The 115,343-nt window shown below is 60.4% G+C and carries 98 protein-coding genes (1 of these 98 running past the window's edge); 35 read left to right on the top strand and 63 right to left on the bottom strand.

Annotated elements, in window-relative coordinates; all coding sequences use genetic code 11:
- Both AAF358_16995 and AAF358_16990 read right to left on the bottom strand, forming a co-directional pair.
- A protein-coding gene (locus AAF358_16995) for a heparan-alpha-glucosaminide N-acetyltransferase domain-containing protein (GenBank protein MEM7707257.1) crosses the window boundary here: on the bottom strand, nucleotides 1-208 show its beginning. Its footprint begins 935 nt before the window's first position; only the first 208 of its 1,143 coding nucleotides appear in the window; the start codon lies at nucleotides 206-208; its stop codon lies beyond the left edge, outside the window.
- Between the two features lie 154 nt (nucleotides 209-362).
- Nucleotides 363-2,522, bottom strand: a complete 2,160-nt coding sequence (locus AAF358_16990; protein MEM7707256.1) for a TonB-dependent siderophore receptor — start codon at nucleotides 2,520-2,522, stop codon at nucleotides 363-365.
- A 355-nt stretch (nucleotides 2,523-2,877) separates the two neighbouring features.
- Between AAF358_16990 and AAF358_16985 the strand changes: the two genes are divergently transcribed.
- Nucleotides 2,878-3,345, top strand: a complete 468-nt coding sequence (locus tag AAF358_16985) for a hypothetical protein (GenBank protein MEM7707255.1) — start codon at nucleotides 2,878-2,880, stop codon at nucleotides 3,343-3,345.
- A gap of 19 nt (nucleotides 3,346-3,364) precedes the next feature.
- Here the strand turns inward: AAF358_16985 and AAF358_16980 are convergent, their stop codons facing one another.
- The 4 genes from AAF358_16980 to AAF358_16965 form a co-directional block, all read right to left on the bottom strand.
- Nucleotides 3,365-4,528, bottom strand: coding sequence for a cytochrome P450 (locus AAF358_16980; protein MEM7707254.1), 1,164 nt, complete (start codon nucleotides 4,526-4,528; stop codon nucleotides 3,365-3,367).
- 181 nt (nucleotides 4,529-4,709) lie between these two features.
- Nucleotides 4,710-6,473, bottom strand: a complete 1,764-nt coding sequence (locus AAF358_16975; protein MEM7707253.1) for a serine hydrolase — start codon at nucleotides 6,471-6,473, stop codon at nucleotides 4,710-4,712.
- A gap of 120 nt (nucleotides 6,474-6,593) precedes the next feature.
- Nucleotides 6,594-7,415 (bottom strand): radical SAM protein, encoded by an 822-nt coding sequence (locus AAF358_16970; protein ID MEM7707252.1) that lies wholly within the window; start codon nucleotides 7,413-7,415, stop codon nucleotides 6,594-6,596.
- Between the two features lie 338 nt (nucleotides 7,416-7,753).
- Nucleotides 7,754-9,076 (bottom strand): calcium-binding protein, encoded by a 1,323-nt coding sequence (locus AAF358_16965; protein ID MEM7707251.1) that lies wholly within the window; start codon nucleotides 9,074-9,076, stop codon nucleotides 7,754-7,756.
- Between the two features lie 185 nt (nucleotides 9,077-9,261).
- On the opposite strand from AAF358_16965, the gene AAF358_16960 reads away from it, so the two are divergent.
- A complete protein-coding gene (locus AAF358_16960; GenBank protein ID MEM7707250.1) occupies nucleotides 9,262-10,413 on the top strand; it encodes a GTP-binding protein in 1,152 nt (383 codons plus the stop codon).
- Nucleotides 10,414-10,482: 69 nt separating this feature from the next.
- Here AAF358_16960 and AAF358_16955 read toward each other — a convergent pair whose 3' ends face one another.
- The 7 genes from AAF358_16955 to AAF358_16925 form a co-directional block, all read right to left on the bottom strand.
- Entirely contained in the window at nucleotides 10,483-12,600 is a 2,118-nt protein-coding gene (locus AAF358_16955; GenBank protein ID MEM7707249.1) for a TonB-dependent receptor, read from the bottom strand.
- Nucleotides 12,601-12,653: 53 nt separating this feature from the next.
- A complete protein-coding gene (locus AAF358_16950) occupies nucleotides 12,654-13,433 on the bottom strand; it encodes a DUF2796 domain-containing protein (GenBank protein ID MEM7707248.1) in 780 nt (259 codons plus the stop codon).
- A gap of 190 nt (nucleotides 13,434-13,623) precedes the next feature.
- Entirely contained in the window at nucleotides 13,624-14,886 is a 1,263-nt protein-coding gene (locus AAF358_16945; protein MEM7707247.1) for a DUF3526 domain-containing protein, read from the bottom strand.
- Between the two features lies 1 nt (nucleotide 14,887).
- Nucleotides 14,888-16,315 (bottom strand): DUF3526 domain-containing protein, encoded by a 1,428-nt coding sequence (locus AAF358_16940; protein ID MEM7707246.1) that lies wholly within the window; start codon nucleotides 16,313-16,315, stop codon nucleotides 14,888-14,890.
- Nucleotides 16,312-17,019 (bottom strand): ABC transporter ATP-binding protein, encoded by a 708-nt coding sequence (locus AAF358_16935; protein ID MEM7707245.1) that lies wholly within the window; start codon nucleotides 17,017-17,019, stop codon nucleotides 16,312-16,314. The genes AAF358_16940 and AAF358_16935 overlap by 4 nt, the downstream gene beginning before the upstream one ends.
- A gap of 89 nt (nucleotides 17,020-17,108) precedes the next feature.
- Nucleotides 17,109-17,534, bottom strand: coding sequence for a transcriptional repressor (locus AAF358_16930; protein MEM7707244.1), 426 nt, complete (start codon nucleotides 17,532-17,534; stop codon nucleotides 17,109-17,111).
- A 94-nt stretch (nucleotides 17,535-17,628) separates the two neighbouring features.
- Nucleotides 17,629-18,048, bottom strand: coding sequence for a MerC domain-containing protein (locus AAF358_16925; protein ID MEM7707243.1), 420 nt, complete (start codon nucleotides 18,046-18,048; stop codon nucleotides 17,629-17,631).
- A gap of 281 nt (nucleotides 18,049-18,329) precedes the next feature.
- Here AAF358_16925 and AAF358_16920 point away from each other — a divergent pair, with 281 nt between their 5' ends.
- Nucleotides 18,330-19,574: an aminotransferase class V-fold PLP-dependent enzyme gene (locus AAF358_16920; protein MEM7707242.1), complete on the top strand. Its 1,245-nt coding sequence runs from the start codon at nucleotides 18,330-18,332 to the stop codon at nucleotides 19,572-19,574.
- Between the two features lie 7 nt (nucleotides 19,575-19,581).
- Here the strand turns inward: AAF358_16920 and AAF358_16915 are convergent, their stop codons facing one another.
- A complete protein-coding gene (locus AAF358_16915; protein MEM7707241.1) occupies nucleotides 19,582-20,049 on the bottom strand; it encodes an Lrp/AsnC family transcriptional regulator in 468 nt (155 codons plus the stop codon).
- Nucleotides 20,050-20,151: 102 nt separating this feature from the next.
- On the opposite strand from AAF358_16915, the gene AAF358_16910 reads away from it, so the two are divergent.
- The 4 genes from AAF358_16910 (at nucleotide 20,152) to AAF358_16895 (ending at nucleotide 26,323) form a co-directional block, all read left to right on the top strand.
- Nucleotides 20,152-21,579: a S41 family peptidase gene (locus tag AAF358_16910; GenBank protein MEM7707240.1), complete on the top strand. Its 1,428-nt coding sequence runs from the start codon at nucleotides 20,152-20,154 to the stop codon at nucleotides 21,577-21,579.
- A gap of 262 nt (nucleotides 21,580-21,841) precedes the next feature.
- A complete protein-coding gene (locus AAF358_16905) occupies nucleotides 21,842-24,640 on the top strand; it encodes a serine/threonine-protein kinase (GenBank protein ID MEM7707239.1) in 2,799 nt (932 codons plus the stop codon).
- 130 nt (nucleotides 24,641-24,770) lie between these two features.
- Nucleotides 24,771-25,790, top strand: coding sequence for a Glu/Leu/Phe/Val dehydrogenase dimerization domain-containing protein (locus AAF358_16900; protein ID MEM7707238.1), 1,020 nt, complete (start codon nucleotides 24,771-24,773; stop codon nucleotides 25,788-25,790).
- A 164-nt stretch (nucleotides 25,791-25,954) separates the two neighbouring features.
- Complete coding sequence (locus tag AAF358_16895) at nucleotides 25,955-26,323, top strand: nuclear transport factor 2 family protein (GenBank protein MEM7707237.1); 369 nt, start codon at nucleotides 25,955-25,957, stop codon at nucleotides 26,321-26,323.
- On the opposite strand, the gene fdxA is transcribed toward AAF358_16895, so the two are convergent.
- From fdxA to AAF358_16840, 11 genes are all read right to left on the bottom strand, one after another.
- The gene (fdxA, locus tag AAF358_16890; protein MEM7707236.1) at nucleotides 26,320-26,658 is read right to left on the bottom strand and encodes a ferredoxin FdxA; all 339 of its coding nucleotides are present in this window, start codon (nucleotides 26,656-26,658) and stop codon (nucleotides 26,320-26,322) included. The genes AAF358_16895 and fdxA overlap by 4 nt on opposite strands.
- A 5-nt stretch (nucleotides 26,659-26,663) precedes the next feature.
- The gene (locus AAF358_16885) at nucleotides 26,664-27,344 is read right to left on the bottom strand and encodes a nitroreductase family protein (protein ID MEM7707235.1); all 681 of its coding nucleotides are present in this window, start codon (nucleotides 27,342-27,344) and stop codon (nucleotides 26,664-26,666) included.
- Nucleotides 27,341-30,505: an alpha/beta fold hydrolase gene (locus tag AAF358_16880; protein MEM7707234.1), complete on the bottom strand. Its 3,165-nt coding sequence runs from the start codon at nucleotides 30,503-30,505 to the stop codon at nucleotides 27,341-27,343. The genes AAF358_16885 and AAF358_16880 overlap by 4 nt, the downstream gene beginning before the upstream one ends.
- A 9-nt stretch (nucleotides 30,506-30,514) precedes the next feature.
- Nucleotides 30,515-31,765, bottom strand: a complete 1,251-nt coding sequence (locus AAF358_16875; protein ID MEM7707233.1) for an FAD-dependent oxidoreductase — start codon at nucleotides 31,763-31,765, stop codon at nucleotides 30,515-30,517.
- Nucleotides 31,762-33,468: a DUF885 domain-containing protein gene (locus AAF358_16870; GenBank protein ID MEM7707232.1), complete on the bottom strand. Its 1,707-nt coding sequence runs from the start codon at nucleotides 33,466-33,468 to the stop codon at nucleotides 31,762-31,764. Before AAF358_16870 ends, AAF358_16875 begins: the two co-directional genes overlap by 4 nt.
- Nucleotides 33,469-33,477: 9 nt before the next feature.
- Entirely contained in the window at nucleotides 33,478-34,830 is a 1,353-nt protein-coding gene (locus AAF358_16865; GenBank protein ID MEM7707231.1) for an MFS transporter, read from the bottom strand.
- 27 nt (nucleotides 34,831-34,857) lie between these two features.
- Nucleotides 34,858-36,987, bottom strand: coding sequence for a TonB-dependent receptor (locus AAF358_16860; protein MEM7707230.1), 2,130 nt, complete (start codon nucleotides 36,985-36,987; stop codon nucleotides 34,858-34,860).
- A gap of 125 nt (nucleotides 36,988-37,112) precedes the next feature.
- On the bottom strand, nucleotides 37,113-38,060 hold the full coding sequence (locus AAF358_16855) for an AraC family transcriptional regulator (GenBank protein MEM7707229.1): 948 nt from the start codon (nucleotides 38,058-38,060) through the stop codon (nucleotides 37,113-37,115).
- 136 nt (nucleotides 38,061-38,196) lie between these two features.
- Nucleotides 38,197-39,207 carry a membrane dipeptidase gene (locus AAF358_16850; GenBank protein ID MEM7707228.1) on the bottom strand — a complete coding sequence of 337 codons (1,011 nt, stop codon included), beginning with the start codon at nucleotides 39,205-39,207 and terminating at the stop codon, nucleotides 38,197-38,199.
- Nucleotides 39,188-39,955 carry an alpha/beta hydrolase gene (locus AAF358_16845; protein ID MEM7707227.1) on the bottom strand — a complete coding sequence of 256 codons (768 nt, stop codon included), beginning with the start codon at nucleotides 39,953-39,955 and terminating at the stop codon, nucleotides 39,188-39,190. The genes AAF358_16850 and AAF358_16845 overlap by 20 nt, the downstream gene beginning before the upstream one ends.
- Nucleotides 39,956-40,069: 114 nt before the next feature.
- Nucleotides 40,070-41,227: a hypothetical protein gene (locus AAF358_16840; GenBank protein ID MEM7707226.1), complete on the bottom strand. Its 1,158-nt coding sequence runs from the start codon at nucleotides 41,225-41,227 to the stop codon at nucleotides 40,070-40,072.
- Between the two features lie 252 nt (nucleotides 41,228-41,479).
- Here AAF358_16840 and AAF358_16835 point away from each other — a divergent pair, with 252 nt between their 5' ends.
- The 4 genes from AAF358_16835 (at nucleotide 41,480) to AAF358_16820 (ending at nucleotide 44,607) form a co-directional block, all read left to right on the top strand.
- Nucleotides 41,480-42,370 (top strand): DUF1295 domain-containing protein, encoded by an 891-nt coding sequence (locus tag AAF358_16835; protein MEM7707225.1) that lies wholly within the window; start codon nucleotides 41,480-41,482, stop codon nucleotides 42,368-42,370.
- Between the two features lie 76 nt (nucleotides 42,371-42,446).
- Complete coding sequence (locus AAF358_16830) at nucleotides 42,447-43,190, top strand: glutathione S-transferase family protein (protein ID MEM7707224.1); 744 nt, start codon at nucleotides 42,447-42,449, stop codon at nucleotides 43,188-43,190.
- A 114-nt stretch (nucleotides 43,191-43,304) separates the two neighbouring features.
- Complete coding sequence (gene azu / locus AAF358_16825) at nucleotides 43,305-43,739, top strand: azurin (GenBank protein MEM7707223.1); 435 nt, start codon at nucleotides 43,305-43,307, stop codon at nucleotides 43,737-43,739.
- A 379-nt stretch (nucleotides 43,740-44,118) separates the two neighbouring features.
- Complete coding sequence (locus AAF358_16820; protein MEM7707222.1) at nucleotides 44,119-44,607, top strand: hypothetical protein; 489 nt, start codon at nucleotides 44,119-44,121, stop codon at nucleotides 44,605-44,607.
- Nucleotides 44,608-44,745: 138 nt separating this feature from the next.
- Here the strand turns inward: AAF358_16820 and AAF358_16815 are convergent, their stop codons facing one another.
- From AAF358_16815 to AAF358_16785, 7 genes are all read right to left on the bottom strand, one after another.
- The gene (locus tag AAF358_16815; GenBank protein MEM7707221.1) at nucleotides 44,746-47,925 is read right to left on the bottom strand and encodes an efflux RND transporter permease subunit; all 3,180 of its coding nucleotides are present in this window, start codon (nucleotides 47,923-47,925) and stop codon (nucleotides 44,746-44,748) included.
- Entirely contained in the window at nucleotides 47,922-49,178 is a 1,257-nt protein-coding gene (locus AAF358_16810) for an efflux RND transporter periplasmic adaptor subunit (protein ID MEM7707220.1), read from the bottom strand. The genes AAF358_16815 and AAF358_16810 overlap by 4 nt, the downstream gene beginning before the upstream one ends.
- 114 nt (nucleotides 49,179-49,292) lie before the next feature.
- Complete coding sequence (locus AAF358_16805) at nucleotides 49,293-49,664, bottom strand: hypothetical protein (protein MEM7707219.1); 372 nt, start codon at nucleotides 49,662-49,664, stop codon at nucleotides 49,293-49,295.
- Entirely contained in the window at nucleotides 49,661-51,034 is a 1,374-nt protein-coding gene (locus tag AAF358_16800; GenBank protein ID MEM7707218.1) for a class II fumarate hydratase, read from the bottom strand. Before AAF358_16800 ends, AAF358_16805 begins: the two co-directional genes overlap by 4 nt.
- A 73-nt stretch (nucleotides 51,035-51,107) precedes the next feature.
- Nucleotides 51,108-51,887 (bottom strand): ferredoxin--NADP reductase, encoded by a 780-nt coding sequence (locus AAF358_16795; protein ID MEM7707217.1) that lies wholly within the window; start codon nucleotides 51,885-51,887, stop codon nucleotides 51,108-51,110.
- Between the two features lie 325 nt (nucleotides 51,888-52,212).
- Entirely contained in the window at nucleotides 52,213-52,914 is a 702-nt protein-coding gene (locus AAF358_16790) for a hypothetical protein (GenBank protein ID MEM7707216.1), read from the bottom strand.
- A 37-nt stretch (nucleotides 52,915-52,951) separates the two neighbouring features.
- Nucleotides 52,952-53,818 (bottom strand): class I SAM-dependent methyltransferase, encoded by an 867-nt coding sequence (locus AAF358_16785; GenBank protein ID MEM7707215.1) that lies wholly within the window; start codon nucleotides 53,816-53,818, stop codon nucleotides 52,952-52,954.
- A gap of 238 nt (nucleotides 53,819-54,056) precedes the next feature.
- Between AAF358_16785 and AAF358_16780 the strand changes: the two genes are divergently transcribed.
- Nucleotides 54,057-55,298 carry a diguanylate cyclase gene (locus AAF358_16780; protein ID MEM7707214.1) on the top strand — a complete coding sequence of 414 codons (1,242 nt, stop codon included), beginning with the start codon at nucleotides 54,057-54,059 and terminating at the stop codon, nucleotides 55,296-55,298.
- Nucleotides 55,299-55,390: 92 nt separating this feature from the next.
- On the opposite strand, the gene AAF358_16775 is transcribed toward AAF358_16780, so the two are convergent.
- From AAF358_16775 to malQ, 4 genes are all read right to left on the bottom strand, one after another.
- A complete protein-coding gene (locus AAF358_16775) occupies nucleotides 55,391-57,166 on the bottom strand; it encodes a serine hydrolase (protein ID MEM7707213.1) in 1,776 nt (591 codons plus the stop codon).
- A 108-nt stretch (nucleotides 57,167-57,274) separates the two neighbouring features.
- On the bottom strand, nucleotides 57,275-58,216 hold the full coding sequence (locus AAF358_16770) for an aldo/keto reductase (protein ID MEM7707212.1): 942 nt from the start codon (nucleotides 58,214-58,216) through the stop codon (nucleotides 57,275-57,277).
- 90 nt (nucleotides 58,217-58,306) lie between these two features.
- Nucleotides 58,307-59,392, bottom strand: a complete 1,086-nt coding sequence (locus tag AAF358_16765) for a LacI family DNA-binding transcriptional regulator (protein MEM7707211.1) — start codon at nucleotides 59,390-59,392, stop codon at nucleotides 58,307-58,309.
- Nucleotides 59,393-59,531: 139 nt separating this feature from the next.
- Nucleotides 59,532-61,094, bottom strand: a complete 1,563-nt coding sequence (malQ, locus tag AAF358_16760) for a 4-alpha-glucanotransferase (GenBank protein ID MEM7707210.1) — start codon at nucleotides 61,092-61,094, stop codon at nucleotides 59,532-59,534.
- 341 nt (nucleotides 61,095-61,435) lie between these two features.
- On the opposite strand from malQ, the gene AAF358_16755 reads away from it, so the two are divergent.
- The 3 genes from AAF358_16755 (at nucleotide 61,436) to AAF358_16745 (ending at nucleotide 63,803) form a co-directional block, all read left to right on the top strand.
- Nucleotides 61,436-61,690 carry a hypothetical protein gene (locus AAF358_16755; protein MEM7707209.1) on the top strand — a complete coding sequence of 85 codons (255 nt, stop codon included), beginning with the start codon at nucleotides 61,436-61,438 and terminating at the stop codon, nucleotides 61,688-61,690.
- Nucleotides 61,687-63,222 (top strand): MFS transporter, encoded by a 1,536-nt coding sequence (locus tag AAF358_16750; GenBank protein MEM7707208.1) that lies wholly within the window; start codon nucleotides 61,687-61,689, stop codon nucleotides 63,220-63,222. Before AAF358_16755 ends, AAF358_16750 begins: the two co-directional genes overlap by 4 nt.
- Before the next feature lie 140 nt (nucleotides 63,223-63,362).
- Complete coding sequence (locus AAF358_16745) at nucleotides 63,363-63,803, top strand: SRPBCC domain-containing protein (GenBank protein ID MEM7707207.1); 441 nt, start codon at nucleotides 63,363-63,365, stop codon at nucleotides 63,801-63,803.
- 6 nt (nucleotides 63,804-63,809) lie between these two features.
- Here AAF358_16745 and AAF358_16740 read toward each other — a convergent pair whose 3' ends face one another.
- The gene (locus AAF358_16740; protein MEM7707206.1) at nucleotides 63,810-64,982 is read right to left on the bottom strand and encodes an indoleamine 2,3-dioxygenase; all 1,173 of its coding nucleotides are present in this window, start codon (nucleotides 64,980-64,982) and stop codon (nucleotides 63,810-63,812) included.
- A gap of 102 nt (nucleotides 64,983-65,084) precedes the next feature.
- Here AAF358_16740 and AAF358_16735 point away from each other — a divergent pair, with 102 nt between their 5' ends.
- From AAF358_16735 to AAF358_16715, 5 genes are all read left to right on the top strand, one after another.
- On the top strand, nucleotides 65,085-65,537 hold the full coding sequence (locus AAF358_16735) for an Lrp/AsnC family transcriptional regulator (GenBank protein MEM7707205.1): 453 nt from the start codon (nucleotides 65,085-65,087) through the stop codon (nucleotides 65,535-65,537).
- 102 nt (nucleotides 65,538-65,639) lie between these two features.
- A complete protein-coding gene (locus tag AAF358_16730) occupies nucleotides 65,640-66,755 on the top strand; it encodes a prolyl oligopeptidase family serine peptidase (protein ID MEM7707204.1) in 1,116 nt (371 codons plus the stop codon).
- 32 nt (nucleotides 66,756-66,787) lie between these two features.
- Nucleotides 66,788-67,186 (top strand): cupin, encoded by a 399-nt coding sequence (locus tag AAF358_16725; GenBank protein MEM7707203.1) that lies wholly within the window; start codon nucleotides 66,788-66,790, stop codon nucleotides 67,184-67,186.
- A 58-nt stretch (nucleotides 67,187-67,244) separates the two neighbouring features.
- Nucleotides 67,245-68,177 (top strand): 2OG-Fe(II) oxygenase family protein, encoded by a 933-nt coding sequence (locus AAF358_16720; protein MEM7707202.1) that lies wholly within the window; start codon nucleotides 67,245-67,247, stop codon nucleotides 68,175-68,177.
- Between the two features lie 33 nt (nucleotides 68,178-68,210).
- Nucleotides 68,211-69,746, top strand: coding sequence for a M20/M25/M40 family metallo-hydrolase (locus AAF358_16715; protein ID MEM7707201.1), 1,536 nt, complete (start codon nucleotides 68,211-68,213; stop codon nucleotides 69,744-69,746).
- Between the two features lie 16 nt (nucleotides 69,747-69,762).
- Here the strand turns inward: AAF358_16715 and AAF358_16710 are convergent, their stop codons facing one another.
- From AAF358_16710 to AAF358_16675, 8 genes are all read right to left on the bottom strand, one after another.
- Nucleotides 69,763-70,458 carry an NAD(P)H-binding protein gene (locus AAF358_16710; protein MEM7707200.1) on the bottom strand — a complete coding sequence of 232 codons (696 nt, stop codon included), beginning with the start codon at nucleotides 70,456-70,458 and terminating at the stop codon, nucleotides 69,763-69,765.
- 171 nt (nucleotides 70,459-70,629) lie between these two features.
- Entirely contained in the window at nucleotides 70,630-71,028 is a 399-nt protein-coding gene (locus AAF358_16705; GenBank protein MEM7707199.1) for a hypothetical protein, read from the bottom strand.
- Nucleotides 71,029-71,114: 86 nt separating this feature from the next.
- A complete protein-coding gene (locus AAF358_16700) occupies nucleotides 71,115-71,708 on the bottom strand; it encodes a uracil-DNA glycosylase family protein (protein MEM7707198.1) in 594 nt (197 codons plus the stop codon).
- Nucleotides 71,709-71,793: 85 nt separating this feature from the next.
- Nucleotides 71,794-72,807, bottom strand: a complete 1,014-nt coding sequence (locus AAF358_16695) for a zinc-binding alcohol dehydrogenase family protein (GenBank protein MEM7707197.1) — start codon at nucleotides 72,805-72,807, stop codon at nucleotides 71,794-71,796.
- A 95-nt stretch (nucleotides 72,808-72,902) separates the two neighbouring features.
- On the bottom strand, nucleotides 72,903-73,625 hold the full coding sequence (gene mtnC / locus AAF358_16690) for an acireductone synthase (GenBank protein ID MEM7707196.1): 723 nt from the start codon (nucleotides 73,623-73,625) through the stop codon (nucleotides 72,903-72,905).
- 13 nt (nucleotides 73,626-73,638) lie between these two features.
- Complete coding sequence (locus tag AAF358_16685) at nucleotides 73,639-74,184, bottom strand: cupin domain-containing protein (GenBank protein ID MEM7707195.1); 546 nt, start codon at nucleotides 74,182-74,184, stop codon at nucleotides 73,639-73,641.
- Nucleotides 74,185-74,193: 9 nt separating this feature from the next.
- Complete coding sequence (locus AAF358_16680) at nucleotides 74,194-74,826, bottom strand: methylthioribulose 1-phosphate dehydratase (GenBank protein MEM7707194.1); 633 nt, start codon at nucleotides 74,824-74,826, stop codon at nucleotides 74,194-74,196.
- Between the two features lie 58 nt (nucleotides 74,827-74,884).
- Nucleotides 74,885-76,042 (bottom strand): hypothetical protein, encoded by a 1,158-nt coding sequence (locus AAF358_16675; protein MEM7707193.1) that lies wholly within the window; start codon nucleotides 76,040-76,042, stop codon nucleotides 74,885-74,887.
- Nucleotides 76,043-76,169: 127 nt separating this feature from the next.
- Here AAF358_16675 and AAF358_16670 point away from each other — a divergent pair, with 127 nt between their 5' ends.
- Nucleotides 76,170-76,475, top strand: a complete 306-nt coding sequence (locus AAF358_16670) for a hypothetical protein (protein ID MEM7707192.1) — start codon at nucleotides 76,170-76,172, stop codon at nucleotides 76,473-76,475.
- Here the strand turns inward: AAF358_16670 and AAF358_16665 are convergent.
- A complete protein-coding gene (locus AAF358_16665; protein MEM7707191.1) occupies nucleotides 76,468-77,889 on the bottom strand; it encodes a pyridoxal-dependent decarboxylase in 1,422 nt (473 codons plus the stop codon). The genes AAF358_16670 and AAF358_16665 overlap by 8 nt on opposite strands.
- Nucleotides 77,890-78,060: 171 nt before the next feature.
- Here AAF358_16665 and AAF358_16660 point away from each other — a divergent pair, with 171 nt between their 5' ends.
- The gene (locus AAF358_16660; GenBank protein MEM7707190.1) at nucleotides 78,061-79,269 is read left to right on the top strand and encodes a M12 family metallo-peptidase; all 1,209 of its coding nucleotides are present in this window, start codon (nucleotides 78,061-78,063) and stop codon (nucleotides 79,267-79,269) included.
- Nucleotides 79,270-79,303: 34 nt separating this feature from the next.
- On the top strand, nucleotides 79,304-80,614 hold the full coding sequence (locus AAF358_16655; GenBank protein ID MEM7707189.1) for a TCR/Tet family MFS transporter: 1,311 nt from the start codon (nucleotides 79,304-79,306) through the stop codon (nucleotides 80,612-80,614).
- Here the strand turns inward: AAF358_16655 and AAF358_16650 are convergent.
- Together AAF358_16650 and AAF358_16645 are read right to left on the bottom strand one after the other, a co-directional pair.
- On the bottom strand, nucleotides 80,611-81,492 hold the full coding sequence (locus AAF358_16650; protein ID MEM7707188.1) for a DUF1295 domain-containing protein: 882 nt from the start codon (nucleotides 81,490-81,492) through the stop codon (nucleotides 80,611-80,613). The two genes, AAF358_16655 and AAF358_16650, sit on opposite strands and share 4 nt — an antisense overlap.
- An 83-nt stretch (nucleotides 81,493-81,575) precedes the next feature.
- Nucleotides 81,576-81,992, bottom strand: a complete 417-nt coding sequence (locus AAF358_16645; GenBank protein MEM7707187.1) for a VOC family protein — start codon at nucleotides 81,990-81,992, stop codon at nucleotides 81,576-81,578.
- 190 nt (nucleotides 81,993-82,182) lie between these two features.
- On the opposite strand from AAF358_16645, the gene AAF358_16640 reads away from it, so the two are divergent.
- From AAF358_16640 to AAF358_16630, 3 genes are all read left to right on the top strand, one after another.
- Nucleotides 82,183-82,632: a cytochrome c gene (locus AAF358_16640; protein MEM7707186.1), complete on the top strand. Its 450-nt coding sequence runs from the start codon at nucleotides 82,183-82,185 to the stop codon at nucleotides 82,630-82,632.
- Between the two features lie 18 nt (nucleotides 82,633-82,650).
- The gene (locus tag AAF358_16635; GenBank protein MEM7707185.1) at nucleotides 82,651-83,568 is read left to right on the top strand and encodes a cytochrome c; all 918 of its coding nucleotides are present in this window, start codon (nucleotides 82,651-82,653) and stop codon (nucleotides 83,566-83,568) included.
- 350 nt (nucleotides 83,569-83,918) lie between these two features.
- The gene (locus AAF358_16630) at nucleotides 83,919-85,163 is read left to right on the top strand and encodes an inorganic phosphate transporter (protein ID MEM7707184.1); all 1,245 of its coding nucleotides are present in this window, start codon (nucleotides 83,919-83,921) and stop codon (nucleotides 85,161-85,163) included.
- 12 nt (nucleotides 85,164-85,175) lie between these two features.
- Here the strand turns inward: AAF358_16630 and AAF358_16625 are convergent, their stop codons facing one another.
- The 3 genes from AAF358_16625 to AAF358_16615 are packed head-to-tail and all read right to left on the bottom strand — an operon-like array spanning nucleotide 85,176 to nucleotide 86,897.
- Nucleotides 85,176-85,865, bottom strand: a complete 690-nt coding sequence (locus tag AAF358_16625) for a VIT family protein (protein ID MEM7707183.1) — start codon at nucleotides 85,863-85,865, stop codon at nucleotides 85,176-85,178.
- Nucleotides 85,866-85,902: 37 nt separating this feature from the next.
- Nucleotides 85,903-86,271, bottom strand: a complete 369-nt coding sequence (locus AAF358_16620) for a cytochrome c3 family protein (protein MEM7707182.1) — start codon at nucleotides 86,269-86,271, stop codon at nucleotides 85,903-85,905.
- Nucleotides 86,268-86,897, bottom strand: coding sequence for a ferric reductase-like transmembrane domain-containing protein (locus AAF358_16615; GenBank protein ID MEM7707181.1), 630 nt, complete (start codon nucleotides 86,895-86,897; stop codon nucleotides 86,268-86,270). Before AAF358_16615 ends, AAF358_16620 begins: the two co-directional genes overlap by 4 nt.
- A gap of 127 nt (nucleotides 86,898-87,024) precedes the next feature.
- Between AAF358_16615 and AAF358_16610 the strand changes: the two genes are divergently transcribed.
- Nucleotides 87,025-88,119, top strand: coding sequence for a histidinol-phosphate transaminase (locus AAF358_16610; GenBank protein MEM7707180.1), 1,095 nt, complete (start codon nucleotides 87,025-87,027; stop codon nucleotides 88,117-88,119).
- A gap of 21 nt (nucleotides 88,120-88,140) precedes the next feature.
- On the opposite strand, the gene pip is transcribed toward AAF358_16610, so the two are convergent.
- The 3 genes from pip to AAF358_16595 form a co-directional block, all read right to left on the bottom strand.
- Nucleotides 88,141-89,109 carry a prolyl aminopeptidase gene (gene pip / locus AAF358_16605; protein MEM7707179.1) on the bottom strand — a complete coding sequence of 323 codons (969 nt, stop codon included), beginning with the start codon at nucleotides 89,107-89,109 and terminating at the stop codon, nucleotides 88,141-88,143.
- A 100-nt stretch (nucleotides 89,110-89,209) separates the two neighbouring features.
- Nucleotides 89,210-89,506, bottom strand: coding sequence for a hypothetical protein (locus AAF358_16600; protein ID MEM7707178.1), 297 nt, complete (start codon nucleotides 89,504-89,506; stop codon nucleotides 89,210-89,212).
- 154 nt (nucleotides 89,507-89,660) lie between these two features.
- Nucleotides 89,661-90,443, bottom strand: a complete 783-nt coding sequence (locus AAF358_16595; protein ID MEM7707177.1) for a glutathione S-transferase N-terminal domain-containing protein — start codon at nucleotides 90,441-90,443, stop codon at nucleotides 89,661-89,663.
- 273 nt (nucleotides 90,444-90,716) lie between these two features.
- On the opposite strand from AAF358_16595, the gene AAF358_16590 reads away from it, so the two are divergent.
- The 3 genes from AAF358_16590 to AAF358_16580 all read left to right on the top strand — a co-directional run bounded on the left by AAF358_16590 (nucleotide 90,717) and on the right by AAF358_16580 (nucleotide 93,678).
- On the top strand, nucleotides 90,717-91,256 hold the full coding sequence (locus AAF358_16590) for a hypothetical protein (GenBank protein MEM7707176.1): 540 nt from the start codon (nucleotides 90,717-90,719) through the stop codon (nucleotides 91,254-91,256).
- A 141-nt stretch (nucleotides 91,257-91,397) separates the two neighbouring features.
- Nucleotides 91,398-92,486, top strand: a complete 1,089-nt coding sequence (locus AAF358_16585; GenBank protein ID MEM7707175.1) for a serine hydrolase domain-containing protein — start codon at nucleotides 91,398-91,400, stop codon at nucleotides 92,484-92,486.
- Nucleotides 92,487-92,535: 49 nt separating this feature from the next.
- Nucleotides 92,536-93,678, top strand: a complete 1,143-nt coding sequence (locus AAF358_16580; GenBank protein MEM7707174.1) for a helix-turn-helix transcriptional regulator — start codon at nucleotides 92,536-92,538, stop codon at nucleotides 93,676-93,678.
- Between the two features lie 81 nt (nucleotides 93,679-93,759).
- Here the strand turns inward: AAF358_16580 and AAF358_16575 are convergent, their stop codons facing one another.
- Complete coding sequence (locus tag AAF358_16575) at nucleotides 93,760-95,598, bottom strand: hypothetical protein (GenBank protein ID MEM7707173.1); 1,839 nt, start codon at nucleotides 95,596-95,598, stop codon at nucleotides 93,760-93,762.
- Nucleotides 95,599-95,955: 357 nt separating this feature from the next.
- Between AAF358_16575 and iadA the strand changes: the two genes are divergently transcribed.
- Together iadA and AAF358_16565 are read left to right on the top strand one after the other, a co-directional pair.
- Complete coding sequence (gene iadA, locus AAF358_16570; GenBank protein MEM7707172.1) at nucleotides 95,956-97,107, top strand: beta-aspartyl-peptidase; 1,152 nt, start codon at nucleotides 95,956-95,958, stop codon at nucleotides 97,105-97,107.
- A gap of 80 nt (nucleotides 97,108-97,187) precedes the next feature.
- Nucleotides 97,188-97,958, top strand: a complete 771-nt coding sequence (locus AAF358_16565) for an SDR family oxidoreductase (protein ID MEM7707171.1) — start codon at nucleotides 97,188-97,190, stop codon at nucleotides 97,956-97,958.
- A 110-nt stretch (nucleotides 97,959-98,068) separates the two neighbouring features.
- Here AAF358_16565 and AAF358_16560 read toward each other — a convergent pair whose 3' ends face one another.
- The 6 genes from AAF358_16560 to AAF358_16535 all read right to left on the bottom strand — a co-directional run bounded on the left by AAF358_16560 (nucleotide 98,069) and on the right by AAF358_16535 (nucleotide 104,575).
- Nucleotides 98,069-99,898, bottom strand: a complete 1,830-nt coding sequence (locus tag AAF358_16560; protein ID MEM7707170.1) for a DUF885 domain-containing protein — start codon at nucleotides 99,896-99,898, stop codon at nucleotides 98,069-98,071.
- Between the two features lie 153 nt (nucleotides 99,899-100,051).
- Nucleotides 100,052-101,062, bottom strand: a complete 1,011-nt coding sequence (locus tag AAF358_16555; protein MEM7707169.1) for a cysteine synthase A — start codon at nucleotides 101,060-101,062, stop codon at nucleotides 100,052-100,054.
- A gap of 49 nt (nucleotides 101,063-101,111) precedes the next feature.
- Nucleotides 101,112-101,615: a DUF4920 domain-containing protein gene (locus AAF358_16550; GenBank protein MEM7707168.1), complete on the bottom strand. Its 504-nt coding sequence runs from the start codon at nucleotides 101,613-101,615 to the stop codon at nucleotides 101,112-101,114.
- Nucleotides 101,616-101,719: 104 nt separating this feature from the next.
- Nucleotides 101,720-102,226 (bottom strand): hypothetical protein, encoded by a 507-nt coding sequence (locus tag AAF358_16545; GenBank protein MEM7707167.1) that lies wholly within the window; start codon nucleotides 102,224-102,226, stop codon nucleotides 101,720-101,722.
- A gap of 79 nt (nucleotides 102,227-102,305) precedes the next feature.
- Nucleotides 102,306-103,532 (bottom strand): MFS transporter, encoded by a 1,227-nt coding sequence (locus tag AAF358_16540; protein MEM7707166.1) that lies wholly within the window; start codon nucleotides 103,530-103,532, stop codon nucleotides 102,306-102,308.
- The gene (locus AAF358_16535; GenBank protein ID MEM7707165.1) at nucleotides 103,529-104,575 is read right to left on the bottom strand and encodes an NADP-dependent oxidoreductase; all 1,047 of its coding nucleotides are present in this window, start codon (nucleotides 104,573-104,575) and stop codon (nucleotides 103,529-103,531) included. The genes AAF358_16540 and AAF358_16535 overlap by 4 nt, the downstream gene beginning before the upstream one ends.
- Before the next feature lie 141 nt (nucleotides 104,576-104,716).
- Between AAF358_16535 and AAF358_16530 the strand changes: the two genes are divergently transcribed.
- From AAF358_16530 to AAF358_16520, 3 genes are all read left to right on the top strand, one after another.
- On the top strand, nucleotides 104,717-105,886 hold the full coding sequence (locus tag AAF358_16530) for a cation:proton antiporter (GenBank protein MEM7707164.1): 1,170 nt from the start codon (nucleotides 104,717-104,719) through the stop codon (nucleotides 105,884-105,886).
- A gap of 226 nt (nucleotides 105,887-106,112) precedes the next feature.
- On the top strand, nucleotides 106,113-107,150 hold the full coding sequence (locus tag AAF358_16525) for a hypothetical protein (GenBank protein MEM7707163.1): 1,038 nt from the start codon (nucleotides 106,113-106,115) through the stop codon (nucleotides 107,148-107,150).
- Between the two features lie 155 nt (nucleotides 107,151-107,305).
- Nucleotides 107,306-112,870: an RHS repeat-associated core domain-containing protein gene (locus AAF358_16520; protein MEM7707162.1), complete on the top strand. Its 5,565-nt coding sequence runs from the start codon at nucleotides 107,306-107,308 to the stop codon at nucleotides 112,868-112,870.
- A 43-nt stretch (nucleotides 112,871-112,913) separates the two neighbouring features.
- On the opposite strand, the gene AAF358_16515 is transcribed toward AAF358_16520, so the two are convergent.
- Both AAF358_16515 and AAF358_16510 read right to left on the bottom strand, forming a co-directional pair.
- Complete coding sequence (locus AAF358_16515) at nucleotides 112,914-113,324, bottom strand: hypothetical protein (GenBank protein MEM7707161.1); 411 nt, start codon at nucleotides 113,322-113,324, stop codon at nucleotides 112,914-112,916.
- 159 nt (nucleotides 113,325-113,483) lie between these two features.
- Nucleotides 113,484-115,343 (bottom strand): hypothetical protein (locus AAF358_16510; GenBank protein ID MEM7707160.1); only part of this gene is annotated, 1,860 nt, incomplete at its 5' end.

Below are 115,343 nucleotides of genomic sequence, written 5' to 3'. Positions count from 1 at the left end.
GCCAGGCGGACATGCCGGCCAGAAAGATGAACACCGGCGCACAAAAATGGGTGAGAAACCGCGTAAAAAAGAGATCGGGGTCGATGGAGTCGTAGATGGGGTCACCGGTGCGAACGTGCATATAAAAACGCTCGCGGACGTGATCCATCATCATCAGCAGGATCACAAGGCCACGCATGACGTCAATCGATGCAATGCGTCCTGTCATGCTGCTTTCCGTGCTCACCTTTTACATTCCAAAAAAATGCCGGTGCCCCTCCGGATGGGCACCGGCCAACTGGGGTCGAACTGACCTAACCCCTAGAATCTTCGCGCGACCCGGAGTCCGGAAGCGTGCCAGTCCGCGCTCGTGAGCAACATTGCTAGAAGGCGTAAGACGCCGACACACGCCAACGCCGGGGCGCACCGGGTTCAACCCACACGTCCGCAAACGAGTTGGTGTAGAACTCTTCGTCAAAAATGTTATCCAGATCAACGCGGACCGTGAGGTTGTCCATCGGTTCAATTTCACCGAATAGGCGCACCGTGGTGTAGCTCGGCAGAAAGAAGTCAAAACCGGTCCAGCCCAGTCGTTCATCCGTATAGAGGACGCCGCCCCCAAACTGCGCGGGCATGCTGCCAATCTGAAAACTCTGGCTGGCCTGAATGTTGATTTGGTGCTCGGGGGCATTGATCAGCGGATCGCCCGCCTCGATCAAAGCGCCGAAATCGGCATCCGGGTTACTGTTGGTGAACTCTGCGTCGGTATAGGCGTACGACAACCACAGGTTAAAGCCGCCATCAGTCGCAATGTTGGCGTCAATCTCGACGCCCCGGCTGCGCGCTTCACCGGCAGACCGGGAGAAAAAGCCTGCTGCCGTAGCCTCGGGCCGATCGTCATTGACGAGGATGTTACTTTGGTCGACTTGGAACAAGGTTACCGTGACAGCCCCGGACAGCGTATCGTAAAAGTTCGCGAGATCGGCCTTAAACCCAATCTCGGCCGACTCCGTCACGTTGGGATCGAACTGGTTACCCTGAAAATCGGAGCCGGTCTGCTGCCGGAATCCTTCGCCATAAGAGGCGTAGAGACTCATACCTTCGTTCATCCGATAGACGGCGCCAAACTGTGGCGAAACGCGGTCATCTGAGGAAGTGGTTGTCGTTGCGGGAACAGCCCGCAGGTTGGTCAGGTCCTGCGTGAAGTCGTCATATCGCAAGCCAAGCCGAATCTGCCATTGTTCGTTCAGATCAATCTGATCCTGGATGTAAAAGCCGGCACCATCCAACTCCTCGGACCGATTGGTGTTCGGACCCGGGACCGGCTGCGGGAACTGGCCGTAGACCGGATTGAATACGTCCAGAAACAGATACTCCGCAGGGTCTAGCGTGTTGATATCGGTGTCAGGGCCGAAGAATCCCGGCCGAAAGCGCAGGATAAACAGGTTGTTTTCGAAGCGGTCGTAGTCAGCACCAACCAACAGGCGGTGGCTCACCGAGCCGGTGTCGAAGGCTCCGGCGAGTTCGGCCCGGACCACGGTATAGTCCGACTCGAAATCGCGGAAACGGAAGAACCTGGACAGCGTGCGGCCGTCGAGAAAGTAGGTTTGCCGTCCACCGAAGTTGGTCTCGGAAGCATTGCCCGTAAATTCGGTGTCGCGATACCCGAGGCCCGCCAGCAGGCTCCAGTTGTTTGAGAAATTGTGCTGGAACTCGACCTGATGCCCGATAACCTCGGTATCGATCGGACCGTCACCAGGTTCGCCGGCAAAGGTCTCGCGCGGTGAAAACCCGAACTCATCGGAGAAAGCCACACCGCGATCAAACGGAATCTCCTGCTCCGTATATTCGAGCTCATAGGTGATCTGCGTATCGTCTGACACCTGCCAGGTCACCGAGGGGTAAAAGCCGAGCTTCTCGGTTTCCACCGTATCGCGGAAGCTTTCAGCGTCTTCGTAAAAGCCGACCAGCCGCACACCAACCTGTTCGTTCTCGCCGAGCGTTGTCTGAACGTCGCCTTCGAGCCGGAGCTGCTGCCACCGTCCAAAGGTCAGGCGCAGGTCCCCTTCGTTTTGAAAGTTGGGCCGCTTCGTCACAAGGTTCACGGTTCCACCGGGTTCACCGCGCCCAAACAGAGCGGATCGGGGGCCTTTCAGCACCTCTACCGACTCGATCCCTACGATATCCCGCGGTCCCGCAAAACCTCGGCCGGCGTTGAACCCGTTGACAAGAAACCCACTGGGAAGGTTGATGTCACCCGAAAAGCCGCGGATCGAGAAGCTGTTCCACAGGCCGCCAAAGTTGTTTTGACGCGCCACTGACGCTGAGAGGTCCAGCGCATCATTCAGATTGATGGCGCCTACGTCACGCAGCAGCTCAATGCCGATCGACTGCACGGCAGAGGGGTTCTCGAGGTCATCAAAATTGCCCTGGTAGGCGCGGCGTTCGCCGATGACAAAAACCTCCTCGATCGTCTCATCGTCCTCTTCTTGTGCTGCCGCCGGCGCGCTAACGAGGGGCATGATGCCGGCTGACGCCAACATGCAAGCTGCCCAAAGGGCTTTTCTTTGAGGGTTATTCACCTGATTGGTCTCCGAAAAGGAAAGTGAATGATACGTTATACCAATTGCATTTTAGGGCGGTCGCTTGGAGAAAGCCATGGCCTAGAGGCAACAACGCACGAAAAAAGTTAGACAGACCAATCGCACTGCGCGCTTAGCAGTTCGTGTTTCGTGTCTTGCGCAGATACGTTATTCCTGGAGTATCTTTGCAACGAACCCTGAAAGTTGACTCGCCGTTGCCAACAAATCCCATAGAAGCCCGCGGCTGTTCTTCGAATCGGTCGCCATTTTTCTGAGCGTGCTGCTTGCGTTTGTCGTCGAGCAGTGGCGCGAAGACATGAACGAAGCCAGAGAAGCGCTCGCGGCCCTGGAGCTGGTTCGCGCTGAGCTTGCCCAGAACCTCGCTGAGCTAGAGCGCGTGGCGCCGACCCGTCCAGGGATGCTCAAAGCGTACCAGGAGGGCATCAATACACTCCTGAAGGACAGCATTTACCCGCAAAACCTTCCCGCAACATCGCCGCCGGCTATCACGACGATCGCCTACGAGCTCGCCACCACCACAGGTGCCGTCACCACAATCGAAGCGGCCGATCTGCTGGTGATTGCCAGCGCCTACGAGGCGCTAGACGCTTTGCAGCGAAACAAGCTGTTCTTAGAAAACCGCAACGCCCAGATTCGCTTTAATGACGGGGAGCAGTACATCTCCGGCTTCATCTACTACTTCAATCGGGCGATGGGCAACGAGCCGAAGGCCATCAACCAGGTCCGTGAAGCCTTGGCACTTCTGGACGAGCGCCTCCCATAGGCAGGTGGCGCTGGCCGGATTAAGGTTTCCAGGCGACCGGCATGGAAAGCGGGCCTCGAAACGCCCAGCCACCAAACGGCACTTCTCCATCGAGCCGCAGATCGGCGAGACGTTCGAACAAGCGTGGCACTACCACCTCGGAGATCAGACACTTCGATGCAGCGGCTCCAGCGCAATAGTGAGGGCCGGCACCAAAGGCAACGGATGCTGATGAGCTCTGCGTCACGTCGAAAACGTCCGGCCTGTCAAAGTTTCTTTCATCCCGATTGGCCGAACCAAACATAAAGAACACCCGGTCTTCCGGCTCCAGCGTAACGCCGTGTAGCTCGTAGGTCTTTGCGACTCGCCGCGGCGACATACCGATCGGTGAGATCCAGCGGTTGTATTCCTCAAAGGCATCCTGCCAACGAGCCTTCCCGCCGCGAACGAGGCTGAGCTGATCCGGATGGGTCAGCAGCGCCCAGACCAGACCGGCAATCACGTCTCGTGGTTCATTTTGCCCACCCGAAATGGCCAGTTTCACGTTGGCCCGGACCGCTTCGTCCGGCAGACCCGCCTGAAGCTGCACCGATATCAGCGAACAGTCGGGGGATTTCCGGTAGCCGGGGATCATTTCGTTGATATGACGGTCGATAGTGTCCGTGCATTCATTGCACGCAGCCTCGATGTCCGGATCGCCCTGGTAGTTGGCACAGCCATCGATCATGCCCTGGCTCACCCGATCCATTTCCTGCCAGGAAATTTCCGTCAGGCCCGTAATCAGCTTCAGTGCCTCACCGGAGATTCGCTTGGCAATGTTCTTGACCATGTCCGCGCGACCCAGCGGCACTAGCTCATCGAGCATTTCCTCCGTAGCGCCCTTAAACTTCTGTCGCCACTCCCCCTTAACGGTACGGGGACTCATCGACGGAAAAATCGCTTTTCGCTCCACGGCATGAGCGTCGCCGTCCTTGCGCATCAGGTTCTGGCCCAGCAGGCGCTGCATCAAACCCTCAGGCTGATCCGAGGAGAAAACTTCGACCTTCTTTTCATTCTCGAAGATGTCGTCTCGCCGGGTTACCAGAAGGGCGCCGAGTTGCGGAACAAACGCAACCGGGCAATCTCTGCGCATGCGTTTCAGATCCGGATAGGGGTCTCGCCAGAACACTTCAGGATCAATTTGGAACGTCGGTGCGTTACGCATGAGTCTTTCTCCAAACCTTTCCTAACCACCCAAAGATCCTCTTTTGATCTTACCGGACGGCACTACAGGATCAATCTCAGCTGCGCTTCGCACAACCGAAGAGCGGCTCGTTGAAGGTGTCGTGGCAAGCGGGTGGGGCTCGTTCCCTAGCTACGGCTGCAGAAGTCTGTTACTGCGGAAATCAGTTGCTTTCCGTTATCGCCGGAATGATATGGCCTCCGATAAACCGATGGGGCCATGTGTTCCAGACCGAACCCCAGTTGTACTGCCCGCCGGTCATGCCGACAACCAGTTCCAGCTCGGGAAGAACAAAAACTAGCTGACCGCCATTCCCGCTCGCATAGTAGCTTTGATAAGAACGCTCGCCCGCCTTGATGTCGATCAGATGCCAGCCCAGACCGTCAGCAGAAAGGATGTAATTTTGGGCAAACTCCTCAGGTGTCGTCTCGGTGGTCTCGGGATTGATCTCCACCGTTTTTTCTAATGACGTCGTGTTCCACGCTGGGTCCAACACCTGATGTCCGCGCCAGCGACCGCCGTCCAATACTACCTGGCCCATCTTGAGAAAATCGCGGGGCAGCAGCTGGGCACCGCCGCCGAAATACGCCTGACCGTTGGGCGTCACGTTCCAGTGGTAGTGTGGAATGTCGAGCGGCTGCATGAGCTTTTCTTCAATCAGCTCAAAAAGTTCACGACCCGTCATGATCGCCAGCACCCCGGCAGCCAGATGGATACTGCCAGAGCAGTAGTGATATCGCGTACCAGGCTCAGCGACCATCGGCAGGCGGGCACTGAACAACCAGAAATTCTCTTTCTGGGCCCACAGTGTGTCCTCATTGCCCGGCGGTGCACCATCCTGCCCGTTACCACACGCAAGGCCGCTCTGATGGGACAGCAGGTTGCCGAACGTGATGCGATCGCGCGCGTCACCCTGAGGCAGGTCCGGGAACCGCTTCCTCAGTATGGGCATAACGAGGGTGTCTTTGTTCAGTTCCAGTCCGTCGTGAATGAGCGCACCTGCCAGCAGCGGGGCGTAAGTTTTTGCCGCCGAACGTAGGTCGTGGGTGTCGTTGCGGTCGTAACCGTGGAAATACTCCTCCAGCACCAGCTTGCCCTTATGGGCAACCAGCAGGCTGTGGATCATATCCGGCCGCCCCGCGGTGGGATCGGAGGATGCAATTGACTCGATTAATGTCGTGAGCGGCGCGGCACTGATCTCAGCTTCCGTTAACGACGACACCTGCCACCCATCTTTCAGCTCGGGAACCCGGGACAGGCCGTCGAACGAACCCACACGTGGATAAAACCGGGCGGCCTCGGCTTCGGTCGAGCGCCGCAGGAGCGAGCTGTCGGCAGACCACGCCCAGCCAGACACCACCTCGTCCTTCGCGGAGTTATAGCTAAGGCTTCGTGACCAGCGGTTCTCAGCCTCGCCGACAAAAAGCTCGCCGGAACCGTGCTCTTCCTGCGCCCATCGATAACGGCTGGAGGCCCCTATCGCATTGCGCTCCGGGTTTCGAATGGCGACAAATGGCCCGCCTTCGTCCTCCCCAAAGTAGTGGAAGATCATGAAGTCCTCTTCCAGAGAAGCCGGCTTTGCAGTCCAGGTGGATTGACCCGTTTGTCGGAAACGAAGCGGCGTGGAAAAAGCCTGCCCAGCGTAGTCGTGCGCCGGGCGACGCCAAAACCCGGTGAGTCTTCCATCAACGGTGGTGCCGATGAATGCCTCTCCACCGGGCAGTTCAAATCGAATCGTTCCTTCAGTCTCGCTTTGAATCACCATGGGTTCGCCATCGAGTAAACCGGACCAGCCAGAGTCCGATCGCTTGAGCTCGAAGCCAGAGACGGGAGAGCGATAGGCCTCGTAGCTCGCAACGTATAGGCCACTCGGTTGATCGGTAGCGGTTGCCGCGGCCAAAAGAAAGGTGATCACAGGAAGCATCATTGGGGATCCGTAGTCAGTTAGATGGACAACCGATTTAGGCCGGTCGACTCGCAGACATCCTTAGACGTGCCGGATTACAACGGGGTTTAAAGTTCTAACGCAGCGGGCGTTTATCAGGACTCAGGAGACGGAGCAGGCGCCGCCGCCCAGCACACAAAATTTTGCGCAGTGTCGATGCTTTAGCTTGACCGGCTGCAGCGCGTCGGCAAGCGTCTGACCCAGCTCGAAGTCCGGCTCGTAGGGAAGCAACGTGCAGGCCACAACCACAGGATGCGGTTCTCCCTTACGGCGCACAACCATTCGCGACGTCGCGCACATCATGTCGTCCGGACGAACACCCAGCAGCCCCCAGCAAGCTGTCGTGATCTCAGGCACCACAGCGGTTTCGTCCATTTCCGGAAATACGACTAGGCACTGCGGGCTGTCAGCGTCGATGGCGATGTCGTGATCTGAGAAAAAGCGGCGAAAGCCCTCACGCATCGACAGTTCGTCGTCGCCCCACTGCGTTCGGGCTGCGGCTGATACCCGAAAACCGTTCTGAGAGAGCCATTTCAGACCCCTGAGCATGGGACCCCAGCTTCTTGGACCACGCTCCGTCTCATGAAGCTGGCGGGTGAAGTGGTCCACCGAAACCCTGACTTCCAGCGCCGGCCCGAACCGCTTCTTGAGATCAAGCAGCAGCTCTGCGCGCTTTTCCATCGGTCGCATGGCGTTGGTCAAGACCAGCGCTTCGAAGCCCCGGGACAGAGCGTCCTCCAGCATGACCATAAACTCAGGATTCATAAACGGCTCGCCGCCCGTAAAGCCGATCTGGCGGGTCCCAAGACGCTCCCGCTCAACCTCGTCAAGGAACGTGGCGACCTCCGAGGACGTTAAATAGACCAGCGCGTCGTTGGTGGGCGTTGATTCGATGTAGCAATTGGCGCACGCAAGGTTGCACAACGTACCCGTATTGAACCACAGCGTCGTGAGGGTCGTTGGATCAACCCAGGCCCTGCGCTCACCCGCCGCGGTATGGACCGGGTCCTGGAATGGCTCCAGGTCGCCAGCATGAGACTGCGTTCCGGCAGAAAGGACTTTCTCGATGGAAGAATCTCCGAGCGGTTGATTGGATGTCCTGGAGCCGCCAAGCCTTGCCGACCCAGGGTGCTCCGTGCCCCAGCTTGCTAAGCCGAAACTGCATTGTCAACGGCAACACTTCGTGAATACCTACTGCCCAATCGAGCCTCTGAGGCGGATTGAGGCCATGGCCCCCGCAGCAGTCCGACTGCTGGTCGAGGTCACTCGAAGCCGTCCGCAAACAGGCCAAATCGAACGACAAAAATATCTTCCTGGTCATTGTCGTCTCCCGCCACCAGATTGGTTCCGAGTGAAGCAAACGCAACGGCGTCCACGCCGATGGACGGTCGAAAGCTGCGGCCGTCAGCGGGGACGCCACCCAGTCCGAGCGCCACCAGAGACGTCACGCCCGTCGCGCGATCTCTGAGGTAAACGCTCTCTGAACCACCGTTGTCCAGATCCACCAGGGTGGTTGCCGGGCAGTCGAAGACCACCAGCCGACCGTTGGGGGAGATGCTGGGCCATTCGCAGAATCCGTCGGCGCTGACGCCTGAGGTGGACTGACTGATCAGGCTGACCTCGCCGGTCAGCCGGTCTTTGACATAGATGCTGTTCGAGCCGTTGAGCACATCAGGCACCAGGTTGCTGGCCCGCGACTCAAACGCCACAAAGCGACCGTCTGCGCTCACGGCAGGATGTTCGCTATTGGCGTCAGTCTCTGTGCCGTCGTTTAAAACGTTGACCCGCTCAATCGTATCTCCCGCCAAGTCTGCGAGAAAAATATCGCGCCGACCGTTGGTATCGGCAGCGACAAAATTGGTGGCGTTCGACTCGAAGGCCAGAAATCGCGCGTCGCGGGAAAAGGCAGGCTGGTCGCTGATGCCGTCAGCCTCAACGCCACCGGGGGCGATGCTCACTCGTTCGATCGTATCGGTCTGGCGTGACCAGACAAAGATGTCCCGAAGGCCGTTGGTGTCCCCCGACACCAGGTTTGGGGCCGTTGATTCGAAGGCAACCAGCGAACCGTCAAAAGAAATGGCGATGCCGTCACTCAAACCGTCAGCGTCTTCTCCGCCTGGGCCTTCATTGACCCGTTGCAGTGAGTCCGTCTCGCGGTCATAAAAGAAAATGTCCGAGGCGTCGTTGAGATCGTTAGGCACCAGATTGGTTGCGTTGGAGACGAAGGCGACGTATCGCCCGTCTCCGGAGATTTCGGGGTCACGACTACTGTTCGCCGGAAACCCGTCGAGACCGGCACTGATGAGTTCAATCGTCTCGTTTCGGGTGTCAAACACAAAGATATCGGCCTCAGTCGACCCGAAAGGACGGGTTGGCGGCACGTCTCCCGGAGCGAGGTTTGAAGCCGTCGACTGAAACGCAACAAAACGGCCATCTTCCGAAATGCTCGCTTCCTGGCTGAATGAGTTTGCCAGGCTGCCATCGTTCGCGCGGCTCACGAGCTCACTTGCGGTGACCGAGTTGGCACTGACGCCCGCAAAAAGCATCAAAATGGGTGTCGTCAAATTCTGGCTTAGTCTGTGCATGTGCCAAGATCTCCGTTGCTATTTACTTATTCAGCGCAATTAGCGGATGAATCGGCTCACGGCATCCGGCCAGGGGTGGCCTCTGTGATTGACGTTTTCCCGCAAAAAAAGAATTTTTTTCTCCGCCGTTTACGGAATCGAGCTACGATAGCGAAAGCGGCAATTTACCTGGCAAGGACCTCCCAATGGACTATCGAATTCCGGTCACCGTGCTGACAGGATTTCTTGGCGCCGGAAAAACGACGTTTCTGAACCGCTACATGGCCGGCGCGGAGGCAAGCCGGGCCCTCGTCATCATCAACGAATTCGGCTCGATCGGCGTCGACAACGATCTGGTGGTCTTTTCGGACGAAGACTCCAGCATGGTTTCGCTGTCCAGCGGCTGTCTTTGCTGCACCATTCGAGGGGACCTGACCAAGACCTTGCGAGAAGCCCCGTGGCGCTACTCACGCGACGGCGAGCGATGGTTCGATCAGGTGATTATTGAGACCACAGGGCTCGCCGATCCCGTGCCCATCGTTCAAACGCTTCTGGCGGAGAGAGCGATTGCGCAGCAGTATCACCTGCAGCAGATCATCACTGTCGTGGACGGCGTCAACGCGCTGGACACGCTGGAGACTCAGCCAGAGGCGGCCAAGCAAGTGGCGATGGCCGACAGTCTGTTGATCACCAAGGCAGATCTTGCCGATCAGGACCAGGTCCGCCAGACCGAAGTGGCGCTTCGTAGACTCAATCCAGGCGCCGGCATCTCTGTGCAGGGTCTGGAGCAAATCGACCCGACAACCATTTTTGGTCAAGCCGCGTTCAAGCCCGAGCTCAAGGCTGACGCCGTGCGAGACTGGCTCGCGGCCGAATCATTCGACGTTGCCGACCCAACTCAAGGCCACGACCACCACCACAATCACGATCACCACCATGAGCACGACCATGGTCATGACCACCACCATCACCATGATGAGAACCGCCACGGCGATCACATACGGTCCTTCTGCCTGACGTTCGATGAACCAAAGTCAGCGAAGGTTTATGACGCTTGGTTTGATCATCTCACCCGCGTGCGGGGCAGTGACCTCCTCAGAGTGAAAGGCATTCTCAACGTGTTGGAGCTCCAGCTACCGATGGTGATTCACGGCGTCCAGCACGTTTGGCACCCACCCGAAATCCTGACGAGCTGGCCTAGCGACGACCAGCGATCCCGGGTCGTCTTTATCGTTCGGGATCTTGAAAAAGGTGAGCTGCTGGATTCGCTTCGCCTGATCGCCAGCCAGTCAGAGGGCGCGCAAACCATCGGGCTGACACCCGACGAACAGGCTGCTCTCGCTGGAGACGAGGCCTAGCTGAACCCAACACAGGCACTGATTGCCCAAAACGTCGGTCTTTCCGCGATGGGTAATGACGTTGCCCTCTTAAAACTGGCCCGTAAGCGTCAACGTCACAAACATGCCGCGGCTTCGATCCACCGTCTCTGATCCCGCAAAGCTGCCGGCGCGACTCGGCTCGAAAAAGCGACGCTCGCGAAGAAAGCTGCGGTCGCCGATGTTGCGAAGTCCGAGATTCGCTCGAATCCCTCGATACCGGGTGGTCTCAACAAAAATCCGCCACTGGTCGCTGTTGGTCGTCAGACTCTCTTCGTCCGCAAAGAAAAACGCGTTGTCCTGTGCCGCACGGTAGGAAAAACCCCAGGCCCATTTCTGATCCGTCAGATCCTGTCGAAACTCGGCAAGAACAGCTGGCGACCGTACGTTGGAAAGGTCCCGATCGCGGCCGGTGAGCGGATCGGCAAAATCTGAATCGCGCAAGTCGGCCTCAACCTCCAGCAGCCCACCTCGGACCACCGGCGCCAGGGGAACGCTGGCGTTGGCCGTCACACCCCACACTCGGCCATCTCCCGCGTTGGCTGACCCAAACGCTCCGGACGGCAGCAAGATCTGCTCGATGACATCATCGCGCCACTCGTAAAACGTCTCGACGTTGAGCGCGCCGCGCGCGTCTGAACGAAGGTCCATCGTCAGGGCGGCCCGAGTGGTCTGATCCGGCCTGAGCTCCGGGTTACCGCCAAGCAGGCGATCGTCTTCCGCAGACGCGGATGCGGCAAACTGACTAAAATTGAGCTGCCCAACGGTTCGCCGCGCGCCAAGCCGAAACTGCAGGCCCGGCCTCGCGTCGTAAATCAGCGTGGCAAACGGTTTGCCAAAGAAAAAGCTTTGCGTGTTTTCCGCATCCCCGGTCACCTGGATCTCCGACGCCTCAATGGCGAGACCCGTTTCCACCGACAGGTCTTCGGTGGCCAGCCAGATCAAGTTTGCAAAGAGTTCAGCGCGCAGTTCCTCAACCACCACATCGGCGGCCGGTAGGTCAATTCGGGTGACCTCGTCCCCGTTTCGGGTTTCCAGCGTCAGCAGGCTGTCCTGCCGATTGAACGCCACCTCGCCGCCAAACTCAGGCTTAAGCTTGCCGACTCCAGCCTTCGCCAGAGTGCCCCGCAGGACTGTCTCAAACCGCTCTTCCTCCAGCTGAAAATCAGAACCCGACAGATCTGTACCCACCGGCCGCTCAAGCGTCACCAGCTGCTCATCGTCCAGCGACTGACGGGACGAGAATGACAGCAGTTTCATCGACCAGTCGTTGGCGAGCGGTCGGGTCCAGTCGAGACCGAGTTCTCCTTCCAAAAAGATGCTGTCGAAATCGATGAAAAATCGATCGTCGGGCATGCCGTCAGGCAGCCGGCCGTCAAACCCCAGCCGCTCGGTCTCGGGCAGAAAAGCGCTTCGACCAAGCCTTCCGGTGAGCGTCAGCGTTCCCCCTCCCAGCGGTCGGTCCGCATCCGTCGACACGTAGCCCTGAGTCAGAACGCTGGGTCGATCTTCGAACTGCGACGAACGCAAGGCGCCGAGCGAATCTCGCTGTACCCGCGGCCCCGCCAACGGGAATCGTTCCCAGAAGCCGTTGAATTTGGTGGAGGTTGCCCAGCGGCCGATCTGTCGAGCGATGGTGACCTCTGCGCTCGGATAGACGGTTCCATCATCCGCCCGCTCCAACTCAACTTCCCAGCTGCCGGCCGTTTGTTCGCGCCTGCGAATCACATTGGCGACCACCGACTGACCAGCCGCCTCGCTCAGTCCGGCGGAGCCCCTGATGACCTCGATACGATCCACCTGGTCCGCCGGGATTCGGCGCAGCGCGTCCTCGATACCACCCGACTTAGACGAAGGGCGCTCGCTGTCGATCAATACGTTACCAGCGGCCCCACCAAAACCGCGCAAATTGCTGCTGCCGCCATCCAGCGTGAAGCCCGGCAGGCGCTCGATCATGTCGAGCGCGGTTTGGGGATTGAACCGCTGAAACAGAGTCCTTGAATAGCGCTGCACCCCGTCGGTCAGCCCCACTGTGGGCTGCAGCACAGGATCTACGGGGTCTTCCGCTGGCGGCGTCGAGGCAAACGCTGGCAACACGGCAAGGGACCACGCCGCGAAAGGCAACGACAAGCACGCTGAGGCGCGTCGACGGGTTAAGATCCCAGTCATACGACCACTGCCTCAACTCGCTTGCTTAGCCCCTTGGGCATTGACGCAAGTTACTAGCTCAACGGAACAGTCACCGCCCGGCCCTGTGGCTGTACCTCATCGACGCGGGTTTGTGTCTCGGTGATGATCTGCAACACCACCTCATCAACCGCCTCGAAGCCACGCGGGAACAGCAAGGACATCGCTGTCAGCGCTGAGGTGTTGCCGCACTCAAACGTATAGTCGGCATCCACATCAGCGTGGGCCTCCGCCTCATCAGCGTCGTGATCATCATGATCGCTGTGATCGCTGTGATCGTCATCATGCGCGGCATGGCTGTCGTGATCATGATCGTGATGATCTTCGTCATGGCCATCGTCGTGGTGTTCATCGTCGTGATCGTGATCGTCCTCATGCCCGTGCGACTCTTCTAATGAATCGCCATGAGACTCTGAATGACCCAGATCCTGATCCGCGCTGTAGGTTGCGACCGTAAGGTTTGAACCGTTGGACGCCATGCCGCGAAGTTTTTCGGCGACAAAATCGGGCCCGCTGATCGAAATTGATTTCACGGTACACCCCGCCGCGTCGGGAATCGCAAACATTCCGCCGGCATCCACTAACAGCTTCGCCGCATCCGAAAGGGTACTCTCTTGGTCGGTATTTCTGGGTTCATGCTCAAACCCGATGATGTCACCCAGTGGCGCCTGCACCGACACTGCCAGCACGGAACCCTCTACCACGACACCCACTTCGATTCGTCCATGAACATGCTGCGCTGCGACCGGTGCAGCCGTCATCAAAACGGCTGCAGTGGCGCCCGCCGCCACCAACTGATTAGCCAATGGTTTCATTGCGTGTCTCCTAAGTTTCCTACGGGGCTGGTTGATGCCACCAAACAGCGTTGGGCCAGCACGCCTCCCCAAAACGATTGCTTTTGCTGGAGCCGCTCAGGGCGGCGCCAGGCCGCCCGACCGGATGCGGCATTTGGCGACGAACGCCTAGACGGCTCTATGGACCGGACAAGCTGACGACCGATAAGTTTCATTGGCCTGCGCTTCGGTGACAGGGCTCGAACAGCGGCAAGGCGGTCTTGGCCTCGTCGCTGAACGGCTGCTCTCCGAACAGCATGGGATAGTGATAGGCTCGAAGACTCGCGTGGAAAGACCGCACGCAGCGTTCATAACGTTGAAAAGCGGCGACGTCGGTCTCAGCAGCGCGGGTCATGAGACGTTCGGTCAGCAGCGGCGGGGACAGAAAGGCGAGCATTCCCATGAGATGGTCACGCTCCCCGATACCTTCACGCAGCTCACTCGAAATCCTTTCGACGGCCTGATCTCCCACCTGCTGAAAGGCGTAATACCACTTCCATTCGAAAGGCCTTTTAACCTCTCGGTAAGGCGCCCACCGAGGATGTCGTTCGATGAACGGATCCATCGTTGCGGGTTTCGGTAAGTCCCACGCGTCGTTCACCGCCTCACGCTGCGCCAGCAAGAGCTCACCACCCTGCGGTACATCGACCAGGCTCTGCGCGGCTAGCTTGCCGCCCGCGGGCAGCAGGACAGCAAGGACGAGCCATAGCCCAAGCAGCGCAATCGCGCAGGTGGGACCAGCATCGATACGTTGCACCATTACCAGGCACACAACGAGCCAGAAAATCAGGCTAAGCGTCGCAGCCCCCAGGATAATTCCGATGCCGGACAGGCCGGCACCCTGCAGCCATGCGCCTAAGACAAATGGCATCGCAATGGCCGCCATCAGCAGCAAGGCTCTGGCGATCGCGCGAAGGGTAAACAGGCTACGCCCCTCTGTCGCGGTCACACACAGCAGATCGTGCCGGGCCGCCCGACGCTCGCCCGCCTCGCTATCGTGAAGCAGGAAGATGAGCAAGAGCGGCAGCAGCACCGCTGCAACGAAAGCAAAGTCTAATCGGCCGCTGAGGCTGAGCTCGGGATTCCCGACATCAGACTCGTAAAGCTGGCCCTCCAGCGCGAGCATTCGGATACGGTGTTTCCAGGGCAACGTGTCTCGAGTCCCGAGCGCCGAGAACGCGAGCGCCGACGGCGGCGCGTAGGTCAAGTGGAAGGCATAGTACGCCATATCGCCCGGATCTCCGGCGTTTTCGACGGCGACTGCGCGCTCTTCGTCCGTCGCCAGCAGCAAACGATCGATGAGTGCCTGCTGATCCTCGACCGCCTTAACTCCGGTGATGACCGATGTTGCGGCCGCCGCTAGAGCGAGCAACAGAATGATCTGTACAGTCCGGTCGCGCAGCGCGAAACGCAGCTCGCGACTCAGACTTGCCACCTCAGCGCACTCCTGCCGGTCTGGCGGTGACGCCCAGCACCGTCGCAAGCACGAGAAACGCCAGCAGCAACGCGAAGAACGGCAAACCGCGACCCAACCGATCCGCTAGCGGATCCGGCGTGAGCCTAAACTTCGCGAGACTCTCCCAGTTGTCCGAGCTGACCCGCGTGCGCTTTTCCGCCCCGGCGTCGCTGCTGCGACGAATATCATCGGCATAGTTCAGGTCACTGGCGTGGAGTTGATTCAATTCCTGAACAAATCGATAGCGAGCTTCTTCTGCCTCGATCAAGAATCGATGCCGGTGAGCCAGATCGGTACCGGCCAGAGACGTGGAAAAGCCACGAATCGCCAATAGCGGTGACAACAGGCTTGACCAGCGGACCGCATCAGCCTGCGCCTTTTCCTGTATGGCGTAGCCTTCCGCAAAACCGTCCATAACCTGCTTTAGCTCCGCTTCGGCGGCCTCGGCCACTACACCCCGAATGTTGACCGGCAGGTCCTCTACCTTATCGACGTCGTGCTGAACCAGCAGATTGGCGCGCAGCTGCTCAAAGGCCGGGTCCGCTGCATTGTGCCCATCCCCCAGGCTCCGCATCGCTTTGGCGACGGCAAGATCAGCCTCAATTTTGCTGGGTACCGGTAGCAGCACCTCAGCACCGCTGGCGGCAACTCGGGGTAGCACAATACATGCGGCGAGCCACAGCGAAAGCAACACGGCCAACGCATTGGAAGATGATCTGCTGCGTGCCGAGACGCTGGTCGTCAGACACACCCAGCCAAGCAAATACAGCGCGTAGCCAACCAGGAGCATTATGCCGTCCAGCGCGTAGCCTGTTGCGAGGACCACCGCCGCGAGTAGCGGCAGCAGCACCAGAGCTGCGACGGCGGCCAGCGCAAGCGTTTTGCCGAACCAGAGTTCACGGGACGACATCGGTGCTGTCAGAAGCAGCAGGTCGCTACCGCGTTCGCGTTCTCGCGCAACAGCCGAGAATCCCACCGCAATCAGCATGAGCGGAACCAGCACCTGGTAGACCGTTGCCGGCGACAGGTTGGCGAAACTGCCGCCTTGAGGACCGCTGTAGGCAGGCGAAAAAGTTGCGGAATTCTGACGGTGGCCTTCCAGAAAAACCGCAGCACCGGTGTATACATCGACCCCCGGATCGATCAGCGCGAGAGGCGGCGGCGTGCGAAAAACGTAGTGTCCATAGTGCACCATGCGGTGCGGGTGGCGAGCCGGCTGGTCGAAGAAGATGTTCTCCGCGGTGGTCTGCAGCTGCTCGCGCTGGTCTCGTTCCGACGCCACCTCGCGCCAGGTCACTACCGCGGAAGCCAACAGAACGATTACGATCACAACCGATGCCGCAAGGCCTAGCCGCGACCGGCGCCAGTAGCGCCACTCCTCCGCGGCGATGCGAAAAACCGGGCTCATGATGCGTGCGATCGCGCGAATGCGCGGTGCAGTTCGTCTGCGTCGATCATCCCGTCTGCCGGCGCTTCGAAGGTCCCAACAAACTCACCGCGCCGCAGCAGACCTACCCTACGGGCTACCTGGCAAGCACCGTACACGTCATGGGTCACCATCATTACGGTGCTTCCGCGCTGGGCCAGACTCGATATCAGCGCGTTGAATTCATCGATGGCAACCGGATCCAGTCCGGAGGTGGGTTCGTCCAGCAGCAGCAGCGGCACGCGCCGAAGCAGGGCCAGGGCGATGGCGACCTTCTGGCGCATACCCTTGGAATAACTGTCGAGTCGACGGCCTCTTGCATCGTTCGGCAGGCCAACTTCGTCAAATGCCTGCGCCAGCTCGTCGCGGGGGCGGGGCGACCGGGCAAGGTCCAGGAAGTAGCTAACGTTCTCCCAAGCGTTTAGATGAGCGTAAAGGCTTGCGGTCTCGGGCAGGTAAGCTGCTTTCCTTCGAACAGCCTCCACGCTGGCGTAAACATCCTGCCCAAAGGCCAAGGCCCTGCCCTGCTGAGGCGCAAGCAGCCCCAGAAATGTGAGCAGCGTCGTCGATTTGCCGGCACCGTTGCCGCCGAGCAGCGCAAAAACCTCTCCCTCAGCAACCGCAAAACTCACGTCGTGCAGAACCCGACGACCCCCACGTTCTACCGTCAGAGATTGTGTTTCCAAAACCTGCGATTGGCTCAATGGGAAACCTCGAGTCGCCGTTCGTCTAGCTGGCTAATGTCAGGATACGAATTAGGTCGTTGATCACGAGGCTACTTGGATCCTTGCTCAGCGCAGTTGACGCAAAGCCCCGCAATCTCGATCACAGCATTGATCGGCTTAAAGCCGCGATTATCGGCGATCTGGTTTAGCAGTTGCTCGACCTTCGATGACTCAACCTCGTCGACCTGACCACATTGCGAGCAGAGCAGGTACTGCCCCTCATGGTTGCGTTCGGGGTGGTCACAGGCGACATACGATTGAATCGATTCGAGCCGATGGACCAGTCCAACCCGAATCAAGAAGTCCAGATGACGGTACACCGTCAGCGGTGCAATCTTTTTAGCAGCTTTCTTTTCCAGCTTGGCGATAAGCTCATAGGCTGACAGGGCTTTTTTACTCGCCACCAGCTCCGCGTATGCCAGAAGGCGAGCCGGGGTTAGGCGCTCTCCAAGGTCTGCGCAGCGAGTCTCCGCGATTTTTCGCCACTTGTCTGAAATGTCAGCGGGATGGCATATATGTTTACCCAGTGCAGCTCTCCCTATTGCCGAGTGATGTCATCAGTCTAGCCCATCAAGCGCTGGCAGGACTTTGCCGTGCCTTTGGCGACCGCCGTTGTCGAAACCAGTGATTCAGGTGGGCACCGCCGACAAGCGAGGCGCCCACAACGGTGATCCACTGCTCGTGCGCTTCAAGCGCCTCCACAAACGCCCCCGAGAACAGCAGAGCGAGCCCGGTCAGTGCGAGCACCGCGAACAAAGCGCGCCCCTGCTCTGCCGTTGTCCGGCTCAGCACAAAAAAGCTGATCGGTGCGGCCATAAAAACCAGGACCCGGTGCACCCACTCAGCCTCCGCCAGCACGGCTGTAGCTGGCAGCAGCACCGCCAGGAAAGGCAGCGCGACACAGTGCAGGAGGCACAGTAAAGAGAGACCCGCGGCGCACAGGTCAAGCGACCGTGTCGAGGTTACGGGGCTCACAACTTCAGAATTCATAGCGGAAAACTCGGGCCAAAAGGACGTCAGTCAGTGCCGGTTGCGCGACCTTCTCTAGGCAGCGGACGCGGCGCGAACAACCAAATGATATGTTATTACACTTCAAAGGATGCGGGAAGGCCGCCTCGCTTACTTACACTACCATCCCTGCGTACTAAGCGGGACCCCGGCGGGTTCCGGTATCCTAATCGCACCGCGGTGTTCCAGAAACCCAACCCACCGGCTCGCCCGACCAAAGCGGGTGCCGACACCCAGCGGTGTAGCTAAATGAGGAGCCTGGCATGATCAACGTTGCTCGACGAAATCTACTGGGCGCTGGCCTAGTCGCCGCCAGCGCAACTGCAATCGGCCAACCGGCGCGGTCGTTTGAGACGTCCACGGCTGAGGCACCCGATGAAGACTTCTGGGCCAACATCGCTCTCCAATACGACCTGGACGGTCGGTACACGGTTCTGAACGGCGGGGGCAACAACCCGCTCCCCAGATCCGTCGTCGAAGCGCAGGCCCGATACCTGCGCCTGGCCGCGAGCCAACCACGACCGTTTAACTACCAGCTGCTTGCGTACCGGGAGAGGCATCGTACCCGACTCGCGAGGCTGTTTGGCTGCGATGCGGAGGAACTCGCGCTGACCCGAAATACCACCGAGGGCCTCAACACGGTTGCGCAGGGACTGTCCTGGCGGCGGGGTGACGAAGTGCTGGTCAGCCCGTTCGAAGATTCTTACGCCCTGCGAGCTTTCCAACCTATCGCGGAACGATTCGGCATCAATTTGGTAAAAGCCGAGATTCCGCTGGCTCCCTCACGCGACCAGGTCCTAAACGGCTTTGCGGAGCAGATGTCCGCGCGCACCCGCCTGCTGGTCGCCAGCCATATCGTCGATTCCTGGGGATTTGTCCTGCCGGTGCAGGAGCTGGCCAAGCTTGCGCATGACGGCGGCGCCCAGCTGCTGGTGGATGGTGCGCTTAGCTTCGGCCATATACCGGTAAACATGAGGGAGCTCGGCTGCGATTACTACGCGACGTCGCTGCACAAATGGCTCAACGCGCCGCTCGGCACCGGCGCTCTGTACGTTCGCCAGGATCGCATTGCCGACCTCTGGCCGCTGTATGGCGTCAGGAACGATAAGGAAGACATCAGGAAGTATGAGTCGATCGGTACCCGCGACGGCGCAGCGGTGGCCGCGATCGGGCAAGCGATCGACTTCTATGAGCACATCGGTCCCGAACGGAAGGCAGATCGGCTGCGTGCGCTCCTCGCTTTTCTTATGACTCGGCTCGAGAACGTACGTGGGGTCGAAGTGATCGGTGAGGCGGACGAAAGCCGGCGAGCTGGGCTGGCACGGGTTGTGGTTGACGGCTGGACCGGCACGGACCTGACGAGGACCCTTCGTGAGCGGTTCGGGTTTTACGTCTTCGGCAACTTTCCGGGGCCTAAAGACGGAGTGTACGTATCGCCGAACGTCTTCAATACCACTAACCATCTCACCCGCTTCAGCGAAGCGATCAACGTTCTGTCGAACGCCTAGCGAGCGGCTAGGCGGTTGCTATGGCGGTTTCAAACTTCTTGCAGGACCAGACAACGCTGGTGCTGTAGCGCCTGATGGCCGGATTACTCATGAACACATCCCGGCCCCATTGCTCAAACCACCTCAGACTCGGGCCGTGAACGATGACCACGTAATCGTTTGACCCGGCGACGTGGTAACTCTGCTTGACGGGTGCCAAATCCCGCATCTGTCTGTCGAACTCGTCGTAGGTGGCGGGGGTTTCCTCGCCAAAGCTGACCGTCACGATCAACGTGACGCCGAAGTCGTCGGGATGCACCCTCGCCACGTCTGCGATGACCACACCACGCTTCCGCAGCTCGCCCAGCCGACGGCGAACGGCGGAGGGTGATAAACCGATGTGCTCACCGATCTGATTGTGCGTCAGCAGGTTGTTCTGCTGGATCAGGCTAAGGATCTTGTGATCGAAATCATCCATATCGGCGATTTTCGCCATTTATATTCCATTTTTAAGCGATTTTTTAGGATTCAATAGCGAATTTCGCGAATTTAGGCAAGCCAAACGCTGCTAGCCTGAACAAAACCTAGGGACCGGTGCGTGCTGAAACTGACTCTTCTTTTCCTTACGGCTCTGCTGACCGGCTGCGCTGCTTCGTCGTCCAACGAACCGACTGAAACGGGCGGCGACGATCAATCGGGGCTGCTGACCACCAGCGATCCCGCACTGCAGGCGATCTGGTATTCAGCCGCCTATGGGGAGTTGATCGATCTGCGTCGCGCCTCCCCTGCCTACTATGAGGTCAGCGGAGAGTCCTGCGTCGCCATTGAGACCGAGGCGTCGTTCATCGACGAGTACTTCGACAAATTTCGCCTCGCAGACAACGGCAATGAACTGCTGCTTTCAGCCGACGTTGAGCCCTACGAGTATCGATTTATCCGCCTTCCGGAAATGCTGGCGGCATGTCGATCAACGGTTCCCGATACTCCGGCCGGCAACTTCCAGGTTTTCACCGACGCGTTCAGCGCGTTCTATCCTTTTTTTGATCGGTACGACGTGAGCTGGACGAAGCGGGTCGCGGAGGCGGGCCAGAAGGTCGAAGCGGACATGCCGCCGAGGGCGCCGTTCACGCTGTTTCGGGAGATGCTCGCGGGACTTCGCGACGCGCACGTCGAACTGGTGGTTGAGCTGGACGACGGTCGAACCACCTTCGACGCCAATCCGGGGAAAACCGAACGCGGTTTGTTCCGACGCGCCGTTGCGGCCGGGCAAAACCCCATGAAGGTTCGCGCGGAATACCGCCGCAAGTTCTGGCGGCAGGACACACAGCAAACGTTACTGGGCGGTGCGGGGGTGATGGCCGGCGACGAAGCGATCCAGTTCGGCATCGTTTCCGACGATATCGGCATGATTGCCCTCCTGACCATGGGAGGCTTTATCGAAGCCGAAGGTGAGACCGAAAGCGAAGTGCTTGAGCGAGCATTGGATGAGGCTATGGCGCTGTTCGAGGCGCATTCAGTCAAAGCCGTAATTGTGAATCTGGCCATGAATTACGGCGGCTACGACTACATCAGTCGCCAGCTCGCTCGCCGGTTCGCCCGTGAGTCTGTTCGGGCCTACTCCAAGATCTCCGCCAACGATCCTGACGCGAAGCCCTTTTGGTATGTCATCGAGCCGGCTGAACAGCCGCGCTTTACCGGACCGGTATATCTGCTGACCTCAGACGTGACCGTCAGTGCCGGCGAGATCGCGACGCTCGCCATGCGTCCGATGTCCAACGTCACCCACGTGGGCGAGACGACGCGGGGCGCGCTTTCAGACGTACTTTCCCGGTCCTTGCCCAACGGTTGGGAGCTATCCCTGTCGAGCGAAATCTATCGCGATCATGAGGACGTGTTGTGGGAAGCGCGAGGGATCCCGCCTAAAATTTCCATTCCCGTCTTCGATCCCAACGATCCACTCAACGGCTACCTCGATGCGGTCAGTCAGCTCGTGAAGCTCATTGACGGGCGGCACCCGCAACGCTAAAGCCACATCGCTCGCGCTGAAGCCCAACCGCATCCCGGCCACGCGCCGAGGTTACATCAAGCCGCAAGCGCTCGCCTCTTCATGAATGGAAGCTTGTGCGCCGGGCTCCTTGCTCCCTGGGAATAAAAGGGGGATTCGGTTTCCACCGCGCCTACCCCTTCCCTTTGCTCAATGGCGGAGATAGTCGGTCTTTTGCGATCTATGTCATTGAGAGGCACCCTTAAACGTCAAATCCTTGACCGGGGCGGAGTTGCATACACTCATGAATGAAGACCAACGGTCCAAAGCACAAGCGCTCGCCAAAGAAGCAGCAACCCTCCCAGATGCAGACCGCGACGCGTTTCTCGATGCATCGTGCGGCGACGATGGCGCCCTTCGAGAGGCGATTGTGGAGGAGCTTCGGCAGGCTGACATCCGCAACAAGCTGCTCCGAACCGGCGGCGGCTTAGAAATCGCCAGCAGCCTGGATTCAGGGGTCAACGAAGAGGATCTCGGCTCACAGATCGGACCCTACCGGCTTACGAAGCGGCTCGGTACCGGCGGCTTCGGCGTGGTTTATGAAGCCCAGCAGAACGAGCCGGTCAAGCGCCAGGTCGCGCTAAAGGTGCTCAAGGCGGGCATGGATACCGAGTCATTGCTGGCGCGCTTCGAGAGCGAGCGACAGGCGTTAGCGGTGCTGGAACACCCAAACGTTGCGAAGATCCTCGATGCGGGCGCCACGCCTCGCGGCCGCCCCTACTTTGTGATGGAGCTGGTGCACGGCGAGTCGATCACCGACTACTGCGATAAACATGGGCTTACCGTTGAGCAGCGCATCGAGCTGCTCATTCCAGTCTGCAAAGCGGTGCAGCATGCGCACCAGAAGGGGATTATTCATCGCGACCTGAAGCCATCAAACGTGTTGGTTAGCGAAGCTGACGGGGTGGCAACGCCGATTGTTATCGATTTTGGCATTGCAAAGATCAAGTCCGGCGACCTGGCTGAGGTTACGTTGTATACCCGCGAGGGTGAGCTTGTCGGCACACCGGCCTATATGAGCCCCGAGCAGATTTCAGGCTCAGATGTTGATACCCGGGCCGACGTTTACGCGCTTGGGGTTCTGCTCTACCGCCTGCTGACCGGGAGACTTCCCTTCGATATGGAAACCCTCAGGCAAGCGGGTTTTGCGGAAGTGCAGCGCAGACTTTGCGAGGAAACACCGCCTAAACCCAGCGCGCGTATTTCGCAAAAGCTCGATGCCGATTCCGACGCGATGACGCCAAACCCCGGCAACCCGGACGCTTTGTCTCGGCGAATCCGTGGCGAGCTCGACTGGATTGTGCTGAAGGCCATGGAAAAGGAACGAGGACGGCGCTACGACACGGCGCTGGGTCTCGGCGACGATCTCGAAAGGTTTTTGAAGGATCTGCCGGTTGACGCCGGGCCGCCCAGCGCGCGCTATCGGCTTCGTAAGTTCGCTAAACGCAACAAGCTTCCCCTGGCGTTAGCGGCGACCGTCGCGGCAACGGTTGTCCTCGCGTTGATCCAGACCAATTTGCAGCGGATTCGTGTGGAGCAGGCTCGGAGCGAGCTTGAGCAGGTGGCTCAGTTCCAGGCCGATATGCTTCAGCGTATCGATGCCCAGTCGCTAGGTCTATGGATGCGCGACGATCTCCGCAAGCGAATCGAAGCGGTGCGTGCAGCAGACGGCGCGAGCGAAGACGACATTGCTGCGGTGCTCCAGCAATTTGATGAGGCGTTGCGGCGCGTGAACTTCACCGACGCCGGTCGGGCGATGCTCGATGAGAATATCCTCGCGCAATCCTTCAACGCCATCCAGAGCGAATACGAGGACGCTACACCCGTAGCTCTGACGTTGACCGCATCGATCCAGAAAACCTACTACGAGATCGGGCTGTACGAAGAGGCGAAGACTCTTGGCAATCAGGTACTGGATGAGTCGATGAGCCTCTTCGGGCCGGATCATCCGAACACGCTTGAAGCGATGAACAACTACGGCGCCACGCTGTTAGAGCTTGGTGAGCACCAAGATGCCGACAAGTTCTTGACCGAAACCCTCGGGAAACGAACAGAATTGCTGGGCCCGCAGAATCCACAGACGCTGACCACGCTCTACAACCTCGGCCTGAACTACAGCGGCCAACAGATGCGTGATGAGGCCATCGGGATTTACGACAAGGTCCTGGCCGGCCGCCGTGCAGTGCTGGGCAATGAACACGAAGACACCATGTCCGCTATGAATGCGCTCGGCAATATGCTCTCAACGGTGGACAACGATCAGGCTGAGGCGCTGATGCTGGAGGCTATCGAAACGGCTGACCGGGTGCTTGGCGACCCGAACGTTCAAGCCACCACTACCCGCGGCAATCTGGGCGCACACTACTACAAAATGGGTCGACCCGATGAGTCGCTCGAGCTTTTCGAGCGCTGTCTGGAGGATTCCCGACAGCTTCTGGGAAGCGACCATTCTCAGACCCAGGTACTCATCAGCAACCTGGGCATCCTGTCGCTATACCAGAGAAAGATGGACAAAGCAGAAGGCCTGATTCGAGAGGTATTCGAGATCAGGCAGCGGATGCTCGGTCCAAAACACCCCAATACGCTGATCGCACTGAACAACTTCGCTGGTTTCTATCAGCAGACTGACGATTTTGCTCAGGCGATACCCTTGTTTCACGAGGCGTTTGCCGTCAGCGAAGAAACGCTGGGCATTGAACATCCGGACACGCTAAACACCCTCAGCAACATCGGTTTTACGCACATAATGGCCGGTCAGGTCGAGGAAGCGGGACCGTTTTTGCTCCGGGCGCGGGATGAGGCCAACCGGTCTTTGAAGGGCCGTGAGCTGGGTGTGATCATTGGCAAGTACGGGACCTTTCTGCTGCGGGCTCAACGCCTCGCAGAGGCCGAGGAGGAACTCCTGAGGGCCTATGACATTCTGGTTGAAGCCGTCGGCGAAGAAGGCCGGCATACCCAACTGATCATCCCGGATCTTATCGAGGTCTACGAAGGGTTGGGCAACGAGGAAGCGCTGGAGGTGTGGGAAGCGCGTCGTCAATGAATGGCGAGCCGTCACCCAGGCCTGGGCTATCGTCATTTGTTTCGCAAGGCGCGTAGGCCAAGTCCGACGGGCCTGCTACGGTCTCTGTGGCGTAAACGGCGCTGCTCTTTACGGAAAAAGTGACGATCAGATGCTATTCCAGCACCCCGACTATGAACACGAATCGGTATTGTTCGGCCAGGAGCCGAACAGCGGCCTGAAAGCCATTATCGCGGTCCACAATCGACAGCGCGGGCCGGCCATCGGCGGTTGCCGCATGATGGCTTACCCCGATGAATCCAGCGCGCTGAGGGACGTGCTGCGGCTCTCCAAAGGTATGACCTACAAATGTGCGATCGGCGACATTCCATTCGGCGGCGGCAAAGCGGTGATCATCGGCGAGCCTGCCCAGGACAAGACGCCGGCCTTACTCCACGCCATGGGTGACCTGGTCGAGCAGCTGGGTGGCCGCTATATCACCTCCTTCGATTCGGGGACAACGCTGGAGGATATCGCTCTCATCGGCGAACGTACGGCCCACGTCGGCGGTATCCAGCCAGGTGCCGGAAACGCCTCCAGCTCAACCGCCTACGGCGTGCTTGTGTGTATGCGAGAAGCAGTTCGACTCCGGTACGGCGCCGACTCGCTTGCCGGGATGACGGTGGCTATTCAGGGTGTCGGAAACGTCGGCGCACGGCTGGCTAAGCTCGTGGCGGCGGACGGTGCCTCTGTGAAAGTCGCGGACGTGGCGTTGGAGCGGGCGCAGGAAGTTGCCGCCGCTAATGGCGGAGAAACCCTTTCGATCGACGAGATTGCCAGCACCCCGTGCGACGTTTTTGCGCCCTGCGCTCTGGGCGGCGTCCTGTCAGTCCGTTCAATCCCCGAGTTGAATTGTCAGGTGGTATGCGGTGGGGCCAACAACCAGCTGACCGACAACACCGTCGCTGACCAGCTGGCGAACAGCGAAATTTTCTATTGCCCCGATTACCTGGCTAACGCCGGCGGCATCATTGATCTGCACTACCAGCTCAACGAGGCGTCCCGCGACGACCTAAAGGGCCACCTGGACAGCCTTGGTGAAACGCTCCAGGAATGTCACCAGTTCTCTAAAGCCAATGACTGCAGCATGGCCTACGCCGCTGATCAGATTGCGGAAGCTCGTTTTCGCTAACAGGCCTCACCTCTGAATATTCTCGGTCGGGGAGACCCGCTCCTGGCCTTCCGTCACTGCTTTTTGTGCCATCGTTAGTTTCAACTGTCACTCCATGGGCGCGCCGCGCGCTGACTGATACCGTCTGTCGTCATTGGTTATGCACAAAAATCGAGGTGCACGCTATGACCTCCAGCCGCTGGGAAAGCAAGGTAATCAACTACTACAACCGGGTTGATGCCGGGGACGTCGACTGGGTGATCAATCTGTTTGCCGAGGACGCTGTCTACGACCGGGCGAGCGAGGTCTACAAGGACCGAACCGCGATCGAGCAGTTTTATCGCAGCGAACGAAAGATTGAGGGTCGCCACACGCTGACGAACGTTGCGTCCTGCGACGACACGGTGCTGGTCGACGGTGAGTTTCAGGGCTGCGGCGCCGACGGTTCCAGCAAGAAGATTGGCTTTGCGGACTGCTGGCGTTTCAACGAAGCCGGGAAGGTCACCAGCCGGAACACGTATCTTGCTATTGGCAGCGACTACGTTCGGGATTAATCGCCAGCGCCGGCGGCCGGATCAAAGTGCTCGTCAAACTTGTTGTCTTGCCCGTCAAATGACTCAGCGTCTTCCGGCGGCGGCTTGCGTTTGGTGATCACCGGCCACTGCTGGCTGCACTGCGCGTTGAGATCGAGCCAGCGCTGAGCCTCCGTCATGGTGTCGGGCAAAATGGCCTCCGCCGGACACTCACCCTCACAGACCCCACAGTCGATACAGCCGTCCGGATCGATGACCAGCATATTGGCCCCCTCGTAGAAGCAGTCCACGGGGCAGACCTCGACACACTCCATGTATTTGCAGCGAATGCAATGCTCGGTGACAACGTACGTCATAACGCTTAGAAAAAGGTCGCGATCTCTTCAAGCGGTTTCTTCTGCTTGGCATAGCGTGGCACTATGGCATCGTCAGCGGGATAGCCTGTTATCAGCAGAATGAAAGGACGCTCGCTCTCCGGGCGGCCCAGAATGTCGCTGAGAAAGTTCATTGGCTTCGGTGTATGGGTCAGTGTCACCAGCCCCGCTTCATGCAGGGCGTTAATCAAAAAGCCCGTCGCAATACCGACTGACTCCGGCACGTAGTAGTTCTTACGCTGTGCGCCGGCCTCATCCACGCCTCTTCGCTGCGCGAAAATTGCGATCAGCCAAGGGGCAATTTCCAGGTACGGTTTGTCGGCATCTGTGCCGACCTTCTTCAGATCCGCAAGCCACTGGTCGCCGGCCTTGCCGCCGTAGAAAGACTGTTCTTCCTTTTCCGCGGCGAGTCGAATCTGATGTTTGATCGAGGGGTCGCCGACGGCCACAAAATGCCAGGGCTGATGATTGGCGCCGCTGGGCGCGGTACCCGCGGCCCGCAGACAGTTTTCGATCACGTCTCTGGGAACCGGGCGATCGGAGTACTCCCGAACGCTGTGTCGCTTGCGGATATGGTTGAGATAGCGCGAAACGCGATCACGCATCTCACTTTCGCTGAAATCAAACCGGTCCGGAAGCGGAATCGGCTCGTAGTCCAGTTTGCTCATGGCAGCAGACCAAACCGCCGCATCAGTGCATCAGGATCGGGGTCCCGACCAAGAAAACCCCTTACGGCCTCAGCGACGTCGACCGCATTGCCGGGATCCAGGATCTGGTCACGGTAGGCAGCAGCAACGTCCTGGTCATAAAGCCCGCCGGGCGCATCCAGAAACACCGAGCCGATGTCCGCCGCGATCACGTCGGACCAGAGGTAGGTATACACGGCGGCCGGGTACTGCTCGGTGGCAAACGTATGAAACGCGTGAGGCGAGTAAAGGATCAGATCGACCGCCTGCGGCATCTTCAGCTCTTCCAGCACCGCCTTCTCGGTGGCCACTACGTCGATATCCCTTCCGTCGGCCAGGAGATGTAACCGCATGTCGACGATTGACGTGCCCAGAAAGTTGAGCGTCGCGCTGAAGACGCGATCATAGTTGAGCGACTGCTTCAGCCGCGCCAGAAGGTCCGCAGGGATCGGCTCGCCGGTTTCGTGGTGGCGGGCAAACCGCTCGAGCAGCCCGCCATCAATCAGCCAGCGCTCATGGAGCAAGGCCGGGACCTCGATGAAGTCCCAGGGAGCGTTCAGCGCCCCTAGCGACGGGTAGGCAGACGTATTCGACAGCGTCTGCAAGGTGTGGCCAAACTCGTGAAAAATCACGTTGGCGCGTTCCCATGGCAGCAGCGCCGGCCCATCGCCAGCGGGTTTCTGAGCTGCCGAATGCAGCGCGACAAGCGGTAGCGATCGTCCCGTGAGATCGGAGGCAGCGCGGTATTGGGACGCCCAGGAGGCCGGACCTTTCCCGGGTCTCGCGTAGAGATCCATCCAGATCACACCGGTCACCTCGCCCGCTCGGGAGACCTCAAATGCGCGAATATCCGGCGAGACCACCGCAACGTCATCCAGCTCCCGAAACGTAAAACCGTAGACCTCTTTGGCAGTGTGGAACATGGCGTCGATCACGTTATCCATCGACAGGTATGGCAAGACGTCCTCGGCGCTGAGATTGAAAGTCTGCTGCCGGTATTTCTCGGCGTAATAGAGCCGATCCCACGGCTGCAGCGCAAAGTCGGCGCCCTCACTGTCCGCAATCGCCTGCAATTCTGCCAAGTCGTTTTCAGTGACGATCAGGAGTCTTTCCCAGGCTGACATCATCAGATCCATGGCGGTGTTGGGTGAGCCCGCCATCCGCACCGAAGTCTGGTAATGGGCAAACGTTGGATAGCCCAGTAGCTTCGCCTTTTCACCCCGAAGCTTCAGGATCTCGCTCGTCACGGGGCGGTTGTCCAGCTCGCCATCATTGCCGCCACGTTTAGCCCAAAGCCGCCAGACTTCGTGACGAAGGCTCCGATCATCAACGTTGGTGAGCACTGGCCAGACGCTTGGCCGGGAGATGGGAATGGCCCAGGCATCGGGCCGATCTTTATCCTCAGCAGCTTTCTTGGCCGCTGCCAGCTGTGGTTCGGGCAGACCGTTTAGTCTTGCCGAATCTTCCACAAAAACGACTTGTTTTGCCTCGTCCATACTCGCGTTGCGGGCAAAGGTCGTCCGCAGCTCAGCGAGCTTGCCGTTCAGTTCGCCGAGGCGCGCTTTCTGCTCGTCGCTCAGCGCTGCACCCTGATGGAGCATGCGCTCTCGAATCACAGAAACCAGCCGGCTGGCCTGCTCGTCGGGCGCAGAAGCGGGCAGGGCCTCGTAAACCGTCTGTACGCGGGCAAAGAGCTCAGCGTTGTGGGCAATCCCACTTTCCAGGGTCGCCGCAAGCGGCGCGGTCTGACCCGCAACCTTGCCCCACTCTTCGCTGGTCGCCGTGCTCACAAAAATGCCCAGGAGCGCCTGAATGCGGCTCAGCGCAACGCCGCTGCGGTCCAACGCTTCGATCGTGTTTTCAAAGGTCGGGGGCGCGAGATTGCTGGCGATCGCGTCAACCTCGCGCGACTTTTCTTCCACCGCACGCCGGAAGGCCGCCTCTACGTCCGCTGGCGTTGCCAGATCGACCGGCGGGAGCCCACCGTAGGGCCCCGGCCAGCGGGTGGTCAACGCTTCATAGCTCGCTCCAGCCTCCGCTGGGGTCCCACCATGGCGTCCAACGATGTCCAGCAGGGTATCGACAACAAACTGCGGCTCCTGATCAGGAAAAACGTGGCCGGTACCTGCGGGCGTGTAAATTCGCGTGGCGTTGGAGGTGGTCGCCATATACCGCTCGCGCGTCGATTTGAGAAACGCCACGAAGCGATCAGCTTTCTCGCCGGCGCCAGCCACCGACTCCGCGTATGGCTGTGTCGTTGGATCGTCGCCAGGTGCAATTAGATACAGCGGCAGATCCCCGAGCTCCCCGTCGAAAACCACCGTCTCAAACGCGCGATCGATGAGTCCTTCCGGGGTCAGCTCCTCGAAGATCGAAGCGGTAGAAAAATTCTGCCCGGCCTGGATATAGAGCCGGAACAACGCATCCATCGGCGAACCGTTGTCCGGCGGGGTCTGGTAAAAACCAAAGAGCCGGCGCAGCCCGCCGGTGATCATGCTGTCGCGGTAGGTGCTCAGGCCCGTGCGGTCTAGCCCGTAAAAGATGACGTCCAGAGGCGTTGCGTCCAGCATGGCGATCGCCGCAGTGTCTTCGGGGTAACGACGCGCAATGTTGATCGACAGCAGGCCGCCAAAGGAGTGTCCGGCAAAGATGTAAGGGCCGGGTTCGCCCGAAGCGCGCAGCGCGGCTAAAACCTCTTCGACCTCCAGCGCCGTGGTGCGCGGGAAGGGGCCCACCTCACTCCAACCGGAGCCGGGTCTGTCCACCAGAATCGATCGGGCCCGCTCTTTGAGCAGATCGTGCAGATGCATCATGACCAAACCGCCGGCATGCCCGCCACCGAGCCAAACCACAGGTGGGCCGCCCGAGTCCGGACCCTCGGCCAGCACGTGCATGCGGTAGCCGCCCACATCAAACAGTTCACCCGGCGGCGGATGGTCGCGCTTGACGGCAGCAACGCGCAGCAGATGGGTCACCGAGCCGATTGCCAGGACCAGACTTCCGAGGCTAAGCACTCCAAACAAGGTGCGCTTCAGCGTGCCGCGCGACACCCGAAATAGCAGCACAAAGACCACCAGCAAAACGCCAGCGATCAGCAGGCCGCTGTATTCCGGGCTCAAGACTGCAAAGAGTGTGTCTACCATGCTTCTCTCCTACGCAAGCACCGATCTGGATTCGAGGATGAGTGGATCGCGGCCAACGCCGAACGCTTGGAGCGGTACGGCTGTGGTAAAGCTGTCTGCGCCGCCGGTCAACGGCCCATCGATAGCGTCCGCCATCATCGCGCCGATGGCCGGGGCTATCTTGAACCCGTGCCCGCTGAAGCCGTTGGCCACCCAGAAACCTGAGAGCTCCGTTTCCCCAAGCACCGGGTGAACATCATCTCGATTCACCGTGTAGAGGCCGCAATAGCCTCGAACCCGGCCGCGCTGAGGCAGCCCAGGCAGGCGATGTGACAGCAGGTGCAGCTGGGTGTAGGCAAACTCATCGTCATGAATGGTCTGGAAGTGGTCCGGGTCATCGACGGCCTCGCGCTCGTCTTCTTCCCGAACCGATCCGACCACAAGCTGCTGGCCGTTGTTTTGCGTTCGAAAATAGATCCCGCCGGCGACGTCCGCCGTCACGGGGATATGCCCTGGAAGCGAATCGCCACGATCGAGATAGAGCACCTGAATCCGGGTCGGCACCAGATCCCAGGAAACCGTCACGCCGGCAGCCTCGCTGAGCTGAGTGCACCAAGGGCCGGCTGCATTCACCACCACCGGACAGGCAATGTCCTCACCGCCAGCGGTTTTCACACCCGTAACGCGGCCGCCTTCACGCTTGATTTCGGTGACCTGCTGAGAGAACTCGACCGTTACGCCCCGATTTCGGGCCGCCTCGAGCAGATCTTCAGCGGAGGCCACGGGATCGATCCAGCCGCCATCGGGCTCAAAGAGATGGACACCACCCTCCTCACCGCCGGGATCTTCACCGGTTTCGAGATCCGGCATGCGGACCCGCCGACTGAACGCGGGGAACCGCTCCGCCAGATCATCGTCGTAGAGCACCTCTGCCGCGATGCCGAGCGCTGACATTCGCTGCGCCTCCCGGGGCGCAAATTCGCGGTCTTCGCCGGTGAGCCACAGCACCCCATCATGATTAAAGCTGGCGCGGGGCGCTTTGAGTTCGGTGAATGCCTGCCAGTCCCGATAAGTTGAGATGCCGTCCAGGGCCAGCGCCACCATGTCGTCCCGCGAATAGCGGAACCGGCAAACGGCTGACGATGCGCCGGTTGAACCGGCGCCCACCGCCCGACCTTTCTCCAGTACCAGAACGCGGCAGCGTCCCCGGCGCCCAAGCTGGTAAGCCGTCGACAGCCCGATAATGCCTGCCCCTACAATCACCACGTCGAAAGTTCTCATGCCGCCACCGTTACCTTTTGCTGATCGAGCCAATGCTGGGTCAGATTATCCAGCACTGGCAGCGTAACGGGACCCGCGGCGATCAGCTGGTCGTGAAAGGAACGGATATCAAAGCGGGAACCGAGCTCTCGCTCCGCGCGCTGGCGCAGCTCGCGAAACTTGAGGTTGCCGGGCTGGTAGGCCAGCGCCTGCCCGGGGAGCGCGATGTAACGATCCACCTCGGCTTCCACCATCGGTTGGGGCATGGGTGCCAGGCGAGCCAGATAGTCGATGGCCTGCTGCCGACTCCAGCCTCGCGTGTGAAGCCCCGTATCGACAACCAGCCGCACGGACCGCCACATTTCGCCGATCAAACGCCCCATCTTTTCATGGGGTGTCTGGTACATGCCCAGCTCCTCGCCAAGGTTTTCGCAGTACATGGCCCAGCCCTCGATACAAGCGGTGTACTTGAGCGCGCCGTTGCGCCGAAACGCCGGCAGGTCGGTCTGCTCCTGCATCAGCGCGATCTGCATCAGGTGTCCAGGCCACGCTTCGTGCAGCGTAATCGAGGGATAAAGGTAGGTGGGACACTTCTCCAGCAGGCTGGAGATCCAGTAAATGCCCGGGGCCGAGTTGTCCGCGGGGCTGGGCTGCGCGTAGGCGGGCGGCAGGTTCTCCGACATGTCTTCGGGAATACACCGCACCGAATACGTAATCCGGGGAATACGGCCAAAATAGGCGGGGATGTGCTGATCGATGCGCTTGCACAGCGCCAGCACCGTGTTGTGATGCTCCTCGAGCGACGTCGCATAAAACGATGGGTCTGATCCGATGAACGCCCGATAGTCTTCCAGACGGCCCTCGTAACCCGCCTCAGCCGCTACGGTCGCCATCTCTTCCTCCACCCGCTGGACCTCCGATAGGCCCAGCTCATGAATCTCGTCCGCCGAGCTGTCGAGCGACGTGTAGTGACTTACCAGCAGCTCATAGAATTCCGGTCCGGCCGGATCGTCGGTGCAGGCCAGCGATTCCCGCGATGTTTTCTCCAGCTCGTCGGTGAGAAAAGCGGCATAGCCCCGAAGCTCCGGCAGCACATCCTGCTCCACGAGTCGTCGTGCGTCGGACAGATGCTTTCTTACCTCGTCGGTGTCGCGGACCGGCGAACGCAGCAGCGGCCCGAGGAAGGGTGAATCAGACAGCTCAGTGGCCGTGTTGGCTTGGGCTGCGGCTGCGCCGCGCTCAAGCACCAGCCCGGGATACCGGAAGCCCGCAGCCCGCCCCTGCCGAAGACAGGCTTTGAGGTCTGCCACGTAGTCCTTAACCGTCGCCAGGCGCTCGACAAAAAGTTCGGCGGCCTGCGCCGTATTGGCGCTGGCGCTGTTGGCGAAGTAAACCAGATTGAAATCCGGGCCGGCCGGAAACAGCGAAGGCCGCAGATGCGCGCTTACCCGATGAAAATCCACGATCCGCTTAAGCTCACGCTGCAGCAGGGTCAGGGTCGCATGATCCTGGGGATCCAGGCCGTTGGAGGAGACAGACTGACTCTCCTTAAGCAACGCCGCCGCTCGCTCGGCGCGCCGGTCGTGATCAGCCGGCGATTCCCGGAACAGGACGGCGTCGTCGGTCGACTGGCCGGCCAGGATGGCGCTGAACGGCGATTCAAAACACTCCAGCTTCCAGTAGCGCTGAGCAAGGTCCGCCAGCTGTGTACTCGGTTCAGACATGGTGTTCTCTTACGATGAGGCGGCCTCGCGGCGCGCGAGCCGTTTGACAATGATCTGCTGCCGCCGCCGGTTGATCGGAAAGCGCCAGATAATAGGGACGGTCAGCAGGGTCATGAAAGCCGGCAACACGGGGAAACCGAGCAGCAGCCCAAATGTGCCTCGTTCGGTCTGAGTATCCAGCTGCGGATCGAAGCCAAACCAGCTGACAACCGCTAGGCCCAGCGCCACCCCAAGCCCCTCGACCCCTTTTTCGACCATGGTCTGCACCGAGTAATAGGTGCCCGCGTAATCGCCGCGGAACTTCCACTTCCCGTAGTCGACGATGTCGGCGAGGAGCGCCGCGGGAACCACAACCCCCGCTGAAGACACCGAAAACACCAGCACAAACATGATGATCAGCAGCAGCTCGCCTTCCGGCCCAGCAGGAATGAGCAGGTGGGCCAAGAGAAAGCTCCCGGAGCACAGGTAGGCGATCGCCCACGAGCGCTCCTTGCCAATACGATTGGCGAGCCATACCCAAAACGGCATGGTGACGGCGCCGATCGGAGCGCCGAGCACAAACAGCAGCGCCAGCGTGCCGCCAAGCCCCAGGTGGCTGTCGACAAAAAAGAACAGCAGACCAAAGGCCGTGCCGGTGGCCAGTCCACCAGTGGCAAACGTCGCGAGAAACAGCAATAGCGGCTTGTTGCGCAGCAGTGCCGGCACCACCTGCCGCAGGTTCGGCCGACCAGCGCTGACAACCACCCCACCCTGCGGCACGATCCAGGCAGCAATCAGGGCGGTAGTCGGCAAAGCGATGGCTGCGACCACAGCCGTGACTTTTAACGTCTCCGCCGTGAATTCGGTGGTCTCGAAAAACGGCAGGAGCGGAATGCCGTAGAAAGCGATAAACCCGAGGTAGCGCGCAAACGTGCGCCAAGCGGCGATGCGGGTACGCTGCTGATAATCGTCGGTGAGGTCCGCCATCCACGCGCGGTAGGGAATCTCCGATACGGTCCAGCCAAAATAGGCTAGGAGAAACCACAACAGAAAGTAGCCAGCGGTCACCTGCTCCGGCGGAATATAGAGATACCAGCAGGCGACCACCGCAATGAGCGAACCGACGACCAGCCAGGGCTTTCGGTGACCGTAGCGGGTCCGGTACCGGTCGGACAGATAGCCGATGATCGGGTCGGTGATCGCGTCGAAGATCCTGGATACAACCAGCGCGAACGCGATGGACGAGAGTGCAACCCCGAAGTCCCGACCATAGATACCCTGGATCACGGTCCCCACCGGCCCGTGTATCAGCGCCTGGGAAAACGCGGGGGCGGCATACGCCGCCAGGACAGTCCGTTTCAGCGGGCCGCCAGCTTGCGGCACTGTGCCCCTCCCTTACTCGAAACCTGCTCAGAACGATACCCGAAACTCAGCACCGATGACCCGTGGAATCGGCAGCACCGGCTCCAGGTTGGTGCCGATGATCGGATACAGGGTCCCGTCGTCGTCCGTCAGGTTGTTGGCAAACAGGTAAGCTTCATAGTCACCGAAGCTGGCGCCGAAACGCAGGTTGAATACATTACGTGAGTCCGTCGGATTCACCTGATTAAAGGGCGGGCGACGAACCGTCAGCGTAAAGCCGCTGGTGTGCTGATAGTCCGCCCGGGCCCGCAGCTCCGTGCCGCCGGAGATCTGCCGGGCCCAGTCCAACGAAATAGAGCCGGTCCGCTCCGCCACCAGATCAAGCGAATCGCCTCGGTTCCGATCACCGGTATCGGTGTCGTACTCCATATCAGTCCAGCCGTAGGTCACACCCAACGTGAACTCCTCGCCGAGCAGCGCACGCAAAGAGAAGTCGACGCCCGGACCGGAGGCCTCACCGCCGTTCGTAAAGAACGGAATGGCGGCGGCCGGCGCCGGCACCTGAATATCGGTCCAGTCGTTGTAGTACGCGGCAAGCTCCCAGGACACGCGTCCGTCGAGCGCAATTTGCTTGGTGCCAATTTCAAAGGAGTTGAAGTCCTCGGGGCCAAAATCCGGTGGGATATTGAAGCCGGGGATCTGGACGTTAAAGCCGCCGCTGCGGAATCCCTTGGCGTAGTTTGCGTAATACGAGCTGTTGTCGTTTGGCGTCCACGCTACGTTGATCCGCGGGTTGGTGGTGTCGAACTCAGCCTGACGCGGTGTCGGCGCCAGCGTTCGCTGCGTCCGTTCATCTTCGTAGTAGCGCACGCCAAGCAGCACTTCCCACTGCTCATTGAAGGCGTAGCTGACGTCACCAAAGACCGCAAAGGCATCCGACTCATTGGTAGCGGGCCCGCCGCTAAAGGGGTCGAAACCGATCAGGTCCTGGATAGCATTGGGCTCTGTGATGGTGACCGAGTTGGTGTCGGTTTCCGGATCGCGATGATAAATGCCGAGGTTGTAGTTGAGCGGTCCGTCACCGTTGGAGGTGAGGCGCAGCTCCTGCGACCACATCTCGTATTCCGTGTCGGAGGTGAGTCCGACCCGGGTGATCAGGCCCGGCGGCAGGCCAAAGCCGCCAAACTCCGGCGGGGCCGTGAAGAACCCAACGCCGAAGGCGGTCAGATCGAAGATGGCGCTTGCCTCGCGATCGATGTAGCCAACGGTGCCCAGCACCGTGAAGCGATCAAACTCGTAGCTCGCGGTCAGATTAAAGATGTCATATTCGTCGCGGTTCCCCGTGGGGAAACCCGTGATGGTGGTGCGGTCCGGACCGCCAAAGTTCTGGTAGGGCTGATCCAGATCCTGGGTGAGCAGCATCGCGCGCAGCGTGAAGCGGTCATTGGGTTGCCAGAGCAGCTTGCCGCGCAGCGTGGTGATGTCAGCTTCGTTGACATCATCCCGGCCGTCGATCACCGAGTCTATCCAGCCGCCGATCTGCTCTTCGGCAACCGCAAAGCGAACACCTAGCTCGTTCTCTATCAGCGGGATGTTCACAACCGCCTGCCCGCGCCAGGATTCACTGCCGTCGGTTACGGAACCGAAGCTCGCGCCGACGTTGCCCGAAAACTCTGTCAGTTCCGGGTCAGCGGTGATGTACCGAATGGTTCCCCCCATGGAGCCCTCACCGTAAAGCGTTGGCTGCGGCCCCCGAAGCACCTCGATTCGCGCCATATCCAGGAGGCGAATATCCGGTCCTGCGCCACCGGCGTTGGCCACGAGCGGAACCTCGTCGATATAGAAACCCACGGTCGCAAGACCCGTGGCTCCGCCCGCCGTACCGGTGCCGCGCAGCTGAGCGCGCTGCTGCCCTGGGCCGAATTCAGTGAGGGTCAGCCCCGAGACTGCGTACTGGGCATCCAGCAGGTTGGTGATGCCGCGTTCAGCGATCTCGTCACCCGTCATCGCGGTCACCGAAAGCGGTACGTCGAAGACCCGTTCTTCCCGCTTTTGCGCCGTCACGACAATCTCTTCAATGACAAACACGTCGTCGGATTGGTCTTGGGCGAAAGTCGCGGCGGGTGCGGCGGTGAGAAGCAGGCAGCCGGAGACAAACAGGTTGGAATGACGTTTCACGAGACACCCCCAGTCAGCTGGAATTTGGGAGGATTCAGTCTGCCATTAGCGACGTTAGTTGAGTCGGGCCGCCGTCACTCGGTATCGGGCGAACGTCACTTTAGTGTGCCGTGTAGAAAGAAAGGTCACGTCCGATTGCCGGGACGCATGTCCGATGGGAGCATGCCATAGCGAAGCTTGAACGCTTTACTGAAGCTACCCGCGTCCCGGTACCCGGCGGCGTCGGCAACCTGACCAACGCTGACGTCGGGATCACGCAACATCTCGCGCGCCATCTCCAGCCGGTGCTCGCGATGAAAGGCGGCCACCGTCTCACCAAAAACGTATTTGAAACCCATGGCGAGCTTGTTGCGGTTAACGCCGACGCGTCGCGCCAGCTGATCGAGCGTCGGCGCCGTAGGGCTCTCCTCGAGGATAGCCCGGGCCTGGTGCAGACAGCGAACGTCGTGCTGGGTCAGCTTGATCGGCGCTGCCAGCACCGGCTGAGGCCGGCGAACACGATCCAGAGCCAGACAGACAAGCTCTACGGCTTTGGCACGAATGTAGATCGGACGGATGCTGTCGTGAATCCGGGGATTCATCAGCGCACCCGCGACGCTGAACATCTCGCGAGACAGTTCGCCGGCGTACCAGAACTCCGCGTCTACCTCACCGGCCTGAAAGCGGGCCAGCTCGGTCGGCAGATCCGCCGGGTCCATCTTCAGCTCGCGCCGTATAAACGAAGGTTTGCAGGCCACGCCTACCGTGCGCCACTTCTCCCCCAACACCTCCCGGGTCGACGACGGACCATTCGACACCGACAGGATAAAACTCTGTCCACCGAGGTCGGTGACTTCTCCGTCCGGCTGAATTTCCCGGCTCAGGCCTTCGAGGCGAAAATGCAGATACAGCCAGCCGCTGTAGTCGATCGACCACTGGCGATCGTCCGGGGCCTGATCGATATGGGGCACGTCGGTACGGGCGAAAATCAGGTCGTCAGCCAGCGCAATAACTTCCTGATCGCCGTCACAGGTGTGCTGCAGCGAACGCGATGTCTCGTCCTTTGGCAGCGCTTCCAGCTCTTCCTGCGGCAAGGCAAGACGCTTGAGATCCCTGATCCTTAGGACCTTTTGAGTATTACCAGTCGGGCTTTGGTGATCTCGGGCCAAGGGCTCGCTCACGTACGGCAGAGCCACATCTTCTGATCGAGAGGCCGACTCGGTCAAGGGTCTAACGTTGCCCATCGATCCAGACCTGCTGGGCTACCCGACGCCAGTTGCCGCCCAAAATCATCTCGATGTGGCGTTGCTGGTAGCCGCGCTGCAGCATGGCGGCCACCAGCTCTGGCAGCACTTCGGGTCCGGCCATCCGAACCTTCGGTTCGGGGTCGACACCGAACAACTCAGGGTGGGCTTTGAGATAGTCGAGCAGCTCCTGCTGATCATACACATAATCTAGACCCAGCCCTACGTGCTCGGGACCTGCCAATTCCGACACATGATCGATATGGCGCAGTAAGAGCTCCGCATAGTCGCCGTTCTCCCCCAGAAATTCGCCGATGCCATTGATCCCGACAACCCCACCCGTTTCCGCACAGGCGAGGATCAGCTCGTCGGGGATGTTGCGAAAGTGCGAATGCACGGCGCTGGCATTGGAATGGGAAAACACCACTGGATTATCGGCGGCTTCCATCACGTCCATCGCCGTGCGATGGCCGGTGTGGGAACAGCATGCGATCATGCCGACCCGCTTCATTTCTTTAAGAATGGCCTTACCGTGGGGCGTCAGGCCCGGGTCTTCATCCGCACAGCCACCACCCGCCGCGTTGTTTTTGTTGTAGGCCACCAGCATCCAGATGACCCCGAGCTCGCGCAGCATCGAAACCAGGCCATAGTCACCCTCATCCAGCAGCGCCATGCCCTCGACGTCGAAGACGATCGCCAGCTGCCCAGACTCGCGCGCCTCATCAATGTCGCTCAGCGACTTAGCGAGCCGGTAACGCTCGGGCCGTTGGCTCACCCACCGGCGGAACAGGGCCGCGGTGCGAAGATGTTCGTCCAGCGTTTTGAAGCCGAAGCCAATATTCAGGCTGACAACATCACAGCCGGCCTCCCGGCACCGCTCCAGCTGCGGCAGAAAATCATCGTCGCCATGGCGCAAAGGCATACAGGCGTGGTTGTCCCAAACCAGGGTTTGGCTAAGGAGCTCTCGTGCGTCTGAACTAACCTGAGTGTTCGACATATCGATCCAGGAAGGGTCTTACAATCGGCAGTATCTTGGACGGATTCAGTCCGTCCTCGTGAGCGGCGCCCTCAATCAGCTGAACCTGCCAGCCGCGCGCCTCGAGCTCCGCTTGCTTGTCTCGCAAAATCGACGCGTTCTGAATGGTATAAGACCCTGCGGTCGTGTCTCCGTCCGCGCCCGCATAGGCCAGTCGCGGGATGGACAGCGATTTCGAGGCGTTGTCATCGTCAAAAAGCTGGAGGCTCGCGTAGAAGGTTTCCCACTGCGCGTACTGTGCCGGAGAGCGAAGAACCACCTGTGCTTCGGGGGGCGGATTGTCCTTTTGCTCTCGGCTGGCCGCGAGCATTGCGTCGTACTGACCACCGAGCGGTGGCCACCCGCCCATCGCCAGCGCGGAGACCCGTTCAGTCCTGACGGCGAGCTGGTATCCCACACATCCACCCCACGAGTAGCCCCAGTAGCTAAATCGCTCAAAGCCGGCCTCGTCAGCGACCGCTAGCAGGTCATGGCATACCCGCTCAACCGATAGCTTCGACGGGGGGAGCTCTTCGCTGCGACCAATGCTCGGATAGTCGAGGAGCAGGACCCGATATCGATCGGTAAGCCCAGCAAGAAATCCATCGCGGATCGCTTTTGCTTCGGAACCGAGGATGTCAGCCATCGAGGCGAAAATGGGAAAACCCAGGACGAGGGGCGGCCCCTCATTCCCATGAACCTCGTAGTAAACGCCTGTAGTTGAATCCAACGGCATCGCGGCAACCCGAATTTCCCACGTTAGAGTCTGCCACGACTCATGGTGATCCCGTTCGTGCTGCCGTCACTGATCTTTGGGCTGACGTCCTCTCGGCGCCTGGCGCCATTAGCCGCCGGGAAGCTGCTCAAACACAAACCTCACGCCGCTGGGAATCGCAGCTCCGGTCGCCAGGATGTCCTCGAGGTCTCCCAGGCGAACCCGCATCGTTGCGGTGCTCGATTGGCGAAGGTCCGCATCAAGCAACGTGCGCAGACGCAGTCGGCCAAACCCGACAGGCTCCAGGGCGGCACCGATTCCGGGCGTTAGCGCCCCGCCCGTGGCGCGATAAAAAGAAATTGCGTAGACGTTGTCCGATACCAGAATCATCTCCGGATCGGAGCACGCAAGCATTCGAAAGTCCTCGTCTTCCGACAAGCCTTCGCAGCTCGAGTCAAAGTAGAACCATTGCGGCTGCCCAGCCTCGTCGTAGCTGTACAACAACCCGTACACCCGGCCGTCTTCCGCCAACTCCACCACCTGTGTTCCCGAGCCAACGATCGCGAGCTCGCCATACAGCCCGCTTTCCACCGAACTGCGATTGCCCGGCCGGACCCGTCGAACCACCTGATACGGAAAACGCTGACCGTTGCCGATCACAAACAGGTCCGTCGTGCCAGCTTCGATCGCGCCTTCGAAACTGAAAATCACCTGCTCAAATTCGCTGAGCGCTTCCCCGACGGTGCCAAGCCGAAGCGCTACCGACGCGTTGCGCATGGCACCCGTCGAATCGACGCCGGTCCCAAAGATGTCGGGTGTTAGGACTCTGATGCCGTTGCCGATACTGTTGAAGATCACCCCAAAAGAGTCGACGTCGTCCACCACGATGTCGGTCCGGCTTTCGAAACCAAACTCGAAGCCGGAGGAAAGCTTGGCGTAAGTGCCAGCCCGGACGACCGTGTTTTGGATGGACGAATCGTCGCGGCTGCGAACGGTGTCCGCCAGCAGACTCAGCTGCACGGCCCCCGCAGCGTCGTTGTAGGCAATCATGCTGAAATCATTGCGCGTGAGCTCGGTCTCCAGACTGGCAAGAACGGCGCCGCCGGCGTCGATTACCGCGAAAGTCTGAGGCGTTGAATCAAACAATCGATATTGGGCATCCGTTTCGCCGAACTGCAGCGTCGGCGTCAGTGGCTGCCCGTCGACCGTCAGCGACAGCCCGCTCTCGTCCGGCGCGTAATGACTAAATAGAACTCGCGGCGACGCCACTGCCACAAGAGTTGACATCAACAAAGCGAATCCGCAGAAGCAGGCGGTCAAGTTGGGGGTTCTGGCCATTTTTCGATTCCGTGCGATCAGCGCGCAGTTTGCCTAATTTTCGCTCGCCTGTGTTGCTTATTTCCCGATTGAATAGACCACTGCCCGGCGCGAGCCAACCCGGCGGACTCATGAGAGAATGGGTAGTCTGTCTTTTGACGCCTTCGGCAGCACCCTCTGAGTAAGCTACTTCAACTCGTCCCGTTTATTCTTGGCTGGCTCGTGCTCCTGGCGACCGAGTCGATACGACCGCTCGCGCTCACCAACGGGCTGCTGCAGCTGGGACTGTTCGCGCTGGTCGTATGCTGGCCAACCTGGAAAACGGGCCGCATGTCTTATGTCGACATCGGCTGGCCGTGGGGGCTGGTATTCATCGGGCTGCTGACCTTTGGGTTCCGATTCGCTGAGGCAAATGAAATGCGGCTGGCGATGGTCTGCGGACTTTACCTCGCCATCGGGGGCCGCATGGGTTTTTATGCGGTAATGCTGTGGCGGGCTGGTGCACTGAACCGAGAGCTAGCTCGTTATCGGTATCAGGCGCTGCGTTGGGAGCGCGCCGGAGTCACCAACGTCGCACTAGCACGCCAGGTAGAGGTGCTTGTGCAGGGGCTGGCGAACGCCTCTTTCCTCGCCTTCCCGGCGTTCGTGATCGCCTTCAATCCTGCATCCGGCGTCACTGGCTTGGAGTTACTCGGCTTTTCACTTGCGTTGATCTCGCTGGTCCTCGAGTCGCTTGCGGACCGCCAAAAGGCAGCGTTTGTGGCCCAAAGTAAGGCCAAGGGCCAGCGTGACCTCGTCTGTGACGTTGGACTATGGCGCTACAGCCGTCACCCCAACTATTTTTTTGAATGGATGGTTTGGAACGGGCTAATTCTGATGGCGATGCCCGCGGTTCCGGAGCTATTCAAATCCCAACCCATTCCGGTCGCCGTCCTGCTGACGCTTGGACTGCTGTTCGTTTCGCGCCTTATGTATCAGACCTTGGTGCACTACACCGGCGCCAGGCCCTCCGAGTACTATTCTCTTCAGAAACGGCCGGCCTACGCGGAGTACCAGCGCCGGACCAACCGTTTCTTTCCCGGCCCGTCGAAAGACCTCGGGACCGAATCTTGAGTCACCAATCGGCGGGAGACCGGAATCTTCGACCTCAGTAAACGTTCCTAGTCGCCGCCAGAAAGGATCCTCTTCTATGGCAAAACCCACGCTTCACGTATTCGCCATCTCCCATTACTGCGAAAAGGCGCGCTGGGCGTTGGACTATCTGGGCCATGACTACACGCTCAACCGACTGGCGCCCGGCAAACACCTCAAGAAAGCCCGTTCACTTGGCCTCAAACGCGGGGCGATGCCGTTTCTTGAACTTCCCGACGACGTAATCCAGGGATCTGCAGACGTTGTGAGCTGGGCGGAGTCCAACTCCCCCGGTGGCGCAAAACTCTCCAGTGCGGAGAATCGCGACGCCTGCCGAGAAATTGAGCAACGCCTGGATGACATCGCCGGGATCCACGTTCGACGTTACTTCTACTCAGAGGCCATCGTCGATCATCCGGCCACGGTGCTCCCAATTTTCCGCCGCGGTCTCCCGTGGCTGGACCAGCTCAAGCTGCGTCTTGGGTGGAAAGTTGTGTGTCGCTTGATGATTAAAGGCATGGACCTGGGCCCGGCCCAGCGTGAAGATTCGCGCGCCAAGGTAGAAGGCGAGCTCGATTGGCTCGACGGCCTGCTGGCGGACGGGCGGCCCTACCTGCTCGGCGACACGATGACGCGGGCAGACCTGGCTGCAGCGAGCCTCCTGTCACCTATTGCGCTGCCGGACGAGCACCCCGAATATCAGCATATCGTGGTGCCGCCGCTGGCCCAGGCAGATACAGAGCGCTGGGCGAGCCGACCCAGCATCCGATACGTTCGGACCGTTTACCAAAACGCTCGGTAGACGCACGGCAGTCAGGGGCAAAACCGCTTTAGGCGGTGTCCACCCTTTCTTCATTGCGAAAGGTTATCATTCGTATTCGATGATTTTAGAGAACTGACTGCAAGGAGATTTTCGATGCGAACACTTTTGCTGCTTTTTATGCTGGCCCTAGGTCAAACGGCTTTTGCGGCCTGCGACGTGACGATCACCGCCGGTGACGGAATCGCTTATGACAAGACCATAATTGAGGTGGAACGGAGCTGCGAATCGGTGACCGTCACGCTTAAACATACGGGCTCGCTGCCCCGCAACGCGATGGGCCATAACTGGGTGCTGTCAAAGTCTGGCGATCTGGACGCGGTGGCCCAGGCCGGACTCGGCGCCGGGCTCGAAAACAACTACGTGCCCCCCGGCGACGCGCGAGTACTGGCCAACACAACCGTTGTTGGCGGCGGCGAAGAAACCAGCGTCACGTTCTCCCTGGCCGAACTGCCCGACGCCGAATACGCGTTCTTCTGCTCGTTTCCCGGGCATTGGGCGATCATGAAGGGCGTCTTAAAGATCACCTGAGCACTCGCTCGGCACCATTCGCGAGTGGCGCCCATCATTGGCGCCACCGCCTGGCCATGCGATCTATCACATGCGGGAGACCTAGGTCGTACGCCGGCGTCTGCTCTGCACTGGGCGAACGCGGGATGACATCAAGCGAATAAATTCATCTGGTCTAGTTTGTACCGTGCCGACGGGTTGCGCCTATAGCAACCACGTTACGGCCCAAGAATAGCTAGAGCAGATCGACCCAACTGCTACCAGCCACAACAGCGACTTGTCGCGCGTTCGCAATGGTTGTGAGTCCATCGATACATCCTCCACAAATCGGCTAGTTGATCTCTCCTTCACAATTAATAATAATGCTAATCATTCTTATTAACAATTAGAGGGGTGATCAGTGATAACCATAGAATCGAAAACCCAGACGCAAGAACGGACGTTTCACGATCTTCCCCCTGGGCTGAAACTCTGCCTGTGGGGCCTGCGTCATGAGGTATTCGCGCTGGCTAATCAGCGTCACGTTTGCCCGATGGTCATGCGATCGTTTGTGGACGCGGGCATTCCCGAGACTCAAGCCCTAATTCGATTCAACATACAGCAGCTGTCGGCATGGTCGGTCCGACCTATGGAATTCAATCATCCAACGATCATCACCTTCAACGCCGATGAGCAAGTATGGCTGGCCTGTCTGGAGAGGGTTGCGGATGATCCAACGGCTTCCGTCAGACACCTGCTGGGAGGTGTTTGCTTTCCTGACGGTGATGAGGCGATCACTCGCTCCTTGCAAAGGCTGGCGCGGTACGTGAGTCCGAAGCTACCGATCCTTTTCTCGGCTGCTACCCATCCAGCCCGCGTTGCGCCGGGCCAGTCGGTGACCCTGCACTAAGACAGCCATCGCCCCCCCAGGCGATAGCCTTAAGCCGCTTAGCCGAAAAGCCAGCCAGCGTGATCGGTGATTGCGCGAGAGAGTCGCTCGGTAAAGCCAGTCCTAAGTGGTGGTGTTGGTCCTACTTCATTGCGGCTTCTACGCCGCTGGATCGGATGAAGCACCAATACCGTCTAGCGGCTTTGGCGAGCGGTGAAAGAGGTTTTTGACGTCATCGAGCACAAGACAAAGCGTCGGAATCAAGAACAGCGTTATGACGGTGGCAAAGACTATGCCGAACGCCAGGGACGTTGCCATGGGGATAATGAACGCCGCCTGCAGGCTTTTCTCGAAAAACACAATGGGCGCCAGTCCAAGAAAGGTCGTCATCGACGTCAGAAGGATCGGCCGGAAGCGGCGAGCGCCAGCGGCGACAATGGCATCCTGCAACGCCATGCCATCACGAACTCGGCGATTGATGTAGTCCACCAAGATCAGGCTGTCGTTTACCACGACACCCGCGAGCGCAATGATGCCGAAGGCCGAGATGATGCTGATGGCGTCACCCAGCAGCCAGTGCCCGAAGATGGCGCCGATCACGCCGAATGGGATTACCGACATGATCAGCAAAGGCTGCGCGTAGGAGCGCAGCGGAATCGCCATGAGTGCGTAGATCAGGAACACGGCGACCAGCGACCCGTTGACGATGCTGACCGTCAGTCGCTGAGCCTCTCGCAGTCCGCCTGACAGCACGTACTGCACGCCTGGGTAACGAGACAGAATCTCGGGAATGACCCGATCGCGAAGCTCCTGGTTGATAGGCCAGGATTCAAAGTTCTCCGTATCCACCTCAGCGGTCACGCTAACCGCGCGTTGCCGATCAAAACGTAAAATCCGAATCGGCCCCCGTCCATATTCCACCGTGGCAACGCTGGCAAATGGCACCGCATCCCCGTCAGCCGTGCGGACCCGCATTTGCTCCAGATAGCCGATCGAGTCTCGTTCAGCTTTCGGGTAGCGGAGCATGACCTTCACCTCATCACTGCCACGCTGAACGCGCTGAACCTCCTCGCCATAAAAACCCTGCCGCACCTGTCGCGCAAGATCCTGCAGCGTCAGCCCTAGAGCCTCTGCCTCGGGTTTCAGCCTCAGCTTAATTTCGCGGCCGCCGGTTTCAAGGGAGTTGCGGACATCGAACACGCCGGCGTAGCTTCGCACCTTGGCCTCGAGCTCTTTGGAGGCTCGAGCCAGCAGGTCGCGGTCGCGCCCGACCAGCTGAAAGGAGATGTCAGCCCCGGCGTTCGGACCGCCTGCGTCGGAAAAGCTCAAATACCTGGCGCCGGCGATCTCACCGGCGCGCTCACGCCAGCCTTCCGTGACCTCCCGCAGCAGTGACCCGACACCCTCGTTTCGCTTCAGCTCCACGATCATCGTGCCGGCGACGTCGGAGTCGGTGAAGGCAAACAGCGTTCCGACCACGCTGCCCGGCTCCATGCCGTAGCGCTGGCTCAGTGTCGTATCGACTTCCCACAACGCGCGCTGAACGCGGTCCATGGCCTCCTGCGTTTGCCGGGGCGGCGTGCCTTCCGCCATCAGCAGATCCGCCTGGATGTAGTCCCCGGGCACCTCGGGCAGAAGCACCGTCCGGACAAAACCCGCCATCAGAAGACCCACGCTGATAATCAGCATGCCCAGGAACAGGGCGAGCGTGGTGTAACGTTGACGTAGAGCCGCTTTTAGCAGCGGCACATAGCGCCGCTCGGCAAAGCGTTTGAGGCCGTCGCTGAACTTGCGCTGGGCGTTCAGCACGCGCTGGCGCAGCGTTCCGCTTCGTTGCTGCTCGGGCGTCGAGGGCGGCGGGAGCTTCATGTGCACGAGGTGGGCCGGCAGAATCAGCTTCGACTCGACCAGCGAGAAGGCAAGGCAAAGCACGACCACCCAGCCGATTGGCGCCAGGAACTGCCCGAAAACGCCGTCGATGGTGAGGATGGGAAAAAACGCAGCCATGGTCGTCAACACGCCGAAAGTGGCTGGAATTGCAACCCGCAGGACCCCGTCGACCACGCTCGCTTCGCTGTGCCCATCCCGACGAATGTGGGTATAGGCGCTCTCGCCGATGACAATGGCATCGTCGACGACGATACCCAGCACCAAAATGAAGCCGAACAAGCTGGTCATGTTGATGGTAACCCCGGCCGCGGGCATCACGAAGAACGCCCCCATAAAGGCGACCGGCAGTCCGACCATGACCCAGAAGGCGAGCTTGAGGCGCAGGAACAGCGTGAGCACCAGAAAGACCAAAATCGCGCCGCTCAGCAGATTTTTCACCATCATGTCGAGTCGACCATCGAGGTAGTAGGTGACATCCGCCCAGTAGTCGACGGAGATACCGTCCGGCAACTCAGCCTGCAGGGCCTGCACGTAGTTCCTGACCGTCTCGCCAAGCTCAAGCTCCGACTGCTGGCCCACCGATAGGACGCGCACCGCAATCGCCTGCTTCCCGTTGTGCTGTGAATAGGCTTCAACTTCTTCGAACCCGTCACGCACCCGGGCCACGTCACCCAGCAGCACCCGAGTCCCATCGCGGTTGGTCCGCACCACCAGCTTCTCGAAGTCGCGGCCGACGTACGCCTGGCCCGTGGCGCGCAGCAGCACGTCTCCGCTGTCGGTCCGGATTGCCCCACCCGGAAGGTCAAGCGAGCTTCGCCTGACCGCTGCCGTCAGCTCGTCGAAGGTGATGTTGTAGCCCTGCAGCGTATCTTCAGAGACCTCTAGCGAGATCTCATAGGGCCTGGCGCCAATCACCTCAACCCGCGTGATCTTCGGAAGCGCCAGCATGTCGTCGCGCAGCGTCTTGGCGTACTCATAAAGCGTTCGTTCGCTGACGTCACCGTACACCGACAGCCACATCACGGGCTGTTCGAAGCGTGCGCGGGTAACCACCGGTCTCTCGGTTTGCTCGGGAAAGGTGGCGATGTTGTCGACGCGGCTCTGTACCTCGTCCTGCATTTCCGCCATGTCGTAGGCCGGATCGACATCGACGGAGACAACGCCGACGCCATCGTACGCGCGGCAGGCAAGCTCGGTGATGCCGACCAGGTCCTGAAGCGCTTCTTCGAGCTTGACGCAAACGCTTTTCTCCACCTCCAGCGGGCCTGCGCCAAGGTACTCAACCCGCACCTGGATCACGTTGATTTCCAGACGAGGATTCAGCTCTTTTTTGATGGTCGCGGCCGTGTAGAGGCCACCGAGCAAAAGCACGGCCATCAGCAGGTTTGCGGCAACCGGATTTCGGGCAAACCAGGTGATAATCGACTCATACCAGTTGAGCTGATTCATCCTCGATCCTCCGCGCGCGTTTTCGGCAGGGATTTTCCGCTGGCAGGCGTCGGCACCGTCGGAAACTCAAGCGCGGGGATCTGAGTCCCGCCCTGGATGCGCAGCTCAGTGCCCGGGATGGGCAGGTCAACCGCTGTCGTAATCACCCGCTCGCCGTCGCGCAGCCCAGCCTTGATGTAAACGTTTTGCGCGTCTGCGCGGGCGACCGTGACCGGACGGATCTCAAGCTTGTTTTGCTGATTGGCAACGAGGACCTCGCCAGAATCACGAAGCGTCGAGCGTGGTAGCGCGATCACCGCTCCCGCGTCGACACCCTCGATGTCCGCCGACACAAAAGTGCCGATAGGAAACGCTGGTGTGCTCGACGGGCCTTCGAGGTTATACGGGTCTTCGACCTGGGCTACGGCGTAGATCACCCTCGCCCGCTCGTCGAACACCTGCTCGCTTCGAACAATCTGCGCCAGTCGTTCGCTTTGCTGCCCCGCAAGCGTCGCCCGAAGACGCACTAACGATCCTTGCCCGCCGGTCTCGCCAACCGCCGGCAGGTCGACGAAAGCCAGATCGTCACTGGACAGCGGCAGGCGGATTTCGGCAACCGCAGTCGAAAAGGTCACCCCCAGGCGGCCGCCTGGGGTGACGTACTGACCAACATCCGCGTCTTTGGCTTCAACGAGACCGCGGTAAGGCATCCGAATCTCGGTCCGCTGCAGATTTCGGCGTGCCCGGTCCAGGTCGGCCTCCGCGGCCAGCACGTTGGCCTTCGCTTCCGCCAGCTGCGGTTCGCGCAGCACGAGCGCCGGCGCCTGATTGCCTCGCCGGCCTTCAAGCTGCCGCCAGTCTTTACTGGCTTGCTCCGCGCGGGCCTGCTCCTGGGCAAGCTGCGCCTGCCGGCCAGCGAGTGTTGCCTCAGCCTGCTTTAAGGCGGCCGCGTAATCGCTGGGATCGATCCGCAGCAGCAGCTCGTTGGCGTCGAAGTACCCGCCGACGACGTACCGCTCCGACACCCACTCAATTTTGCCGGAGACCTCAGCGACAACCGTCGTGCGCGTCAGCGGCCGTAATATTCCCTGGGACTGCACGCGATAGGCCATCGGTGCCGTCTTTGCCGGAACCACCTCAACAATCGGTGCACTTTTCTCGGGCTCTACCTGGATGGGCGGAGGACGCAGACTGACCAGCGTCATTGTGATCATCACCGCGCCAACGATAACGCCCAAGGGGATAACGGCTTTTAACACGCTCTTAGTAGTCATAGCGGCATAACCAGGCCTTTGACGTCACCATTATCTCACCGGAAGTGAGAACTCGGCAGATGACCATCGGCATGGCACGGTGAAATGCGCCATGCCTCAAGTGCGGTCACTTGCTCAGGCGCTTGCGACGGCGCCGCGCGCCGGCAGGCTCCCGCAGACCTGAGCTTTGCCTAGAAAAAACTCCGCGGTCACCCGAAGCTGCGATTCCAGCTCGAGCAGACCTTGAAGATCGCGGTCCGATTCGGCCAATCGAGCTAGGCCGACCAGGGTGCGGTAGACGTGATCGAGACACAGCGCTCGCCAATGACGCGGAACGCAGTCATCGCTGATAACGTCCAGCAAAAGCTCGAAGGCGTGTCGGTAAAGGCGTTGCGCCTGAATCGTCGACGCTAGCGCTGCGCGCTGATCACAATCATCGAGGTAGGTATACAGCAAGGTGGGATTGTCCGGATCCTGGGCATAACGAATAGCCGATTCTGTGCTCATAGTCCGCCTCGCGTCAGCTTGTGGGGATCGAGCGTCTTCTTGAGCTCATCCCGGGAAAGTGAGGTTTCCTCCTGCGCGACATCCAGCACCGGCCGATCCTCCTGATAGGTTTTTTTGGCGATTTCAGCAGCCTTGCCGTAGCCGATAATCGGGTTCAGGGCCGTAGCGAGAATCGGGTTTCGATGCAGCGCTTCGTTGAGCCGCGCTTCGTTGACCGTGAAGCTTGCCATGGCCCGATCCGCCAGCAAGCGGCTGCCTCGACTGAGCAGCGTCATGCTGGAGATCAGATTGCTGGCCACGAGCGGCAGCATGACGTTGAGCTCAAAGTTTCCCGACTGCCCGGCAACGGTGATTGCGGCATCGTTGCCAATGACCTGGGCGGCCACCATCGCTACCGCTTCGGGAATCACGGGATTGACCTTACCCGGCATGATTGAGGAGCCCGGCTGCAGTGGCTGCAGCGTAATTTCCCCAAGGCCAGCCAGTGGCCCAGCGTTCATCCAACGTAAATCGTTAGCGATTTTCATGAGCGAGACGGCCACCGTCTTCAGGTGTCCTGACACGGCCACCGCCGTATCCTGGGAAGACATCAAGGGAAACGGGTTCGGGGCCGGCCGAAACTGAATCCCTGTCTCGCTGGAAAGGTAGCGGCACAGCAGCCCGGCAAACTCTGGATGCGTGTTGACGCCGGTGCCGACGGCGGTGCCCCCGATCGCCAGCAAGGTCAACGGGTTTAGAACCGATTCGAGGAGCGCCACGTCAGCGCGCAGCTGCGCCCCCCAGCTGCCGACGGCCTGCCCCATGGTCACCGGCATCGCGTCCATCAGGTGCGTTCGGCCGGTTTTGCATACGTGCTCCAGCATTTTTGCCTTGTTTTCCGCAACCTCGATCGCGTGCTGGAGCGCCGGCATCAGCTCGTTGATCAGCGCAACCGCAGCGCTCACGTGTATCGCGCTGGGGATCACGTCGTTACTGCTCTGGCCAAAATTGACGTGATCATTGGGGTGAACGGCTTGACTCAGATTTTTTGTCGCAACGCTGGCGATGACCTCGTTGGCGTTCATGTTGCTGCTGGTGCCCGAACCGGTTTGAAAAACGTCTACCGGAAAGTGGTCCAGCAAATCATCGGAGGTCTGAAGCTCAACACAGGCAGCCTCGATACCGACACCAATGGCCTGGTCGATGCACTGCAGCTCCCGGTTAGCCCGGGCGGCGGCGGCCTTGATTTGCAGCAATGCCCGGACGAACGCCTCAGGCATGGTCTGGCCGCTGATCGGAAAATTCTCGATCGCGCGCTGGGTTTGCGCGCCGTACAGCGCGTGATCCGGCACCGCCATCTCACCCATGCTGTCGCTAACCATTCTCACCATCGTCCTGCTCCTCCTTTGGTCACTCCTGGCCCTTCCCAATCCGGGCCCGTTCTCTCTCCGTCCCCCCGCGTGACTAGCTGTCCACAAAAGCCCGTTCGATCACGTAATCTCCGGCAACGCCCTGACTGGGTGACATGGCAAAGCCAAGCTGGTTTAGCGCTGCCGAGGTGTCTTTGAGCATCGCCATGCTGCCGCAAATCATGGCTCGGTCTGTAGCAGGGTCGATCGGGTCCAGGCCCTGCATCCGGCACAGCTCGCCGTTGAGCAGAAGCTCAGGGATACGACCGCAGCTCGTAAACGGTTCGCGGGTTACCAGCGGCAGATAGTTGAACTTGCCGCGGACGATTTCGCCCAGATACGGGTCGGACTGCAGGCCGGTTTCGAGAAACTCCCGGTAGGCCAGGTCGTCCACTGCGCGCACGCCATGAACCACCGCAACCTGTTCGAAGCGATCGAAAGTCTCCGGATCCTGGATTATGCTCAGGAAGGGGGCAAGGCCGGTGCCGGTTGCCAGCAAAAAGAGGCGCTTTCCGGGCTTGAGATCGTCAACAACCAGCGTGCCAACCGGTTTGCGACTTAGGATGATCTCGTCGCCTGGCGTCAGGTCTTTCAGGCGCGAAGTCAGCTTGCCATCAGCTACCTTGATACTGAAAAACTCTAGGTATTCGGCATGATTGGGGCTGGCGATGCTGTAGGCACGCTGCAGCGGTTTGTCGTTCACCTCAAGCCCAATCATGATGAAATGACCGTTGCGGAAACGGAATCCCGGGTCTCGAGTCGTGCGAAAGCTGAACAGCCGGTCGTTCCAGTGTTTAACTTCCAAGACCCGCCCCCGCTGCAGTGAAGATGCCACTTTTTGTCCTTTCGAAACACCGATATGCTAATGATAATGATTTGCATTATCAAAGCCAAGCGACATGCGGCGGGGACAGCAGAAAAGACAAAGAATTTGCGACAGCAGCAAAAAAGGAGCGGCCGGCCAGCCAGTCGGGCAAGGAAGCTGCTGAGTAATGCACCGGCCGGGATGTGCGGCGCTTATTGTTCTTGCTTACGTTGCGCCGGCGCGATCATATGATGAACAGGAACTAAGTTGCAAATGCCACTCACTCTCATTCATTTCCTACTGGCGCACGTTCCAGAGGATTCAGGCGAGTGTTGAATTGTCCGGACTCTACAGCTTAGGTGTTACAACCCTGTAGCGCGCCCGGTGGCAAGAGACCTGGCGCAGCAAGGTCCTGATTTAGCGCCTGAAAAAGCGACTGGTAGACATCCACCTGCTGTTCCCACTCATAGCCAACAAATTTATTGACCGACTTTGGTGGCCAGCTGGTGTCCACTGTCGACATAGCGGGAAACGACAAACCGTCACGCAGGTACTCGCTCGGCGTCGCGTCCAGCAGCTCTCGATCCTTCAGCGCGTCGCTGATTTCCCGCACGTACCGCAGTTCTGGACATTCCGTGAGCTTAAGCAGTGCAGTCCGCGTTGCGCCCTCTGGAACATTACGTTCATCGCTTGTCGACTGCGGGCCAAGCAGCGCGCATTGGGTTGCTGCCTTTGCCGCAGCCGCACACTGTTCCGCGGCTGACGCGTACTGCCGAATTCGTCTCAGCAGATCTTCGCAGACCGCCGCAATTTCTTTTTTGGGGCGAACCGGATTGAGCCCAGCGCGGCTTACCAGGTTGAATGTGTTACCGCAGGCCTCAAGCCACTCACTGTAGGCGACAACCGCCGAAGCAGACGCCATGGCCGCCGCCTGAAAGCGTGCTGGCGCTGCTGTTAGTGAAGATTCGTGCGCCGTGTAAAAGTCCGGGCCGTGGATCTCCCGAGCGGCGGTCTGCGCGTCGATCATCAGATCAACGACGGTCGCTTCTGCTAGCAAACAAAAAGCCTTCTAAGTCGCGGGTCTTAAGGTGTAATTATCTTGGCGCCTTTGCCGAAATATGCCAGCAGGCAGCGGTGAAGTGAACCTTATCGCCACCGATATGTGGCTCATAGGCGGGCAGCACCGCTTCCAGCAGCGCGGCCCGGGTCGCCTTGTCCAGGTCCGGCCAGCGACGACCAAGGGCGCCAAGTTTGGTGACAAAACCTGCGAGCTGATCCGCCGGAAAAGCGCAGGCGAAATTCAGTGCGTTCATTCTCACCTGCCCCCAGCCGCTGTTTCCAAGTATGCCCTGGACCCAGTCTGAGTCAGCGAAGCCAAACTGCCCAGGCTCGTTCGGTGGCGGTGGCTTGAGCTCCGGCAAAACAGAGGACGCCGCGCGGCCGGCAATTGTCATAAAGGGATTATCCTCAGGCCGCCGCCACGCGAGAGCGTGAAGCTCAGCGCCCGGCGCTGCGGCGCGCAGCAGGTTGCTAAAGGCCTGCTTAGGATCCGGAAAAAACATGACGCCAAAGCGGGAAACCAGCAGCTCATAATGTCCGGCCTTGAACGGATGAGTCGCGGCATCGGCGACAACAAAATCGACCGGCAGCGGCGTCGATGAAAGGCGCTTGCGCGCCAGCATGACCATCGGCCCCGAAATGTCGATGCCGGTGCAGTGGCCTCCGTCGGCCAACCTCGCGCTGAGCGCCAGCGAGGTTGCCCCGGTGCCGCAGCCGATATCCAGGACTTTTCTGCGGTCGTCTTCACGCAGTTGTGCGAGCAGGAAGTCGCGCTGCGGCGCAAACATCGCGTCGAGCGTTTTCTGCAGGTCGATCCACCCATCGCCAGCCCAGCCGTTCCAGTCATCCACGGAAGCTGGGCCGGCTGCCGGCAGCTCGGTTGTTACTGCGCTTGAGGTCAAAGAGGCATTCCCAGAATTCATTTTCGGCGTCTGCCAGCGCACCTAGGCGTAAGCAGTCAAGTGGCAAATGGTAACGATTATCATTCGTAAATCAAGCCGGCGATTATAAGCCAATGGGCGTACGGTCTTCGACGCCCGAGACTCACCGGCAAAATAGTTCGTCAGGCCACCAGCGCCATCAAGAATTTGTCGCGCCAGCCGATGGCAAGGAGGGGACGTTCCCTGTTGGAACCACGGCTTGCCAAAAAGACCTGCTATCAGTCATGCCTCGGAATCGATACGCGATCATCGTGTTTGGAACGCGCAGATCGAGCGCGGGTTCCGGTGGCTGCGCTTCGAAGCTCCGCTCGAGCACCACTACAGGCAGTATCATCTGAGGTCAGTTCGCCGGCGGGTGCTGATCTGCGTGATCAGCATGATTGTCTTCAGCGTCTGGATGACCGCCAACAACAATGCCGCTGAGCCGGAGACCGTCGACACGGCGCTGACCCTGATGGATCAGTTGTCAAAGTACGTTCAACGACCGATCTCCGCGCTGCTGCTGATCACCCTTTTTGTTAAACCCCTTTTTTTTCGATACTGGCTCCAGGTCGCGCCGCTGGTGCTGGCCTCCAGCGGTGTCTTCGGCGGCTATTCGGTCGCCGAATCCGTTACTCAGGGTAACTTGCACGCTTTTGTGACGATGCTGACCGGCTTTCTCGGCCTGTACATGCTTGTCGGGTTTCTGTTCTGGAACGTAGCCGCAGTCGGGGCCATCATCACCCTAAGCTATGGCTTCAGCCTTTCCTATCACGGCGCGCCGCCTGAGCTGATTCGTTTTGAAACGTCGGTCCTGATGGTGGTGAGCGTCGTGGCGCTCGTGTTCGCCTACACCCTTGAGCACAGCCAACGACTCAGCTTTCTGCAGCGGCGCATCATGCAGGTTCTCAGCAGCGTGGACTCGCTCACCGGGCTCAAGAACCGCCGGGTCTTCGACGAAGAGCTGGAATCACTCTGGAAACAAGGACATCGCGACAGCAACCCGCTCGGTTTGCTGCTGGTCGACGTCGACCACTTTAAGGCCTTTAACGATCGCTACGGGCACCAGGCTGGCGACCGCTGCCTGGCTCGCATCGGCGAGGTGTTGGGCGACTCGGTCCGCCGCCCCCTCGACATCGCGGCTCGCGTCGGCGGCGAGGAGTTTGCGCTCTTGTTCTATGCCGCAACGCCCGAGCACGTAGTGGCCGCGGGTAAACAGATCGAGGAAGAGATCCGAGCACTGGAAATCCCCCACGCCGATTCCAGCACCGCCCCCGTTGTGACGGTCAGCATCGGCGCTGGACTCATACAGCCCCGACCGAATCGGTCGCCAGAGAGTCTGGTAAAGCAGGTTGACCTTGCGCTGTATCAGGCGAAGTCTCAGGGTCGCGGTCGGTTGACCTGGTTCGAATCAGATCACCAGCTTGGCGACGAGGTTGTCGCCGCGGTTCGCAGCAGCTGAACTCACCAGGCTCTGGGCGTCGAATGGATCGGTCGCCCCCATAGGGCTCATCACCTGGACGGCAAAAGCCTCATGAGGCAGCTGCCGCGGGATCAGTTGGCCGCCTCAAGTTCTGCTAGAGCCTGAAGCGCGGAGGAAAACTGCGGGTCGATTTCAAGCGCCTTGCGGTAATAGAGCTCTCCTTGCTGGCGATGCCCTTGCTGGAGCAGAACATAACCGATGCTGTCCCAGGTGTTTGCCGACTCGGGAAACAGCTCAGCGTTGATCCTCAGCAGTTTGAGCCCGAGATCGGAGAAGCCGTTGCCTGCCATCTCAAGGCCCGTGTCATTCAGGATCGCCTCCCAGGGTGAAGATCCGTCCGCCTCAATCAGGGCGCGATAGCGCTGCAGAGCCCGTTCCTCATCGTCTCGTACCAGGACGTCTCTGGGCAGAAATTCGTCTTCCGCAAGGCGTACGTGACGCTGGCGGTTTTCGTCGTCGATCATGAACTCAAAGATCGGCGAGCCCTCACGCTCCGAAAAAGTGATTCGCGCACCGCGCTCGCGGCGAGCAAAGGTGTTGTCGCCGATATGAATCAGTTCTTGCGGTGCCTCACCGACGTACTGCATAAACAGCCGGCCAGCGTCCGCGGTTACCGAGATGGATTGTTCGTCGTTGTAGCGGTAGCGGCCAGGATAGGCCGAGAGGGCAGATGACGGCATCGGCTGTCGTTTCAGGTCTCGATAGCCGGGCCAGTCATAGGCCATGGCCACAGACTTCACAACCTCGTCGAGAAACTGGGGATGGTTCGAATTGATCATCACCGCAACACCCACCCCCGCGTCCCGGCTGGCGGTCAGCTGCGCACAAAACCCTTCGTCCCAGCCGCCGTGCTCAAAGTAAGCGTGACCGTCTATGCTTTCCAGGGAAAACCCTCGGCCGAACGTTGGATCGACGGGCTCCACCATTGCCTCGGCCATGGCCTTGGACAAAACCTCGCTGTCTCCGTTGAGCGCCTGCTGAACATCGGCGGCAAACAGAGCGAGATCGTAGGCGGTGGTCCAAAGACCCGCCGCGGCCATCTCGGGATAAGTGTGGCGCTTTCCGGGGACGTCCGATCCGTTGGGCAGGACACCCGCTCCGGCATTTTTGAGCTTGCCGGGCGGCAGCGGCTGCTCGAACGTGCTGCTGCGCATGTTGAGCGGGCCGAGCACGAGCTCCTCCATCAGCGCCGGAAACGCCTTGCCACCGACATCGATCATCAGCTGCTGCATCACCGTGTAGCCGCCGCCGGAATAGCGCCAGCCCTCCCCCGGCGCCCGATTCACAAAAATCGCCGGCGTGTTGGCTGGCGGCACGCCGTCCAACACCTGTACGAGCGTCGGCACCGCAACGCCGGGTGCGTAACCCGGGAAGCCGTGAACCGTCAGCCCTCCGGTATGGCTGGTCAGATGCGTGAGCGTGACGGGATTCTCGTCGCTCCACTCGCTGGCGGGAATCTTCCAGGATTTCAGTCGTTTGTTGACCGACTCATCCAGTTTGAGATCGCCGCTCTCAACCATCATCATCGCGCCGTAAGCGCTAACGGGTTTGCTGATTGAGCCGGCTTGGAACAGGGTATCGGACGTCACTGGGGCCCCGGTTACACGGTCTGCCAGGCCCACAACCTCATGCCAGATGACCTCTCGATCCTTGATGACGGCAATGCCGACACCGGGTACGCCATAGTGTTCCATGCGCTCTTGAAGCGACCAGGTCGGATCACCCTCGAAGGAATTGACCGGGCGCAAGCCCCCAAAGACCGCATCAACGTCGGAACGACCATGGCCATCCGCCAGGCACGAACCGCTGAGCAGAAGCAGCAAAACACTGATCAGGAAACGCTTCACGGCTTGAGACTCTCCCAGAAAAAGGGTGAGCGTACACGATGCTGTCGCCCCTGAAATGTCTCGTTCGGCACAGGTCAGCGCGCCTGCCGACCCCATGCACGGCAGCCCTCAGGGTGCTGGCTGACCGCGGCTTGCCTCCAGCAGGCGGTACCACTGCTGTCGACTGAGCGCCGTCGCAACGGCTTTGGCGCATGACGCCAAACGCTCGGGGTCTCCGGTGCCGACAATCGGCTGAATCTTGGCTGGATGACGGAGGATCCAGGCGAGCGCGACGGCTTCTGCCGGTGCCCCCAGCTCGTCCGCCATCGCGGCGATGGCACGGCCCAGCGGCGACGATGCATCGAACAGACGACCCTGGGCCAGCGGTGACCATGCCTGAATAAAAATATCGTGCAGGCGGCAGTAGTCGAGGAGGCCCTGCGAGTTCTGCGAGCTGGAGGTGTTGATCATGAGGCCGTCGGAGATCAGCTGGTGCCGAAGCAGGCTGAGCTCGAGCTGGTTCAGGACGATCGGTTGGTCGACCCACCTTTTTAGCAGCGCCAGCTGCCCCGCGCTGTGATTGCTCACGCCAAACCAGCGGACCTTACCCGTCCTGTGCAGCTGATCAAAGGCGGCAGCCACCTCCTCCAGCACCGCAAGCGGGTCTGGGCGGTGGAGGGCGAGTATGTCCAAATAGTCGGTGCCGAGGGTGGTCAAAGTCTGTTCCACCACGGCCACGATGTGGCCAGCACTCAAGTTGTAGTGCTGGATATTGCCGGGTTCCTGCGGCAGCACAATGCCGCACTTCTGCTGAATCACCAGCTGCTGTCGCAGCCCAGGCTGTGCCGCCAACACCCGGCCGATCGCCTGGTCAGATTTACCAAAGGTATAGATATCGGCCAGGTCCAAGTGGTTGATGCCGAGGCCGAGCGCGGATTCGATGATGGCGGCGGTTGTCTCCACGGCCGAGTCGGTCAGAGGGTCCTGATCCCAGGCGCCGCCGAGCTGCATGGTTCCCAACGCCAGCGGTGAAACGTGTAGATCGGTCAGCGGAATTGGATGTTTCTGCATCGCGGAAGTCGGCAATAAATTAAGTGTGTCCTGATGCCTGGCGCCTCGCCGGCGACAGCCGGCACGCTTTCGGGCGCCCTAAGCTAAAAGTCACCGATCGACAGCGCGAAGCCTTTTCGGTTTGCCGGAATCCGCCTGGGCTTGGGCAATCGATGCGCCGCAAGATTCGCGCACCACCAGTTCAAGGGGGATCAACGATGATTGAACCGACTGTCCGTCGATCATCGCCAGCAGGTTGTCGACGAGCGTGCGCCCCGCCAACGCCGTGTCCTGATGGACTGTGGTGAGCGCGGGACTGATGTAGGAAGCCGCGGGGATGTCGTCGAACCCGACGACAGCGACGTCGTCGGGGACCTGCATGCCGTTCGCATTGAGGGCCTGGATAGCGCCGATGGCCATCAGGTCGCTCGCCGTGACGATGGCGTCGAACGCTACGCCGCGCTGGCGCAGCAGCTCAACCGCCTCGCGACCGTCACCCTCCCGATTGTCTGCATCGACCTGGGCATCCTTATCTGCCGCGATTCCGGCTTCTCGCAACGCCTCCAGGTAGCCGGTATACCGAAGCCTAAATTCGGGACAGCGATCAGAAACGTCGCCGATAAAAGCAATCTTCTCTCGACCCAGCTTGAGAAGGTGGCGAGTGGCCTCCCTGGCCCCCAGCTTGTTGTCCGAACCGATCCGGTGCCCGGGCTGGTTTTCCAGCACCGGACCCCAAATCACAAAATTAGCGTCTGCGTCCGCCAGCGACTGAAGCTTGTGGCCGTACCGCGTGTAGTCGCCATAGCCGAGCAGGATAATCCCGTCGGCGCGGTTCGAGCGTTCGTATTCGGTGTGCCAGTCCTGACTCATCTGCTGGAAGGACACCAGCAGGTCATAACCGCGCCGCGATGCCGCTCGGGTGATGGTGCCGAGCATACGCAGGAAAAACGGGTTGATGTGTGAGGAATCCGACGTGGGGTCCTCGAAAATTAGGAGCGCGATGGTCTGAGCCTTTTGCGACCTCAGGCTCGCAGCGTTCCGATCGGTGCGGTAGTTCAGCTCGCGCGCAACGTCTTTGACCCGCTTTCGCGTGGCCTCGCTCACCAGCTTGCTATCCCGGAGGGCGCGAGAGACGGTGGCCTGGGATACGCCGGCCAGGTAGGCAATATCCAGCGAAGTTGGCTTGCGGTTGGTCAAAGTCGGTTCAAATCAGTGATTTCCCCACTGAATTTACGTTGGTTGCGTCGAAGGGAAAGTCTTCCTACAAACGCCTTCGCAATGTTATGGGCCGCTTGTGAGGAGATTGTGAAGAACGCGACGGCCAGGGCCAAGTCGTTCAGCGGCGCCCCGTCGCGGTCACTCTGGCAGCCACCGACTGTATAAGCTCGGGCGACAGCTGCCCGGGCTGCAGTCGCCAGCGCCAGTTGCTCGATGCGGTGCCCGGCGTGTTCATCCGCGACTCCGACCCAAGCCCCAGGTAGTCCTGCATGGGCGCCAGCGCGATGGCGGCGGGCGATGAATAGGCAAAGTTGATCAGATCTTCGTGAATCGAATCAGGCCGACCGCCGGTGTTGGCCAACACCGCCAAGCGGGATGCCTCGATTTCTTCCGGCGTGCGGATGTCACCCGGGCCTCCGTTGAACCACCCCACAACGGTGTCGTTGTCGTGAGTGCCCGTATAGCAAACGCAGTCCTCCACGATTTCGGACCTGTCCATGTCGGCCTCACCCACCATAAACTGCAGCACTTTCATGCCGGGGATGTTCTGCCGTTGCCGCAGCTCGTCCACCTGGGCTGTGATGACTCCAAGGTCTTCAGCGATGATGGGCAGGTTACCCAAAGCCTGACGCATGGCGTTGAACACCTCATCGCCGGGACCTTTGACCCAGCGGCCACCGCGGGCCGAGTTCGCGCCGGCAGGGACCGACCAGAAGGCTTCGAAACCCCGGAAATGGTCGATGCGCACCAAATCGACCGTTTTCATCGTTTGGCGAATACGATCGATCCACCAGCGGTAGCCGGTGCGTGCGTGATGATCCCAGTCATAGAGCGGATTGCCCCAGAGCTGACCATCCTCGCTGAAGTAGTCCGGCGGGACCCCGGCCACCTGCTGGGGCCGCCCAAGCGCATCAACCTGGAGAAGCTCGGGATGAGCCCAGGCGTCCGCGCTATCGTGCGCAATGTAGATCGGCATGTCACCGAAAAGCGCGACGCCCCGGCGAGCTGCGTGCTCCCGCAAAGCCTGCCACTGATAGTCGAACAAAAATTGGGTCACCTTGATGGCCGCAATCTCGTCGGCATTTTCCAGTTCGATCCTCCGCAGGGCCTGAGGCTCGCGCCGCAGGAACTCCGCTTCCCATTGCGTCCAGGGTGCTAGCTGGTGGCGATTTTTTAGGATTCGATAAAGGGCGTAGTCGTGAAGCCAAAGCTGGTCATTTTCGGAAACGAATTCATCGCACTTCAGCCTTAGCTCAGCGCTCGCCCGATCTTCGAAACGGTCGGCGGCTAGCGCCAGCAGCAGCGTCTTGATCGGTATCAGGGCGCCGTAATCTACAAAGCCCGATGGCAGGTCGCGCAGCGGCTCCGCTTCACCGGCATTGACCAGCCCAAGCTGGATCAGCTCTTCAACCCCAATCAACATTTCGTTACCAGCGAAAGTCGAGAGCGACTGGTAAGGAGAATCTCCGTAGGCCGTCGGCCCCGTAGGAAGGAACTGCCAGACGCTCAGCCCCATAGACTGGAGCGTATCGACAAACTTCCGAGCGCCCGAACCGATGCCGCCGATACCGTGCTGCCCAGGCAGCGAGGACAGATGCATACAAACGCCGGCACTGCGTCGCCCGGCAAGCGGCGACATGGCCTTGCCGGCAGGTTCCACTTCAATGACCGCGGTGGACAAGGTTTGATTCCTTCTTAGGCCGGTTGTCCGGCTACACCTAGCATTTCCCGAATGCGGTTCCACACCGACAACCGCCCGTCGTAGGACACGATGGCAGAGCGTTATCGCGCGCGTTCCTGATGGTTGCAAGCTAAGCCACGGGCGAGGTCCAGAGCAAGCCCGTGAATACGTATGCTGCCCTGAATACGTATTCAGCTCGTTGCAACTCATCGGCCCGCCTTCTAGGGTCGTCAGCATTAGGTAGTTGCCGAGACGCCCATGCCGCAGTTTTCTTTGCGCCTCCCATCGCCAACGGGCCCGCCCTGCCGGACAATGCGATGGCGTCGTTATGGGGAGCACCGATGGTCCAGGTTGTAAACTCTGAGCCCAAATTGATCTTCAGTTTTACCCGCACAAAGGGTGATCACCGCATACTCGCCATGTTCAATTACTCCGACCAAAAGCGGTCTTTAACGATGACCGACGGCCCTTTTGTGAATGGCTGGCAGGACTTCGCCTCCGGCCAGCTGCTGACCCTGACCGCCAGCAGAACGGCTGACCTGCCCGCCTGGGGCTATCAAATTCTTGTCCAGCCACAGACCACTACCTCCCCATGAATTCACGGCAAAAACCCACGTTGAGCTTCTGGCAGATCTGGAACATGAGCTTCGGCTTCCTCGGGATCCAGTTCGGTTTCGCCCTGCAAAACGCCAACGTCAGCCGAATTTTCCAGACCCTGGGGGCCAGCATTGAGGACCTGCCGGTTCTGTGGGTGGCGGCGCCGGTTACCGGCCTGCTGGTGCAGCCGATCATCGGGTTTCTCAGCGACCGCACCTGGGGCCGCTTTGGCCGTCGCCGCCCTTACTTCCTGGGCGGCGCCATCCTCGCCAGCATCGCGCTCTTTTTTATGCCCAACTCGCCGACGCTTTGGATGGCTGCGGGCATGCTCTGGATTATGGATGCCAGCATCAATGTATCGATGGAGCCATTCCGGGCTTTTGTCGGCGACATGCTGCCAGAAAAGCAGCGCACGGTCGGCTTCGCCATGCAGAGCTTCTTTATCGGCGTCGGTGCCGTCGTGGCGTCAGCCATGCCTTGGATCCTGGCCAACTGGCTGGACGTCAGCAACAGCGCCGGCCCGGGTGAAGTACCCGACTCCGTTCGGCTCTCGTTCTACTTCGGCGCAGCCGTCTTTCTGCTGGCCGTTCTCTGGACCGTACTGCGAACGAGGGAGTACAGTCCGGAGGAGCTTGCCGCCTTCGAGCAGGCGGCTCCTCGGTCCCGACCGGCAAGCCGATCGCTGCAGGCGCCGGCGTATTATCTGTCCCGGGCGCTGATCTGGGCGATTGCCGGCGCCGCGCTGCTAACCTGGATTATCGTCAGCGGCCTTGATAAGCAGCTCTACATTCTCGCGGGGTCGGCCCTGGGGTTCGCAGCGGTTCTGCTGCTGACCGCTTCGATGGGTCGACGGGGCAAAACCGATCACGGCGTGTATCAGGTCGTCAGCGATCTTTTTGCCATGCCGCGAGTCATGCGGCAGCTGGCGGTGGTGCAGTTTTTCTCGTGGTTTGCCTTGTTTGCGATGTGGATCTACGGCACTGCCGCGGTCACCAGTCACCACTACGGCGTGACCGACCCGACCACGGAGCTCTACAACGAAGGGGCCAACTGGGTCGGCGTACTGTTCGCCGCCTACAACGGCTTTGCGGCACTCGCGGCCATCGCCATACCCTTTGTCGCCAACCGTCTCGGCTGTCGTTGGTGTCACGTGCTAAACCTATCGTTAGGTGGGCTCAGCCTGCTCAGCTTCTATCTGATTCAGGGTCCGACGTTGCTGTGGATTCCTATGGTTGGCGTTGGCGTGGCCTGGGCCTCCATCCTGTCATTGCCCTATGCCCTACTGTCCAGCGCGCTGCCGGCCGAGAAAATGGGCGTGTACATGGGGATCTTCAATTTTTTCATTGTGATCCCGCAGCTGATTGCGGCCAGCGTTCTGGGGCTTCTGCTGCGGGTGTATTTTGACGGCGAGAGCATCTATGGACTGGTCATTGGCGGCGTGCTGCTGATCGTTGCCGGCGGCGCAACACTGCTGGTCGATCGCGAGGCAGAGCCGGCGGCCGATCCGGTTCCCGAAGCCAACCCTGCTTGAGCCAGCATCAAGCCCCGGCCGATCTGCCGGTCGAGGCACCCGGTTTGCCCAATCCAGAGCAGCAGCCGTGCTAGCTTTGCTGATGGCGGTATTGCAAGCTGCGAGACCACGCAACGCTTGGGCAACGGCCCGGGAGCGCCATGGATTTTCAAGCAGCACCGGGTACCATTGCCTGGAAAGTGCACTTCCGATCCGCACCTGAAGCGGTCTATCAGGCCCTGGCGACCGATCGGGGTCGGTCCAGCTTCTGGGCGGAAGAAACCGTTGAGCGCAACGGCGAGATCACCTTCCACTTCATGAACCATCCGCCGACCACCGGACGGCTCCTGGCCGCTGATCCGCCGTCAAAATTTGCCGTGACCTACTTCGGCACCGAAACCACGTTTACGCTTACCGACGACGGTAGCGGCGGCACCGACCTTGAGCTCACGGCAACAGAAGTCCCCGACGCGATGAGGGATCAGATGATCCCGGGCTGGGTGTCGGTGCTGTTGGCGATGAAAGCCGCCGTCGATCACGGTGTGGACTTACGGAACCACAGCTCGGAACGAAGCTGGCAAACCGGCTACTGTGATAACTAACCCCCGCTATGAGAGCATGTGGGCCCGAGCCTCGTCTCGGTGCTTCTTGAGATACTTCATAAAGGGTGTACCGCCGGTCCCGACCGCCACATCATTACCGGTACTGCGGCTGGACTGTTTCGCAATGTAGCTGGCGGCATATTCCAGATGCTGGGTCCGGAAACGCGTGAGGCGATCCACGCAGGCGTTGTAGAGGTCGCGATGCAGCGGCGAACCCTCGTCGGCCACCCACTCCCTGACTCGGCTGCGAGCCTTCACTTCGTGGATGAATCGCTGGTGCGCCGGCGGGCGATAGGGATGCAGCTCGTCGAGGAACGAGCGCAGCGGGTCGTTGGCGTGCCCGACATTCAAAAACGCGTCCATGGTTGGCACGATCGACGACTGTGAGCCCGTCTGCCCGCGGAAGCTCTGTGGCTTGCCCTGAGTGTCGGTCACGCCTTCGTAGACCAGGCCGTCTCCCAGGGCCGGGTTGTCCTTCCAGCCGTGTATCCACGGGCGAACGCGGTGGAAATAGACATAGGGATCGCAGCGTTCGGGCGTCCGCGCGAAGATTGCATTCACGTCGTCCCAGACCTGCACCATGGCGGCCAGGCCTTCCTCCACGCCGCTGCCATTGCCCTGGGCCGCAGCGTCGATCACCTCCGGAACACGGGCCATCATCGCTCCGGCGCGCGCTTCGATCGCGACATGGATCAGCACAAACCAGGCTTCGTCCTGGCCGCCGAGAAACGGTTGAAGCATGCGCAGATTCGAGAGGTCGAAGCCACGCTGCGGCTCTATCAGCGCCCAGTTGTCGAGCACGTAGTGCGCATAGGTTAGCAGCGGCGGCTGCCCCGTCGCCTGACCGAGCGACCAAAGCGGTTTGGCGAGGCATGCCGGTAATGACCGGGGCGCCGCGGGTTCACCCCAGACATATGCCTGCGCAAGAAACGCGTAGTGCACCATCGCCACCCGCAGCAGAGGAAGCTCGGCGTCAGCGCAAAGCTCCTCAAGGTCCAGAACCGGGAGCCGTTCCACGTGCGTGCGGATACGTCCGGTGGGCAGCAGCCAAGGCAACGCCAGCGCTGTGTCACGAACCGGCTGCAGGTTTGACGGCAGCACCTGCCCCTGCGGATCAAAGCGCGATAGAAAACCTCGGTCGGACGACAGCTGAAAATCAGCATGGGAAAAGGTATTCATAGCAACAAGCTCTCATCAGTTAGCCTAATGACGAAATTTTAGTGCTAACTCTGCGCTTTTTTGTTGAAATATGACGCACTAAGGAACCCTATATAGCAACAATTGATTAAACTAGATCGCTACAACGAACATATCTTGCGAGAACTCGAAAAAGACGGTCGAGTCAGCAACGTCGATCTCGCTGATCGCGTGGGGCTTTCGCCCTCCGCGTGCCTGCGGCGGGTCCAGGAGCTGGAGCGCCAGGGGGTCATCCAGGGGTATCGCGCGGTGTTGGATCGAGCGGCGCTGGGATCCGGCATCACTATCTTTGTGATGGTTGGGCTCTCCGAACACCTGAAGAAGGATTCACGCGCGTTCGAACTCGCCATGGCGCGCGCGCCGGAGGTTCGTGAATGCCACAACGTAACTGGCGCCGTCGAGTATCTGCTTCGCGTTGAGGTGGCAGATCTCGCGGCGTACAAAGAGTTTCACGGCGATGTACTCGGAACGGTGCCACAGGTGCACAGCATCACGTCTTACATTTGTCTTGGGTCCCCCAAAGACGAACGCGCCTGACGGCAGACGCTTCCCCGCGAAGCAGGCGCTTTCCATGTCCTTTTGATACATCCGCCGTTTTCGCGCGTCTAACATGCAGGCATCTCCGCAGACAGGACCGTTATGGCATACCGACCTTCGCTTGGATCGATCACCCTGCTGCTTTGCGCCTGCCTGCTGGCTGGGGTCACCGCCTGTTCCAAGCCACCTGATCGCCCACAGCCGGTGGGTCGCGCATACCTGCCGTTTGCCGACTCCGACCGGCCTGCCTGGTCAACGTCAGGCCCGCGCCCGGTGGGCACAACGGTCTGGTATCCAGCGATGGAAGGGGCCGAGCAGGAACCCTGGGAGGTCGGCGTTTTTCGAGCGGGTTGGAGCGCACCCGGAGCGCCGCTCGCTGAATACGATAAGAAGCTGCCGCTGATTTTGCTCTCTCACGGTACCGGCGGCGCCGCGCTGCAGCTTTCCTGGCTGGCTGAGACGCTGGCCGCCAACGGGTTTCTCGTGGCGGCGGTCAACCACCACGGCAATACGGCCGCCGAAGAAACCTATCAGCCCCAGGGGTTCATGCTCTGGTGGGAGCGAACGCTGGATCTGTCCTTCGCGATCGATGAGCTGCTGGCAGACGAGCGGTTCGGGCTGCGCATCGATCCCGCTCGGATCGGTGTCGCGGGCTTTTCGCTTGGGGGCTATACCGCCCTCAGCCTCAGCGGTGCCGTGACAGATCGTGCTCGATGGGAAGCATTTTGCCGACTTGATGAAACCAATCCGTCCTGCGTCCCGCCCCCCGAAGCGGGGCTCTCCACAAAAGAGCTGACAGCGCTGACAGAAAACGACGCGGCGACCAAGGCCTCGTTGGTCCGCTCAAACGAGCGCTTTCGAGATCCGCGAATCCGAGCGGCATTCGTTCTCGCGCCGGTCCTGGCGCCCGCGTTCGGTCCCGAGAGTCTGGCCGCAATCCAGCTTCCGGTTCGACTGGTCGTCGGCAGTCAGGATCAGCAGGCGCTGCCAGCGACCAACGCCGAACCGCTGGCCGCGCAGATTCCCGGCGCGCAGCTCCTGGTGCTCGACGGAGTCGCCCACTACACCTTTCTCGCTCGCTGCAGTCTCAAGGGTCGGTTCTTCGTCAAGACACTCTGCAAGGATCCGAAAGGCATTGACCGTGCCGCCATTCATAAACAGACCGCCGCTGACGCACTGGCTTTTTTCCAAAGCACGCTGCCCGCCCTGGCGCCGTAGAATGGGTCGACGTTGAAACGGAGGGACAACCCATGACCGCACCCAATCTTATTGACCACCCGGTTCATCTGGGACTGGGCGCAACGGCGCTGCAAGAACCCGCTTTTACCGGCGACATGGCCTGGTATGAGGCTTACGCTCACCGCCACGAGACGGACGGCAACGAAGGGCGCCTGGTCAGCATGCATCGCTTCGATCAGCCATGGAGCCAATGGGAGATGCACCCTAACGGCAGCGAACTGGTGGTCTGTGTGACGGGCCGGCTCAGGCTGCTGCAGGAACGCCCCGAAGGTGCGCCGGCTGTGATCGACCTGGACCCGGGTGACTACGCCATCAACGCGCCAGGGGTCTGGCATACCGCCGATATTGACGGTGAGGCGACCGCGCTGTTCATTACCTCCGGCATCGGCACAGAACACCGCCCGAGATAGCTTCTGAAGCTGCCCGGCGGCCGTTTACCGGGCTAGCGCCATACGCGAAGATAGCGCCATGAACGAAACATTGAGCGTACCGGTCATCGACCTGACGGCCCCCGGAGAGGATTTGTTCAATGCCTGCCGTGACTGGGGCTTTTTCCAGGTCATCAATCACGGTGTCACCTCGGCGCTGATCAACCGCGTCTGGGCCGAGACCCGATCCTTTTTTCTATTGCCCGAGCCCGACAAGGCGAGCATCAGGCGCAGCCGCGACAACCCCTGGGGCTGGTACGACCGGGAGCTCACCAAAAACCGCCAGGACCAGAAGGAAGTCTTCGACTTTACGGTTGAAGCAGCTGCCGACAGCACGCCCTTTACCGGCGCCAACCGCTGGCCGGCCGGGCGTGATGACTTCAGGCAGGCCATGCTCGATTGGTTCGCGGCCATGGAGCGGCTGTCATCGCGGCTGCTGAGTTCGCTGTCAACTCAGCTCGGCGCCGAATCGGGACGCCTGCAGGAGGCCCATGGGAAACCCCATACGAGCTTCACGCGCCTGAACTACTACCCGCTGACCAAGAAGCCGGGCGACGATGGTCTGCCCTTGCTCGGCATCCACCCACACGCGGACGCGGGAAGCATCACGCTGCTCCTCCAGGATGACGTTCCAGGGCTTGAGGTGTATCGCGACGGCCGCTGGTTCCCCGTGCATCCAAGGCGAGATGCGCTGGTGATCAACATCGGTGACATGCTGCAGGTTTGGACCAACGATCGATTCAAGGCACCGCTGCATCGGGTCCTGCCCAGCCGTGATCGGGAGCGATTCAGCATTCCTTTTTTCTTCAATCCGGCGTACAACGCGCAGGTAGCCCCGCTGCCGGAGCTGCTGAGCAGCGAGCAGGCCCACTATCAGCCGTTTACCTGGGAAGAGTTCCGCCGCCGCCGCGCTGACGGTGACTTTGCGGACTACGGTAGCGAAGTCCAGATCGACGACTATCGAATCGCCTGACCGGCCACAACCTCGACCATTGAGGCATCGCCCATGAAATTACTCCTCTCGATCGCCGTGCTGCTTCTGACGCTGGCCGCAGCCCGACCGGCGTTCGCCTACGACCTGACTACGCTGCGGGAAATCGTGGATGGATACCCCAATGACCACGGCGCGGAGATGCTGGAGGACTTTCGAGCGTTCCTCAGCCTGCCGAACGTCTCAACCCGGCAAGAGGATATGCTGGCCAACGCCGAGTGGATTCAGCGCTATATCGGACAACGCGGATTTCAGAGCCAGGTTGTGACGGCAGGCCGGTCACCGTACGTGCTGGCGAGCCGGCACGTTAGCGATGATCTACCAACCGTGCTGATCTATGCCCACTTCGACGGTCAGCCTGTCCTGCCTTCAAACTGGGCGACTCCGCCGTTTAAGCCCACGCTAAAGAGCGGCGTCGAGGTGTTGGACTGGACGGAGGCGCTGGCGGGGCCCCTGTCGCGCGAGTGGCGCATTTACGCGCGATCCGCCGGTGACGACAAGGCGCCGGTCATTGCATTGATGCACGCCATCGACCTGCTGGAAGCCAACGACCTGCCGCTGTCCATCAACATCAAGCTGTTTCTGGACGGCGAAGAAGAGTTCGGCAGCCCGACGCTCCGCGGCATCCTGGAGGCCCATGGCGACGAACTGGACGCGGACCTGATGCTGTTTTGTGACGGCCCCATGCACCAGAGCCGACGCCGTCAGCTGGTTTTTGGCGTCCGCGGCGACACGGCGGTCAACCTGACCACCTATGGCGCCATCCGACCGCTGCACTCAGGCCACTACGGCAACTGGGCGCCACACCCGACCGACTCGCTCATCCGACTGCTCAGCACCCTGAAAGACGACGCCGGCAACATTCTGGTCCCCGGCTACCTCGACGAAATGACGCCGATCACCCAAGCCGAAAGAGAGGCCGTCGCCGCGATGCCACGGGTCGAAGACCGACTTCAGGATGAGCTGGCGCTGGGTCGGCTTGAGGGTGAGGGCCGCCGGCTTGAGGAGCTTGTGATGATGCCCGCCATCATCATCAAAGGATTCCAGGCTGGGGGCGTTGGCAATCAGGCGCGCAACATCATTCTGTCCAGCGCAACGGCAGCGCTCGACCTGCGCCTGGCGCCCGGGCAAACCGTCGCCGGCGTGCGCCGGGCCCTCAGCGCCCACTTTGAGAATCAGGGCTACCACCTGATCGATAGCGACCCGACGCCGAGGCAACGCCGCCAACACCCGAAGCTGCTCAAAGCGGATTTCGGCGAAAAAGGATATCGGGCCTTTCGCACCCGGCTCGACAGTCCGGAGGCTGAGAAACTCATCGAGATTGTCGAGGCGTTTGACCAGCAGCGGCCGCTGCTCACGCCCACCATGGGGGGCAGCCTGCCGATCTATCTGTTCGAAGACCTGCTCGACATGCCGATCATCATCCTGCCGGTGGCCAACCACGACAACAATCAGCACGGCAGAGACGAGAACCTGCGCCTGGCCAATCTGTTTGATGCGGTGGGCGTCTATGCAGCGGTGCTAAGCGCTTACGGCGCCGCGCCCGAGTAAGGCGTTGGGAACTCTCTCAGCGCGCGACGTTGAATCGGGCGTTGAGGTAACGCTCGCGTTCCAGCTCCTCAAGTACGGCGAATGCGAAGTCCTCGCGGGAGATGCCGGAGGGTGTGCCGTCTGAGTCTCGGAGCAGAACATCCCCACCCCAGCGGACCTCGCCGGTGCGACCTTTGAGGCGCAAGCCGTTAGGCGGTGAAGCGACGGTCCAAGTTACGCCTCGACTCTCCCGGAATCGATCCAGCGCCAGCTGATGGCCATGAAACATCGCGTGATTTCGGTGGTCCTCCGCAACCCGACCGAGCTCGAGCAGCGTCTTGTCATCTTCAAATTTGAGCGTGAAGAGGTTGCCCACAAAGATCAGCCGAGGCCCCGCCGGACCCAGTGACGAAAGCGCTTCCACCAGGCTGTCGGCCGCGAGCGCAGCGATGTACTGAGCTGGATCCGGGTCGCTCGGCCGTCCACCGACGGAAACGATTACGGCGTCGTGCTCGCTTGCGAGCTTGCCGAGCGATGAGCGGTCCAGAATGTCGCCGCCGACGATCTCGATCCGGCCCTCAAACGCGACCAGACGCGCCGGATCGCGAGATACGCCCGTTACCTGGTAGCCCCGCAGAAGCGCCTCCTCGACAATCGGTCCGCCAAGCCGTCCGCTTCCACCGTAGATGAGCAGCCGCTCGCCGGCAGCGGTGGCAACCATCGGAAGGAGCAAAACAGCCAGAACCAAGGGCGCAAGCAGTGGCACGAATCGATGTGTGAGCAGCATGGGAACCTGGGCGCGCTGGTGAAAGTCCGTGAGAGTCTCACGAACAAAGCGTTTACACCCTGGCAATGAGATCAACCGCCACGATGACGCGGCAAACGGTGTTTGTCGTCGGTCCTGTCAGCGGTTGCGATAGAGGCTGTGGCACTCGGCGCAGGTGGAGAGCAGCTGGCCATAAAGCCTGACCCGGCTCTGCTCGTTGGCCGTTCGCCTGGCTTCACGACCGAGGGTGTGGACACGATCGGCCAGATAGTCAGCGCTGACCTCATCTTCCCCAACCACCTGGCGCGCCGTCAGCGGCGCCTCGGCAAGCGCTTCGGAGCCGGCGTACCAGGCATCGGGGGACGGATGCTCGGCCAGCCACTGGGCGTGCTTGTCGACGCCAGCAAGATCACCGGACACCACCGCGGACTGCACCTGGGTGGCCCTGGCGAAGTGCTCCCGCATGTGGTCGGCGAGGTTCTCATCCTGGGCTGCCGCAACCGCCACCAGACAGAAAAGTAGTACGAGATAGCGCATAGACGTTTCTCCTTGACCCTCAGTTTGGTGGCACCCGGCTGGTGCGGTCCATAGGGACAATTACGAAGGTCGATGCTTGCGCCTGTTTAACTGGCGAGCGCGTCGCTGACCCGCCGTCTGAGTTCGGGCAGCAGCTGCGCCTCAAACCACGGGTTTTTCTTGAGCCAGATGTTGTTCCGAGGACTGGGGTGAGGCAGCGGCATCAGCCGCGTGCCGTAATCTTGCCAATGTTGGACGGTGTTCGTCAGCGTGCCCCTAACATCGGGCAGGTGAGACTTGATGGCGTATTGACCCACCACCAGCGTCAGCTTGAGCGCCGTCAGATGCTGCAGTAGGGCCGGCCGCCAAGCTGGCTCACATTCCCGTCGCGGGGGCAGATCGCCGGATTTTCCGGTCCCTGGATAGCAAAAGCCCATGGGCAGCAAAGCGATCTGGGTTGGATCGTAGAAGACCTCACGGGTGACGCCCAGCCAGTCTCGCAGGCGATCGCCGCTCGGGTCGTCAAAGGGGACGCCGCTCTCGTGCACTCGGCGTCCCGGCGCCTGCCCTGCAATCAGAATCCTGGCGGACCCGTCAATCTGGAGCACCGGGTTAGGGCCTTCGGGCAGATGATCCTCGCAGAGCCGGCAGGCTCGAACAGATTTCACCAGCTCGGGCAGGGACTGATCAGCAGGGTTCATCGTGGATTCCGGTGCCGCTGGATTCCCGATAGTAGAACCAGACGGCGAGGTTGGCTATGCCGCCAGCGACAGGGCAAAGCTTCGCTCAGAAGCCCTCCAGCACCACCTTGCCCCGGGTAGTGCCGCTCTCGAGCTGCCGGTGGGCCTGGATCAGGTTTTCCGCATTAATGCTGCCGGCCACGTCACTCAGCGTGGTCGCAACCTTCCCGCCGTCGACCAGCGCGGCAAGCTCTTGCAGCAACCGACCCTGGTGCCCCATATCCGGCGTTTCAAAAACGGGCCGGGTAAACATGAACTCCCAGTGGATCGAAATCGCCTTTTGCTTCAGCAGCGCAATATCGAAAGTCGCCGGGTCATCGATCAGTCCGAAACGTCCCTGCGGTGCTATCAGGTCAGCGAGGTCCGCTAGATGCTGGCCGGTCTGGGTGGTCGAGAACACAAATCCCGGCGCACCAAGCCCGAGGGCCGCCACCTGCGGCGCCAGCGGCTCGCGATGGTCAACAACATGGTCAGCACCACACTCCTTCGCCCAGGCCTGAGTCTCCGGCCGCGAGGCCGTAGCGATGATCGTGAGCTCGGTCAGCGCGCGCAGCAGCTGGAGCGTAATCGAGCCTACGCCGCCCGCGCCGCCCACCACCAGAATCACGTCTCCCCCCTGCGCCGGCGGATGGTTCACGTTCAGCCGGTCGAAGAGCATCTCCCAGGACGTGATTGCGGTCAGCGGCAGGGCGGCCGCTTCTGCGAAACTCAACGTTTCCGGTTTGCCGCCAACGATCCGCTCATCCACCAGGTGATACTCGCTGTTGGTGCCCGGCCTGGCGATGGATCCGGCGTAGTACACCGCGTCGCCCGGCTTGAAACCGGTCACTGACTCACCGATTGCCTCGACGACACCCGCCGCGTCGTACCCCAGCACGCGCCATTGATCTCCCTCCGCGCCCATGCGCGTGCGCACCTTGGTGTCGACGGGATTGACCGATACGGCGTGCACTTTGACCAGCAGATCTCGCCCGGCGGCGTGCGGCTGCTCAAGCGAAATATCCTCCAGGGCATTCGGCTGATCGATCGGGCCGGCGTTCCGGTATCCAACGGCTTTCATGGGCGATTTCCAGGCAGAGTTAGCGACGTTCGATTGTACTGTGAAGCGACTCGCGGCGGGTTGATGGAGCGTGGCGCTTGTCTGGCCGGTGCTGGTCAGCCCGCTGGGCTGCGTTCGGGCGGGTTGGCCGGGTCGATGTTATCGAAGCTGGCGACGACGGGATGGCCTGAGACTGCCTGCGCCGGGCCAACGCCGTAATCCGCCTCTCGAACCAGCCTGGCGGTTTGCAGACCTGCTGAGGCAGCGGCATCCAGCTCTTCTTCCACGTCGGAGAGAAACAGCGCCTGCTGCGCCGGCACCGCAATCTGCTCGACGATTTTTTGGTACGACTCACGGTCGAACTTCGGACCGGTTGTGGTATCGAAGTAGCCGCTGAACAGCGGGCGAAGGTCGCCGACGATACTGTGACCAAAAAACAGCTTTTGTGCGTGGATAGAACCGGAGGAGTAAACGTAGAGCGTCAGGCCCTTTGCATGCCAGCGGCGCAGGCAGCGCTCCGCGTCTTCGTAGAGATGCGCCTTGAACGCGCCGCTGACGTAGCCCAACTCCCAGATCATGCCCTGCAGATTTTTGAGCGGGGTTACCTTTCGGTCGTCAGCGATCCACTGCTGAAGCTGCGACACCACCGCGTCGATGTCGTCCGCGGACAGTTCTGCCTGCGCCGCCGCCGACGCAAGCTCCCGGCGGACCGCCGGGTCGTGCTGCTGCTGACGAACAAACGTCGGCAGTTCCCGGGCTGCGTAAGGGAACAACACGTCCTTGACGAAGCTCAGAGAGCTGGTGGTGCCCTCGACGTCGGTGATGATGGCGCTGATCATGTCGTTGACAGCGTCAGTTCTCTAGTCGGCTGAAGCGGCTGGCGATGTCGCTACCGGTGAAATTGGCAACCCACCCTTCGGGATTGTTAAACAGCCGGATGGCGACGAAGCTTGGGTTGGGCCCCATATCAAACCAGTGAGGGGTGTTTGCCGGAACGCTGATCAGTTCACCCCGCTGGCACAGCACCTCAAACACGTGATCGTTAAGGTGGAGCGTGAACAGTCCTTCGCCGTCGACAAAAAACCGCACCTCGTCCTCGCTGTGTGTGTGTTCAGCCAGGAACTTATTGCGCATGACCGCCTTGTCCGGATGCTCCGGATGGATACTGACCACGTCGACCGTCACGTAACCGCCCAACGCCTTCAATCTCTCGATGTCAAACCGATAGGCCTCGAGCACCGCTTCCTGAGGCGCGCCGGCTGCCACCGGCTGCTCCGCGGCCCACTTTTCAAGTCGAACGCCCTGGGCCGCCAGGAGCTCAGAGATACGCGCAAAGTCGGTGGTTTTTTCTACGGGATGATCGGGGTCTTGATCCCGAAAACAGGTCAGTTCGCTCATGGCTGACGGTTACTCCAGGGTGCGCGAAAGGCGGTCATACTCAAACAAATACTCCAGCGCTTCAAGATGGCGCTGACAGGCCGCCATGGATTTCCCCCAGGTGTAAAGACCATGCCCTTGAATCAGGTAAGCCACCCCGGTGCCGTGCTCTGCCATGTAGTCGTCGACCCTTGCCGAGAGCGCGGCCATGTCCTGATCATTGGGAAATACCGGGATGGAAACCGCGCTTCGATGGGTACCGACGCCCTCGAACGCCTTGAGGATCTCCAGCCCCGAAAACTTGAGAGACCCTGAGGCCTTGGCTGAGGCCACCGTTGCCCCGACAGAGTGGGTATGAAGCACCGCCTGAACCTCGGGCTCACGGTGATACAGCTGCACATGAAGCGCCGTTTCCGCGGAGGGTCGAGCTGGTTCGGAACCTCTGGTCTGACCGTCACCGTCAACCCGGAGAATATCTGCCGCCTGCAGGCGACCCTTATGTTTGCCCGAGGCCGTAATCGCCAGGTCGCCGTCGTCCAGACGCAGCGAGAAGTTGCCGCTCGTGGCCGGGACCCAGCCATGCCGGTAGAGCTCGGCGCCGACGTCAACCAGGGTCGATCGTGCGCTGTCGATATTCATGGGCGGGAGTTTGGCGGACAGCACCAGGACTGTCCACCGGGGTCAGCAAACCTGTCGACTGGCTGCCCTGCCGAGACTCAGATCAGCGGCGTTCCATCACAAACTGGCCCTGACCGCTGCCGCAGCTGGCAACGCCCTCGATCCGATTGAGCCCCGCCGCGCTGAAGGGAAACTCGGCGACGCAGTCCGGCTCACCCAGCGTAAGGTCAGCGGTGGTGCACGCCAAATCCCCGTCTACCGGCCTGGCATCCTGGCACACGATGACAAAATCGGGGATGTTGGAGTCATCCAGCCGGTTGATATCTCGCGCACCAAAGCTGGTGGATGAGAGGCTGGTCGCTGGCCCATCGTCGATCACGGTGAGGTCAAAGACGCCAAAGCTGCTGACGATCGGTTCGCCGACTGATACGTCCACCTCAGGACCGACGCCGATGATCCAACGCCCGGTAAGATCGGGTACGCCGCCCAACCCCTGCGCTCGACTCAGGTCAAGCCGCGTGTAGCGCAGCGCGGCTTGCTCCAGATCCGATTCCTCCAAAATGCTGCGGTACTTCACCAGCAGGCTGTTCTGTCCTTCCAGCACCGCAAGCAGCCGACCGCTGTCAATCGCCGCCGCGCGATTGCACGGATCGGTCACGCACTGGACGGTGCCGAATTGGCTGAGTTCGGCAATGACAACGTTACCTTCCACCGGCGCTGCGCCAAAAAACCAGGTGCCCGTTCCGTTTGCATAGTCAGCCAGATTGGCGCTGAACAATCCCTCCTGCTGATCGATGAACAGCCCGGAGCTTTGCAGCGCGTCGGTCACCCAGCTGCCCGACTCCACCTGAGAGGTCGGATTCAGCCCGCTGCCAAAACTCACCGTCTCCTGGTCTCGAACCTCGCGCGTGCCGTCCGGCGCAACAAAAACGTACTCGACGGCCACCTCGGCGCCAAATTCCCCGGTGAATTCGTCTCGAGGGTTTATGAGGTCAACAAAGGGCACAAACGCGGTGGTGCAGGCCTGGCTATCGGACTGGTCCGAGGTGGCGACCACCTCGATTCGCTCGGCGCTGACCGTGGTATCGATCTGCCCCTGGCAGCCGTTCTGCCAGCTGTCCTCGATCACCAGCAAAAACTGACCTTCCCGGGCTACGTTGGCTGGGTGCACGGTCAGCGGATCAAACGCCAGCTGCGCGTTTGAGGTTGCTGCCATCGCGGTCAATAGCGGCAGCACAAACAGTCGGTGGGCATGTCTCATCGTTCTCATCCCTCGATTTTACCCGCTAAGACGCCAGGCTCCCTGCTGCCCCCCAAGCGGTATGCTTTTGACCCCGGGATCACAGCACCTCTGGCAACTTCTGGATCATGATCAGTTCGGGCAATCCATGATGAGGCGAAAAAAGGTGGAGGCCGAGCCGTGCTGTCCGCTGTGCGGGCGCCCAGGGCCGCTCACATTTCATCATCTCATTCCCAAAAAGCTTCATCGGCGCAAGCGGTTCCGCAAGCGGTACAGCCGCGAAGAGCTGGCGCAGGGAGTTCATATCTGTCGACTCTGCCATAACGGCGTACACCGCCTATTCGATGAAATGACGCTAGGGCAGCAAAAAAACACGCTCGAGCAGCTGCAGGCTGACAAGTCGCTGCAGCGCCACGTGCGCTGGGTTTCCAAGCAGCGGCGGCGTTCTAGCTAGTTTCCTGAGCTAGCAGTAGACCCGCTAGTTCGATGATCACGGCGACCGCGGTCTGAACATCCTCGCGGGTGCACTCAAACTGGCCGACCTGAAATCGAATCACAAAATGACCGTCGAGCGTCGTTTGCGTGAGATAGGTGCGGCCGTCGTCGTTGATCGACATCAGCAGTGCCTGCGTCATCCGCTCGGCGTCAGCGTCCTTGGGGGCAAACTGGAACGTAAAGAGCGACAGATGGCAGGGAGACGTGATCACAAATCCCCCACTGCGGCTCAGCTGCTCGGCCGCCTCCTCAGCCCAGGCAATGTGACGACGCATCCGCTGGCGCAAGTCTTCAAGGCCGTGCGCGCGCAGCAGGAACCACAGCTTCAGGGCTCGGAAACGGCGCCCCAATGGAATGGTCCACTCGCTGTAATTGGTGATGTCGCTTTCGCCGAGCGTTCTTAGATAATCCGGCTGCAATCCCAGTGTCTTGACCTGGAGCTCCGGCTGCCGCAGAAACTGGATCGTGCAGTCGAATTGGGCACCCAGCCATTTGTGCGGGTTCAGCACCAGGCTGTCCGCCGCCTCGACGCCTTCCCACAGACCGCGCAGCTCCGGGCAGATCATGGCCGACCCCGCCCACGCGGCGTCAACATGCACATAAAGGCCGAAGCGGTGAGCGATCTCGATGGTCTCACTCAGGCGGTCTGACGCGCCGAGCGACGTGCCGCCGATACAGAGCACAACGCCTGCCGGAACCAAGCCGTCCGCAAGGTCTTGTTCAATCGCAGCTCGCAGCGCCTGCGGGTCCAGCGCCCAGCTGTCGTCGGTCGCCACCTTGACCAGGTTCTGCTGCCCGATCCCTGAAATCCGCACCGCCTTATCAATCGAGGAATGGTTTTGTGGCGAAGCGTAGACCCGAAGCTGCCCCTGCCCGGCCAGCCCCTGCTCATTTCCCTGGAAATCAAGGGCGCGCTCCCGAATGGTCAGCAGCGCACAGACCGTCGCCGTGGTCGCCGAATCCTGGATCAGCCCGGCGAATCCTTCAGGCAGGCCCAAGGCCTGGCGCATCCAGTCGACCATCCGAGTTTCCATTTCGGTGGCAGCCGGCGATGTCTGCCAGAGCATGCACTGGGCTGCCATTACGGCACACAGCTGTTCCGCCACCATGGAAACGGGCGCCGCGTTGGCGGGGAAATAGGCGAAGAATCTTGGATGCTGCCAGTGGGTCATCGCGTCGGGCACCAGCCGCTCGAAGTCCTGGAAAATCTCCTCCATCGCCTCACCCTGCTCGGGCGGTGAAGCCGGCAGCCGTGCCGCCAGGTCGCCGGGTTTCACCCGCGCCCGAACCGGTCGCTGCCGCAGTGATTTCAGGTAGTCGGCGCCCCAGCGGGCGGCCCGTTCCGCCCATCGGTAATAGTCTTTGCTCTCCATAGTTGCCGAGTATAAAAGACTGCGACCCGCCGTTTGGTCTCGCGAGCATTACCCCAACACCGCCTTTTTCGGCAATGTAACAGAATGTCAGTGACCGGTCGGACCGTGACGGTGATCACCGACCCGGGCACTCCCGCTTGCTACTTTTCTCGCCTTTTCAGGCGCTTAACAATGAAACGGATCTCGCTGTTACTGGCTGCCCTATGGTTGTTGGCCGTCGGCCCGCCTGTCGGAGCCCAGCAGGCGCTGCTGAAGCACTTTGAGCTGACGGACGTGCGCTCAGGTGATGACGCCTCGTTGAAGAACTTCACTCTGCGCGCCTATGGGCGAGAGTTTTCTCTGGTCCTCGCACCCAACGACGGGCTGCTCAGCTCCCTGTCAGGAGAGCATCGAGCGAAGATCCACCGATCCGATCGCTTCATGAAAGGCCGCGTCGCCGGGATACCGGGTTCATGGGTTCGGCTCAATCGCATCAACGGGCGCCTCTCCGGCGGTATCTTTGACGGCTCCGAGCTGTACCTGGTTGATAGTGCCCGCAGCTTTCCGGAAGCGATGGCTACAGGCGCCAGCCCCGACCAGACGATCGTCTATCGCTTTGCCGACCTGGAGCTGAACACCCTGATCGATCATGGCGGCCTCACTTTTCAGAAGAAGTTCGAGCGACCGGTTGCCGACTATCGGTCCTTCGTGCAGCACCTGCAGGGCATCGTCGCCATCAAAGGTGCCGCCATGATGGCGCTGCCCGTGACGATCGTCAGTGATGTTCAGTTCACCGGTGAACACGGTTCGGACACCGCATCGGTGGTGGCCGGTCGGGTCAATTTCGTCGACGGCATCTACGCCTCGCAGCTCGGCGTGGGTATCCAGCTCCTTCACCACGAGATTTTGACCAACAATGACGTCTTGATCGAAACCAACGCCGGCGACCTTCTCGGGGGCCGCTTCAACAACAACACCCTCGTGCAACCCGGATTCCGGCAGTTTATGAGGACCGGGGCCGGGAGCAATATTCCGTTTGGCGGCCTCGCTCACATGTTTACCGGACGCAACCTGGACGGATCGACGGTGGGCGTAGCCTACCTTGGCGTACTGTGCAGCCGAAGCTTTGGTTACGGCGTCAACGAAGACCGCAGCAGCGACACGAGCAGCGCCCTGATTTTTGCCCACGAGCTGGGACACAACTTTAACTCACCCCACGATGGTGAAAGGGCCTGCGCCGACGAGTCGTTCCGGGGCATCATGAACTCTCGGCTCAATGGATCGCAGCAGTTCAGCGACTGCAGCATCGACGAGATGGCGCAGGAGCTGGCGCAAGCCAGCTGTCTAGTGGAGGTCCAGGACGCCTCGCTCCTGTTTGCAGACAGCTTCGAAGTGGACTGATCCACCCTCGAGCTGAGGCCCGAGCGGTGCGCCGATCTGGTATCTTCTCCGGCCCAGTGAATTTCTGCGTCGGAGCCTCACAATCGACCCGCAACCCAACGCCGGCAGCCAGCCGGAAGACGGTACCGCCAAAGCGGCTTTCGTCTTCCTTGTCATCTCGGCTTTTATCAACTCCACCGGGATTGGTCTGACAACACCGGTGATGCCCGCCCTGCTGATGGAGCTGTCCGGCGGCGATCTGGCGGGCGCTTCACGCTGGGGTGGACTGGCGCTGGTGGTTTACGCGCTCATGCAGTTCATCTTTGCCCCGATCGTCGGCGCCCTTTCCGACCGTTATGGACGGCGTCCGGTGCTGCTGATCTCGCTGGCCGCATTTGCCGTCGACATGCTGATCCTCGGGGTGGTCGGCACCCTCTGGGGCTTTATTTTGCTGCGCGCCTTCGCCGGCATTTTTGCCTCGACCTTCTCAACGATCAACGCGTACGTGTCGGACGTTACGCCGGCTGCCCAGCGCGGCACACGCTTCGCGATGCTTGGCGCAGCTTTTGGCGCGGGCTTCATCTGTGGCCCTGCCATCGGTGGCCTGCTCGGAAACATCGACGTGCGTCTGCCGTTCTATGCGGGCGCGGCGATCGCCATGGGCAACGTCCTGTTCGGCTATTTTGTTGTGCGCGAGTCTTTGCCGCAGGGCCGACGACGACCCTTCGAGTGGGCCCGGGCTAATACGATTGGCACCCTGCTGCGGTTGTTTCGCACCCCCGGCGTTGGGCGGTTGCTGCCGGTGTTCTTTCTGGCGACCCTGTCCACCTGGGTTTATCCAACGGTCTGGTCTTACGTTGCGATCGAGAAGTTTGCCTGGTCCGAAGCCTACGTGGGTTATTCGATCGCCTATTACGGGGTGATCGCCTTTATCGCCCAGGCGCTGGTGGTGCAGGTGCTGCTGCCGCGAATCGGCGTAAAAACGGCCGTCATCGTCGCCCTGGCGGTGGAAGCCATTGCGCTGACCGGGATCGGCATCGCGTCGGCAGGCTGGTTTGTGTATGCCATGGTCACGCTGGCACTGGTGTCGGTTATGCAGGACCCGGCCCTGCGCCAGGACATGTCGGCCCGGGTTGCCGAAGATGCCCAGGGTGAGCTGCAGGGAGGCCTGTCAGCGCTGGTCAGCGTCGCCATGATCCTCTCACCCATTGTTTACATGGGCCTGTTCACGGTGAATGCCGACGACAGCGGCGTTTACTTTCCAGGGTCACCTTTTGTGGCGGCCGCAGTCTTTTCGCTGATCGCCATGATCGCGTACGTGATGGCGTCGCGGCACTACAAGAGCGAAGCGAACGCCGAGACTTAAGCGGACCTCGGGGGACGCAGCATCAAGATCGGCGTATTATTCTTGTACGCCTCGTAGTCTTCCTGCCCGCCCCAGCGTTTGTCGGCTTTGTCCTCGAGCAGCGGGACACCGCTGACCTTGGTCAGCAGCAGCGTGACAAACACCGGCGAAATCAGCGTGACAAACTGCCATCCTTGGAGCACCGGCAGTGCGAGGACCGCCATACCGATCCAGAGCACAATCTCGCCAAAATAGTTGGGATGGCGAGACCACGCCCAAAGCCCCACATTGATGAACCGTCCTTTATTGGCAGGGTCCTTTTTGAACGTCGACTTCTGCTGGTCTGAGACTATTTCAATCAGCATGCCAATCGCCCAGATGGCCAGGCCAACGTAGCCGATCGGTCCGAGGGGCTCTCGCTGCCCCCCGGTGATGATCGCTAGCGCCGTGGCAGCGGTGAGCAGCACCCACAAACCCTGAAGCGTCCAGGCCATAAAAAAGCGCGTTGGCCGATCCCGCACGCCATCAAATCGACTGTCGCTGCCGTCGCCCGAAATTCGGATAAACAGGAAGGTCGAAAGGCGTAGCGCCCAGATGAGCACCATGCCGGCAGCCAGCGTCGCGCGAAGATCGAGCGACGCCGCGAGGAGCACGGCAACCACCGTGACGGTGATGTAGGTCAGGCCACCGGTAAGGTCGTAGTAGTGCTCGGTCTTACCAAGCGAGGAGGGGATAAATACCAGCCAGTTCACCGCGAAGGCCAGCGCGCCGCAGATGGCAAAAATCGGCCAGCCGTTCCACTGATCTCCGCCGACGCTGCCCGCAAAGGCAACAGCGGCGCCGATGGCGACCGCAATGGCGCTTGCGACTACTGATTGGGAATTGCTGCGTTCAGCCATGACGACTCCTGCTTGTTCTTATTGATCCCCTACGCAAAGGCAACGTAGCGAACCGTTAGTCAACTCCGCGTCACGGCGTCAGCCTACAGCCCCTTGAGTTCGACCATATTGCCTTCGGGGTCTCGCAGATAAATTGAGGGTCCGACACCGGTTGCGCCATAGCGCGGCGCCGCATGATCGAAATCCACCTGATGCTGCTCCAGATGGCGCACGATGGCCGCCTCATCCCAGGGATGAACCTGAAGACAGAGGTGGTCCAGATTGGGTGCCTGATGGTCTGGTGCTGCGCCCGTCTTTTGTCCGAGCGGACCGCCGGCATCCACTAGATCGATCAGCGACAGCCCGGCCCGCAGCTGCGCCAAGCCCAGGTCACACGGGCCGCGTTCGAGGTTGCAACCGAAAACGTCCTGATAAAACCTCACCATCTTTTCGAGATCCACCACACGCAGCACCACGTGGTCGATCTGGGTGAGATTGATCGGATTGGCGGCTTTCATCATGCTCCCGTTTGCTGCGCGACACCCTCATCAGGTTCGTTTACTCTCGCCGGTCCGTCGGCACCGACCCGGTCCACGCCCGCACCACTTTGACCGGCTGGGCAGCAGGTTGCAAACGGCTGCCGCCGCTGGCTAAGATCGGGTCGCGGCCGTCGCTGCCTGAAAACCTTCCACCACCACACGAGATCAATCCATGAACAAGTTTGCCCGATCCACCCTGACACTCTGCGGTTTGTTTTGCGTCGCTGCAGTCGCCACGGCCGAGCACAGCCCTCAACACAAGCGTCACGAGCTGATGGAAGCAGTGGGCGACGCGGCCAAGCCGCTGGGCGGCATGTTGCGGGGCAAAATGACCTTTGATGCGGACGTTGTTATGCAGTCGCTGACCACCTGGCGCGAATCCGCCGAGGCTTTCGGCGATCTGTTTCCCGCAGGCAGCGAGACCGGTGAAGGGACGGAAGCCGCCCCGGAAATCTGGTCCGACCGGGCGGGTTTTGACGCTTCGCTCGCCAAGTTTCTGGAGGACACCAACACCGCGATCGCCGCCTCGCCGCAGACACTCGATGCCGCCCGCCCGCTGATCGGCGCCGCCTTTAAGAACTGCAAAGGCTGCCACGACAAATATCGCATCGAAGACGAGTAGCGCCAGGCGCCGCGCAAGATGCTGCGACTTTTTCTGCTGGCGGCTGTGTTACTGGCAGCCGCCGGCTGGTTTTTATCGGCACCTTCGAAACTCTCTAACGATGAGCTGCCTGCGCACCAGGCGGACCCGGTAGCTGGGGAAAGGATTTTCTGGGTCGGAGGGTGCGGGTCGTGCCACGCAACGCCGATTGACGGGGAGCGAGCCCAGGGCGAAGACCGTCTTGCGCTGGGTGGCGGCGAAGAGTTCCGTACGCCCTACGGAGTCTTTCGCGCCCCCAACATTTCCAGCGACAAAACGGACGGAATTGGGGGCTGGGACGCGTTGGAGTTTGTCAACGCCATGCAGCGGGGCGTCTCGCCGGAAGGCAAACACTACTATCCGGTCTTTCCATTTGCGTCCTACGCTCGCATGGAGATTTCTGACGTGCTCGACCTCAAGGCCTTTTTGGACACGCTGCCGGCGGTTCCGGGCCGAGCTGCTGACCACGAGCTGAAGTTTCCGTGGAGCGTACGCCGCGGTATCGGACTCTGGAAGCGTCGCTACCTGAGCCGCGGACCGGTCATTGCCATGGCAGCTGATGACCCCGCCGTCCAGCAGGGCCGCGAGCTCGTGGAAGGGGCTGGGCATTGTGGTGAATGCCATACGCCCAGGGACCTGCTGGGCGGCCTTCAGCACGAGCATTGGCTCGCCGGAGCGCCGGATCCTGAGGGCAAAGGCCGAGTCCCCAATATTACGCCAGCCAGCGAAAACCTCAGCGATTGGTCGATTGACGACCTGGCCTACTATTTCGAGTCCGGATTCACGCCAGACTTTGACACCGCCGGCGGCACCATGGTGGCAGTGCAGGAAAACCTTGCGCAGCTCGAACCCGCCGACCGCGAGGCGATCGCCGCCTATCTAAAGGCGATTCCCGCCAGGACGGCGCCCGGCAACTGAAGCTCCAGCAGGCAAGCGGCCAACCCAATGTCTGATCCGGTAGTTTGACGCCCCGCTTCAAAAGGACATGACAACGAGTTTGGCCAGGCCAAGTCCTGGTCATAATTTTGTAACAATCGAATTCCACACTCCGCCGGTCCGATGTGCTCGGCGGATTGCCCCCTGTTTCGGTCGAGAATTCGCGCCTAAGCGGGCGACCGGCAGCGACAGGGTCCTCAACTGCTGCCACAATCGGCAGCTTGAACCCCCAAGCTGCTGACGCGCTCGGCTGTGCCTTAAATCGACAGGGCGCGACTCATACGCGGGCGCGCGGTTCTCAAGAGCGGCCAGCACGTCAGAAAGGAGTTTTGATGGACCAATATGTGGTGTTTCTAAGCCTGGCGGCGGTCTTCGGACTGTTCATGGCGTGGGGCATCGGCGCCAACGACGTCGCAAACGCCATGGGAACCTCGGTCGGCGCCAAAGCGCTGACCTTTCGTCAGGCGATCATCGTTGCGGCCATCTTTGAGTTCGCGGGCGCCGTGCTCGCGGGCGGGGAGGTCACCTCCACGATCCGCAAAGGTATTGTCGACACCGCGTCCATCGCCGATTCGCCCGAACTGTTGGTTTACGGAATGCTCTCCGCTTTGCTGGCGGCCGCCATCTGGCTGCTGGTCGCCAGCCACTACGGCTGGCCGGTCTCGACCACCCACTCGATCGTCGGCGCGGTCGTCGGCTTCAGCGCCGTGGGTATCGGCGTTGGCGCGGTGGCCTGGGGCAAAGTCGGCACCATCGTCATGAGCTGGGTCGCGTCCCCGCTGACGGCCGGCGTGATTGCCTTTGCGCTGTTCAAGAGCGTTCAATATTTCATTTTGTCGCGGGAAGACACGCTGGCCCGGGCGCGACGCTTCGTGCCGGCCTACATCTTTCTCGCAGCCTTCATGATCACATTGGTCACGCTGTTCAAGGGGTTGAAGCATGTTGGGCTCGAGCTGTCCACCGGACAGAGCTATTTGCTCGCGGTAATCCTCGGTGCGGTCATCGCGCTGATCGGCGCGGTTTACGTACGTCGCATCAAGCCGGCAGCGGATGCCGATTCAGAAAACCAGACCGTGGAAAAGGTCTTTGGCGTGCTGATGATCTGCACCGCGTGCGCCATGGCTTTTGCCCACGGCTCCAATGACGTTGCCAACGCGGTGGGTCCGGTGGCGGCGGTGGTCAGCGTGGCTCAGTCGGGCGTCATCGAGCAGGAGTCCAGCCTACCCCTGTGGGTGCTGATGGTCGGTGGCGTTGGCATTGTGCTCGGCCTGTCGACCTACGGCTGGCGGGTCATCCGGACGATTGGCAGCCGGATCACCCACCTAACACCGAGCCGCGGTTTTGCCGCGGAGCTGGCCGCCTCCACTACCATTGTGGTCGCCTCCGGCACCGGCATGCCCGTATCGACAACCCACACGCTCGTTGGAGCAGTCCTGGGTGTCGGTCTGGCTCGGAGCGCGTCAGCCATCGACTTCAGCATCGTGCGGAACATCTTCTTGTCCTGGGTTATCACCATCCCCGCCGGCGCGGTGCTGTGTATCGCATTTTTTTTCCTCTTTCGGGCGATTTTTGGTTAGCGTCCTGCCACGTTAGTTCGGCACCTGAAACCAGTGCCCGATCCCGGCCGTAATGGCCATCGCCAGCGCCCCCCAGAACGTGACGCGGACGGCCCCGACCCACAGACTCGCGCCGCCGGCGCGCGCGGCCACAGCGCCAAGCAGTGCGAGAAACCCGAGCGAAGCAAATCCGACAGCAGCGAGCTGAGACTGCCCGGGGACCAGCCACGCTACCGCGAGCGGCAGTGCAGCACCGGCAGTGAAAGTCACCGCAGAAGACAACGCCGCCTGAGTGGGGTTGGCCGACACGTTGACCGAGATACCGATTTCGTCACGAGCGTGGGCCCCCAGGGCGTCATGAGCCATTAGCTGTTCGGCTACCTGGACCGAAAGCTCAGCGTCAAGCCCCCGAGCCTGATAGATTTCCGCCAGCTCGTCGCGCTCCTCAGCGTAGTTTTTCTCCAGCGCTTCGCGCTCCATCGCAAGATCCGCCGCCTCGGTGTCAGCCTGCGAGCTGACGGAGACGTATTCGCCTGCCGCCATCGACATCGCGCCGGCAACCAGGCCCGCCAAACCGGCAAACAATACGCTTTCCTGGCTGGTGCTGGCGGCCGCAAAGCCTACGATCAGGCTGGCGGTTGAGACAATGCCATCGTTGGCGCCTAGAACGGCTGCTCGAAGCCATCCCACGCGGTGAATACGGTGGTGTTCGCTGTGGGTCATCGAGCGCGCGACCGCAGCGGCAGGCAGCGATGGAGTTTCATGGGCTCGAGTCGGTCAGGTGGCAGGCGATGCAGCGGCGCACGGGCCCGCTGTCCTGGCCGGCCGCCACCTCTCTCTCGTGACAACCGCGGCAAAAGTCATGGAACTGTGGTTCCAGCAGCTCGCTGATCGACGTGTCGGACACGTGGCAATGCATACACGGCTCACCGCCGGTGTCGTCCACAAAGTTGTGATGGCAGTCCATACACCGCGTATCCGTATGGTCGCTGTGGGCAAAGGTCATGGGCAGGATCGCCTCAGGGCTTCCATAGTAGTTGTCTTTTTCCGGATGGGCACTGGCAAACGGCGTTCCGTAAATCAGCAGCCACGCTATGGTCAGGCTGAGCAGTACCAACAACGTTTTCACGTTCCGAAATTCCTGATCGTGGCAAATGCCAACGCCGCCAGAAAGCTCATGCTCAGCAGCGTCGCGGGCGTAGATCGCCTCAGCGGCGGCAGCTTGCGCCACAGACCGCCGCCCAACAGCACCAGCACAACCAGGCTCGAGATTCCCGCAAGCTGCCAGCCGTTTCTGAGGTAATAACCGCTGAACACGACGTGGTGAGCACTGAGCAGCACAACAGCCGCAGCCAAAATGCGGTGCCAGTAGCGAAATACGCCGTAGTTGCGGTGAATCCGGGCTCGCGTTGGCATGCTGGCAAGCATCGTCAGGGCGAACAGAAGCAGCAGGGCAAAGAGCCCTGTCCACATATACCCAGGAGCACCCGGCTTGATGTATTCCACCGCGGCCGGGTCCGCGAACAGGAACCACAGCGCGTGGATCAGAATAACGGCCAGCACGGCGAAGCTGAGGCGCTGATGCGCGCGAATATCGCGCCGGGCAATTCCGGGTATCGAGAGATAGAGGAGTCCAGCCAAGGAGGCAAAACCCAGGGCGTTATCAGCATCCCAGGCCCATCCGGCGCCGACGGTTGGCATGGCTAAAAAGGTCAACCCCAAGACGGCAACAAGAAAGACCGCTAGCAGCTGCACAATGACCCTTGGATCTGAAACACGTGAAACGCTGAGTGTACCGCAGCGCCCGCAAGGAAAACTGCTGGCGACCGGCAGCGATTCGCCCTAGGCTAGACAGCCTGGACTGGCAATCGGGCACTTTCTTATGAGCAACTTCACTCGACGCGGCGTGTTGACCGCCGCGATTAGCGGCGCCGCAACCGCCGCCTTAACCAGCAACGCATGGTCTCGAACACCACCGCCACAGTCGCTGATCCGCCTAAGCTCAAACGAAAATCCCTACGGGCCAAGCCCAGCCGCGCTGAAAGCCGCGCGCGAAACCGCCGCCCGCGGCGCCTATTATTCCTGGGATCTACGGACGGCTTTTCGCGACGCCATCGCTGATGGTGAGGGCGTCAGTCGAGACAACGTCGTCATCAGCACCGGCTCGAACGAGGCGCTGTGCGCCGCCGCTGCCGCGTGGGGGAAGGAGGGCCATATTCTTGCGCCTTCGCTAACCTATTCATCACATCTGATGTATGCACGACGTGCCGGGCTCTCCGTTCAGACCATACCCCTGCGTTCGGACCTGGCCATCGACCTGGCGGCCATGGCCGCCGCGGTGACCGACGACACCTCGCTCGTCTACGTTTGCAACCCCAACAACCCAACGGGCCTGCCGCTGGACGGCGCGGAGCTGCGGGACTTCTGCCGCGAGGTCGGTAAACGCGCGACGGTCCTTGTGGACGAAGCCTACAACGAACTCGCCGAAGACCCGGCCTCCGCCACGGTGATGGATCTGGTTAAAAACGATGAGAACGTGATCGTGACCCGAACCTTCTCCAAGGTCTACGGCATGGCGGGCATGCGCATGGGCTACGCCATGGGGCGGAGCGACCTGATGGAGAAGCTGCGATCACACGTGATGTCATGGCCAAGCGCCATCGCCTTGGCCGCAGGCATTGCCAGCTATGGTGATGAGGAGTTTGTCGCGTTCTCCCGCCAGCAAATCGACAGCGGCCGCAAGATCGTCAACGACTGTTTGCGGCAGCATGGGGTGGAGCCACTCCCGTCCAGCACAAACTTTGTGTATGCCGACATCGGCCGTAGCGCCGCCGAATTTGGCAATCAGATGCGGAACTCCGGCGTGATGATCGGTCGAGTCTTCGCCGGCTATCCCAATCATATCCGCGTCAGTATGGGACGCCTTGAGGACCTCCGCGCCTTCAGCCGAATCTTTGGTGAGGTCTATACGGCTTGACGGACCCGGTCAGGTGACCCGCTAGTCCGGCGGGTTTGCCGCCGCGGCAAAGTGATCGGTCGCTCGGATCAAAGCGGCCGCATTGCCGGTTTCGAAGGCCGAATGACCCGCGTCTGGCACCATCACCAGTTTGGACTCGGGCCACGCGGCGTGCAGCTCCCACGCGCTGGCCGGCGGGCACACCACGTCGTAGCGCCCCTGAACAATGACGCCGGGAATATGCCTGATCCGGTCGATGTTGCTCAGCAGTTGGTCTGAAGCCATAAAGCCCTGATTGAGAAAGTAATGGCACTCGATTCGCGCCATCGACAAGGCTCGAGCCGGCTCCCCAAACTCCGTGCGAGCCGCTTCGTTCGGGTGTAAAAAGCTGGTCGAACCTTCCCAGATGGACCACGCGCGAGCCGCTTCCATTCGTACCGACTCATCCTCGTGCGTCAGTCGTCGATGGTAGGCCTCCAGGAGGTTGCCCCGTTCGGCTTCCGGAATCGGAGCCAGGTAATGCTGCCAGGCGTCGGGAAAGATCTCGCTGGCCCCGTGCTGGTAAAACCAGTGAAGCTCTTTCGGGCGAAGCATAAAGACGCCGCGCAGCACGAGCTCGGAAACGCGATCGGGGTGCGCCTGAGCGTAGGCGAGCGCGAGCGTGCTGCCCCAGGACCCACCAAAAACCTGCCAGCGAGAAACCGAAAGCGTCTCGCGAAGGCGCTCGATATCGCCGATCAGGTGCTGCGTCGTGTTGCTCTCCAGGCTCGCGTGAGGGCGGCTAAGCCCGGCGCCACGTTGATCGAAGATCACGATCCGATAGTGGTCCGGATCGAAAAATTGCCTCAGCTTCGGCCCGCTGCCGCCCCCCGGCCCGCCGTGCAGCACCACCACCGGCGCCCCGTCAGCGTTGCCCGACTGTTCGTAATAAAGCTGGTGACCATCACCGACATCCAGGTATCCGGTTTCAAAAGGCTCGATGGGTGGGTAGAGGGGATCGGAATCTTTCATACGCAGAGTATAAGGGCCTTAAACGGCTGCCCGCGTGGCCAGCAAGGGTATCGCTGCCAGGGTTTCGTTCAGATCTAAGGGTAAGTTCCAGTACCTCGAGCTAGCCGCCGCCGTTCAGAGCAGCGTCCACCTCTCGCCAGCGGTGCAGCACGCGCCGTCTCGGCGCGCCCGCGACCTCATCTTTGGTTCGGCAAACCCGTTTGGTCATCCGAGTACCCGTTTCGCGCCGCTTTTCGCACCGAATATTTGCAGCGGCTTCGGCCTTATCTGCACCGGGTTCAAAATAGGCCTTGACTCCCTCGGACGCTTCGAGCGGCAGCTGGTTGGGGTCGGATGGAACCGTCTGGCAGCCTGCTAGAACGATTCCCAGAAACACCATCAACCCTACTCGGTTCATTTCGCAACTCCAAAGATCGGGACTAAAGTCTAACAATACACCCTGCCCAATATGCCTGCCAATCCCGCTGCCCGCCATTGACTGCAGAGGCGTCAATGCCGGAGGCAGGGACGAGCGCATCGCTCGGCGGCGTACGTCATCCGAAGCGTGGTGATCAGCGGTATGTCTCTCGGAGATACCGCTTTATTGCGCGCGATTCGAACATCAGCGTCTCGGAGTTCGGGTCATACAGACAGGGAATAGAAATTTGGCCGGCGCGTTCCAGCAGGTCTCGTCGATTCGGCAGCGCCGCGGAAGGATGCACGTTAAGCGCCTTTCGCACCGGCGGCGGCACCCAGTCTCGCATCGAGCTGCGGCCGCAGCTTCGGAGCACGTACGGAATTTCCATCTCACAAAGCCGTTCGCGTACCGGTCGCGCGAAGGGGCTGGACTCAAAGCTGTACAGCTCGAGCATCTGGTTTGGCAGTCGCCCTGGACGCGCGCGCCGGCCTTGCCAGGGTCGAGGAATTCCCGCGAGAGTCGAGCCCAGCTTTTGCGCCCCCGTGAAACGCCATTTGAGAGGCAGCGACCGCCGACCATAGGTTTCAAAGAGGTAGCGCACAATGGCCAGCGACTCATACATCGCTGTCCCGGTATTGGGATCCACCAGAAAAGGAAACTGACTCCTGCCCCCGAGCTCCTCGGCCGTCGGTCGGAACCGTTGGCCACCTTTTGGACAGGGATAGATGACGGCGTCGAGATCCAGCTCCGTTAACGCCTCACGCACGAGCCGGCAAAACGGGCAGCTTTCAAACTCGTAAAGCTCAAGGGTTTGCGCTGGTTTCACCGCGGCCGGCCTCGTGCCAATGCCCATACCGGGTCGCAGCGCGGTACTGAGGCTGGAGGACATCACGTCAATGCTCCGCGAAATGAGGTTATCAGCGAGGTCGGTCATCATTTTGGTCTTCAAGTTAAGTCCACGAAAAAAGCATAACACTCGGTTTCGCCAGTACGGTTAACGGCTCGACCCACGGAGCTTTTCATTCGACATTGCTGGTGGGTTCTCGACCGACTCGGGGCTTCCCATGGCGGGCTTCGCAATAACCCCACCCCCGGAGAAACGGGCAAGTATCATTACGTTGAGGCATCGGGATGAATTGAGACGACTGACAGGCAACGTGGTCGCAGACTGATGCCAGTTGAAACCTTTCGTTTTGCCAGGGAAACGTCCATGAAAACGCTATTCGCTCCCCTTTTGCTTGCGCTAACGGCTAGCCTAGGCACCGCCACCGCCAACGAGCTGCTGGCGGCTGCCGTCAAGGAGACGGAAGGCTCGTGGTCTGGCGAGCTCATTTACCGGGATTTTGGGACGGACAAGCGTGTTTCGATCCCCCACCGACGAACCATACATGTGGGCCCGAACGCGGGCTACGCTGTGCATCAGAACGCGTTTACCGACCCGGGCTACAAAGTGTTTAGCGCCCAGATGATTCGAGTTAACCCAGAGGCTGTGGTCATCGCTTCAACCACTCCAGATGGGATCGAGACAGAAACGATGTTGATCCAGTCTGTCACCAAAGAATCGAACGTCTTTGAGATCGTTGCCACCGGCAGCGGGACTGACGACGGAAAGCCCGCTGAGCTTTGGCTCCGAATTCGATCATCGCCGACTCACATGTCAATCGAGCGCTCGGTTCGGGCACCAGGCGGCACTCGGTATGAGTTTCGAAACGAGGTTCGTTTAAACCGCGAGCCTTCGTCGGGCAGGTGAGCCGTGAGCACCATAAACCCCTGACCTGGAAACCTTTTCACAGGGATTGACGATTTGAGACCCAAGGCCGACGCTTAAAGACGCGGGCAAGCCTAACGACCGGGACACTAGGTCGACCGCCTAGAAGATAAGGAACTTCCCGTGCTGTTACGCTCGCTCGCCGCCGCATTGCTTCTGACCGGCAACCCGTCTAACGCTGACACCCTCGCTCATCGGAAAGCACAGCTCGATACGCTGGTGCCTCCCCTGCTAAAAGAGCACAACGTCCCGGCGGTCAGTATCGCCGTCGCCAACCAAGACGGCCTGACGCTCGCCGCAACCTATGGCGAGGCCAAGCCCGGTGAAGCGGCGACTGAGGAAACCCTCTTCAACGTCGCCTCAGTCACCAAGCTGCTGGCCGCTGAGACCATTTTGCAGCTCGCGGCGTCTGGAACAATCGAGCTGGACCAGCCGATGGCGCCGACCTTCGTCGACCCGGATATCGCTGACGACCCAAGAGCCCTTCAGCTCACGCCGCGACACGCTCTGGCTCACCAAACCGGCTTCCCCAACTGGCGATCGATGCTGGAGGACAAGCGATTGGCCTTCCAGTTCGACCCAGGCTCGCGACCGGGCTACTCCGGTGAAGGATTTGAATACGTAGCCCGCTACGCGGAAGCGGTGACGAATAAAACCTTCCCGGATCTTGTCGCCGAAATGACTGGCCTCGGAACCCACCAAGACCGTGTCGCTTTTACCGACGGTTCGCCGTACGCGTCGGACTTTGCCTGGTCGAGGATCGCCAGCGGCGAGTTTGCGCCCGCCGACGCCAGCAGCACTTGGTCCGCGGCGGACAACCTTTACGTAAGCGCGGCCACCTTTGCCGGTTTCCTGGGGCGTTTGCTTGACGGGTCCCTACCCCCCAGCGTTGAGAAGGATCGCCGGACGATTCAATTCGACATGACCCAAATGTTCTGCGGTCGGCCAGCGTTTGCAAAGGTCTGCCCCAAGGCTATCGGTTTTGGCCTGTCCGGAATCATCTTCCGCTACGAAAATGAGACCGTCCTCTGGCAGGGTGGCGGAGACAAAGGTGAGAAGGCCATCGCCTTTTATGTCCCCGAGAAAAACCTGGCGGTGGTGATCTTTACCAACGGCGTAAATGGCGCACGGCTATTCTCACCGATTGCGTCGGTCTTCTATGACAATCCAGACTACATCGAATACCTGCGCATACAGGGCGAACAGGGCTGATCGATAACGCGTTTGCCCCGGTGTCAGAACCCAAGCATTATTGGGTTAAATGGATTTTGATTTCGCGACTCTGCTGATCGTACTGGCCTCGCAGACCCTGCTATTAGCCACGGTCGTCTTTTGGTCCCGCCCAGGCATCCGGGCAAAATGGGCGGTTGCGGCGTTCTCAGCCGCTTCCGGGCTGTACGTTTGGTTCCACGTGTTGTCTGACGGGCTTTCGCCGCTGGCGAGACAGCAGCTGGGAGCAATCTTCGCTAACGAAACGCTGCCGGGCGCGCTGCTTTTGGTCTTTGTCTACGGTGCTCTGTTTGACGTTGGGGAGCGTCGGATTCGGTGGATCCTGCTCTTACCCTTGCTGGAATTGATCGCGCGCCTCGGCGCGCCGCTTCTGCTGGGCAAAGACTTCGCGTTACCTCCGCTTGCCTTAGCGGCACTGGGGCAGTTTTCCATTCTTCTCTTTTCCGCGTTCGCGCTCTGGTTGCTGATACGGCACCGGGTAGCCTACCTGATGCAGTCGGCCGACAATCGACTTTCAGCGGTCTATCTGTACGTCTCACCGGCACTCGCGATCTTCGTCATCAATCTCGCCTGGATTTGTGTCCAGTGGTTCGGAGGAGAGGCGAGTTTCTTCGCGTTTCGAGTGCTTTTTGTTCTGTTGCTGTCCCTGACGCTGGTCTGGCAGCTATTGGTGTTGTTTTTTGGGAATTTGTCGTTTTATCACGTCAATGAGGCCACCTCACCGCCCGAGGCGCACTCTGTCTCGGGGGATCCGGCAAGACCACAAGCAGATCGGGAAGACAGGAAAGGCGTACGTGCCCTGGATCTTGAGCGGATCACCGGCACCATTCGTGACCAGGAGCTGTTTCTTGACCCTAACCTGACATTGATTGCACTCGCCCGAAAGCTGGGCACCAACCGCGCCTCGCTCTCGCACCTGATCAACAGCGCCGGGGAGGTTAACTTCAATCGGTTCATTAACGAGTTTCGGGTTGAGCGGGCCAGGCGGCTGCTAGAGACGTCAGAAAAGCAGATCATCGACGTGGCCTTCGACTGCGGATTCAATTCCAAAGCCACCTTCAACCGGGTCTTTCGGCAGCTGGCGGGTGAGACGCCAAGTCGGTATCGCTCCCTCGCAATGAAGCCTGGCGAGGGCGATGACTCTGAACGACTGGATACCCTAGAACTCAGCTAAATGCTTATGGCTAGCGAGTGATAGACTCAAGACTCGTTCAGATTTCCGGTCGTTTGTTGATCGGATTGGCCGGCCCAGCAGTCAAGTGTCCGGACTACTGTCTGGGTGAGGCCAGGCAATCAGGTCCAGGTCATCAACCTCCATCACGCCAATCCCCGTTGCCACAATCTCGCGGCTCTGAGCCCGGATCGCGATGACTTCGTTGCGCCGCGGAAGTGCCGCATACACCAGTCCGTGTGCCGGATTGACAGCAAGATTGAGGGCGCCGGACGGCAGCGTCAGCTCATACTGCAACTCGCCACTTTCGGCTGAAAGGATACTGATGCTGCCGCTGGCAAGGCGCGAGACCCACAGCTGACCCAAGTCGGGCAGCAGGGCCAACGCGATCGGAAACCCGCCGCCGACAGGCTGGCACCAGTCGACACGCAGCGCCTCGAGCGCAAGCCGGCACACCGTTCCATCACCCGACTGACTTACCCACGCCCGGCGTCCATCACGACTGAGCACCAAACCCTCCGCTCCAGGTCCGCTGGCCGCAGTCTCGATGCGACCGTCGGCCAGGTGAATTCGATGCACCTCGCCCGTTTCGGGATTGGAGGTAACCAGGCTGTCGATCAAGGGATGGTAGATCACCTTGTGGACACCCTTTCCCACGTCAAACCGTCGGGACACGTCGGCACCTTCTGCCGATAGCTCCAGCACCATGCCCTCCGCCTCACACGTTACCCAAGCGCGGGCCGCCTGGGCATCGACGGCAACGCCATGAGGCCGCGCGCACCCGGGAAGGGGAAAACGGGTGATCTCGCCGGTCGCCAAATCGACGCGCGAGAATCCCTCGCTGGGCGTCGCTAGAAACGGCGGTCGCTTTTGTACCGGCTCTTGATGGGGTTCTGGATAGATGCCGAGCAGCGGCACCAACGCTCGGCGCCCGTCCTGACTCGCCGCAAGCTCGTGAGGACCGGTGCCGACGGGTATGCGACTGCGCTCGCTGAGTGTTAGCGGATCGAGCAACACCAGCTCACCGCTCGAACGAGCCACCGCCGCCAGCACAGGTTGTACCGGCATCCAATCACTGGTCTCCGCCACCAGGATGTCCACATCCCCACCCCCCTTACGAGAGCTGGCGAACAGCAGCGTCTCCCCGTCCAGCCAGCGCGGCAGCAGGTCGCTGCCGCCGCTGTTGAGCTGCGATAGCGGCACCGCCGGATGCCAGCCAGCGGTGTTACGAGTGCTGAAGTACAGGTCGCCGGGAATGCTGAGATTTTCCGGCCGACTTGAAGCCTCGAAGATCATTTGAGAGCCGTCGGGGCTGAGGCCCAGGTTCCACTCACCCGTGGGTCGGTTAATCGCCGGGCCCAGGTTTTTGACCTCCCAATGTCCGTCGTCGTCCGGCTTTGCTTCGTACAGATCACCCCGCCCCAGGCCGCCCTCTCGGTCAGACGCAAAAAACAGCGAACCCGTGGCGCTAAGAACTGGGCTGTATTCGCGGCCGGGGGTGTTGACCGGCTCCGGCAGCGGTCGGGGTACGGTCCAGCCGCCGGCCTCACGCCTGACGCACCAGATATCGGCGTCAGTTCGATCACGACCGCGATCCGAATGCGGTCGGTCAGACAGAAAACACAGCCGACCTGACGCGCGTTCAAAATAGGGACTCGATTCGTTGGCATCCGGATCGGCAAAGGCCGCCGTTGTGCTCAAGACGCTGGTATCTGCGCCCCGTGCCAGGCGGACGATGGTCGATCGTCCCGACTCGCCCCAGCGACCGGTTTTGCGCGTCACATAGACCCCGAACTCAGTGACGATCGCACCGTGCTCGACCAGGGGGGAGTTGACGAGCGACAAAACTTCCTGAGGTGCCGGTGCAGCGACGACGAGCGAATTTGAAAGGACAAAGTACAGCGCTACCCAAAGTCGACCCATGTCGCTTCTCCAAGACTGATCAGATCAGGCTACAGTGAGGCCAAGGACCTTAACAACCGGATGAGAGCTGAAACCACAGTTTCGCGCGCAATGCGCACAATCGGCATCGCTATCATTGTCGCAGGTAACTAGGGAACGGTCCGTGCGGATCTTTACTCGAGTGCCGGCAGCGAAAATATGAAATCATTACAGCCCAGGAACGGCAAACCCAGCAACGCACTTGTCCACCGATAATGCTCATGCCGGCACCTCAGGTGTAACGTCACGCCCAAATCAACAGGTCGCCTTGCGACGACGTTTAGCGGTATTGATTAACAACAAACGGCTCTCGCCACAGTTCGCACAGAGGACAGCTCAGTGATACCGATATTGATTCGCAACGCAGAGGTTTTTGCGCCAGAGCCAAAAGGTAGGCACGACCTGTTAATTGCCGGACGATCAATCGCCGCCATGGAGCCATCAATCGAGCTACTGGGCTCACAGGTGGAAATTGTTGACGCCAGTGGTCGCCTTCTGATGCCGGGGTTGATTGACGCGCTCACCCACCCCTGCGGCGGCGGTGGTGAGGGCGGTTTTGGTAACCGAACCCCGGAGCTGCCGGCAGCGGCATTTGCTCAGGCAGGCATCACCACGCCGGTTGGTGCGCTCGGGACAGATTCGGTCACCCGCAGCATGGACGTACTCTTTGGCCACATCATGGCGCTGCGCGCTCAGGGCGTGGATGCCCACATGTATACCGGTGCTTATCGCGTTCCGCCGGCGACCCTGACGGGCGAGGTGATGCGCGACCTGATTCTGATCGACCCCGTGATCGGTGTGGGTGAAGTGGCCATTTCCGATCATCGATCCTCCGCGCCGACAATTGACGAGCTGCGTCGCATCGCGGCTGATTCACGCGTCGGTGGCATCGTCGCCGGCAAGGGCGGCACCGTCCTGGTTCATGTCGGCGACGGCGAAACCGGGCTCTCGCCGCTTCGCGATGCGCTTGCGGGCAGCGACCTGCCCATAACCACGTTTTATCCAACGCACGCCAACCGAAACCAACGGCTTTTTGGCGAAGCCATGGACTATGCCCGGGCTGGTGGCGTCATTGATTTTACTGTCTCGACAACGCCGGAATTCATCGCTGACGGTGAGGTCCCGGCTCTCGGTGCGCTACGAGAAGCATTGGCGAGTGACGTTCCGGCGGAACGGTTAACCATGTCCTCTGACGCCGGCGGCTCGCTGCCTCACTACAGAAACGGCGAGTTGATTGGGCTGCAGCCCGCGCCACCATCTTCACTGCTGGAAACTCTGCGCGACGCCGCAAACCAATCGGATGAAATGATGTCGGTCGCGCTCGCCGCCATGACGCGCAACCCGGCCCGCGCGCTCGGACTGGCACATAAAGGCCAGGTTCGGGTTGGCCATGATGCCGATCTGCTGCTGCTGGACCCGGACACATTCACCCTGACCGACGTGATGTGCCGCGGCCGGTGGCTGCTCCGGGGCGGTGAGGTGCTGTGTTAATCCGTCAAATCAAACGACGAGCCCGATGCCAAGCGGGCTAGACTGCGCCTTAACTATTGAACAAACGGAATACCACGCGCTTGAGCACTTTAGAAAACAAAACCACCATCATCACCGGCGCCAGCCGCGGCATTGGCGCTGCGGCGGCACGGCGTTTTGCCGACCGCGGCGCCCGCGTTGTGCTCGCCGCCAGAAGTGCCGAGTCGATCGAATCACTGGCCCAGGAGATCCGCAACGACGGCGGCACGGCCATCGCTGTGCCCTGCGACGTCGGCGATTTAAGACAGGTTCAGGGACTGGTCGAACAAACGGTCGAGAAATTTGGCGGCTTGGATGTTCTGGTCAACAACGCCGGGCTGATCGACCCTATCGCCCGGCTTGCCGACAGCGACCCCGCTGAGTGGGCCCGTATCGCCGATATCAACTACAAAGGCGTCTATTACGGAATGCGGTTTGCCATTCCGGCGATGCTCCAAGGTGGCGGCGGCGTCATTATCAACGTCAGCTCTGGCGCAGCGGTTTCCGCGCTGGAAGGCTGGAGCCACTATTGTTCGAGCAAAGCGGCGGTTTTGATGCTGACCGCCTGCGCCCACAAGGAATACGCCGAGCAGGGAATCCGCACCTTGGGCATCAGCCCGGGGACGGTGGACACACAAATGCAGGTGTCGATCCGCGATTCCGGCGTGAATCCGGTGAGCCAGCTTTCGCCCGATGCACATATCCCCGCGGAGTGGGTTGCAAAGGCCCTGGAGTATCTTTGCAGCGATGATGCGGCCGAATATGCGGGGACTGACTTTTCGTTGAAAACGCCTGATGGCAGGAAGCGAGCCGGGCTGCCGCCACTGTCCTGACAAAAGGTCAATCGACCAGCAGGGGCGGAACTTCAAAGCTCTCATCCACCCCTGTTGCTGCTAGCCGCCGTCCGGACTTTGCAGGACGCTACTAGAGGCCGGAGTTTCCCTCAGACACGGCCCCCACCCGCCGCGATCCAGTCCTCGACGCGATCTCTCAAAAGCCACAGCGGCATGGCACCCTTCCTGAGGACTACCTCGTGGAAATCGCGAAGATCAAAGCGATCGCCCAGCGCCGTCTTGGCCTCCTCGCGCAGCCGGAGGATCTCCATCATGCCCACCTTGTAGGCAGTCGCCTGACCCGGATTCACAATGTAGCGCTCGATCTCAGAGACAACGTCGGACTCAGCCATCCCGGTATTCGCGAGCATGTACTCGATGGCGGATTCTCGCGTCCAGCGCTTTTCGTGGATGCCCGTATCGACGACCAGGCGCACTGCCCGGAACAGCTCGGCCTGGAGACGCCCAAGGTTGTCCCACGGGTCTTTCTCGTAGCCCATTTCCCAGGCGAGCTGCTCCGCATACAGCGCCCAGCCCTCCGCATAGGCGGTGAAGCCGATCTGCTTGCGGAACATCGGCACACCCTCGAGTTCCCGTTGACTGGCGATGTGGAAATGGTGGCCGGGGACTGCCTCGTGGTAAGCAAGCGTGCGCATGCCGTACTTCGGCGTCGCCTTGATGTCATAGAGGTTGGCGTAGAAGATTCCCGGCCGGGATCCGTCCATGGACGGACCGGTATAGTAGGCACCCGGCGAGGTCTTCTCAGAAAACTGGGGGACTCGACGAACCTCGACGGCCGCCCGGGGCTTCGAGTGGAAGACGCTCATAATGCCCGCATTAATTTCAGCAATGATCCCCCGGTAGTCGTCGAGGATCTGCTCTCGTCCCTCGTCCGTGTCCGGGTAATAGAAGCGATCCTCTCCCGCAACCTGGTTAATCAGCTCCGTGAAGCCCAGCGACCGGTCGTAGCCCTGAGCTTCCAGAATAGCCAGCATTTCACCCTGGATGCGGTCGACTTCTGACAGACCGACCTGATGGATCTCGCCGGCCGACATCTCCGTCGTCGTGTTTTCTTTCAGGCGAGAAGCATAGTAAGCCTCCCCGTCCGGAAACTTCCAAACGCCTGCATCACTCGTCGCCTTGCTGCGCAGTCCTGTGAAGTAGCCGATATAACCTCGCCAGGCCGGATAGACCGTGTTCTCGATCTCGGCGCTCGCTCGGGCCAGATAGACTTCCCGCTGTGCTTCGTCGATTACGTCAGCCTTAGCAAGCTTGTCGCGGAAGGAAACGTAAAGCACGTTCTCAGTCGCCGGCTGTTCAACGAACTCGGTCATGATTTGGACTGACTTATCGATGACAAACATCGGCGGGATGATTCCAAGCTCTTCCCGCCGCTGGATCCCTTCCATAGCCTGGTTGAGTTTCATGTCGAGCTTGGAAAGCCTTGCGACATAGTGCTCCGCATCCTCTGCGGTCGTTACCTCGTGGAAAGTGTCGAGAAAGCGAGGCAGCGAAATCTGCAGCCCGGAGAGTTGGTTGACTGGATAGCCATAAAAGCGGAAGCGCCGCTGCTCCTCGGGGTCGCCCAGGAGCTCCATCACAATCTTCTTGGAGATCAGCTCGTCTTCGGACAGCTCGTCGTCGGTATAGCGAGACATGCTTGTCATGACCTCATCGAGGAACTCGAACTGGCGATCGCCCGCAGCAATCGAGGCGTCGTCCCACTCAGCGTTGTGGCCGTTGATGCCGATGCTTTCCAGCATGCCCATGCTGGTCAGCTGCTGGGGGCTTTCCAGGACAAACTTGAGGAAGGAGCGGTTGTAGAAGTTGTTTGCGAAGAAAGGCTTTTCCGCATACCACTCGTGGGCGACAAACGAGCCGCCGGCAAGCAGGATGGCCAGCAGGCTTACGCCGAACCACTTCAGGGTCTTCTTGATCATAAGGCAGCAACCGATGGGCACATAAGGTAGCGAACGATAACGCAAGAATGGCAGCTAGCCATAGCCCACCAGCCATTACTCGCGGAAACCGTTCTCAGATGACCGTTGAGGTCGGTGCCCGCGCCAGGCTTCCACCACTCCCCTAAGCAGTCCTTAGTCCTCCAGCCAGGACGGAACGTCAAAGCCCTTGCTGCGTAGAAACTCGGGATTGAATAGCTTGGACTGATAGCGGGCGCCGCTATCGCACAGAATGGTGACGATGGTGTGGCCGGGGCCCAGCTCTCGCGCCAGGCGAAGGGCGCCAGCCACGTTCAGCGCCGCAGACGCCCCCAGCAGCAGCCCTTCCCGGGTCACGAGGTCGAAAAGCACCGGCATAAACTCCGTGTCCGGGATAGTCCAGGCTACGTCTACCGACACGTCCTCAACGATCACCGTTTTACGCCCAAGGCCAATACCCTCAGCGACACTGCCGCCCTCGGTGGCTTTGGCTTCGCCGCCAGTGAAAAAGTGGTACATCGCTGCGCCAGCAGGATCTGCGCACCCGATCGTTACGTTGTTCTTCTGCTGCCGCAAATAGGTGGAAACGCCGGCAAGCGTGCCGCCGGTCCCCACCGCACAGATAAATCCGTCTATCGCCCCGTCAGTTTGCCGCCAGATTTCCGGACCCGTCGTGGCGAAATGGGCAGCCCGGTTGTCCAGGTTGTTCCACTGATCGGCGAACAGCACGCCCGCCGGTTCTTCGGCAGCCAGCTCCTCAGCCAATCGCCGTGCGACGTGCTGATACTGCTGCGGGTCGGAATACGGCTTCGCGGGCACCTGCACCACCTCTGCGCCGCAAGCCTTGAGAAAGGCAACTTTTTCCTGGCTCTGGGTGTTTGGCATGACGATGCGGGTGCGATAACCCCGCGCGTTTGCAACCAGCGCCAAGCCAATCCCCGTATTGCCTGCGGTGCCCTCAACGATCAGCCCACCGGGCTTGAGCTGCCCCCGACGCTCGGCTTCCAGGATCATGTTGAGCGCAGGCCGATCCTTGACCGACATGCCTGGATTGAGGAACTCCGCTTTGCCAAAAATCTCGCAGCCGGTTTCGGCCGAGGCGTGGTTAAGGCGCAGCAGCGGCGTGTTGCCAATGGCGCCGAGGACGCCTTGATGAGTATCGGACATCAGAGATTGCTTGGTCTGGCCCAACCGCTGTGGGCCAGGGCGTTTCCGCTCAGCTCCGCGGCACCTGAACGCTGGTGGCGACGATTTCGTAGACGAGCCCAGCTTCCATTCCGCCTGATGCGCCGCCAACGTCCTCGCGGTAGTGCGCGGCCTCAGCTTCCGTCAATTCTCGCGGCGTCAGCTCCCCGGCGAGCGTCACCTGTCTTCCGGCGATATCGGTGGGGACAAAGAAGCTGTAGTCCACAAACGACACCCGTACCATTGACTCACCGTCCTGAGCGATGAAGAAGCAGCCTTTCTTCTGACAGACCTTATCCACCCGGGTATTGACGACCACCGTGGTACCCAGATGATCCTCCGGGCTGCCCATCACCGATGATAGCGTGGTGGCTGCAACACCTTCGGGCAGCAGCGCCCCGAACGTTTCATGTTCTGCCGTGACGGCCACTGGCTTTGATAGACGTACGGCCTCCTGGGCAAAGCTGGCGCTGGCAGTGAGCAGAAGGCCGGCGAGGGCATAAGCTAAGGCGATCGGAGCTCGCAGGTTCAGCATATCGGGTCCTGAAAAGCAGTAAAGAAGGATCCCGAAACCTTAGTGAATTCCAGGACTAAAAACCAGTGGTACGGACTACCCCACGCTCCGCTGCCAGGCCGTCGCTACGGCATAGTGAGCCGGCGAATCGCCTCAGCCTTCACACCGTCGACCGCTTTGGCCATGGTGGGGAGGTTTGCCGTCGAGGGACCATTCGCCACCTCGTCAAACACCACCGTAGAACCATCCTCGTTTTCGCTGATGTTGATGGTCCAGATGACGTAAACGCCAAGCTCCTGCAGCGGACCAAACGGCGCCTCGAGTCGAATGGTCTTTCCCTCCTGGACATAGAGGACGCGTCCATGACTGACCGAACCACCTTCCCAATCCTCACGCCACAATCCGCCTGCAGTCGGGTCCAGAGACAAGTTTTCTGCCTTTCCCGAGTACGAATGGTCCGGATGCCACCACGTTGAAGGTTGGATCAGTCGATCCCAGAGTGCGTGAGGGGGTAGCGTCGACTCGGCTTCGTGGCGAAGGACAAAGTGGTTTTCGCTGGAAGACACAACCTCCGCCCCGGCGGTTGTCGCCAATAGCAGTAACGAGGCGCCAAGCTTCATGTGTCGGTACATGTTGGATATTCCCCTCGGGTTGGCTACTGGTAACAATATGCCACGAACCCATGGATTCCGTGGCGCCGAATTTGATCTTCTAATGGGCCGCGCCGACAGCCTCGGGCCTGCCCGCAACCGGACGGAGGCGTAGCGTCGACAGCGTGCCGAGGGCCATTACGGCCAGCATCACGCCGAACGCCAGCGAATAGTCCCCTGCCTTGTCAAAAAGGAAACCGCTGAGGGCGATTCCGAGTGCCCCGCCAAGAGATTCGCCGGCGCTAATAAATCCATTGATGCGGCCGGCAGCCCGCATACCAAACAGGTCCAGCAGCAGGTAGTTGTAAAGGGTGTGCAGGCTACCCCAACCGAGCCCGGTTAGTGCCAGCCCTGCCCAGATCGCGCCCGGCACGAGGACGATGATGGCCAGCCCGGTCAGCATCAGCACCATGCAGAATCGGATCAGGTGGTAAGGGTTCACCAGGTCACTCGCCCATCCCGCCCCCAGCTTACCGGTCAGACCCAGGGCCGAGAGCACCGTCAAGCCGAGCGCCGCGGTCACCGGTTCAAACTCCAGCGACCGCAGGTACAAAAACAAATGAGAATAAAGCGCGAGGATCGCGTAGAACGTGCAGACGCCGGCGATGGCCACCAGGGTGAACTGGGGGGTCCTGGCCGCCTCGCCAAAAGTGAGACCCTCAGCCAGGGATGGATCGCCGCGCTGCGCAACCTTGCGGGGCCGAACGACCAGGGCAACCAACACAAAAATAAGCGCTGGATAAATCGCCAGCCACTGCATGGCTTCTCGCCAGCCCACGGACTGGTTGAGCGTCGCCGCCAGCGGGGGAATGATCATGCCTCCGATACTGGTCCCGGCGACGGCGATCCCTACCGCCAGGCCCCGCCGGTGAGGCATCCAGGTCGCTGCCGTGATCAGTGCGATGAGGTTTCCCGAGCAGGTGACCACAAGCGCCAGCACACAATGCAATGCGTAGACGCCCAGCAGGGTTTCCGCGTATGGATACGCGAGATAAACCCCGCAAAGCAGGGCGAGCCCGGTCAGCAGCAGCGGCTTGAAGCCAACCCGGTCCATCATCCAGCCCGCAAAAAACACCAGCAGCGCTGCGCCAAAAAAATTGATGGAATCGCGGACCTTGAGTTCGCCAACCGACCACTGGAACTCGTTGAGGAGCGATTCGTCGAAGACGGTCAAGCCTGAGTTGCTCATCCCGTTGCTGCCCACCACCGTGAGCATCGCCAGAAGAGCAACCGCCCAGGGATACCAGGGCTGCCCGGTCATGCCCCGCACAGGACCGCTCTGGGTCAAGATCGCTGATCCGCGGTGGGATCGATGCGCACAACCCGCACACCGGAGTTGGTTCCGTCATAGAGGCCGATGAGCGCCGCCGGCATCTGTTCCAGCCCCTCCATCACGTCCTCATAGGGCTCGAGTTGACCGGCCCGAATCCAGTCTGCCAGCACCCCTTCGAGTTCCGGATATTGCGCCCGGTAATCATCCACAAAAAACCCTTCCAGCTTCGCGTCCATAAGGCCGATCCGATAGAGGTTGCGGTGGCGGTGGTAGTCCGCCGGGTCTTTGAGGTATTCGGAGATCCGCCCGCAGATCACGATCCTTGCCCGGCGCCGGATCCGCGCCATAACCTGATCAAGCAGCTCTCCGCCAACATTGTCGAAGAACACGTCAACGCCGTCTGGAAAATGTTCATCGACCGCCGCTTCCACGCCATCAGTCTTGTAGTCGATCGCGGCGTCGTACGAAAGCCGGTTCGTCAGGAGCTCACACTTGGCGCTGCCTCCGGCAATGCCGACAACCTTGGAGGCCCCCAGCGCTTTTGCCACAAAGGCGCAGTTGCTCCCGACACCACCGGCTGCACCCGAAACCAGCACGCGGTCACCCGGGGCTAATCGGCCAATGTCGCGTATACCAACCAAGGCGGTGAAGCCGTTGTTGCCAAGGGTGCCAACGCCGTAAGACCACTTCAGGTCCGGGTGCGCCATCCGCATGGGGATGTAGTAAGGGTCATCGTCGAACTGCGCGTACTCGCGCCAGCGTAGCCGCGCGTAGACCAGGTCGCCGGGCTGCCAGCGAGGGTTGTTGGATTGAACCACCAGCCCCACGCCTCGCCCGTGCATCACGTCACCGATCTCAAGATCCTTTTCAAAGTCGGTGCTGTTGGTCATATAGCGCAGCATGACTGGGGCAACACCCAGATACTGTGTCCGCACCAGCACCTCGCCGGGCCCTGGCCTGGGCACCGGTACGGTCTCAAGCCGAAAGTCTTGCTCTGTGGCCAGCCCGTTTGGACGGCTCGCCAGCACCCACTGGCGCATCTCGCTGGGAATCTGCATGACCGGAACTGTACGCGATGGTCGACTGCCCTGTCATGGTCGTTCCCAATGAATACCTACGATTCCGCGAACCTCCATAACTTCTGGATATCGCTCCCGTAGTGCGCCGTTGCCGAAATATTGAGGTGCTAAGCTCTTGGCATGGGTGAGGATCCGATTTTCTTTTCTGTGGTTGTGATCTTTGCCGGCGCCGCGCTGGCCGCCACGCTCGCCCTCTATCTCAAACAATCGTTGCTCGTCGCCTACATTGTGCTCGGCGTTTTGCTGGGCCCCTGGGGCGCTGACGCGGTAGCGGACCCCGAGCTGTTCCGCCGGATGGCTCAGGTCGGCATCGTATTCCTGCTGTTTATCCTAGGTCTGGATCTCCAGCCTCAGGAGCTGGCGCAACGGCTGGGTGAAGCGACGGTTGTGACGCTCTTGTCCTCCACGCTGTTTGGCGTTGTCGGCTGGGCGGTTTCCGCGGCGCTCGGTCTTAGCCTTGCCGACAGCCTGGTGGTCGGCGCGGCAATGATGTTCTCCAGCACCGTCATCGGCGTAAAGCTGCTGCCGACGACCGAGCTGCACCATCGTCGCACCGGCAAGCTCATCATTAGCATTCTCCTGCTTCAGGACATCATGGCGGTGGGTGTACTCCTTCTCCTCGAAAGCTACGGGCGCACATCCTCGCTCGGCTGGGAACTGGGAAGGCTGCTGCTGGTCCTGCCGCTGCTGCTTGGCCTTGTGCTGGCTGTGGAAAAGTTTTTGCTGCGCGCGCTCATGGCTCGCTTCGACGGCATCCATGAATATGTGTTTCTGCTCACGCTGGGCTGGTGTCTTGGGATTGCCCAAATTGCCCATCTGCTGGGCTTTTCTCACGAGATTGGTGCGTTTGTCGCGGGTGTCGCGCTGGCGCAGAGTCCGGCAGCGCTGTTTATCGTGCAGAACCTGCGGCCCGTGCGTGATTTCTTTCTGGTGGTGTTCTTCTTCTCGGTGGGCGCCGGCCTGGATATGCACGGCGCGCTCGACATTCTGCTCCCTGCCCTGGTTCTGGCCGCGGCGCTCCTGCTAATCAAACCGGCCGTGTTCCGGTGGCTGCTGAGCCGCCAGGGCGAGAAACCGAAGGTGGCCCAGGAGATCGGCGTGCGGCTGGGTCAGAGCAGCGAATTTGCGCTGCTAATTGCGGTGCTCGCGCTGGAAACGGGCTTTATCAGCGATCCCGCGGCGAGCCTGATCCAGATCACGATGCTCCTCACCTTCATCGTTTCATCCACGTGGATCGGCTCACGCTACCCCTCCCCACTGGCCACGTCGTCGCGCCTGCGTCGCGACTGAAGCTTCCCGACCAGGGCGGTGAACCCGCCGACTAGGCGGTACGAAAGCCGCGGGCCGATGCGAAAGCCGGCACAAAATTCCGAAATTCTGAAATCCGATGTCCAACCTGGCCACGTAATTACGCGATAGACAGAAATTGCGGAGAACCAGGGTCTGCTATGCGACCGAAACCAAAAGATCACATACCTCAATCACCAGTGCATCAGGAATCAGGGGAGCCACAACGATGAAAGCAGGTTGGATAGGAAGTTACGCCATTGTGATGGGGTTGCTCGCATTTTGGATCCAGCCGGTGGCTGCCAGCCCCGACTATTCCGGCTGCGAAAGCTGTCACGGCACCTTCAACGAGGGCGACTATATCTCTCAACATGATGGCACCGCTTGGGGAACACATCTGATGGAGGGACATCAGCCATCGGTAGATAACAAGTGCATGGCTTGCCATCTCCGAGAGGCGCCGAGCCCCGTATTCACAAACTTTTCCGATGACGGGACTTTTGAAAAGAGCTGCGTTGGGTGCCACGGGCGACAAGAGGACGTGACCGGCAACTGTACCGGTCTTGCGACAGACCCGCGGTCTGAAGTTCACTGCGGAGCCGGAGCTGGACTGCGCCTCCACCACGAGCGGCAGGTGGGTCAAGGCACGTGCTCTCAGTGCCATGACAAAGACCCGACGCCCGCCCCCGAGCGGCGACTGCCGTCAAACTATCTTGAAGCCATCAGCGCGATTGCCGACTCCTGCAACAGCGACGGCTCGGAAGCCCGCTTCGGCGCAACGGGTTTGGATAACGACGGTGACGGCTTGCGCGACCAAGACGACAGCGACTGCCAGTTTTTCCTGAATGCCGGTCTGAACGACGCCTGGTTCAACCCCGCAACGCCGGGCCAGGGTTTTCTGCTGACGGTCCTGGAGGAAACCGGCATCGTGTTTCTCGCCTGGTTTACCTACGACGTGTCTGAGCCGACGGCAGGTGCCTCAGCCGTGATCGGAGATCCGGGCCATCGCTGGCTGACCGCCCAGGGGCCGTTCGACGGCGACACCGCAGCGTTGGATGTCTTTCTCTCAGCAGGGGGCCGTTTCGACGCCGCAGATCCGGCTGTCGGTCCACCGACGCAAAGTGGCACTCTCACAGTTCAGTGGGACAGTTGTGGTGACGCCACCGTCCACTACGATCTTGAAGGCGCCGCACCTGGCGTCATCCCCATTCAGCGTCTCACCGAAGACAATACGCCACTATGTGAAATGCTGATTGATGCGCAGTGAGCGGATTTGACGAGCTGGCGTTTCCAGCCAACCGCCATCGCCGCCGAACGCGTGCGATTACCGACAGAAATTTCCGAGAGTTTAAATCTCAATGTCCAATCTGGCCGCGCAAAAAACGCGATAAAAAACAATTCGGAGAATACTCGGGAACCGTTATGAAGTTGAAATCGAAGCTGTCGGACGCGGCCAATGGCCAAGAGACTTCTCGTTCCTGGCGCCGGACTCTAACAACTCTCGCGGGCACGCTGGGATTGCTGGCCGCGCTGAGTGGATTTAGCGCGGAAGCAGGACAAGAATCCGAGAAAGGGTTCGTCGACATCCTGTTTGCCGACAGTTTTGAGGGTGAGGGTTTCACCGGCGGCGCGATCAGCGGCCAGGTGCTGTTCGATCCTGATCGCGACGGCAGCTTGAGCGACGGCGAGCGCCGCCCCGGCGTAACGGTCTACCTGGACAGCAATTTCAATGGCCGGCTGGACGCAGGGGAACCGACCAACATTACCGATGCCGAGGGCTTTTACCGATTTGTGGGCTTGGGCGCCGGCATTTATCACGTACGCCAGCTGCTGGCGCCGCCAGAGTTTCAGACCTTTCCGGAAGGCGGGCTAACGCCGGCGCTGGACCGCCTGCCGGACGAGGTGGTTGAGTACATTCACTCACCGGCTGGGGTGGGCGATTTTGACGTGCCCTATGGCAAAACCGCGAGCGAATGGCCGGGAGAGTGGGAACGGACCGCCGAGGGTCCGCTGCCGAGAGTCCTGGATTCAGTGGACCTGGTTCTACGGCCTATCGGGGTACGTCCGGTGGTGGGGTCGGCGAACATCCGCCGGGGCACGGAATTCCTGAGTCTGGCGACGGACGCCCAGATTACGCTCCGTTTCGACGAGCCGATGATCGACGGAGACGGTCCGGACCTGCTGGTCTATTCCCTTTCGCGACGGACCGCAGGCGAAATGGTGGAGATCCTGGCCGGGCCAAGCCCTGCTGAAATGACCTCACTCGGGTTGTATTCGGAAGACGACAATACGATCAGCGTGGATTTCGCGAGCGTCGGCCTGGAAGGGCCCGTCAACTTTATCCGTGCCATCGGGCAAGACGAACTTGGCAGCATCGAAGGATTTGAGCTGGTCGGTATGGAGGCCATCAATTTTGCCGACCCGGACCCCTATGCACACATCGTTACGATCGATGCTGCCAATCGCATCTATAACGGATTGAACTTTGGTCGCTTCTCCCAGGACCTGCCGCCGACACTCACGATCGGGCTTACCGACAATGAGAGCAACACCCCCGAACTGCGCGCCGGCGAAAGTGCGACGATCGAGGTTGCCGCCTTTGACGATCTGGGCGTTGCGGACCTGACGCTGCTCGTGAACGGCCAGCCGACCACGCTGGATTCGGACAACCTGGCAATCATCAGCCTGACCAACCCGGGCGAACTGCTGCTGGAAGCCACCGTCACCGATACGGCGAATCAGGCGGTGACGCGTTCCGCTGGCTACATCATTTTCAATAGCGATGGCACCAATCCCAACAACCCGAATGTGGCCGGCCGCAGCGCGCGGGATGACCCTAACGCACCCCGGGTTCGAATCGTCTCGCCCGCTCCCGGCATCAGCACCTCCGACGATGTGTCCATCATTGCAACCATTACCGGTGATCCCAGCAGCTGGACTCTCGAATATGCGCCGGTCGACAGCGTGGACCCGCAGAATTTGTCAGCCGACGATCCGGATTACCTCGAACTGGCGACCGGCTCAGGCGACCTGTTCTCCGAGACGGCAGGTGTTGTGCCGGTCAGCACCCTTCCCGACGGCGTCTATTTTGTGCGCCTGGGCGCGGTCAACGGCGCCGGACAGTTCGCCTTTTTCGGCCAGGTGGTGGCCAAAAACGTTCCCGAGGAAGACCTGCGGCCGCTGGTGGTCATCGATTCTCCAGCCGCCGGTGACCAGATCAGCATGACCGTCGACATCGTCGGCACCATCGCGTCGAGCAGACCGCTGTCGGAGTGGTACGTCGAGTACGCCAGAGCCGATACGGTTGATGTCAACAATCTGGGGTCCAACATTCCGGACTGGCGCCGGATCGGCTCCGGAAACACCACCGTCGACACCCCGACCGTGCTCGCCAACTTCGACGCCACGCTGCTGCGCAACAACAGCTACATCGTGCGAATCGTGGTCGAGAACGACATCGGCCTCGGCTGGGTTGAGCCGCTAGCGCTCGAGGTGGTCGGCGAGGCCAAGCTGGGGCGCAACCGGCTGGAGTTCACCGATATCGATATCAACCTGGCGGGTTTCCCGCTCGTCATCACACGGGTATACGATTCGCTGGATGCTGAAACGCAGGGCGACTTCGGCTTCGGCTGGAGTTTGAAGTTCCAGGAAACCGATATCGGTGAAACTGTCCCGGATACCGGCGTTCTGGGTCTCTTCGGCTCCACGCCTTTTCGCATTGGTACCCGGGTCTACCTTACCGCCCCGACCGGCGAGCGTCTCGGTTTCACGTTCGGCGCCGTTCCGGGCCAGCCAACCCTGACCGGCATCCCACACCGAGTCCAGTTCGAGCCGGATCCAGGAAATTACTTTCAGCTTGAAGTGCCCCAGGGAGACCAGGAGTTTCTGCGCGTCAGGGACGACGGAAGCGTTTACCTGTTCTCAATCCAGTTGCCCTATAACCCTGAGAGCTACGTGTTGATCTCGCCTGACGGCATTCGGTATTCCGTGCACGAAGATAAGGGGATGCTGGGTGCAGAGGACCGAAACGGCAACACGCTGAATTTCAATCCCGACGGGATCCAGCATTCTGCGGGACCGGCCTTGAACTTCGCACGTGACGGGCAGGGCCGCATCACGGCCATCTCCGACCCTGATGGCAACACCTGGTCTTATGAATACGACGGCAACGGCGATCTGGTCAGCGTCACAGACCCGGATATGAACATCACCAGCTATGTCTACTCGGTCACTAACCCCCACTATCTGGATACGATGATGGATCCGCAGGGCAGGATGCCCCGACGCTTCGAGTACGACCCGGACAGCGGTCGTCTTCTTGCGACCATCGACGAAAACGGCCAGCGTCGCGAAGTGAACTCTGATCCGCAGGGCTTCAGCGGGACCATCACCGACCGGCGCGGCAATATGACGTACTACGAGTACGACGGGCGGGGCAATATCACACTGATCGAGGACGCCGGTGGCAATACGGTGACCTATCAATATGAAGACCCCGAAAATCCCGACCGGGAGACCCGATTCGTGGATGCAAGCGGCGAGGAATGGGGCTATCAGTACGACTCCATGGGCCGCCCCACCCGGCTGACGCCGCCTTTGGCCAATTTCAGCAACAACCGCTTCGACATCGCTTACGACGAGTTCGGAAACATCACGCGCTTTGAGGGTCCAGACGGATCGGTCGATCAGTTCACTTACGATGATGAAGGCAATCGTTTGAGCGAGGAGCCAGCGGCGGGTGTTTCATCCACCTTTGAGTACGGACCGTCGGGTCAACTGCGGACCCAAACGACTTCACCGGCTTTCCAGATCGCATACGACCACGATGCCAATGGTTTTCTCAAGTCACAGAGCAATTCGAGCGGCTATACGGTTGACTTCGTGAATCAAAACAACGGCTTGCCTATAGAGAGAACCGACAACAACGGGCGCCTGGACATCAGCTACACCCCCAGCGGCTTGCTCAACACGCAGCAGGACCAGGCAGGCAACACGGCCAGCCTGGTCGAAAACCTGGACGGATCGCAGACGCGAACCGATCGGACAGGCAATACTTCCCAGATCTTCTACGACGGTGAGAGAAACCCGACGGAAATCAGCCTGCCGGAGTCCGGTATGGTCCAGACCAGCTACGATCCAGACGGCAATCCCAACGTCGTCACCGACCCGCTCGGCAATACCACTACCTACACCTTTGACTATGCCGACCGACTTACCTCAGTCCGGGACCAGTTGAGCAACAGTGAATCCTATGGCCGGGATGGCAACGGCAACATCCTCGAAAATATTGATCGTAACGGGAAGCGGCGCACTTTCGCTTACGACGCGAACCAGCGCCTCACTCACGAACGCTGGCACGACATGGGCGGCGCGGTTATCCGGGAAATCGTCTTTACGTACGACCCTGGGACGGGCCTTGAGCGGGTCGACGATACCGTTGGCGGAGAGACCTACACCCACGAATTCCGCGGCCGCCTGCCGCGCATCGACCACGTGGACTACATCCTGCCGGGTCAGGAGTCCTGGCGAGTGCGCTACACCTGGTCCGCAGAGCAGGAAAGTCCAACGCTAGTAAGAGTCGGCATCAACAACAATACCCAGGCATCTATTGGCGCTGAGTCGTTTGGCGGTGAGACGCTACGACTGACATGGCGGAATCCTGACAGCAGCGACAACGAGGTACAGATCTTTCGCAATCCGATTGGAACAATCCAACGGATCCAGCGGTTGACCGGGACTAATGGCGGTGACGCCGTATCGGTATCGGAGTTTGAATACGACAGTCAGAGCCGAGTCTCGGTCATCAGGCATCTGGACGACATGAACGTGCTGCTGCACCCTAATGCTGAGCTTACCTACACCAGAGACGACGAGGGCCGAGTGCTCAGCGAGTCGCATGCGGGTAATACCGTTAGCTACATCTATGACGCGAAAGGGCAGATTACCGCTGCCTCCCACACCGACCCTTCTTACGCCGACGAGAGCTATACCTTCGATGTCGGTGGAAATCGCCTGACCTCACATCTGGCCCCATCCACGGCCACGGTTGCTGCGCCCAACCGTATAACGGTGGCCGGCGATTACAGCTACGAGTATGACGATGCTGGGAACCTGATTCGGCGCACGCACAGCGGATCCAGCGTGGTCGACGAGTACGTCTACGATCATCGTAATCGCCTCGTCCAGGGTACCGTTCATCCAAGCCTGGGTGCTCCGGCTGACCAGACGGTTCAATTCGAGTATGACTTTGAAGATCGCCTGCTGTTTCGGGTGGTCAACGGACAAAAAACCTGGGTCTTGCATGATCGGGAGCACCGTATCGCCGAGTTCGCAGACAGCGCTGCGGAGATCAGCGCATCGTTCCTCTACGACCCAGCCGAAATCGACGAGCTTTATGGCGTCTGGCGGGCCGGAGGAAGCGGCGAACGGTGGTTCCTGAAGGACCACCTGGGGTCAGTCCGAGGAGTAGCCGACGCGGCCTTCAACGTACTGAGCTGGGTGGACTACGACAGTTATGGCAACCTCCAGACGGGCGCTGCACCGGCCAATATCGAGCCCATTCGCTACGCCGCGCGCCCGTTTAGTGAGGAGCTTGGGCTGTACGACAATCGCCGGCGATTCCTGGATCCAATGCTGGGACGCTTCACCCAGGAGGATCCGATCAAACACGGAGGCCGTGACTTCAACTTTTACCGCTACGTACTGAACAGCCCAACCGGGTTTACCGACCCCGCGGGGACGGTGGCCTACGCGGAAAGTAACTTCCTGGATACGATCCTATTTATGGTTGACTATGGCAAGAACAATCCGGAAGACCCCGATGATCTTGCGTTCCCTTGCCATATCGCCGGGTGGTCAGCCAGCAACTTTGTCTATTTCGATCCGCTGGCTGAGCTGATCCTTGATCCGAGGTTTGCCACGTTTCCGCCTGACCTGGATGGCGCTGACCTCAAGAGACTCACCGGCTGCAACGTAAGTGATGACTAGGCTATGTTCCGCCCAGATTTGTGACCAGGTCGAGAAGCGAGAGTCAGGGTTGCAAGCTCTCGCTCGCCCGTTGATGGCTGATCCATTCGCTGTCGACCGGGAGCTTTTTGGCGATCTTATCTTCGGGGCCCACCACACGCCAGAAGGGGGTTACGTCCGACGCTGACGCCCCGCCTTCCAACGCCTCCAGCGCGGCCTCGGCTGCAATCCGCACAAAGATGGCGGTGGATACCGGACAGGTGGCGTCGCAGCGATTGCGGCGAGCCAGATCTCGGCGCAGCCGGGGCATGGTGCGGGTTTCACCTGCCGGCACTTTGCGGATGTAGTCGTCCACCATCTTGGGTGTTCCCACCAGCATTCGCTGACCCGCCTTGATGCCGGCAAAGTCTTTTTCGAGCACCACCTTTTTGGGCTGTTTTTTCTGATTGAGTTTTTCGGTTGCGGTTTTGGCCATGGCTGTCTCCTGGATGATCAAAACCCTAGCAGAAGACTGTCCAACGCCAAATAAGGGCCGTTTTTACTGAGTTAATTCAATCGCTTAAGCAAAATCAGCCTACTGCAAGGACGCTACGAAGCCTTCTACCCGGCCGCGGGCGCTTATAACACTCCAGCCTTACATCGTGCCGAGTCGCTGGCGCTGCATCTCATCGATCTGTTGCTGCAGCTGCGCCTTCTGGTCTGAATCCAGGCGGGCATTCTGCAACCACTCGTCGATCCGTGACGCATCGCCGTTCATGAGGCTCCAGAGCTGCTGCTGGTAGGCCTGGAACCGCTGGTCAGGGTTTTCGATTTCGAGAGTCCACTTGGCGTAATCCGCTTGATCATGTCCGGCGCTTTGCAGGTAGGCCATTAATGCGCGATCTCGCTCACGATTGTCTGACAGGCGAAGAACCCATTTGCGGGCCGTATCGCGGTCCTGGGAGGCCCATGTGCCAACCAGGTCGCCCAGCACCGTTAAATCGCGATTCTCATCGGGCTGTCGATGCCACCATTTGCCCGCGGCGGTCGGGTCGAACTGCACCCAGGTATGAATAATCTGGAGCTGCGCAGCCTGCAGCTGCTGGGGCTCCTCGATGCGGTCCAGCAGCTTGAGCGCCCAGCGCGGGTCGTCAACGATCCGCGATTGGGCGACAGTGCCCAGCCACTCACCGTATTGCGGTAAATACTCGTATTCGGCTAGCCAGGCAATGGCCGCCTGCGGATCTTTTGCCGCGTAGTCATCGATCAGCTGCGAGATCCAGGAGACCTTCTCGTGCGGATTCATATCATCGGTATAAGCCAGGGCCAGCTCCAAGTCGCTAGAGATCACGCTCCAGGAAATGGATTGGAGTATCTCTGGCCGCTGGTCCGAGGCCAATGCCATTACCCAGTCCATGGCCATGACCGGATCGCTTTGGGCCCAATTGGATACGACGTTTCTCATCGCTGACCTGCGCGGTTGTCCGGAAGGTACCTGCTCGAGCTGATCCAGAGCCGCCAGCGGATCGATTGCGGCCAACTGGGTCAGAGAGTTGCGTACAAGGTTCGTTCGTCGGCTACTCTCAGGCAGCTCCGCCGCCAGAGCCAGCGCCCGATTAGGATCCGCGTTTCCGATTTGCTGAACGACGTTATCCCAGGTCCACATATGTTGCCTACTCGGGCTGCCTGCCTGCTCATCCCAGCGCCATGCCCACTCCAGGGCTGCTTCAGGGTCCGAGCTAGCCATAGCCTGTGCAATTTGCGAGGCCATGCTGAATTTCCTGTCGATCGGAACGCCAGTTAGCGTCTCAAGCGCCAACCCGGCGCCTGCTGGGTCTAGCTGAGACCACTGAGAAAACAATCCGTTATATGCGTCCAGCTTCTCCTGCTGTGTCTTGAGCGTGTCCACCAGCTTAAGCGCACTCTGGGGATTGGTACGGGCCAACGTCATGATCACAGTCTGAACCATCATTTGCCTTTGCTGGCCCTGCTGGGTATCCACAAGACGCAACGCTTTTTCGGGCGACCTCTGAGCGACCTGGCCCATAACAACCTGTCCGAGCCGCGCGCGCATTGTGGGCGCCTCAAGGTCGAGAACAAAAGCGATGGCGGCGTCAGCATCTCTTTCGGCCCAGGTATTCACCACCCAGGCCAGCGACTCTAGACGAGCCTGCGGATTCTGCATTGCTAGCGCGGTCCGCGCCGCTGCCTCGGGTTCGGTCTGTGCCCTGCGCGCGAGGGCCTCGTTGCTCGCTCGATTACTGATCTGCCCCGACCGACCCAGCTGGCTGGCAATCCACTCGAGTTCCTCCGCCGGCGCGCTGGCGTTGGCCTGCAGGATCGCGCGATCGGCGGTGCGTCGGTCGGCGGGGTTGGTGACGGTTTTCGCGCGCTCGATGGCGGCGGTGAGATCGTTCTTGGCCCAGCCGCTGAACATCGGGAACAGGATTCCGGACTGGCCCTGGAGGTTCAGCTCATCGTAGTGAGCTAGCGACTCCGCCGGATCCAGATCGGC

The organism is Pseudomonadota bacterium (assembly GCA_039033415.1).
Lineage (GTDB): Bacteria > Pseudomonadota > Gammaproteobacteria > Xanthomonadales > SZUA-38 > JANQOZ01.
The sequence above is the reverse complement of the archived record's forward strand: the minus strand, read 5'-3'. Positions and strand labels throughout refer to the sequence as shown.

Bases quoted from the DNA above. Each gene is read 5' to 3' on its own strand.
- AAF358_16990 (MEM7707256.1), bottom strand. From the start codon at position 2,522: ATGTTGGCGTCAGCCGGCATCATGCCCCTCGTTAGCGCGCCGGCGGCA.
- AAF358_16985 (MEM7707255.1), top strand. From the start codon at position 2,878: ATGAACGAAGCCAGAGAAGCGCTCGCGGCCCTGGAGCTGGTTCGCGCT.
- AAF358_16980 (MEM7707254.1), bottom strand. From the start codon at position 4,528: ATGCGTAACGCACCGACGTTCCAAATTGATCCTGAAGTGTTCTGGCGA.
- AAF358_16975 (MEM7707253.1), bottom strand. From the start codon at position 6,473: ATGATGCTTCCTGTGATCACCTTTCTTTTGGCCGCGGCAACCGCTACC.
- AAF358_16965 (MEM7707251.1), bottom strand. From the start codon at position 9,076: ATGCACAGACTAAGCCAGAATTTGACGACACCCATTTTGATGCTTTTT.
- AAF358_16960 (MEM7707250.1), top strand. From the start codon at position 9,262: ATGGACTATCGAATTCCGGTCACCGTGCTGACAGGATTTCTTGGCGCC.
- AAF358_16955 (MEM7707249.1), bottom strand. From the start codon at position 12,600: ATGACTGGGATCTTAACCCGTCGACGCGCCTCAGCGTGCTTGTCGTTG.
- AAF358_16950 (MEM7707248.1), bottom strand. From the start codon at position 13,433: ATGAAACCATTGGCTAATCAGTTGGTGGCGGCGGGCGCCACTGCAGCC.
- AAF358_16940 (MEM7707246.1), bottom strand. From the start codon at position 16,315: ATGAGCCCGGTTTTTCGCATCGCCGCGGAGGAGTGGCGCTACTGGCGC.
- AAF358_16925 (MEM7707243.1), bottom strand. From the start codon at position 18,048: ATGAATTCTGAAGTTGTGAGCCCCGTAACCTCGACACGGTCGCTTGAC.
- AAF358_16920 (MEM7707242.1), top strand. From the start codon at position 18,330: ATGATCAACGTTGCTCGACGAAATCTACTGGGCGCTGGCCTAGTCGCC.
- AAF358_16915 (MEM7707241.1), bottom strand. From the start codon at position 20,049: ATGGCGAAAATCGCCGATATGGATGATTTCGATCACAAGATCCTTAGC.
- AAF358_16905 (MEM7707239.1), top strand. From the start codon at position 21,842: ATGAATGAAGACCAACGGTCCAAAGCACAAGCGCTCGCCAAAGAAGCA.
- AAF358_16900 (MEM7707238.1), top strand. From the start codon at position 24,771: ATGCTATTCCAGCACCCCGACTATGAACACGAATCGGTATTGTTCGGC.
- AAF358_16895 (MEM7707237.1), top strand. From the start codon at position 25,955: ATGACCTCCAGCCGCTGGGAAAGCAAGGTAATCAACTACTACAACCGG.
- fdxA (MEM7707236.1), bottom strand. From the start codon at position 26,658: ATGACGTACGTTGTCACCGAGCATTGCATTCGCTGCAAATACATGGAG.
- AAF358_16885 (MEM7707235.1), bottom strand. From the start codon at position 27,344: ATGAGCAAACTGGACTACGAGCCGATTCCGCTTCCGGACCGGTTTGAT.
- AAF358_16880 (MEM7707234.1), bottom strand. From the start codon at position 30,505: ATGGTAGACACACTCTTTGCAGTCTTGAGCCCGGAATACAGCGGCCTG.
- AAF358_16875 (MEM7707233.1), bottom strand. From the start codon at position 31,765: ATGAGAACTTTCGACGTGGTGATTGTAGGGGCAGGCATTATCGGGCTG.
- AAF358_16870 (MEM7707232.1), bottom strand. From the start codon at position 33,468: ATGTCTGAACCGAGTACACAGCTGGCGGACCTTGCTCAGCGCTACTGG.
- AAF358_16850 (MEM7707228.1), bottom strand. From the start codon at position 39,207: ATGTCGAACACTCAGGTTAGTTCAGACGCACGAGAGCTCCTTAGCCAA.
- AAF358_16840 (MEM7707226.1), bottom strand. From the start codon at position 41,227: ATGTCAACTCTTGTGGCAGTGGCGTCGCCGCGAGTTCTATTTAGTCAT.
- AAF358_16830 (MEM7707224.1), top strand. From the start codon at position 42,447: ATGGCAAAACCCACGCTTCACGTATTCGCCATCTCCCATTACTGCGAA.
- azu (MEM7707223.1), top strand. From the start codon at position 43,305: ATGCGAACACTTTTGCTGCTTTTTATGCTGGCCCTAGGTCAAACGGCT.
- AAF358_16815 (MEM7707221.1), bottom strand. From the start codon at position 47,925: ATGAATCAGCTCAACTGGTATGAGTCGATTATCACCTGGTTTGCCCGA.
- AAF358_16810 (MEM7707220.1), bottom strand. From the start codon at position 49,178: ATGACTACTAAGAGCGTGTTAAAAGCCGTTATCCCCTTGGGCGTTATC.
- AAF358_16805 (MEM7707219.1), bottom strand. From the start codon at position 49,664: ATGAGCACAGAATCGGCTATTCGTTATGCCCAGGATCCGGACAATCCC.
- AAF358_16800 (MEM7707218.1), bottom strand. From the start codon at position 51,034: ATGGTGAGAATGGTTAGCGACAGCATGGGTGAGATGGCGGTGCCGGAT.
- AAF358_16770 (MEM7707212.1), bottom strand. From the start codon at position 58,216: ATGCAGAAACATCCAATTCCGCTGACCGATCTACACGTTTCACCGCTG.
- AAF358_16755 (MEM7707209.1), top strand. From the start codon at position 61,436: ATGGTCCAGGTTGTAAACTCTGAGCCCAAATTGATCTTCAGTTTTACC.
- AAF358_16750 (MEM7707208.1), top strand. From the start codon at position 61,687: ATGAATTCACGGCAAAAACCCACGTTGAGCTTCTGGCAGATCTGGAAC.
- AAF358_16745 (MEM7707207.1), top strand. From the start codon at position 63,363: ATGGATTTTCAAGCAGCACCGGGTACCATTGCCTGGAAAGTGCACTTC.
- AAF358_16740 (MEM7707206.1), bottom strand. From the start codon at position 64,982: ATGAATACCTTTTCCCATGCTGATTTTCAGCTGTCGTCCGACCGAGGT.
- AAF358_16730 (MEM7707204.1), top strand. From the start codon at position 65,640: ATGGCATACCGACCTTCGCTTGGATCGATCACCCTGCTGCTTTGCGCC.
- AAF358_16725 (MEM7707203.1), top strand. From the start codon at position 66,788: ATGACCGCACCCAATCTTATTGACCACCCGGTTCATCTGGGACTGGGC.
- AAF358_16720 (MEM7707202.1), top strand. From the start codon at position 67,245: ATGAACGAAACATTGAGCGTACCGGTCATCGACCTGACGGCCCCCGGA.
- AAF358_16715 (MEM7707201.1), top strand. From the start codon at position 68,211: ATGAAATTACTCCTCTCGATCGCCGTGCTGCTTCTGACGCTGGCCGCA.
- AAF358_16705 (MEM7707199.1), bottom strand. From the start codon at position 71,028: ATGCGCTATCTCGTACTACTTTTCTGTCTGGTGGCGGTTGCGGCAGCC.
- AAF358_16700 (MEM7707198.1), bottom strand. From the start codon at position 71,708: ATGAACCCTGCTGATCAGTCCCTGCCCGAGCTGGTGAAATCTGTTCGA.
- AAF358_16695 (MEM7707197.1), bottom strand. From the start codon at position 72,807: ATGAAAGCCGTTGGATACCGGAACGCCGGCCCGATCGATCAGCCGAAT.
- mtnC (MEM7707196.1), bottom strand. From the start codon at position 73,625: ATGATCAGCGCCATCATCACCGACGTCGAGGGCACCACCAGCTCTCTG.
- AAF358_16685 (MEM7707195.1), bottom strand. From the start codon at position 74,184: ATGAGCGAACTGACCTGTTTTCGGGATCAAGACCCCGATCATCCCGTA.
- AAF358_16675 (MEM7707193.1), bottom strand. From the start codon at position 76,042: ATGAGACATGCCCACCGACTGTTTGTGCTGCCGCTATTGACCGCGATG.
- AAF358_16670 (MEM7707192.1), top strand. From the start codon at position 76,170: ATGATGAGGCGAAAAAAGGTGGAGGCCGAGCCGTGCTGTCCGCTGTGC.
- AAF358_16665 (MEM7707191.1), bottom strand. From the start codon at position 77,889: ATGGAGAGCAAAGACTATTACCGATGGGCGGAACGGGCCGCCCGCTGG.
- AAF358_16660 (MEM7707190.1), top strand. From the start codon at position 78,061: ATGAAACGGATCTCGCTGTTACTGGCTGCCCTATGGTTGTTGGCCGTC.
- AAF358_16650 (MEM7707188.1), bottom strand. From the start codon at position 81,492: ATGGCTGAACGCAGCAATTCCCAATCAGTAGTCGCAAGCGCCATTGCG.
- AAF358_16645 (MEM7707187.1), bottom strand. From the start codon at position 81,992: ATGATGAAAGCCGCCAATCCGATCAATCTCACCCAGATCGACCACGTG.
- AAF358_16640 (MEM7707186.1), top strand. From the start codon at position 82,183: ATGAACAAGTTTGCCCGATCCACCCTGACACTCTGCGGTTTGTTTTGC.
- AAF358_16635 (MEM7707185.1), top strand. From the start codon at position 82,651: ATGCTGCGACTTTTTCTGCTGGCGGCTGTGTTACTGGCAGCCGCCGGC.
- AAF358_16630 (MEM7707184.1), top strand. From the start codon at position 83,919: ATGGACCAATATGTGGTGTTTCTAAGCCTGGCGGCGGTCTTCGGACTG.
- AAF358_16625 (MEM7707183.1), bottom strand. From the start codon at position 85,865: ATGACCCACAGCGAACACCACCGTATTCACCGCGTGGGATGGCTTCGA.
- AAF358_16610 (MEM7707180.1), top strand. From the start codon at position 87,025: ATGAGCAACTTCACTCGACGCGGCGTGTTGACCGCCGCGATTAGCGGC.
- pip (MEM7707179.1), bottom strand. From the start codon at position 89,109: ATGAAAGATTCCGATCCCCTCTACCCACCCATCGAGCCTTTTGAAACC.
- AAF358_16600 (MEM7707178.1), bottom strand. From the start codon at position 89,506: ATGAACCGAGTAGGGTTGATGGTGTTTCTGGGAATCGTTCTAGCAGGC.
- AAF358_16595 (MEM7707177.1), bottom strand. From the start codon at position 90,443: ATGATGACCGACCTCGCTGATAACCTCATTTCGCGGAGCATTGACGTG.
- AAF358_16590 (MEM7707176.1), top strand. From the start codon at position 90,717: ATGAAAACGCTATTCGCTCCCCTTTTGCTTGCGCTAACGGCTAGCCTA.
- AAF358_16580 (MEM7707174.1), top strand. From the start codon at position 92,536: ATGGATTTTGATTTCGCGACTCTGCTGATCGTACTGGCCTCGCAGACC.
- AAF358_16575 (MEM7707173.1), bottom strand. From the start codon at position 95,598: ATGGGTCGACTTTGGGTAGCGCTGTACTTTGTCCTTTCAAATTCGCTC.
- AAF358_16560 (MEM7707170.1), bottom strand. From the start codon at position 99,898: ATGATCAAGAAGACCCTGAAGTGGTTCGGCGTAAGCCTGCTGGCCATC.
- AAF358_16555 (MEM7707169.1), bottom strand. From the start codon at position 101,062: ATGTCCGATACTCATCAAGGCGTCCTCGGCGCCATTGGCAACACGCCG.
- AAF358_16550 (MEM7707168.1), bottom strand. From the start codon at position 101,615: ATGCTGAACCTGCGAGCTCCGATCGCCTTAGCTTATGCCCTCGCCGGC.
- AAF358_16545 (MEM7707167.1), bottom strand. From the start codon at position 102,226: ATGTACCGACACATGAAGCTTGGCGCCTCGTTACTGCTATTGGCGACA.
- AAF358_16535 (MEM7707165.1), bottom strand. From the start codon at position 104,575: ATGCAGATTCCCAGCGAGATGCGCCAGTGGGTGCTGGCGAGCCGTCCA.
- AAF358_16530 (MEM7707164.1), top strand. From the start codon at position 104,717: ATGGGTGAGGATCCGATTTTCTTTTCTGTGGTTGTGATCTTTGCCGGC.
- AAF358_16525 (MEM7707163.1), top strand. From the start codon at position 106,113: ATGAAAGCAGGTTGGATAGGAAGTTACGCCATTGTGATGGGGTTGCTC.
- AAF358_16520 (MEM7707162.1), top strand. From the start codon at position 107,306: ATGAAGTTGAAATCGAAGCTGTCGGACGCGGCCAATGGCCAAGAGACT.
- AAF358_16515 (MEM7707161.1), bottom strand. From the start codon at position 113,324: ATGGCCAAAACCGCAACCGAAAAACTCAATCAGAAAAAACAGCCCAAA.